We start from the raw sequence: 113,974 nt of genomic DNA on the forward strand, positions 1-113,974 counted from the left end.
GACCATCGGAGCTGCCGCGATCGCGGCAGCGTTACCGGACGCCACGGCTTCGGTGCCCTTCGCCATGCATGCCTTCCTAAGTCCCGTCCTCGTCGTCGACGGTGGCCATGCCCGCGGCCAGTGGCTAATGTGGGTCGCCGCCGACGACGGCGACGACCCACGCGCCGCGTACCTCGGCGCCGACATCCAGTACACGCGCACCCCGGGTGGATGGCGCATCCAGTCGATCGTCATCACACCCGGGATGCGCGTACCGGCTCACCGATGACGTGCTCGCTCGACACGCCGATCCACATTTCCACCTACACCGCGAGCGCCGCATCCGCGGCAGCCCAGTTGGTTTCGACCATGTCTGCGTTCTCGTTCATGCCGCCATCATCAGACGCTGCCACGACAACGGTATGTCGGTGTTGGAGCGTCAAGTCGAGTGACTTTGCCGATCACGCGCCCGGTTTCGCGGCAACGACATGCAGCGAAGTTCTAATCTCCGCTGCTACCGGAAATGAGCCCCGCCGCCGAGTTCGACTGCGTCGGCGTGGGGTGGGCAGTGCGGGCTGCCTGTTCGCCGGACAACTTCGGCTTCCCGGCCCGCAGCACCTGCCCTGGCCCGTCGACTTACCTCGACCAACATCTCCCCGGGCGTCCGTCGCCGCTCACCATCGCATCGGTGAGCGCTTCGCCAATCGGATCCGCGCAATGTCCGGCATGTTCTCAACTGGTGCCGGCGTGCGGGGCCACGGCCAGTGAAGCCAGAACGGCATCGACCGTCTGGGCGACAAGAGCGGCATCGACCGGTAGATGCCGAAACAGAACCCGGTAGTACACCGGCGCCGCGAGAGCATCGAGCACGAACTCCATATCGAACGACTCACGAATCACGCCCCGCTGCCGCGCGGACTCGAGGGTCTGAGCGGTGGACTCTCTCCGAGGAGCGAACACCCTCCGAAGAAAGTCCTCGGATAGATCTGGAGAGCGGGCCAGATCTGATACCAACGCCGGCAGAATTGCACCCAGAGTCGTGCCCCCTAGCGCAGCGGCCAGTGTCGTGATGCCGACGATCAGATCGGCCCTGAGGTCGCCGGTGTCGGGAGTCGGGGCGGCACCGAGTTCACTGACGACGGTGTCGACGATCAAATGCCGTTTGGAGGGCCACCGGCGGTACACCGCCGGGCGGTGCACCCCGGCACGAGTGGCGACCTGGCCGATGGACAGATCCGCATAGCCGACCTCTGCCAACAACTCGAGCGTCGCACCCAGGACTGCGTCGTCGATATCGGCGTTTCGGGCCCGTGCCATCAGAAGACCGGTTTCGGCACCAGGACCACACGCCAACCGTCGGGATCTTCGAACGTCATCGCGCCGACCTGATCCCAGTACGGGTTCTCGGCCGCCACAGGTTCGTGTCCAGCCTCGCCGAATCGTTCAACCACGCCGTACATGGCGAATTCGCCGGGGAAATACAACACCAGCAAATTCTCCTGCGACGGCGCTGGACAGGGACTGCCGGCCTCGTGTGAGGTGAACTCGAGGTGGTAATCAGCATCTGGAAGCCCGAGCATTACCCCGTCGTACCCGGAGTGTCCGACGAATCGGTACAGCTCGGGAAGCCCGATGAGGTCCCGATAGAAGGCGACCACGTCATCCAGACGTGCTGTCGGACGTGCGATTCGCACTTGGGCTACAGGGAGTTGGTCGGGCCAGGTGATGTTCATTCCATAATAGTACGGTACGTACCGTAACTCCTCAATCGGGGACGTGACGACGAGCTGCTGGCCCGACGACGCATACCCGCGCGCTCGCCAAGTAGCTGTCAGACCCTCTCGCCCAACGCAATTTGCAACTGGGTCAGTGCATTCATCAAGCTGATGCTCGCGGTGAGCCCGCGCCCAGCGTCGCTCGCTGGATGATCGCCTGGCCCACCCCTCAGACGGCGCGCAATATTCCTGGGGCCAGTTCTGAACGCCCCGATGGGGCCATTTCAGGTTGACATAGCCATACTGATGGCGGCCCGGTCTAAATCGACACCGGACATGTTTGTAGATCGCGTCATCCCTTACTCATACGCAGGATCAAGGCGACCGCGTCTTCCGAGTGAACTGCTGGAGTCAAGACTTTTTGCAACAGCAGACCGCGAAGCGCGGCAATGGCGACGGTCGCCATGCTCAGCGCTTCCTTGGCGTCGCGCCCTTCACGTTCCGCGAGCGAAGCCAGCATCGTGGTCAGATCGTTGAGCGAGTCGATGAACTCGCGAAAGTCCCCCGGGTTGTACGCGGCCAGTCCTACGACGTGAAAGAAGCCCTGGACACGCGACAACCGCCCCGGCCTGGCGTAGGTCCGCCAGATCGCCATGACGAAGTCGTCAAAGGTGTACTGCTCGGCGGTCTTGACAAGCGCCTCATTGTCGCGAGATCGCTGCCCTGTGAGCATGGCCGCCAGGACGCCCGAGAGTGACCCGAAGTGGTACCGCAGCAGGGCGTGGCTGGTGCCGGCCTGGGCGGCGACTTCACGCAGCGACATCTGTGGCGAAGGAAGGTCCTCCCCGAAGGCGTCGAGAAGCCGAGCCAGAATGCGGTCCCGGGCGTCGCCGCTGCGTCCCACGCTTGACAAGATCACTCCCGCAGCTTATCCATTGGAAAAGAATTTTCCAATGGATAAGAGTTGCTAAGGGTGCCGCGTTGCGAGGCGCCCGCCGAGTTGTGAAGGACCTTCGATGAGCCCTATGTGGCAAGGCTGCCTCGCCGGCACCGACTATTTCGAGATGCGTTCCAGCGGTGGGCACGACTACGGCATCTGGGTCACCACCCCACCGGGCTACGACCCCGCCACGACGCAAGCGCCTGTCGTGTATGTGCTCGACGGTAACTTTGCGGTGGGCATGACTGCTCCGCTGATCGTGACCCAGATGGATCCCATGCAACGGATCCAGCCCTACATCCAAGTCAGCGTCGGCTACGCGGGCGAAGAGGCACAGGACTGGGATCGGCTGCGCAACAGAGACTTCGTGCCACCCGGCGAACCTGTCGCCCAAGAGCTCATCGACGCCGTGGAGATCGGGCTACAAATGGGAGCGCGGACACGCGAGGAGGCCGACGCCTACCTCGCCGAATTACGCGACACCCACGCCGATGCATTCCTGAGCTTCCTCACCGCGGAACTGCACCCGCGGATCGAACACGACTATGGCACAGCCACAAGCGGTCACGGACTCTTCGGCTACTCCTACGGCGGACTCTTCAGTCTCTACACCTGGCTCACCGGCGCCACCCTCTTCGAGAGCATCGGAGCGGGCAGCCCCGGCGTCATCGCCGAAGACAGTCTGATCTTCGCCCAGCTCGAAGAGATGGGTGACAGCCACCGTGCCGCCAAGCTTCACGTGACCCTCAACGACCGCGAGCTTCTCGGAGACCTCGCCGTCTACCAAAGCCTCGCGAAGAACACGACTACCATCCTTCACCGACTCACCTCACGCAGCGAAGCGGTCACCAGCGAGATCCTGCGCGAAACGCACCTCACTGGCCTACAGGCCTCGTTCCTCAGCTATCTCAGGACCTGCCGTCCTCTGTAAGCGCGAACGTCGCCGCTCCGCACCACCGCTGCGCCTATTGTGGCGCAACTGAGTATCTGCACAACGGATTTCGCGCCCAACCTCGACCTGCGGGACCGGTCAACGGGCTTACGTACCGCTGGTGGCCGTATTACATTGCTGTCAAACGGTTCTCGCCTATCGCGCAAGGCCGAGAAATGCCATCATCGCCCGTTCGACCTCGACGACCTGCTCCGCTGTCAGCCGGCCCACCCGGACATGGACATTCGACCTTTTGACGGTTGTGAGCCTGTCGATCAGCACGTCACTGTCGTGATCAAGTCCGGATAACCGGCCTTCTCCGCCGGCAATCCGGATCCTCACCAGCCGGATCGTGGGGCCTCGAGCGCCAAGGCGACTTGGGCCAGCCAGAAGTTGTCGGTCAGTGGTCGTCCGGTGAATTCGGTGAATCGACGCAACCGGTAGTTGACGGTGTTGCGATGACAATGCAGCTCTGCGGCCGTAGCGGATACGGATTGGCCGAGTCGCAACCAGGTGTAGACAGTGGTGAGTAACGGTTCGGCTCTGTCGGGTGGCAGTTCGAGCACCGGCCCTAGGGTGGCCGCCACGACGGCTGCCGCGGCATCGGGGGCGCTGGCGAGCAGCACGGGCAAGACGTCACGGTTGTAGCGAGTGATCGGTCTGCTGGTCGCGGACGCTGCCATGGCGACTTGTGCTTGGGCGCGGGATTTCGAGCAGTCGGTGACTGCGGTGAAGGGGCTGCTGAGACCGATCAAGACCGGCACGTCTGAGCAGATGCTGCCGGCAATGCTGTCCAGTACGTCGGGGTCGTTCCGACGCATCGACACGATTCCGATTTGCGAACGTGCATTGAGGCGAAACCACGCGTCCTGTATAGCGGGATGCGAAGAGATCATCGTCTCGATGTCGCGAGGCGCATCTCCGATCGATGTGTCTTCGGCGCCGGTGGCCGCGATGACCGTCAGGTGTCCTGTCCGCGGGAGACCGAGCGCGGCGACGGCGTCCCAGAACACCGCTCCGATGCTGGAGTCGTTGAACAGAATCGTATCCAGCAGCGCGGCGCGCACTTGTTCGTTGCGCCGCGCATCACGGATCTCGAGCTCGCGGAAAGTCGCATGTGCCCGAAGCGAATTGGTGTTCATCCAGGCAAAGATGGACGGTGTTGCCGCTATCAGTGCTTCCTTTTCGATCTCGTCTGTGTCAGCCAGAGATGCGAGCTCGCCCCAGATGATCGCCGCCCCAAGCCTGTACGCGTGCAGCAAGCTGGAAAGTGTCAGGCCCTGGCTGGCGCGGTACCGAATTGCGGAGTCGAAACTCCGGTGGCCAGGATCGGCTCCGAGGTCGATCCAATCCAGCATCTCGTCGAGGTAAGCGGCGATGTTGTCCTGAACTGTGTTGCCTCCATCGTCACGGCCGAGAAGGTAGTCGGAAATTTCACCGCGCAGCTCAGCGAAAACCTTGGCCACGATCGCCTCCGACTGTTGCCGGATGCGATTGGTGAGATCGGTCCCTGTTCGCGTTCGTTGCGGCGGCACGTACCGGATCGTAAAGCGCCGCGTGGCGTTGTGCTCGGGCACAGGGTTTTCAAAGTTGGTTTTAGGCTGCGGTCCATTGTCGGCGCCAACCTCGATTCCGCATGCTGGCTGCTATGGAAAACGGTTCGAAGCAGACGATCGTTCTCATCCACGGGCTGTGGATGACACCGTTGGCTTGGGAGGATTGGGTGGCGCGTTATCGCGCCCGCGGTCATGACGTGGTGACGCCGGGCTACCCCGGTGTCGCTCCCGGGCCGGCCGGGGTCACAGCATTGCGCGAAGACCCCACACCCCTGGCTGAACTCGGGGTGCGGGAGGTCTTCGATCACCTCGCCGCGATCATCGATGAACTTGCCGAACCGCCGATATTGATGGGCCACTCGTTTGGCGGCACCTTCGTGCAGTTGCTCCTTGACGTCGGTTACGGGCGAGCCGGCGTGTCCATCGACGGTGCCGCTGTCAAAGGCGTTAAGGCGCTGCCATTCTCGGAAATCCGTTCCACGTTCCCGGTGCTGAAAAACCCCGCCAATGTGCACCGCGCAGTGCCCATCACAGCACCGGAATTTCACTACGCGTTTACCAACACGCTCGCTGAATCAGATTCTAGAATCGCTTATGAGCGTTACGCCGTTCCGGTACCGGGGCGGATCTTGTTCCAGGGTGGACTGGCCAACTTCACGCACAACGCTGCGACCACCTACAACTTCGCCAACGACGACCGTGCGCCGCTGCTGTTCATCGCCGGCGGCCGCGATCACATCCTCCCGCCCGCGGTGCAGCACGAGAACTACACGAAAAACGCCAAACACTCGTCTGCGATCACCGCCTACAAGTTGTTCCCCCAGCGAGACCACTTCACTTGCGGCGCGGCGGGATGGGAAGAAGTCGCCGACTTCGCCTTGACTTGGGCGCTAAACCCCCTGCGCGGCGAACTCGACTGACCCTTTCTGTAACTTCTTTACGAAAGCAACGACCACCGATGACCACAGTGCGCGACGCCATCCTTGACTTGTTCCGCTCACACAATCTGACCACCTGGTTCGGCAACCCCGGATCGTCTGAATTGGCTCTGCTGCAAGACTTTCCCGACGACTTCCGGTACTTCCTCGGCCTGCAGGAGATGATTCCGGTCGGGATGGCCGACGCCTATGCACAAGTTACCCGGCGTCCCGCCGTGGTCAACTTGCATACCGCCCCCGGAATGGGTAACGCGCAAGGCCAGATCTATAACGCGTACGTCAACAAGACACCCCTGATCATCACCGCGGGCAACCAGCGCCGCAACATGCAGAACCAGTACTGCCTGCTCACCAACCACGAACCGACGACGGTGCCCAAGCCGTTCATCAAGTGGGCGGCCGAACCCTCCATCGCCAGTGAAGCCCCGGCGGTGCTGGCCCGCGCGATCCACCTCGCCACCACACCGCCAATGGGACCGGTTTTCATCTCGCTCCCGATGGACGACATGCCCCTCGAACTGACCGACGACCAAGTCGCCGATACCAAGGTCGTGCGCGAGCGCACCGTGACCCACGCGACGGGTTTCCCGACAGAGTTGGCCGAACAAGTCGCCGCACGATTAGACGCCGCCACGTCGCCGGTGATCGTCGTCGGCGGTGACATAGACCGCTACGACGCATACGAGGCGGTGATCGCACTGGCAGAACGCGCCGAATCGCCGGTGTTCACCGCCCCCTTGACCGGCTGGAGCGGATTCCCGGAGAATCACCGGCTCTATCACGGCGCGCTGCCACCGGGTGCGGGCTGGATCTCGCAGATTCTCGCCGGGCACGACCTGATTCTCGCGATCGGGACCTCGGTGTTCCGCTACTACCCACAGGTGCCGGGGCCGTACCTGCCCGAGGGGGCGAGCTTGATCCACATCACTAACGATCCCGATGAGGCGGCCCGCGCCCCCATCGGGGACGCGATCGTCGCCGACGTCCGCACAGCAGCCCAGGCTCTGGCAACGACGGTGAAACCAACCCACCGCTCCGCCCCCACACCGCGCGCCGCGGTCCCCAAACAGGTATCGGCGCCGGTGCCGCTCAGACCCGAGGATCTGTGGACGGCCGTCGGTCACGCCGCACCCGATGACACGCTGTGGGTCAGCGAAGCCGGCAGTAACGAGATCCCCATGACCGACAGCATCCGTCCGGGCAATCCGCTGTCGCATCTGTCCGCGGCAGGCGGCGGACTCGGCTGGGGCCTACCCGCATCGGTGGGTGCCCAAATCGCGGCGCCGGATCGGCCGGTGGTCGCGCTCATGGGCGACGGCTCGATGCATTACGCAATTACCGCGCTGTGGAGCGCGGCGCGATACAAGATTCCGGTCACCGTGGTCGTGGCGTCCAATGCCGAGTACGGCGTGGTCAAAGAATTCGGAGTCTGGGAGAAGACCCCGAACGTCCCCGGACTCGATATCCCCGGCCTCGACATCGTAGGAACCGCGGCCAGCTACGGCGTCGACGCCCACGAAGCACACAGCTCCGACGAGGTATTCGAGTTGGTCAAGGCGGGCATCGCCGACCGCGACCGACCTACCCTGATCAACGCGCGCACCACACCTGTCTCGGGCGGATTCGGCGGCTAGGAGAATGGCAATGGAAGGCCCGATCGTATCAGCGTTTGCTGCGGCCTTAGGTAGCCCCGACGCGGTGGCCACTGACGCCGCCACTCTGTCCGAAAATGGCAAAGACTATTGGGGTTTCGGTCAACAGCCCGGTCTGGTACTACGCCCACAAACCCGCGACGAGGTCGTCGCAATTGTGAAAGTCGCTGCTGAACAAAATGTCTCGTTGGTCACCCGCGGGGGCGCGTCGAATTGCAGCGCCGGAGTCATGGCCGGTTCGGACCGTGTGGTGATCGACATGACGAAGATGAATCAGGTTCTCGACATCGACCCGGTAGCTCGCACCGCCCGGGTTCAGCCCGGCGTCATCAATTCCGATCTGCAGGAGCGGTTAGCCCCGCACAAGCTGGTTTTCTCACCCGACCCCGTCTCGGCACATCTGGCAACTGTCGGCGGCAACATCATTGAAAACGCCGGTGGCCCACACGCTCTCAAGTACGGCGTCACCTACAACCACGTCGTGGCCGTGGAAGCGGTCCTCGCCGACGGTTCGGTAGTCCAGTTCAGCGCCGACGACGACGGCCCTGATCTGCTGGGCGTGCTCGTCGGGTCGGAGGGCACCCTGGCCATCCTCACCGAGGCCACCGTGGCGTTGCGACCCATCCCGCCGGTCACCCGCAGCCTGATGGGCAGCTTCAACACAGCCCGGGAGGCGGCCGAAACCATCGCCGCGATCATTCAGACAGGTACCGTGCCCGCAGCGGTCGAATGGCTCGACCGCGTCGGTATCGCTGGACTGCAGCAGTTCACCGACACCGGCTATCCCGCCGATGCCGACGCGATCGTGCTCATCGACGTCGACGGCTCTGCCGACGAGGTTGACCGCGACGCCGCGATCGTGGACAAAGTGCTGCGGCAAAACGCCGTTGAGGTGCGTCACGCCGATGACGACGACGCCCGAGCGAAGCTGTGGTATGGGCGCCTGCATGCCCCCGACGCCGTCGTGCGAAGCGGCAAAGGCTTTTTCATCGGCGACGTCACCGTTCCCCGGCAACACATACCGGAGATGCAGCAGGCAATCCAGGATACCGCCAAGCGGCACTCCGACGCGCTGCTGTTCATCGCCGTGACCGGGCACGCCGGCGACGGCGACCTGCACCCGACCACGTTCTACGATAAGGAAAACCCCAACGCGGCCGCCGCGTTGGAGGCCGCGAACAACGAAATCATCGAAGCGGCACTGCAGTTGGGTGGCACCATCACCGGCGAGCACGGTGTCGGAACCGAGAAGATCCAGTTCATGACCAAACGCTTCACCCCAGTGGAGATCGCGGCCCAGCGCGTCCTCAAGCAGGTCTTCGATCCCGCGCAGCGCTTCAATCCCGGCATCATGCTGCCCGACGTGTCGCCGGAGGAACCCGCGCTACCCTCCTTCGAGGCCGCGGTGCGCACTGCCCTCGACCGCCACCCGGGTTCAGCCACGCAAGCCGATGGTGACGACAGCTCAGTCGAGGTGAACACCGGCAACTTGAACCTGGTGGTCGGTGCCGCAGTCACCCTCGATGCACTATCGAAGAAACTTGACCAGGAAGGCGTGACATGCCCCGCCATCCCAACCGAGAAAACTGAACGCACCGTCGGCGAACTTATCGCCAATGCGACGGGTGAGGAACGCCTAGCGGTGCGCCACGGGCTGCTCGGCGTCGACGTCGTCCTGCCTGACGGCGCCGCCGCGGCCCGCTTCGGCGGGCAGAACATGAAAGACGTTGCCGGCTACGACACCAAACGCCTATTCATTGGCGGCAACAATGCATTCGGAACGATCACCAGCGCTGTCTTTAAGATTACGGTCGCCCGGTGACACCGCAACTGAGATAGGGCGGACTCATGTCCTGGCAGATGCAGGCCATCGCTACCTACGGGCGCCTCATACGTCGACCCCGCACCTACGCAACACCTCAAAGCGCACGCGCCTACCTCAATCGGCCCAAGAGCGCCAGTGGACCGCCCTCGCAACTGGCCACGTCCGCTCGTCACCAGGTGACCCGCGATGATATCGACGGGTTCGACTGCTACACAGTGCACTCCAGCAACAGCGAGACCATTGCTGCCGACCTCTATACGGGCTCGCGCCGCAACACTGCGCTGAAGAAGCGATCGACTTGCTTGGCAAAGTGATGGACCGAGCGGCACAACACGGGCCTATCTACGTCGCTGGCGACTCCTCCGGAGCAGGGCTGGCCCAAACGGTTATCGTCGCCGGAGCCACCTCGCCCCTTGGACTGACCCTGATCAGTCCCTGGCTCGACATCGCACTCACCAATCCCGCCATCGCCACTATCGCCAAGCGCGACCCGTGGCTCGCGGTTCCCGGGCTGCGCGAATGCGGTCGTGTGTGGGCCAGACAACTACCGGCGGATGACAACCGAGTTAGCCCCATTCACGTTGAGCTGCATAACCTTCCACCAATCGACCGCTACGTCGGTGACCGCGACATCTTCGTCGCCGACTGCCGTCATTATCTCAAGTAGGAAACCTTGATGAGCCGCACAGTCGCCTTCCCACGCACGTCCACAGCTGATGGCGTGCGCTTCACAACGCTAGTGGCGCTGCCCAATCTGGCTGAAGGCCTGTTCAGTCGCCGGCCGAGAGTGACCGCTGCGCTGAACCGAGTCGGTGTTGCCCGCCGCGCCCACCGACTCCTCACCGCACTGCATCATCGCTACGGCGACGGACCTATGTGGGTAAACGTGGCAGGAAAGCCGACATTGCTTGTATTCGGCCCCGATCAGATCCGCTTCGCTTTCTCCCACGCGCCAGAGCCATTCGCCTCCGACCCCGAACCCAAGCTCTCAGGGATGAACAAATTTCAGCCGCACGCCCTGACCATATCCCGGGGCAGCCATTGGTCCGACCGCCGGCGATTCACCGACGCCGTCCTAGCACGTGCCACCGGCAGCGGCGCAATCGCGAACCGATGCGACACCGTCGCTCACGAGGAAGCCCTGTCGATCCCCGACAATAGTGACTGGCCACAGTTTCACGCCGTAATACAACGCATTTCACGGCGGATCATCCTCGGTGACAGCGCTGCCGACGACGAATTAATCTCGGCACAACTGGCAACGCTTATGACTAAAGCCAACCCTCCGGGAAAGGGTGACCCCAAGCTTCTCAGCACATTCCTAGCGGCACTAGACCGTTATGTACAAGCCGCAGAAGCCAACAGTCTGGTCGGACAATTCGCCGCGGCACCCGCGAGCGCCATAACCCATCCGACCCACCAAGTCATTCACTGGATGTTCGCGATGGGTGACACCCTGGCCATCAACCTCTGGCGTTGTCTGGCGCTGCTGGCCGCCCACCCTGCCGTTCTCGCGAAGGCACAGAACGAAGTTGACGAACATACTGGCCCTGACTACCTTGTCGGCTGCCTATCCGAAGCGATGCGCCTATGGCCCAGCACGCCGGTACTGGCGCGAACCCTGACGCGGGCAGCGGAATGGGACGGCGCGACCGTTCCCGAAGGAACACAAGTCATGATCGTCAATAGCTTCAACCACCGCGACACCAACCGATACTCCGAGGCCGACCACTTCGATCCCACCGCCTGGACCGAAGGATCTGCTCGATCCTCTTGGTTATTTAACTTCTTCAGTCACGGCCCGCAAGGATGTCCTGGAGCCGACCTTGCCGTGCAACTCGGCGCCGTCGTCCTGACAGCCCTACTGCGCAAGGGAAGCCCGGCTGCTGCCGGTGTCAAACTCAACCCACACGATCCGTTGCCCTTGACGTTTGACCACTCACGCCTGCAGATTCGATTGACACCTCGATAACGGGACACGCATCCAGAGCTTGGAGGACCGATGCCGGAATGAGCCCTGTCGCGGAATTCGACTTCGTCATCGTGGGAGCAGGCAGCGCGGGCTGCCTGCTTGCGAACCGGCTCAGCGCCAACCCTGATCGTCGGGTGCTCCTGGTTGAGGCCGGCGGCAAAGACGACTGGTTCTGGATCAAGGTGCCGGTGGGTTATCTGTACACCATCGCCAACCCCCGCACCGACTGGTGTTTCACGACCGAGGCTGACCCAGGCCTGGCCGGCCGCAGCATCCACTACGCGCGGGGCCGAGTGGTCGGCGGCTGCTCGTCGATCAACGCGATGATCCACATGCGCGGACAATCCAGCGACTACGAGTTGTGGGCGCAGGCCACCGGTGACGAGCGGTGGCTTTGGGGTGGCTTGAACTCCCCCGGTGAGACGCTGGCGATCTACAAAGACCTGGAAAACTACTTCGGCGGTGCCAACGAGTGGCACGGTGTTGAAGGTGAGATCCGCGTCGAGCGGCCGCGTGTGCGCTGGAAGATTCTGGACGCCTGGCAGTCCGCCGCCGCCGAGATCGGCATTGCCCCGATCGATGAGTTCAATCGAGGCGACAACGCCGGCAGTGCGTACTTTCATGTCAATCAACGGCGTGGCCGTCGGTGGTCGATGGCTGATGCTTTTCTGCATCCCGTCGCCGACCGTCCCAATCTCACCCTCTACACGCAGACGCAGGCCTTGCAGATTCTGCTGGACGACCAGGTCCACGAGAACCAGCGTCGCGGTGCCTGGACCACGGCGCAGCAACGCGTCACCGGCCTGCGGCTGCTCAAAGGGGGCCACATCGTTGAGGTCCGAGCCCGCCGGGAGTTGATCCTGAGCGCCGGAGCTATTGGCTCGCCGCATTTGATGCAGGTCTCGGGTCTGGGTCCGGCCGGCCTGCTTGCCCAGCATCAAGTGCCAGTGCTCGTCGATCTACCGGGAGTGGGCGAGAACCTCCAAGACCACCTGCAGCTTCGAACGGTCTACCGGGTCGAGGGTGCCCCAACCGTTAATACGCTGTACCGGAATTGGATCACCCGCGCGGGCATGGGACTTCAGTACCTACTGATGCGGTCAGGGCCCATGACCATGCCGCCTTCCACGCTGGGTGCTTTCGCCAAGAGCGACCCAGCGCTGGGCAGCCCCGATCTGGAGTGGCACGTTCAGCCCTTGTCGTTGCCGAAGTTCGGTGAACCCCTGCACCCCTTCGGAGCGATTACCCCCTCGGTCTGCAATTTGCGACCAAGCTCGCGTGGCCACGTGCGCATGGCCACTGCGGATCCACTGGCCAATCCGAAGATCCTTTGCAATTACCTGTCGACTGATACCGACCGTCAAACCGCGGTCATCGGCCTCCAGATGACCCGGCAGATCATGGCGGCGCCGGCTTTGGCCCGCTACCGCCCGCAAGAGATGCTTCCGGGCCCGCAACTGGCGAGCGACGATGAGCTGCAGCAGGCGGCCGGTGAGCTCGGCACGACTATCTTCCACCCGGTGGGCACCTGCGCGATGGGAGCCTTTGACGCACACGGTCGGCCGCGGTCACCCGCCACGGTGCTTGACACCGACTGCCGCGTTTACCGGGTCGCCGGCCTTCGAGTGGTCGATGCGTCAGCCATGCCCACCATCACTTCCGGCAATACCAATGCGCCGGTCATGCTCATCGCAGAGCGCGCAGCGCGGGCAATCGTGGGATAGGGCGGTTAACACCGGAACATCAGGCGGTGATAAGGCCGGAAAGCCATCGATACATGGCGGAGCCAAGGTGCCAGTCGGGGGATGTCGAACTGCTTGGGCCGGTCTACGAAAGCCCGTCACTGTGATCCCTCGAGACCTGGCTTCATGCGGTAATTCCGGACAGGATGGTGCGGGTTATTTGGTCTATTACGTTTTCGGGTAAGTCGGTGTCGGTCTCGGTCAATACGCTGAGCTGGTAGGCGAAGATCGGTCCGGCGATGGTCATGGCGATCACGTCGGTGTCTAGACCCTCTGGTATCTCGGCGCGGCCTCGTGCTCGTTCTATGAGCGCGCGGATCTGTTGGATGCGCGGGCCGAGAAGATGTTCGCGATAGAGCGCCAACAGCTCGGGGTTGCCGGCGATCTCGCCCATCGTGCGCATGAGAACCGTTGCCGCGGTCTTAGCTTCGGCGGGAACCAACGCCTCACGCACTAGATGACGAACGTCAGCGGCCACACTACCGTGATCGGCAACTATCGTGGCTTGGCCCATCAGCTGCAGAATCTCCTTGGTGACAGCAATTTTCGACGGCCACCGTCTGTAGAGAGATACCTTGCTGACGCCCGCGCGCGCGGCGATGGACTGCATGCTCATTTCCCGGAAGCCGTGATCAGTGAATTCCGCCAACGCCGCCTCGACGAGGGCGTGGTCGACTGCTTGACTGCGGGGTCGCCCGCGCCCACGGGACCGAAATTCAGCCATGGTGCGCCAACGTGGCCTTGGCCTCGATGCGGTCCATCGCTAGCTGTGCTTCCTCACCACGCAGGTGGCGGCGTAGCACGGACAGGTCGGCATCAATGCTGGGCAGCGTCTCCCCCGCGACCACGACCCGGTCGAGCCAGTCGAATACCGTCGAGTGAAGCACGGTCAACGCGCCCACTTGGCAGTGAGCAGCGGCCCAGCCCAAATCGAAACCGAAAACCCGCAATGTCGTCGGACCAGTCAGGTCCGCGGCGAACCGCAGGGCCGCAGCCGCGACGTCCTGATCGGTCTGTGTGAGCTCGGCCTCTCCATAGAGGAGCAGCATGGGCACATTTATCGAGCCAGCAAGATCGCCGATCGCGAATGGTCGCCACGACGCGATGAGCTCGTGGGGGCGCGTTTGGCCGAACATCGAGCGGAACCTATTCGTAAGTCCTCGTAACTGTGGGCTCGCGCGCTCCATGACGTGAAAAGCTAGGTCGAACAAGGCAACCGGCGCTTTCCGGAGGGGTTGAGGCCACACGGCATGCCAGGCCTGATACACATCGACAACCAGCCCATCGGCAATGCACGCCTTAATCCGCTCGTCGTAGGCTGTCGCTCTAACCGCCAGCGACGCGCCCAGCGAAGGCCCGAAGATCGCGAGGCGCTCGGGATCGACGTCGACCCGGTCAATCACATGGTCGATCACCGCTCGGACCGGCGCCTCAAAGTCGGGTCGTAGATATCGGCCGGGGTTGAGCTGCAAGGCGCTCCATTGCCCCGGCCCCTCGAACACCACGCAATTCCACCCGCGCGCAACCGCCGCGAACCCCAGCCAGTGCACCACCTCCTCATTGGTCGAATCACCGCCGTTGAGCACGATCAGCGTCGGGGCGCGCACGCCGGTCGTCAGGAAGTACCCGGGCAGGGCTGCTCCCTCGAACGGGATCGTCAGCACCTCGATCGGCGGATCGAACAACGTCGCCGCCCGCTCGAAACATGCTCGGCTCCAACGCAAATAGGAATCCAGCCGGGAATCTGACGCCGGTAGCGAGAACATCGCAGTCCGGTAGTAGTTACTTGCCCGCAAGTACGCCTGCCGAGCGGTGACCGGATGGTCGGCAGCTTCAGCGCTCTGATGCAGTTGCACTGCCAGCGCAGCCCACTCGCGCACCCAACTCTCGGTATCGCCGGTCTTGATCCGGTCGGCGACGAACAGACACTCGGCGGTTTCGGCACCGCCTGTCGCGGCGACCGACATCGTCCGCACCAGATTGAACGATTCGGAGCCGATGTCCATTGCCTGGATGCCGAAGTTGAGTCGCACATCGCCTCCCGGGGTTGACCACGCCCTGCCGATAATGTGAACGCTAGCGTACACAATATCGGTGACCGCGTCAGGTCACCCTCGCGCCAAGGCTGTCGCTACTGCGGAAATGGCAACGCCGGTGAGGCGGTCGGGATGTTGACCGTCTCGGTAAACGTGGGGATTTCGAGGTGCAGGTCCATATGCGGTGGGTCTCACGCGCTGTTTATGTAGCGATCGCTACGGTAAGTTGACTGGGGCTCCCGTCCAGGAGCAGTTCACGGCAAGGAGTCCGCGCGACAAGGATCTCGCCCTCGGCCTGGTCGACCGTCGGGTCGCTACGGGAATCTGCCGGGGATGGACACACTCTTGATTGAACAGGCGGTATCCGAACGATGATTGAAACTCCCACCCAGCAGGTTCTCATCGAGGCGGCGGGTATGGGGCTATCCGGACTTCTGGCAGTGCCGGACGATGCCCCGCGCGCCGTCATAGTCGCCCTGCACGGCGGTTCGGTCACGTCGGGCATCTACGGTGACATGATTCCCGGCGAGCCGTCCTTTCTCGAACTCGCTGCGGGTCTGGGCTTCACCGCCCTTGCGATCGATCGGCCCGGCTATGGATCGAGCACCGGGCTCGCTCCGGAGGGCACCACCTTCGATGCGCAGGTCATTGTTCTTCGGTCCGCGCTGGATCGAGTCTGGGAGCTCTACGGCGTCGGCTCGGCCGGAATCTTCCTGACCGGCAACTCGATTGGCGGAATGATCGCCCTCTGCCTTGCCGCTTCCGACCTCGATGCGCCGCTGCTCGGTGTCGCGACCCATGGAACCGGTCTGGGTTGGCTGTCCGGTGGCTTCGGGGATGTCTTACGAACCGCGCTGGACAACACTACAACTGACACCATCGATCCACGTGGCCGAAACACTGCGGTCTACGGGCCGCCATGGAGCTGGGATCCAGCAGCTGCCCCCCAGCTACGGAACGCCTCGGTGCCGGCGCCGGTGGGCGAACTGCGTGACGCACTCGAATGGCCGGACCGGCTGCGCCGGATCGCGCCAGCGGTGCAGGTGCCCGTTCGGATGGCGATTGCCGAGTACGACGACCGCTGGTCATCAGCTCCCGACCAGCTGCTGGAGATTGCGCGAATCTTCACCGCCGCACCGTTTGTCGACGTTCACCGTCAGCGCTTTGTGGGCCACCAGCTGTGCGCGAACTACGCCGCCCGCGGCTTCTACGAAAGTGAACTCGGCTTCGTCGAAGAGTGCCGCGTGCACAAGCTGAACGTTCCGACGCTGTAGGAGCTGTGCGACCGGCAGCGCCGACCGTCCCGTCAAACCCGTCACCGAAAATCTGGCCTCGCTACCTGGATTTACGGGACGTGCGACTCTCCCCTCAGTTCTGGCGAAGTCTCGCGTTGCCGGCACCGCGCCTGCGTTCCGCAAGAAGCAATCGCGCAGCGGCCTGGGTGACGGACCCCGCGTCAACTCTTGGTTGGCTGTGCCCTACGGCGCGACGCTCCCGTTCGCGCCGTAGGCTCACGGCGTGCGCAACGCGACCCTGGCCAGCGCCGCGTCAACGGCGGCGCTGACGGTGGGGCTGTCGACCTATGCAGCGTTGATCTTCGCCGGCATCGCGGTGGCGATCTACGACGTACGCCGGCACCGACGGGGCCGGGCGATCGCCGCCGCGGTGCTGGTCGGGGTGCTGACCCTGGTCGGGCTGGTTATCGCGATCATCAGCAGTGTCGCGTGAAGCGTCACAACGTGGCCGGTGCTGGCGACCGGTCGCGGCTCAGTCGCGGGGAGCACACGCCTTCGACATTCGACCGCTCATCACGCGAACACACGACCAGAGGTGGCGGCGCAGTACCCCGGCTTGGAGTGGTCTGGTCGGTGACACAATCGTGCGGTGATAGCTACCAGAACTGCCCGCCACGAGGAACTTTCGGCACTTCTGGCCTCATGCAGCGATTTTGAGCTCGCTGAGCTGATAGGCACCGGTCGAGTCATAAGCGTGGGTGTGGGTGGTGAATCGGGGATTGTCGACGTCGACAGCGTGCCGGTGTTCACCAAGCGGATCCCACTATCCGACCGCGAGGTCGCCAACCTGGGCTCCACAGCGAACCTGTTCGACCTACCGATGTTCTGCCAGTACGGTATGGGCGGACCGGGTTTCAACGCGTGGCGCGAGCTGGCCGCGAACATCATCGTCACCGACGCCGTTCTGGCCGGCGAGACGCAATCGTTCCCGATGCTCCACCACTGGCGGGTGCTACCTGGCCGGTCGCCGATCGCGGCCGAACACGCCGACATCGACAGCGTCGTCGCCGCCCAGGGCGGTTGTCCGGCCGTGCGGACCCGTCTCGAAGCCCTGACCGCCGCGACATGCAGTCTTGTGCTGTTCTGCGAGTACATCCCACACCCGATCGCGGACTGGTTGCGAGACAACCCGGCCGGTAAGGCCGTCACGGTTGAACGGCAGCTTTCGGAGATCGTGACGTTTCTGCGGAATCGGCAGTTGCTGCACATGGACGGACATTTCGGCAACATGCGCACCGACATGGAGCGGATCTATCTCACCGACTTCGGGCTGGCCATATCGCCGCAGTTCGAGCTGTCGGCCGCTGAACGCGACTTCGTTGCACGACACGTCACGCATGACGCCGGCTACGCCGCGATGCGACTGGTCGACTGGCTGGTGACCGATGTGTGCGGGATTCCGATTTTGCCCAATGCCGGCGGCACAGTCGCCCGTGAGTACATAGTCCAGTGCGCTGCTGGGCACATACCGGATGACGTGCCACCGATGGTCGCCGCGATCTTGAGCCGGCACGCACCCGCCGCCGCGAAGATGAACGCCTTCTACCGGAGCTTGTTCGACGGCGACCTCCACGCTGAGTACCCCGAGATATGAGGGAGTGCGAGTGGCTGCGACTGTCGCTCAGCTGAGGTGCAGTGGCTCCCGGACGGAACCGCCTGATATCGAGCTGGCCGGCCCGGATTGCGCCGCCCGCCGACGAGGTCGGCCCGGTCAGGGCGGTCAGTAGCGGGCAGGCCAGTTCTTCGAAGCCGTCAGGGATAGCGGAGGCGGGGACCACGGTCACGCCCAATCCCTGCGCCACGAGCCGCACCGCAGTGAAGATCTGTGACGCTCGGGCCACTGTGTGCGGGCTGGGGCCCTCGGTGGCGAGCAGGTGGGCGTCATCAGAAAACCCTGCTCGCTGGGCACGACGCGTGGCGGCGAGACTTCGAGGTTGTATCGGCTGACTACGCTTCGGGCATCCGCGCGCAAGTGCCTTGACGATTGGTGGGTCATGACGCAACGACTGTGGCTGGTCGATCTCGCACCCGCCGACGGGCAGGCGTTCCCGGCCAAGGCCTTGCTTGCCGCGCGCGCCAGCGAGGTGGCCTCGCTGCTAGGCCCCGGAGCCGCGGCTTGGGCGGTTGAACTCGGTGCCACCATGGCCGCCCACATCACCTCGGCGATCCCCGAGCTGGCGGTCGAGGTCGTCGCCACTGAGGTGCAAAGAGGATGTGAGGCCGTGGCACTCGGCACGCTGACCGCCCTCGCGCGCGACACCGACGTGACGTTCACGGTCATGCCGGAGGTACTCACTGGCCCGTTGGAGGTAGTGGCGCGCGGGATCGGCATTGAACACATGTTGCGCAGCATCCACGTCGCCCACGCCACCGCCACTCAGGTTCTCCTCGACGCGGCCGAACGGGTGGTGCCCGAGGCGCAGCGCTTCGCCGAGATGCGGCGGATCAACGATCTCCTGTTCGGCGTGGTCGACTTCCTGACGGCTCACATGTCGAACGAGTACGCCCGCGCGCACGACGCCTGGTTGACCAGCTCGACGGCGTTGCGGATGGAGATCGTCGAGGACATCCTGCGCGGCAACGAGATTCCCCTGGGACGGGCGGCCCGTGTGCTGGGATACGACCTGAGTCGCTGGCATCTCGCCGTCATCGCGTGGGCCGGTGATGTCGCACCGGCCGATCCGGCGCACTTGCACAAGGCAGCGGTCGATGTGTTGGCCGCTGCAGGTTGCGTCCCAACGCTGGTGTTACCAGTCGGCGCCCATCGCGTCTGGGCGTGGGGGTCGCGCACCACCCGCGCGCCGGTGCCTGCCGACGCGGCGGCGGTGGTGCCCGTGCCTGGCGTGCGAATCTCGACCGGGCTGGCCGGTGTCGGCGTCGACGGTTTTCGGCGCAGCCACTGGCAGGCCGGCCAGGCCGCCCGGATCGGGGCCATGTCGACCCGTGACGAGTGGCTCCTCCACTACGCCGACCTCGACGTCGTCGCGATGCTCAGCGAGGACCTCACCACCGCAAACGAATTCGTCATTCGCGAACTCGGCGAGCTGGCTGGGCCCGGTGACTCCGTCGCCGTGGTGCGCCACACCCTCAAGTGCTACCTCGACCGCGACCGCAGCCTGGCCCGTACGGCCGACGATCTCCACGTGGCGCGCAACACAGTGGCCTATCGAGTGCAGCGGGCCGAACAGTTGCGGGGCCGTCCCGCTTCCGAACGTCGCTTGCAGCTGCACGCCGCACTCACTCTCGCCGACGAGCTGGGCGGGGCGGTTCTGGCTAAGTGAACCTGAGGGGCGACGTTGCCCAACCGCGCAGCACACGACTGTCTCGCCGTCCTTGACGTCATCGCACCGACGACACCGTGCAGGACGCACCTGTGCAGGCGCGGCCGGAACGTCGCGACTGGAGCCTTAGGTACGCCCAGGGAACTCTGCTTGGACCCTAGTGCAAGGTGATGGGTGCGTTTTGGGATCCAACCCCAAGCTGGTCGGTGTCCGCGGGGCTTGACTTGCAGGCAAGCCCCCAACCGAGCCTGGGAGAAGGAGAGCGCATGGTCGTGTACCTGGTCCGCTACCGACACGAGAATCGGGTCAGCTGGGGCGTGCTCGACGGTTCGACGATCAGCCCCCTTGACGGAAACTACGACCGCACCGCCGACCTCATCGAACGCGGCGAATCTGATTGGCGCTCCGCCGCCACCACGCCGGGCCGTCTCGCCTTCGACGATGTCGAGGCGCTCTCGCCCGTGACCACTCCGTGCCGGGTGATGTGCCAGGGAGCCAACTATCGCCAGCACGCGATCGAATCCGGCATGGACCCCGACCGGCGAGCGTTCAACCTCTTCTTCGACAAGACCGACGCGTCCATCACCGGACCCCACGCAACCGTCACGCGCCCCGGCCACGTCGCACTGCTGGACTACGAGATCGAACTGGCCCTGGTCATGCGGCGAAGCGTCACCAAACCGACGACGATCAACAGCGAGGAACTCCCCGACTACGTCTTCGGGGTCACCATCGCCAACGACCTGTCCGCACGCGACGTACAGCTCCCCCAGGGGCAATTCCTCAAGGGCAAGAGCTACCGCGGCTTCTGCCCGACGGGACCGGTGCTGGCCGTTCTAGAACCTCACGACTTCCCCTTGCTCAACGACCTCGAGCTACGACTCAACGTCAACGGTGCACCGCGCCAACGGGACAACACCGCCAACATGGTCTATCGGCCCGCGGAAACGTTGACCGAACTAACCGAGTTCTGCGACCTCAGCCCCGGCGACCTACTCCTTACGGGCACTCCCCACGGCTGCACCGCGACATCCCCGCCCCCCTTGGTCCGCCGGCTCGCGACAGCGCTCCTGCCCGAAGACAAGTTGTGGGCGGCGTTCGTCAAGACGAACAAGCGCAAACCGTACCTGCAACCGGGGGACGTCGTCACAGCAGAGATAGCCAATTCGACGGGTTCACTCGACCTGGGCACTCAGCGGACCACCATCGCCGCCCCATCCGCCGGGGAAGGACACAACGCCTCATGAGCGCAACGCCCAGCCCGCTGCACCCCTCGACTCCCGAATCTGTCGATACCGACACCAGCTCAACGGATCTCAACGATCTGCCCGACGGCTTGGTACCCGACTTCATCGCGCACTGGGTGGTGAAGACCGCTCGCAGCGCTGAGATGATCGATTGGTACGGAACCGTCTTCGGCGCCCGAGTCGTCCACGAGGACGCACAGATCGCCTTCCTCACCTGGGACCGGGAAAGCCATCGACTCGCACTGGTGAAGCTGCCGCCACCCCTTCGTCACGTCTTTCCCCTGGCCCGACTCCGGCGCAAAACATATGGCATCGATCATTTGGCGTTCACCTTCACGTCCATCACGCGGCTGTTGCTGACCTACGAGCGGCTCAAGAAAGCGGGTATCACGCCGGTGTGGTCGATCAACCACGGTCCGACGACCAGTCTGTATTACGAGGATCCCGAGGGTATTCGGCTGGAATTCCAAACCGAGAACTTCGCCACAGCCCAGCAGACGGCCGACTACTTCAACAGCCAAGACTTCGCCGACAATCCCATCGGCGTCAACGTCGACCCCGACTACCTACTGGAACGGTTACGGGCAGGCGCGGAGGAACCCGACTTGCTCCGTCCGGGCGCCGGTACCCGGCCGGGGACCAAGCAGCGTTCCAACAAGCGGGCCATCACGTGGAAGACGTTGTAATTCATGGAGACTCATCCAGTAGTCATCGTCGGCGCCGGTGCCGCCGGCTGCACCCTCGCGCTGTTGCTGGCCCGCCGCGGCATACCGAGCACGATCGTGGATCAACGGACCGATACGCGGGTGCATCCCGCCGCGCACGTCATCAACGCGCGCACTTTGGAGATCTGGAATGAGGCGTCACCGAATCTGATACGCGCACTGGAGGCGATGACTCCCCCGATCGAGACGGTCAATGTCATTCGGTGGTGCACCGATGTACGCGCCGCATCATTGGGAGAGATCGATCTGCTCTCCCAGCCCGAACAGCTCGCCGAGGTGCGCTCACACAGTCCATTTCTCATCTCCCACATCGGCCAGCACCTGGTGATGCCGGCCCTGTGGGAGGCTCTCGAAGGCGAGGAGCTCATCGACTTCCGCCGCGGCTGGCGGGCCACGGCCGCCGTCGACGGTGGGGTTAGGCCCTCGCTCCGCCTGACCTCGCCGGAACGGACTCCGATCGAGACACACCCGCGCTACGTCATCGCCGCCGATGGCGCGAACAGTGCGCTGCGCGACGCGGCGGGCATCGCGATGAAGGGGCCCGCGCTCGCGAACATGGGTAGCGTCTTCTTCCACGCGCCTGGACTGTTTCGCGAGGGGGCGGACCGTCCGCTCCTTAGTTGGATCTATCACCCTCGGTTCAGTGGAGTCCTCATCGCGCACGCCGACGACGACTACGTCCTGATGACCCCGTATCTGCATCCGGCCCAGCGCATCGCGCGCGACAGCGTCGAGTTTTGGAACCGCCAGCTGCCCACCGTGATCGGCACGACCGACTACCGGATTCGCTCCACCGGAACCTGGACCATGACGTCACAGATGGCAGAGCTGTTCCGGCGCGGCCCGCTGCTCTTGATCGGCGATGCGGCACACCGCTTTCCGCACACCGGGGGGTTCGGCCTCAACAGCGGCGTTCAGGACGCCCACAACCTCGCGTGGAAGCTCGCGGCAGTACTCGACTCCGGGGCCCCAGATTCGCTTCTGGACACCTATGAGACCGAACGCCGGCCGGTGGTGATGCGCTTCGCTGAACAGAGCACGACCAATCACTTCAAGCTCGACGAGGTCACTGCGTTCCTCGGTATCACCAATCGGTCGTTGCACCAGGCCACCGAGATCATGGCGAAGCCGTGGCTGTCGTGGATTCCCGGCTGCGTGATGGCCGCGGTCGCCGAGGTACTGACCACCGCACAGACCTCACGGACCAAGCGACTCCTTCCGCAGAACGCCCGGGGTGCGCGAGCGCGGCGACGGATCGCCGAGGCGATCCCTGGCCAGCTGGAACACTTCGTGGCCAGCGGCCTGGAATTCGGCTACGCGTACGACGGTCCGCTCATCGACACCGCCACCGAGGGTCCGTGCCCCGACGGCGACGTATTCCGGTATTCACCCACCACACACCCCGGCGCCCGGCTACCGCACACACTCGTCCTCGACGACACCGGCGACCCGACCCCCGTTCATCACCTCGTCCAGTCCACCGGGCTGACGCTGTTCACCGCCGACGCCCATCGCTGGTCCACGACCCTGCGGCAGGCAGGTGTAGCCGTTCGGGTCGTGGTGATCCCACTTGTCGCGCCCAGTCCCGAAGACCGCGAGGCGATGCTGGGGCTCCTCGAAATCGGCGAGCACGGCGCCGTTCTCGTCCGTCCGGACGGTCACGTGGTGTGGCGCAGCCACGTCGGACCCGACACCCCCACCACCGATGAGCTCCGACGCTTCCTCGAACTCGAGTGGCTTGGTGTCTACAGCGTCTCGGATGACACGACGACATTCGCGCGATGACGGCATGTCTTGATTTCGTTTCACGGACATCGAGCCGATGTATTTGCAGCCTCGGTTGATCCATAGCGTTTGAGAGTCTTGCGGCACACGTTGTGGGCAGGAAGGCTCGACACGATCATGGCGCCCTCGGCTTCTTTCAGGCTGTGCTGGCGACCCAGTGTTGACAACTGAGGAGATCGGGCAATAATTGCCGATACCGTCAATTTAATGGCGCGCATGGGAGCCTGCGTTCATCGCGAAATCGACGCCGCTCGCCTCATGGGGGTGTAGTAAGTACGCGCGTTAGGGGAGCATGGGAATTAGTGGGGATTCAGAGTCGGTCGATGCGCTAGGTCGATCAACCGCCGAGACGAGTAGTGACACATCGGCTTCGGGAGCCTCCGCAATGGTGGAAGTCCTGCCGTCGACAGAGGTTGCGGAAGCATCGGTAGTGGTGCCGGCGGACGGTTCCAACGACCAGAGCCAAGCTGAGCCGGACTGGTGGGACCGTCAACTCCGCCTGAGGCGGTTCCTGCATGGCGGCGCGTTGGACGACGACTTCGACCACATCGAGTCGCTTCTTGAGAAGCGAAACCACACCCTTCGAGAATCGCTGAAGGATCTCACCGTCGAGTTTGGGCACGCTGGTCCGCAGATCCGCCCCGAAGCGCTATTTCGGCTTGCTGCGGTCGACCTGTTCGTGGAGAAGGCGCAGTCGGTGCTGTCGGCGCGAGCACGTCGGATGTCTCGCGCCGGATTCGCCGCTTCAATCACAGCAGTCCTATGCCTGGCGCTGCTTGCCGGATACATCGTGATTCATGCAAATGCGCAGCCGAGAGATGGCAAGGATCTTCTTCTCAACGAGCTCATTCTTCGGATCGTCACCGCCGTCTCCCTCGGAGCCGTGGTTCTCGTTGCCGTCAAGTACCTCATCTCTCTGGCGCGTTCGTTTTTCCACGAGAGTGTGACCCTGCTGTCGCGGCGCCATGCACTTCGATTCGGTCGTATGTACGTGTACCTGCACGATGGCGACATTGATCTAAAGGAACTTCGGAAGGTATTCGACTGGAATCGCGGCGGAGACTCGTCCTTTTTGGATATCAAAGCTGACGAAATTGGTAAGACTCCGTGGTCCGTTCTGGCTAAGGGCATCGGTGACGCGGTGGAGAAGGGATTCGAGAAGGGCGCTGACAAGCTCGCGAGCAAGATGCAGTCCAACGCAAACACAGATTCGAACAGAGATTCCAAGACTGTTGAGAACTAGCCTGGCGACAATTGGCTAGCCCGGGGGTGCTTTCCGTAGCCGAGAGCGGTCCTCCCCTAGTGCCGGCACCGCGTCGATGTTATCGCCGAAGCATCACGGCTGGTGCGGATGCACAAGCCATTCCTGGAGCCGCTGGGATTGACCTTCCCCCAGTATCTGGTGATGCTGGAGCTCCTCGGCGGTTCGCCTCGCTCCGTCGGAGAGCTAGGCTCCAAGCTCGGAATGGATACCGGCACGATCACGCCGCTTGTCAAGCGTCTCGAGCTGTCCGAGCTCATCACGCGCCGACGCGACACCCGTGACGAGCGCCGCGTCCTCGTCGACCTGACCCCCGGGGGCGAGGCGCTGCGCGAAAGGGTGTGGGCGGTTCCCGACCAGATCAAGACTGCGTGCCAGATATCCGACGACAAAGCCAAGGAACTGCGCGAGGCACTCGACGAGGTCGGCCGGGCGTGACCCAGTCAATCACCGAGCAGCGGTAAGAATCTGTTTCCTAACAGCAGCTTTCGTCACTACACCATCAGCTGTCACAACGACATCGAGAACGGATGTCAGACATCCTGTCTCGCGACATCGTGTGGTTCTCGCAGGTTCTCCGGCGGTCTCGAGTCGTGCATTTCTGCACGTCCATCTGCAGGACTGTCCGTTGACGCAACGCTGTCAGTCGGCTGAGATGTAACCAACCTCACTTGACGAGAGGTTCTGCCGCAGTCGGCTTTGCGTGGGGCAACGTGACGACTCCGGCCTGGTGGACCGATCTCGTCCAGCATGCATTCGTCATCCACCGCATGGCGGTGGTGAGAAAGGAAGTCGAACAATGAGCTTCAGCAACTACTTTCGCGGGCCGACCACCAGCCTCGACGACCAGATCGAGAGTTACGCGACCACGAGAGTGCCCGACAGTCAGCGGTGGCGCCGGCCTGCGATTCTGCTCGTTCTCACCGGGAACGTGACAGCGATGTTCTGGTTTGCCCTCGGCGGCCAAATGGGCTTCCTCGTCGGTTGGCCGATGGTCCTCTTGCCGATCGCCTACATGATTGTCGGAGCCACGGTGGTCGGAGCCCTGGTGATGAGAATTGCGAGCCAGGAGGGCCTGTCCTTGCCGCTTCTCTCGCGCGGACTTGGGTTCGGCGGACGGGGCTCTGCGATTGCCTCGTTCGTATACGCGGTTAACTACATATTCTATTTCATCTTCGAAGGCAGTATCGTCTCGCACGGTCTCAGTGAGATCGCCGGCATTTCAATAAATTCGGCAGGCGCCAGTGTGGTGTTCGGAATCGTGGCCCTCGTCGCGCTCTATTGTTCTTGGCGCGGCATGCACTCGATGAACATCCTCCAACGTTACGGAATGCCGATATTTCTGGTCCTGTTTGTTATCGGCATGGTGATGCTGGCCAATGGCTATGTTCTGGTCGGTCCGGGAGACTGGGTCGTCCAGGATGGGGTGTCAGCCACCGCCATGTGGCAGGCGCTGAGCCTGGCCAATGGTCAAGTCGTGTTCCAGGCATTGATCGCCACCGACTACGGACGGTTCGTGAAGAGGTCGGTTTCGTACGTCGGAACGGGCGGGGTGATGCTCGTCGAGCTGCTCATGATCGCGGGCGTGATGATCCTCGGCGTGTTCCTTGGATTCACCATGATCAACCATTTCGACGGAACCCGGGCCGAACAAGAACTCGCCGCGACCGATCCAGGCCTTATATTCGCGATCGTGATGGGGGTCCTCGGCGTCGTATTCGCGATCCTGACCCAGGTGCGCATCAACGTGATGAATCTGTACTCAGGCTCGCTGGCATTGTCGAACGCCTGGGATGTGTTGTCCGTGAGACGTGTTGGACGGCAATGGTGGATGGTCCTGTTGGTTGGGATCGGCATCTTGTTGTACCCGATCAATGTCCTGCAATACACGGACAAGTTCCTTGCAGTAACAGGAGTCATGACCAACACGTGGATCTTCATCCTGCTCAGTGACTACTTCGTCTGCCGTAAACTGCTGAAGCTGGCCCCAGTCTCCAACATCGAGTACCGCGAAGGCCTGGTCAAAGACTGGAACCTGTGCGGGATGGCGGCTCTCGCCGTCGGCGTGACCATCGGAGCACTCGGAGTTCTAGGCGTCTACCCCATGCACTTCGCCTCATTTGCTGCCATGGTGGCGGGACCCCTCGTATACATCCCACTCACCATTCTGACTCGAGGCTCACAGTACGGTTCAACGGTGGCGGTTACATCCGGCGGCGCGCTTGACGAGCAAGTCGGAGTGGCAGAGGCAACTGACCTGCGTGCGTGAAACACCGTTCCAGCTAGGGAGATTGACGACATGACTGACAAGAGCACCGCAGACGAACTCCAGTATCGAGAGATCTGCGACGTGGTCGACCTGCTGTCCAGCGGAGAGGTCACCGCACAGGCGCTCACCCAATTGATGTTGGACAGGATCGCCGCAATCGATGACCGCTTGGGGGCCTTCGCCTTCGTGGCGCCCGAGGAAGCCATGGCCCAGGCGGAGCAATCCGACGCACGGCGACGGGATGGCGCGGCACTGGGCCCCCTCGATGGAGTGCCACTGGCCATCAAGGACATCTTCGACAAGGCCGGTTGGCGCACCGAAGCAGGCATGGCATCCCGGGTCGGACAGGTGGCGGTGAAGTCCGCGACCGTGGTGGAGAGACTGGAGAACGCTGGTGCCGTCATCGTGGGGAAGGTGCACACCACCGAGGGGGTCTATACCGAACACACGCCTCCGTTCCGAGCACCCCTGAATCCCTGGGATTCGCAGCGGTGGGTGGGGGTGTCGTCGAGTGGCAGCGGTGTAGCCCCGGTCGCTGGACTGTGCTTCGGCGCTCTCGGCTCCGACACCGGCGGATCGATCCGCATGCCGTCGGCGTCGAACGGCGCGACCGGCCTGAAGCCGACCTGGGGTCGTGTCAGCCGGGCGGGCGTGGTCGAACTTGCGGCCACGCTGGACCACGTTGGTCCGATCTGCCGATCAGCGCTGGACGCCGGCCTGGTGCTCGCGGCGATTGCTGGTGCGGATCCCCGCGACCCCACCGCATCACTACGACCAGTGCCCGAATTCAACACGCGCCCAGCACAATCCCTCAAGGGCACCCGGATTGGCATCGATCCGGAATGGAGCTATCGAGACGTCAGCGCTGACGTGGAGAAGGCGCATCTGGACGCTGAACAAACGTTGCGCGACCTAGGCGCCGAGATCACGCCCATCACACTGCCCGATCCGACCGAGGCGATCACGGACTGGTTTGGGGTGTGTGCGGTGCAGACCGCACGTGCGCATCAAGGCCTGTACCCAGTCCACAAGGATACTTACGGACCGGCGCTCGCCGAGCTCATCGAGCTGGGGATGGGCATGTCCGGTATCGAGTACGACGTGTTGCTGCAGCGACGGCTTAGATTCAAGGCGCAGATGGAAGCGGCACTTGCTCAGGTGGATGCGGCGCTGATCCCGGCGATGTCGTTCATCGCTCCGCCCGTCGAGAAGATGATTCGCATGGACGACGAAACGACTGCAGGGGTGCACCGTTTCACCGTCCCATTCACCCTCTCTCAGCTTCCGACCGTCACCTTTCCTGGCGGTTTCACGGCCACGGAGGCCGGGCTACCGTTTCCGGTCGGCTTGCAGATGGTCGGTAGCGCGTTCGGCGAACGTCGGCTCGTCGACATCGTGGGCGCTTTCCAGGCTGCGACGCCCTGGAACAAAAGACATCCCGCGCTCTGACTCCGATTCGTCGACTTGGGCAAAGTATGGGCTGGCCGCCACCAATGAGCGAAGGAACTGCGCGACAGCGCGTACTCGGCCGACTTGCCGCAGTTCGCGAGGAATCACCATCCAGTAGCCGCGACGCACCGAGAACAACTCCGGCAGAACAGCTCTCAACGAGTCATCGGGTTCACCCACGTACTGCGGCAGTGGAGCTATCCCCAGCCCGCTGCGGGCCGCAGTCAAATGACCCGCGATGTTATTGGTCTGAATGGCAACCCTTTGCTTATGGGGCAGGACGTCGAGGATTCGCAGCGGTGCTACGTCGAGCAGGGCGTCTATGTACCAGATCAGGGTGTGGTCCTTGAGATCCGACAACTCCACTAACGGCGTTGCGGTCGACAGATACTCGGCGGAGGCATACAGGCGGAGGTCGTAGGTCGCCAGCTGCTCGACGTGGACGGAGCGTGGCGGAGGCTGTTCAAGCGTGACGGCCACATCGAAATGGCGGGCGGACAGTGAACCATGCTCGGTAGCGGTGACGAGTTCGATGTCGAGGTGTGGGTGCCGTCGCCGGAGCTCGACGAGATGCGGCGCGACGACGAAGGCGCCGAAGCCATCAGGGGTCGCTAGCCGGACGGTCCCTGTCAGCGGCCCAACCCCCGACGTGCGGGAATCGTATGCCGCGAGGACGGCGGACTCCACCGACTCGGCACGTGGAAGGAGAGTCGCGCCTGCCTCCGTGAGCAGCCATCCTCCCGGCGACCGGTCGAACAACCGCTCCCCCAGCGTCTTTTCGAGGGTAGTGATCCTTCGCCCCACCGTCGTGTGATCGACCGCCAAATTGCGGGCCGCCTCGTTGAGCCGCCCGGTACGTGCGACTTCGAGAAAGAACCGCAGGTTGTCAGCGCTGAGCATGAGACGACCATACACGTGCATAATTGCACGGGTGAGTGCGCCATTCGTCATTGACCTGTGCACAAACGCGATAAATCATTTGGGTATGACGAAAGCCACGGAACGGACCGAACACGTTCTCCTCTCACACTGGCTCGACAACCGGGCCTACCCGGGTGTCAGCGGCAGCACCGCGCCTGTGACCAACCCTGCGACAGGTGAGGTCACCGGTCGGGTGGCCCTGGGCAGCGTCGAGGACGCCCGCGCCGTGATCGCCGCCGCCGCCCAAGCGTTCCCCGGATGGCGCGACACCTCACTGGCCAGGCGTACCCAGATCCTGTTCGCCTTCCGCGAGCTGCTCAACGCGCGCAAGGGTGAGCTGGCCGAGATCATTACGAGCGAGCACGGCAAGGTCGTCTCCGACGCCCTGGGCGAGGTGTCGCGCGGCCAGGAGGTCGTCGAATTTGCCTGCGGCATACCGCATCTTCTTAAAGGCGGGTTCACCGAAAACGCATCTACCAAGGTCGATGTCTACTCGATCCGTCAGCCCCTCGGTCCGGTTGCCGTCATCTCACCCTTCAACTTCCCCGCCATGGTGCCGATGTGGTTCTTCCCCATTGCCATCGCCGCGGGCAACACCGTCGTGCTCAAGCCCTCGGAGAAGGACCCCACGGCCTCGCTGTGGCTGGCCAACCTGTGGAAGGAGGCTGGCCTGCCCGACGGGGTGTTCAACGTCCTGCAAGGCGACAAGACGGTCGTCGACGAGCTGCTGACCAACCCGGCCGTCAAATCGGTCAGCTTCGTCGGTTCGACCCCGATCGCGCAGTACGTGTACGCCACCGCCACGGCATCGGGAAAGCGCGTGCAAGCGCTCGGCGGAGCCAAGAACCACGCTGTGATCCTGCCCGATGCCGACCTCGATCTGGCGGCGGATTCGATGGTCAACGCCGGCTTCGGCTCGGCCGGTGAACGCTGCATGGCCATCTCCGTCTGCGTCGCCGTCGGACCCATCGCCGACGACCTGGTCGCCAAGATCGCCGAACGCACCACCGGCCTCAAGGTCGGCGACGGCGCCCGAGACTCCGATATGGGGCCGCTGGTCACCAAGGCCCACCGCGACAAGGTGGCCTCCTACATCGACGCCGGCGAGGCCGACGGCGCCAAGATCGTCGTCGACGGCCGCCACGTCTCCGCTGACGGAGGAGCCGAGGGATTCTGGTTGGGCCCCACCCTCATCGATCACGTCACCCCGCAAATGAGCGTCTACGCCGACGAGATCTTCGGGCCCGTGCTCTCGGTGATCCGCGTCGAAACCTACGACGAGGCACTCGAACTCATCAATTCCAACCCTTACGGCAACGGAACAGCGATCTTCACCAACGACGGTGGCGCCGCGCGGCGCTTTCAGAACGAGGTCGAGGTCGGCATGATCGGCATCAACGTGCCCATCCCGGTGCCGATGGCCTACTTCAGCTTCGGCGGCTGGAAGGCCTCGCTGTTCGGGGACAGCCACGCCCACGGGCTCGACGGCGTGCACTTCTTCACCCGCGGCAAGGCCATCACCAGCCGCTGGCTGGACCCCAGCCACCGCGGCATCGAACTCGGCTTTCCGCAGAACGTTTGAGGACGGATGAAATCAATGGTCACCAACATCGCACTACCCCGCTTCGCCAAATTCGGCGCAGGTTCGATCGATCAGCTTGGATCCGTGGTCACTCAGCTAGGTATCCGGAGACCTCTACTCGTCACCGATCGGTATCTCACCGAGACGGGCCAGACTGAGCGGCTAGTGAAGTTGCTCGAGGTCGCAGGATTGGAGCCGGCGGTCTTCTCCGAGACGGTACCCGACCCAACCATCGCCTCCCTTGAGGACGGTTTGGCACTCGTGACAACGCATGGCGCAGACGGCGTCATCGGGTTCGGCGGGGGCAGTCCTATGGACACCGCCAAAGCGCTTGCGGTCTTGTCGGCGAATGGCGGGGACATTGCGTCCTACAAGGCTCCCAGCAGCCACGAGGGGCCAGCACTTCCGATCGTGGCAGTACCGACGACATCCGGCAGTGGTTCGGAGGCAACTCAATTCACGGTGATCACCGATGGTGCGACCGATGAGAAGATGCTTTGTCCAGGATTGTCTTTTCTGCCGGTCGCCGTGATCGCCGACTTCGAACTGACGATGTCCATGCCGGCTCGCCTGACCGCCGATACCGGGGTCGATGCGCTGACTCACGCCATTGAAGCGTACGTGAGCCGACGCGCCAGCCCCTTCACCGATGCACTGGCGCTGGCCGCCATGCGGTCGATCGCCCTTCACCTTCGTCGTGCGTACCGCGATGGAACGGATCGTCAAGCGCGAGAAGCGATGATGTTGGCTTCTACCCAAGCGGGAATGGCATTCTCCAACTCCAGTGTCGCGTTGGTGCACGGTATGAGCAGACCAATCGGTGGGCACTTCCACATTGCGCACGGCTTGTCCAACGCGATGCTCTTGCCGGCGGTGACGAAGTTCTCGATTGCGTCGGCGAAAGACCGATACGCCGACTGCGCCAAGGCAATGGGAATCGTCGCCGAGTCGGTCGACGATCACACCGCTGCTGAAGCGTTGGTTCTTGAGCTGCAGCAGCTTTGCGCGGATGTGGAAGTCCCAACGCCCCAGTCTTATGGCATTAACGCTGCGTCCTGGGAAGCGCGACTCGACACGATGGCAGCTCAAGCGCTGGTCTCGGGGTCCCCCGCCAACAATCCGCGGGTTCCCACTCACGACGAGATCATCGATCTTTACCGTGAGATCTTCTGACGTCGGTAGCTTTGGGCAACCGCGACTTTCGAGAAGATCGCAAACAGGACGCCAACGGCGAGCATCACGCCAATAACCACGGCGTGTGAATCTGCTCGTTGGTGGCGCGTTACCCGGTTGGACTGCACCCCAGCACGGCCGCCCGTCGAGCTAAGGTTTACTCAATAAATTTATGTGGTGGACATATCCAGTAAGCATCTGGCCCACCGTAGCGACCTGCTGAGCTAGGCCTGCCATCAGATCGGAGCGAGGTCGCTAATGTCGAGCAAAGATCGGTACGTGCTTCGCTGTTACTGAGGCTGTTGTCAGCTGGAAACCGCGCCGACATGCGTTGGCGCGTCGGCGGGAACTTCTTGCCATCTATCCAGTAGCAAGTCCGCGACTGTCTGCCGAGTCAGTCGGCAGGTGGTGGTCTCCGTGCTGTGCAGTGTGCCGTTCTGCGAGAACTTGTTCGACAGGAACGCACCCCCGCAGAGATCAAAGTAAGCGCAGGACGCTGCGCACAACCCGAGGCTCTGAAGAACATCGCGCCGGATCTTCGTGTAGCGCGAATCGAATAGGATGTCGGCGTACTCGGACTCAAGAATGTGGCCGACGACAAAGTCGCCGTATTCGATGCTCGATGATCCGGCGAACTCTGGCGAATACGGCGACATGTCACCATTTTTCGCCACTGTGACGATGCCGAGCTCGGCGGTTTCGTCCGGTACTCGTCGCGCCTCCGGGTTGCGGAGCTTGCGGAGCATGAAGACTGCCATGTCGAAGAACTCGCGGATCTTGATTGGCCGGCCAGCGTCCTCCCAGAGTTCGAGCAGCCTGGACATGAATGCTCTGAACTCCCCCTCTACCCGGGCGGCCTCGTTCGGATCGGCAGGAAACATCGATGACGACGTATTTGCGCTCTCGATCTCTTCGATGTTAAACCCGATTTCCTGAAATCCGTTGTCAACAAAGAAGGAAAAGATCTCGTCGGGATAGGCCAAGCTGGTGCGAGATAGGACGCAGATCGCGCCAAAAGGCACCCCGTGGGATTGCAAGTTGTGTACACCGCGCATCACCGATGAGTGCGTACCCCGGCCACTCCAGTTGACCCGGTTGGTGTCGTGCACATGAGGCGGGCCGTCGATGCTCACCCCGATCCGGTATTCCTCTTGCAGGAACAGGTCGCACCACTCGTCGGTGATGAGCGTGGCGTTGGTTTGAATCGACTTGGCTACTGCGATTCCGCGCAGGTTGTTATCGTTGATGATCTGAGATGCCTTGCGGAAGAATGGAATACCAGCCATTAGTGGTTCGCCGGCATGGAATAGGAACTCCACCTTGCCGCGGACGAGATCACTGCGCAGCGCCTTGACGATGGCGGCCTCAAGCACCCCGTCCGCCATTCGAGCTGGATCACGCCGGTTGGGCACATAGCAGTACTGGCAGTTCAGATTGCACTGCGACGTCGGCTGCAGGACGACCAGGTGTATCGCGCTGTTCATGATGGCGAGCGCTTCCGGTTACTGCTGTTCTCGTTCTTGAGGTTCCATCTGTATGGCATCGCCCCAAGTCTTGTACCAGGAATTTCTGTTGAACGAATCGGGCCAATCGCTAACCAAACGCTCCGCTGCGTCGGGTTGATGTTCGTGTACGACGTTGATCAGGATCGCGGCATCGGTTCCGGCCAATCGCTTCATCAGCTGTTCCCGTAGTTGGCGGTACGCGGGCCCGAGATCCTCGTCGTCGTTGCGGTGCTTGGCATCCTCCATGATGCGCCCCTCGAATATTCAGCCTTTGAGTTCGCGGTGTGAATAGTCACCGCACCACGATGTTAGGCCCGGTTCGTGGCCGTAAGACGTCCCGAGAGCCGTTTCGAGTGTGGGTGCGAGGATTAGAGTGGCCGGCTACTCGTTTCTATCCGCGATGAGTACCCCACGGTGTTTGCGCACCTCGCCTTGCGTCTGTACCTGTGAGTCGCCTGTCGAGTAGTCGACTACTCATGCCAGTCGGCAACGCCCCTGGGATGCTCGGGACTGGTTCATCCTGCACATCTCCAATAGGGAATCCCCCCATTACGCCCAATGGGGTGTACGTAGTGCGAGTCGGCAATTATCCGGCCTGCATGTATTTGCACGCAGCCAAGATAATGAGGAGGTCCGATGAGCGCTGACGGTCACGCTGAGCGTAAGCCAGAACGTATCTCCATTATCCGGCGGTGGCATAACTGGATTGTTCTCCGCCTGCGCGCTGGCCCGTAACGGCGGGACTGCCCCGAGTTCAGTGGGCTCGTTGGGTGCGAATTTCAGGCCGCGGCTGCGACTGGTGTGTGGAGCAGTTCGAGCTCTATCGCGGTGAGTCTGGCACGGGCGAGGACCGGCCACGGCGACCAGCGGCCATAGAGCCTGGACTGCGGCGATGTGATGGTCATTGGGTACCGTCACCGCGTGACATGCATCCAGACCGTTGAAGGAACGATCGCGTCATCAACGTTGGGGCGAGTGCTTTTTCATGAGCACCTTCTGATGGTGCTCACCGGCCCCTGGCACAGCGGAGGTTTGGTCGGCCGCGCTGAGTTCGAACGTCAGCAAGTCGATGCGGCCGTCACCGCCCTCAGCGGGCTCCGTACGTTCGGATTCGGCACCGTCGTTGACCTGAGCCCCTACGGAGACGCCGGCCGCGATGCGTACGGCCACAATGTGCGCCTTCTGAAGGAGATCGCCGAGGGCTCGGGAGTAAGCGTTGTCGTGGGAACAGCGACGTACCGACAAGAATTCAGCCCGCAGTGGGTCCTCGATGCAAGTATCGACGAATTGACCAACAGGTTCATCAGCGACGCTCACGCAGGCATCGCCGACACCGGCATCCGGGCCGGTATCATCGGCGAACAACCCACCAGCGAGAACCTCGTCACCGATCACGACGAAAAGGGACTACGAGCAGCTGCGCGAGCAGCAGCAGCAACCGGACTCGCTTTGGCAACCCACACTACTCACGGCACCATGGCTCTCGAGCAAATCGATATCATTGCCAGCGAGGGGACCGAGCCTTCCCGCGTTGTCATCGGACACATGGATAACCACACAGAACTCGACTACCTTCGCCGCGTGCTCGACAGAGGAGTATCGATCGGTTTCGACTCCATCGGGAAGCAATTCTGGGATGCCCGTACGCCCTACCGCATCCCTCCGGGCAACGGAGAAGCCAACAAGCGCAGCCTCTTTCGTTCAGACGAAACGCGCGCAGACTGGCTCGCGACCCTCATTCGCGAGGGATACCGCGATCAGATCGTTCTCTCCCACGACCTCGTAGGAGCGCAAGTCGCCCTCAACCCCGAAACCCATGGACAACATGGCTACACCTACATCGGAGCAGTCTTCACAGAACTTCTTCGACGACGTGGCGTAACACCGGCTGACCTCGAGGCACTGCTTCACAGCAACCCAGCCCGCCTCCTGCAAACCGACATCCGGCCCTAGTGAACCCCGGGAATTGACACAGTGTGTAACTGGGTGCGCCAGGCCCAGGTCGTTGCCCGGCCCGGTACCACTGCCGAGGAGTGCGCTGAGTTGAAGAGACTGCGGCGAGAGAACGCTGAATCACGCAGGGAAGAAGCAATTGTCAAGGCGGTATCGGCTTTCTTTGCTGTAGAGCTCGACCGGCCACAACATTGATCACCCGTTTCATCGCAGATCATCAGGGCCACCGTGACGGTCGGGCGATCGGCGACGAGGGCATCACGGTGGCCCGTTGCACCGGACGACTGGTTCAACCGCCGCCGACTGCCATCCTCTGTGAGGCTGGTTTAGGATTGGTGAAGTGTTGTCAACATCTGATCCGATCACCTGGCAACCGCGGCGTATCGCGATTGCGGGAGTGTCGGGATCGGGCAAAACGACTTTCGCCAAACGTGTTTCGGACCGCCTGGGGCTCCCCTACATCGAGATCGACAGCCTGTTTCACGGCCCCAATTGGCAGCCGCGAGACGAGTTCGTCGGTGACGTGCGCCAGTTCATTTCTGCCGATGAGTGGGTCATTGAGTGGCAGTATTCGGCGGTTCGCGACCAGATCGCCGAGTGTGCTGACACGATGTTGTGGCTCGACCTTCCCTCCCCGCGCACCTTGTATCAGCTGACGCGTCGCACGATACGCAGGCGGATCCGGCGCGTGGAGCTGTGGAACGGCAATTATGAAGGGCCCCTGCACAGATTCTTCGTCGACCCCGACCACATCGTGCGGTGGGGAATCCGAACCCGCAACACGTGCCGTGATCGGGTACCAGCTGTCGACGCACGCCACCCGCATCTGCACGTCCTGCGGCTCGCCTCACGGCGCGACAGCGAACACTGGCTCGACCGCGCCGCTACAGGCCCGGCGCGGTAGTCCCTTCCCCGCTCGAATTGTTCACACTGAAACCATTGCGCGACGATCCGCGTGAACGAGCAGAAAGGGCGGCGGTGTGCACGGCGGGGGGTATGCATGAGCCACCGCCGACGTGGGGCCGGCTCAGCGACCGACTGGATCCGAAATCCGGAGTCTGCTCCTACACCGCCGAGGCTCCGCAAAGATGTCACACTCTGCGACTACCATTTCGGCGGCACACCCGTGCTTGCCGAGTGGATTGCCGGCGGGGCCTGCATTTCAGTCCTCTGGTCCCCCGGCCTTGATGCAAAGGACGAGCAGTGAGTTACACCGCGGCTGACATCACCGAACTCGACGATGTCCAGCACACACGCCTGCGGCCGGCGGTCAACCTCGGGTTGGACGTGCTCAACACCGCGCTGCGCGAGTTGGTAGACAACGCGGTCGAAGAGGTTGCCGATCCCAGCCACGGCGGGTCCACCGTTACCATCACCCTGCACACCGACGGGTCGGTCAGCGTCGCCGACGACGGCCGCGGCCTGCCGGTTGACTCCGACCCAGTGACCGGGAAGAACGGAATCGTCAAGACGCTGGGTACCGCGCGGGCTGGCGGCAAGTTCTCTACCCACACCGACGCAGCCAGCACGGGCGCTGGTCTGAACGGAATCGGCGCCGCTGCAGCGGTTTTCATTTCCGCTCGGACCGATGTGACGGTGCGCCGCGCAGGCAAAACCTACCTGCAGAGTTTCGGCGGCGGCTACCCCGGAGTGTTCGACGGTAAGGACTTCGACCCGACCGCCCCATTCACCCGCGCCGACACGCAAAAACTGCGCGGCTCAGGCAATCGCAAACCCGATGCCCACGGCACCACGGTGCGAATCCTGTTCGACAAGGCCGTGGTAGCTGATTCGAGCCTGGACATCAACGAAGTGCTGCTGCGCGCCCACGCGGCCGCACGGATGTCCCCCGGAGTCCACCTGATCGTGGTCGACGAGGGCTGGGCCGGCCAGGACGTCCGGCCCGAGCTGATCGAACCCTTCAACGGACCGTGGGGCACCGAGACCCTGCTGGACCTGATGTGCGCCGCCGCCGGCAGCCCCGTGCCAGGCGTGCGCGCAGTGGTAGAAGGCCGCGGCGAATACACCACCAGCCGCGGCCCGACCCCATTCCGCTGGTCGTTGACCGCCGGACCAGCCGAACCGGCAACTGTCGCTGCGTTCTGCAACACCGTGCGCACCCCCGGCGGCGGATCCCACCTGACCGCCGCCGTGAAGGGTCTGTCCGAAGCACTGGCTGACCGTGCGTCCCGGATCCGGGACTTGGGCCTGGCCAAAGGCGAAGACGGACCGGAGGCTCAGGATTTCGCCGCGGTCACCTCTCTCGCCGTGGATACCCGTGCACCCGACGTGTCATGGGATTCGCAGGCCAAGACCGCCGTGTCCTCGCGGTCACTGAACGTGGCAATGGCCCCCGATGTGGCCCGCAGCGTCACCATCTGGGCCGCCAACCCCGGCAACGGCGAAGCGGTGTCCCTGTGGACCAGGTTGGCGCTGGAGGCCGCCAGAGCGCGGCGCAGTGCCGAGGGCGCCAAAGCCCGCTCGCGCGCGGCGTCGAAAGCCAAGGGGTTGGGGACGAACCTGTCACTGCCGCCCAAGCTGCTGCCGAGCCGGGAAAGCGGTCGAGGGTCGGGTGCAGAGCTGTTCCTGTGCGAGGGCGACTCAGCACTTGGCACCATCAAGGCGGCGCGCGACGCCACCTTCCAGGCGGCCTTCCCGCTCAAAGGCAAGCCGCCTAACGTCTACGGGTTCACCGTGAGCAAGGCGCGGGTCAAAGATGAGTTCGATTCGATCGAACGCATCCTGGGTTGCGGAGTGCGAGACAATTGCGATCCGGAGTCGTGCCGGTACGACCGCATCTTGTTCGCCTCCGACGCCGACCCCGACGGCGGCAACATCAACTCGAGCCTCATCTCGATGTTTTTGGACTTCTACCGGCCGCTCGTCAAGGCCGGGATGGTTTACGTGACATTGCCGCCGTTGTTCGTGGTCAAGGACGGTCAGCAGCGGATCTACTGCCAAGACGAGTCCGAACGCGATGCCGCGGTGGCCCAGATGAAAGCCACCTCAAAACGCAAGGTGGAGGTGCAGCGGAACAAAGGTCTCGGTGAGATGGACGCCGACGACTTCTGGAACACCGTGTTGGATCCGCAGCGGCGCACTGTGATTCGGGTGCACCTCGATGACGGCGACCCGAAGCTGCACCACACCCTGTTCGGTGGGCCGCCAGAGGGCCGGCGCACGTGGATGGCTGATGTCGCCTCCCGCGTCGACACCTCGGCCCTCGACCTTGACTAGGAAGAAATTACATTGACCGCCACCCTGGACGTTCCTGAGCAGAACCCCGACCTGGTCCTCGAACAGAGCGCTGATGACTACTGGAACCACTACCAGCTGACCTTCGCGCTCTACAGCGTCAGCGACCGCGCCATCCCGTCCGCATTCGACGGGCTCAAGCCCGGCCAACGGCGCCTGCTGTACCAGATGTACGACTCCAGATTGCTGCCCGGAAACAAGCCGCAGAAGTCCTCGAAGGTCTGCTCGGCAGTCACCGGCAACCTACACCCGCATGGCGGCGCGTCGATGTACGGTGCGGCGGCGCTGATGGCCGCCGAGTTCCAGCGCGTGAAAGTTATTGACGGCCAAGGGGCTTTCCCGCGCATCCAGGGTGACATCCCGGCCGCTGACCGCTACACCGAGATGCGGCTGTCGGCACCAGGCGCGGCCCTGACCGCCGAACTCGCCGACCACGCCGTGCCGATGGTCTCGACCTTCGACGGCGAATGGATCGAGCCGACGGTGTTGCCGGCTCAGTGGCCGGTGCTGCTCTGTAACGGAGCGGTCGGCATCGCCGAGGGCTGGGCCACCAAAGTGCCGGCGCATAATCCCCGCGAGATCATGGCTGCCTGCCGAGCGCTGCTGAAAACCCCGAACATGACCGACGACAGATTGGTCAAGCTCATTCCTGGCCCCGACTGGGGCTGCGGAGCCACCGTGGTAGGCGAGACAGGGCTGCGGGAGTACATCACCACCGGCCGCGGGCAGTTCACGGTACGCGGCACAGTCTCCGTCGAGGGCAAGAACGTGATCGTCACGGAGCTGCCGCCGGGTGTTGCGAGTAATACCGTTCAGGATCGGATCCGGGCCCTGGTCGAGTCCGGCGAGATGTCCGGTGTGGCCGACATGTCCGACCTGACCGACCGGCGCAACGGCCTGCGCATCGTTGTCACCGCCAAACGCGGGCACAGTGCCGAACAGATCCGAGAGCAACTACTCGCCCTGACACCGCTCGAGTCGACGTTCGCTGCGAGCCTGGTCGCGCTCGACGAGAACCGGGTACCGCGCTGGTGGTCGGTACGCGAGCTGATCTCCGCATTCCTGCGTCTGCGCGACTCGGTGGTGCTTCATCGAAGCGAATATCGACTGGAAAAGGTCACCGCCCGGCGCCATCTGGTGGCCGGCCTGATGACCATCCACCTGGACATCGATGCCGCGGTGGCGGTGATCCGCGGATCAGACACCGTCGATGATGCCCGCCAAGGCCTGCAGGAGCGATTCGGGATCGACACCGAGCAAGCCGATTACGTTCTGGCGCTGCAGCTTCGGCGGCTCACCAAGCTCGACGTCATCGAGCTGCAAGCCGAGGCCGAGAAGCTTGACGCCGAGTTCGCGGAACTCACCGAGCTGGTGGCCAACCCTGACGCGCGCCGGACAGTGATCGACAGCGAGCTGGTCGAGACTGCGAAGCTGTTCAAGGGCCCCGAATTCGACCGTCGCACCGTGCTGGATTTCGAAGCCACGCCGACCGCATCGAGAGCCGATGAAGACGGCTCCCGCGAGCGTAAGTCCAACGCCGCGTGGCGACTTGACGACCGCGGCGTATTTTCCGATAGCCACGGCGAGCTGCTGACCTCGGGGCTGGGCTGGGCGGTGTGGACCGACGGGCGAATCAAGTTCACCACCGGCAGCGGTCTGCCCTACAAAATCCGAGATATCCCGGTGGCGCCGGATATCACCGGACTGCTGAGCTCTGGGGTGCTGGCACCCGGATCGCATCTGGCGCTGGTGACGCGGCGCGGAAAGGTGCTGCGTATCGACCCCGCCGCGGTGAACCCTCAGGGCGCGGCGGGCAACGGTGTCGCCGGAGTGAAGTTGGGCGCTGACAGCGATGAGGTGATTGCTGCCCTCCCGCTCACGTGTGAGAACGGCGAGGCCATTCTGTCCATATCCGAAAAGGGATGGAAGGTAACCGAAGTCGCCGATATCCCGGTCAAGGGCCGCGGCGGCGCCGGCGTTGGCTTCCATCCGTTTGTCAACGGAGAAGACACGCTGCTGTCGGCAACGGTCTCAGCCACTGGGTTTATCCGCGGCAAAAAGGCCGTGCAGCCACAGAACCGCGCCAAATCTTCGGTCAAAGGCTCCGGCGGCGACGTGACGCCCGCTACGTAGACGGCGGTCGGGCACGGGCCCGTCATCGCTCGCATCCGTGCCAGGATGTATCGATGAGCGAACGTATTGAGGTTCAACGGGTTATTCCCGCGCCGGCCGCGGATATCTTTGCGGTGCTGTGCGACCCGCAAGGTCACGTCGCGATCGACGCCACCGGCATGCTGCAAGACGCTGACGGGCAGCCGGTTCGTGCCCAAGGCGACAGCTTCGTCGTGCACATGGACCGCGAATCGCTCAACGATTATCCATTGGGCAAGTACGACGTCACAGTGTCGATCACGCAGTTCGAACAGGACCGTTTGATCGCTTGGACGATCTTCGGTCAACTGAAGCCGGACATCGGGCACGTGTACGGCTACCGCCTGGATCCCTCAGAGGGTGGTACGGCGGTCACATCGTTCTACGACTGGTCCGACATCGATCAGCATTGGCGAGACGCCAAGATCTTCCCGATCGTCGGGGAGGCGGCACTGCGCGCGACATTGGGCATCCTCGACCGGGTCGTGCGACGAGGCTATCCGCTGTCGTCAACCTAGAGCATGCTTCATCAAGAGTGGACTCTCGTGTTACGGACGTCCGCTCCGCGAGTGCGATAACCGCCGTACGCACCATTATTCGATACGACCCCGACGGAACCCTCCGGTTCGCCGCCCTGGACAGTGACTTCGCCCGCCGTCTACCTGCGCAATGCCGGACAACCGGCCGAGGTGGTGTTTATTCGTTCTGCAGCTCTGCTGCAGGTCGCCCGGTATCTCGGTGGTGCTGCTGCGCTCGTAGGCGGACGCGCTGGCCACCACGGATCAGGCACTCGCGGCAGGGGCGCGCGCCTTCGTTGAAACCGTCTCGCCCGCCGACATTTTGCGGCCATAACGTAACGGTCCGAACTCAGACCGGACACAGCCAGCGTGGGAACACCATTAACAGGATCCACATCGTTACCATCACGCGATGCCCGATTGGACCTCGGCTGCCGGCAGTCGGCGATTACGTGCGGTTACCCGGCGTGATGCGCTGCGCTACGCCACGGCACTGGCCGGTCTCGGTGCGGCGTCGTGGGGTCCCGGCACGCCCACCGCGACGGCCGCGGCTCCCACACTGATCGATTTCGCCGCCAAACAGATTCCCGCACAGGACATCCGCGCTGCCGGCCACGCCGGTGTGGTCAACTACGTCTCGACGTCACGCCCCGGCTCGTCTTTTGGCGCCAAGCCGATCACGTTGCCCTACGCCCAGTCCCTGACCGCTGCAGGCTTGGTGATCGTCAGTAACTACCAATACGGCAAGCCGGGAGGGACGGCGCCGTCGGACTTCACGCGAGGGTATGCCGGTGGCGTCGCTGATGCGCGCACCGCCTGGCAGCTGCACACCGCGGCAGGCGGCGGCCAGAGTGCACCGATCTTCTTCACCATCGACGAGGACATCAACCGCGATACGTGGAACCGTGTCGCGCTGCAATGGTTTCGCGGCATCAACTCGGTGCTTGGAGTCCAGCGCACCGGCGTCTACGGAGGCATCGACGTGTGTGAGTGGGCCGCGGCCGACGGCGTTATCGGGAGGTCGAGCACGCCCGGCCGCTGGTGGGCCTGGCAAACGAAAGCCTGGTCTGGCAATCAGGTCCACCCCGGCGCTGTTCTCTATCAGCGCGTGGTGGCTACCGCATCGAATCCAGGCCCGCTGGTCGGCGGCCTCGAAGTCGACGTCAACGACGCCCTGGCCTCCGATGTCGGGCAGTGGAACCTACATCGGTGAAGGCGGCTCGGCGCTAGGCCGTAGCAACAGCGGCGTTGGCGCATTGTTGCCCCGCGCGAGGCTGCTCGAAACACTTCGTTCTACGGTGCGTGGGTAGCTCACTCGCCGTAGCGGTCGTGCAACTTGGTCAACGTGGCTTCGATGCCTTTCGCGTTGTCCTTGGCGAAACCCATCCGTTCGTAATACTTCAACGTGTCCTTGATCGGGCCGGTGTCGCGGTAGTCGAACGTCTCGGTCACTCGGGTGAGGGTGGGTGTGATGACGGCGAACTCCCACCGCCAACGATGCCCGAGCGGGTGGCGCCACTCGAACAGTTCATCGGGTTTGACGGCTGTGACGGTGCTGGTGATCCGGTAGGGCACCCCGAACATCCGCATCGCGGTCGTGAACCTTGCTCCGGGAACTATTGACTCTGGGCACTTGACGTTGTCCCGGACGGTCGCCGACCCGTCCAACTCATGATGCCGGTGTGGGTCAGCGACCATGGCGAACAGTTCGGCCGCGGGCGCATTGACCTCTATCGAGCGGCTGACTTGGCTGGGTCCCGCATCGACAATGGCGACCGGCATGATGCGGCCCTCCTCTCATACGGCGGCAATCGAAGCATGCGCTTGTTCTCAAGCCGAATGAACCGCCCGACCATATTGTGATCTGCTTCACAAATGGCTGGATGGTTGGTGGCTCAAGATCGGTTGGAGTGCCGCGCCGCCTGGCAAGAAGGGGCGGATGGCGGCCAGGTAGATCAAGAACATGCTCGGTGCCACGAGTACGGGTAGGAGTGGCCAATTGACCGGTAGTGAGGCGGCCGATACTGCGATGACCGTGAAGCATGCGCCGGCAGCAATGGCGGACTGACTCATTCGTGGCTTTGGCCCGTGTTCACTGTGTCGCAGCATCAGGTAGCGGGCACCGCAAAGGCCTACGAGTCCGGCTTGCAATGGCGGTGCGTCGTTGATCATCATGGTGGCCGCGGCCAGCAGCATGGCTGGCGTCGCAGCGAGGCGCACTCCAATGGCCGCCCCCACAGTGAGCGCGCACAATGCGGCGATGATGGATGTGGTTCCCGCGGAGTGGATTCCCGCGCCCGCCGCCATCGCTAGCCCGAAAGCGGTCGAGAGAGGGCGGCCCTTCACTGGTCGTCCGTCATCGTGACCGCAGTGGATGTCGACGGGGTGGAACCAGCGCCATCGCCTGATCGAGAGTGTGTTCTGGGGCCCAGGGCACGACCTCCACGCCGAGGGTACTCATGTTGCGGTGCATGAGGGATCGCTGCAAGGACCACATCCGGCCTACCAACGGGTCGTATTCGGCGGTGAACGGAGTCTCGACAAGCAGGTCGATAGCCACCACCGTGTGCCCGCGCTTACGCAGGTCGAGCAGCGCCAGCGCGAAATCTGTGTCCAGCAGAGTGGAGAACGCAACGACGATCGCACCGACCGGGACCGCCCCGGGGGGAACCAATGTGGCGACGCCCGTGAGAGGTCCGTCGCCCATAGCTTCCAGGATGGTGTCGATGATTCGGTAGAACTGAGCTTTACCCACCTCGGCGCCCAGCCAGTGGGTTCGCCTGTTGCCTAGGGTGACGACGCCGGCGCGGTCCCCTTGGCGCAGCGCGGTTTGCGCTAATTGCACCGCGCCGCGCGCCATCCGGTCGGTGGCCTCGGTGGCCGGACCGAGCGGTTGGGCGTGGCTGTCGATCAGCACAACGACATCGGCGGCCCGGTCGGTCAGCCGTTCGGTGACGTGCAGCGTGCGACGTCGGGCACTGACGGGCCAATTCACTGCCCGCAGTTGGTCACCGGGTACGTAGACCCGGATATCAGCGAATTCGACGCCGGGGCCGATGCGGCGGGTGAGGTGGGTGCCAACACGATCAGGTAGCTCGGTGTTCGGTAGCCCAGTGTCTTGCGGGGGTGCGATGGGAAACACGCAGCAGCCGGCAGCTTCAACGACCGCACTTCCGCGGAGCAGCCCGCCGGCGGCGAACACCTCGACATGAACACGGACCGCATACCGCCCCCACCGTGGCGCTGATACAGCGATCGTTTGGCGAACCGCGTCGTGCTCGAGGATCTCGATATCCAGCCCTTCGACCGTCGAAACCGTCAGTGTGGCAGCAACGTCCGTAGTCACCCATACGGTCAATTGGGCTTGCTCAGATTCAAAGAAGTACTGCTGAGCTGCCGAACTGTTAATCCGGACTTCCGGCTTACCTGACTGCCAATAGATCGAAAACAGCATGCCGAGCATCGGGGCGGCGGCGGTGATCAATTGCCAGCGCGCGCTGAGAACCGCCGCCACTAGAATTGCTGCCGTGCAGGTCGAGAGCGCAAGAGTCAACGGCGAAGCGCGCCACACGAGTTGCACCTCACGCTCGAGGCCTTCGTTCATCGCGCGCCCCGTGCTTGTGGGCCGGGCATCCGATCCAGCAGTTCGGCTAGGACATCGCGGGACTGGATGCGCCTCACCCACATTTCCGGGCGCAAGCTGATTCGGTGCGCCATAGCTGCCACAGCAAGTGCTTTGACGTCGTCGGATAGCACGCAGTCGCGGCCGCGCAGGAGGGCATGTGCTCGGGCGAGTTGAACCAGATCGAGTTCAGCACGCGGACTCGCTCCTACGGCGACCTGGGGGTGGTGGCGGGTGGCGTCGGCAAGCGAGATCACGTAGTCCAGCACGTCGTCGCTCACCGTGATCTGCTCGACCGATTCCTGCATCGCCAGAAGCTGATTCCTGTCGACGACCCCGCGAAGGTGCGGTATGGCGGAACCGCGCTCAAGGCGGCGGCGCAGCATCGACCGTTCTTCTGGTCTGGACAGGTAACCCAGGTCCAGGCGTATGGCGAAGCGGTCCAACTGGGCTTCGGGCAGTGGATAGGTGCCCTCGTACTCGATGGGGTTCTCGGTAGCCAGGACGATGAACGGGTCCGGTAGCGGATGTGTGGTGCGGTCGATACTGACCTGTTGTTCGGCCATGGCCTCCAGCAGGGCGGCTTGTGCCTTGGGCGGCGTCCGGTTGATCTCGTCGGCCAACAGTAGATTGGTGAAGATGGGACCTTCGCGGAACTCGAAACGACCCGACTGCATGTCGTAAATGGTCGACCCGAGCAGATCTGCCGGCAGCAGATCAGGAGTGAACTGCACGCGGGTGAAGTCCAACCCCAGAGTCGCGCCGAATGAACGCGCGATCAACGTCTTGCCCAAGCCCGGGAGATCCTCGATGAGCACATGCCCGCGGGCCAACACGGTGGTCAGAATCTGGGTCAGTGCGTCGCGTTTACCCACCACCACCCGCCCAATTTCGTCGAGAATCTCTTCACAAAGGGCGGCAGTCGCCGTAATCGGGAAGGTCATAGGCGCTCCAGACGCTCGATGATGCCGATGAGAACTGCCCGGCCTGGTCCCCGTTCTTGCGCGCCGGTGCGTGAAATGTTGTCGGGATCAACCCAGCGCCACAGCTCGTCACCGAACAGGATGCGGCCGGTGACCGCCAATGCCGCTGGGTTCCTGGCCCGTGGTTGCCTCGTCGCGAATTCGAACTGCCGGGCCAGCATTGGCCGCACACGTCGATCCCAGTCCGCCCGACTGGAGTCCGACCATGCGATCTGGGACTCGGCTCGTTCTGCCCATCGACTCAGCGTCATCCCAGCGTCATCGGGCCTGGCGTGGGCTGCATCGACGCTGGCGCGGCGCCCCAACGACCGTCGAGCCGCCAGAAGCGCAATCGCCAAGCTGACACCCGAAAACCACGAGATTGCATGGTGATCGGGGACCAATGCCACGACGGCCCCTGCGGCAAGCACCCAGCACACCCCACCCAGTGCCACCGCTTTCATCGCGAAGTCGGCGGTCCCCATACAGGCGCCATCTCAATCACCGGAAAGATCCCACCCCCTTCGGGCTGTCTCTCACCGCCCCCTCGCAGTGGTCGGCAGGTCCGGCACCCATTCTCATGTGCGCCATCGCAGAATGGGCCACAATGCGCGCCAAGCCGGAAATAGCCAGCACCTCACCGGTGGATCGGAGAATCACACCCCGCTCTTTGGTTACGGCCGCGCACTCGCTAGCGTCAGTTAGACATACGAACGGAGGTTCACAATGGCCGAGCGGATACCGATGGTCGACTACCTGGTGCTCGACAATGGTGAACCCCATCTCGTGGCCCATGAATGCCTGGCCTGCGGTGCTCGGTTCTTCGATCGGCGTAATGCCTGCGCGGGCTGTTTCGCTACCGAATTCAAGACAGTGCCGGTGGCGACCGAAGGCACGGTGCGAACGTTCACCATCGTCACCTTTGCCGCACCCGGTGTGCCCGTCCCCTTCGTCGCGTCGGTGATCGACTGCGACGGCACCCAGGTGCGTGCCAACCTCGTCAACGTCAAGCCCGATCCTGAACACGTCCACGACGGTATGAAGGTGCGCCTGTCCACCTACTCGCTCGGCGCCGACGCAGAAGGCACCGAGGCAATCGGGTTCGGCTTCGAGCCTGTCGCCTGACTCCCCCACTACTGAGCCCTGCCAAGGAGATGCGATGAGTGCCAGTGACGAGATCTGGATCCTCGGTATCCGGATGACCAAATTCGGCAAGCATGCCGACAAGGACACTGTTGATCTGGCCGCAGAGGCCGCGACAGCTGCGCTCGCCGACGCCGGACTCACCATGGCTGACATCGGTGTGCTGGCCGCCGGCAACCTGATGAACGCGAGCGCCGGGATCGGCCAGCAGCTGCAGAAGCAGATCGGTCAAACCGGCATCCCGGTGTACAACGTGGCCAACGCATGTGCCACCGGGGCCACCGCGCTGCGGACGGCGATCATGGCGGTCAAGGCCGGCGAGGTGCGTTACGGCATGGCTGTCGGCGTGGAAAAGCTTTCTGGCGCAGGCCTTCTTGGCTCCGGTGGCCGAAAGAAGGATGACGCCGACGTCTGGTCGCCGTCAGGTCGCTTCGGCGCTGTGGCACCGATCGACGGACGTATCGGCACCGAGTCGATGCCCGGCGTGTTCGCCCAGATCGGCACGGAGTATGGCCACAAGTACGGCGGCACCAGCTTCGAACTCTTCGCCAAGATCAGCGAAAAGAACCACGCCCACTCGACATTGAATCCGCTGGCCGCCTACCAGAAGCGGTTCACGCTCGAACAGATCATGAACGACGTGATGATCGCCTACCCCAACACCCGGCCCATGTGCTCGGCGAACTGTGATGGCGCAGCCGCGGCGATCGTGTGTAGCGGCGAAACACTGAAATCCTTGTCGATCGAACAGCGTCGGCGCGCCGTGAAAGTGTCGGCGTCGGTGCTCACCACCGACCCCTACGAACCGGGCTGCCAAGTACTGCCGAACGTCAACACTCTCACGCGCAACGCGGCCGCCACCGCCTACGAGCAGGCCGGTGTGGGACCGAGCGATCTCGACCTGGTGGAACTGCATGACTGCTTCGCGACGGCCGAGTTGGTTCACTACGACAACCTGATGCTGTGCGAACAGGGCGGCGCCGCGGACTTCTTCAACTCCGGCGCCACGTGGCGGGATGGCTCAACCCCGGTCAACGTCTCCGGGGGTCTGGAGTCCAAAGGACACCCGATCGCCGCGACCGGCATCGCCAACATTTGGGAAATCTGTCACCACTTGCGCGGTGAGGCCGGCGACCGGCAGATCGAGAACGCCAAGGTGGGTCTGGCCCACGTCATCGGCCTCGGATCGGCGTGCGGTGTCCACATCTTGGAGAAGTCCGCGGCCTGAGCGGGTACGAATGAGGCATGACATCGGCTAACGAACGCCCCAAGGTCCTCATCATCGGCGGCGGGTTCGGCGGCCTGTTCTGTGCCCGTCGGCTTGGCCGAGTCGACGTCGATGTGACGCTGTTGGATCGCGCGGCGTGCCACGTGTTCCAACCGCTGCTCTATCAGTGCGCCACCGGCACGTTGAGCATCGGTCAGATCAGCCGGTCGTTACGCGAGGAGTTGGAGCACCATCGCAACGTCACCACACTGCTCGGCGAGGCTATCGAGCTCGACGCCGACGCGCGCCGCGTCACCGCCCGTCGTCCTGACGAGACCGTTTTTCAGCTGGACTACGACTACCTGATCATTGCCGCCGGCATGCGCCAGTCCTACTTCGGCAATGAACACTTTGCCGCCTGGGCGCCGGGCATGAAGACGCTCGACGACGCACTCAGTATCCGCCGTCGAGTCTTCGCCGCGTTCGAGATCGCCGAGACCTTGCCGCCCGGTCCCCAGCGGGATCCGTGGCTCACGTTCGCCATCGCCGGCGCGGGTCCCACCGGCGTCGAATTAGCCGGCCAGATCCGGGAACTCGCGACCCGCGCACTAGCCAACGAATTCCACAGCATTCAACCGCAAGACGCACGAGTGCTGCTGTTCGACGGTGGTGATCGCGTGCTCAAAGGCTTTTCGTCAGGCCTCTGCAAAAACGCGTCGCGGGTGCTCGAGGAATTGGGTGTGGAACTGAACCTGGGCGTCCACGTGACCGACGTCCGGCGCGACGGTGTGACCGTGTCTCCCAAGGGTGGTGGGCCCAGTGTGGACTACCCCACCCGTACGGTGCTGTGGACAGCCGGTGTCGAGGCCGTGCCCTTCGCGCGGCACGCCGCCGAGATGCTGGGCGCCAACAGCGACCGGTCCGGGCGCATCTCGGTGGACGCCGACTTGTCGGTGGCCGGGCGCCCCGAGGTGTTCGTCATCGGTGATCTCGCCGGCCGCGACGGCCTACCGGGCGTTGCGGAGAACGCCATGCAGGGCGGCCTACACGTCGCCGCCTGCATCAAGCGTGATCTCGATAGCGCCAACCGTAAGGCCTACCGCTACCGCGATCTCGGGTCGGCGGCGTACATCAGTCGCGGACATGCCCTGCTGCAGGCCGGCCCGATCAAGCTCACCGGCGTTCTTGGTTGGCTGGGTTGGGCTTTCATACATATCGCGTTCCTGACCGGTGTGCGCAACCGCTTCAGCACCGTGGGAACGTGGATCACGACCATTGCGCGGGGCGACCGGGGCGATCGAACGTTCATCCTGGGCGGATCCGGGCATGCTCACGAGCCCTACACGTGGGGATCGCCGCGCCAGCATAGTCAGGTATCAGGCCTTCCTGGCCGGGGCCGACAAGGCAATATCGGCGAGCGCGACGGGTCGCCTGAATAGGTGACCTTGCGCCAGCGCGCGTCCGGCTATGAACACCGTTTCTGCCTGCTCGGAGGTCTCGATTCAAGCCTGCCGCGGCCTACGCCTCTTTCCGCTTTCTTGGCAGCTAGTACTGACCCAGCGGCCGGCAGACGTTGGTTATCGGATTCCAATACTGTCCGGCGTCGCAGTTCAGCGGTACGGGTGAGACGGGTGGCCGGCACACGTTGGCCCCCGGGTCCCACCAGTCGCCGTTCTGGCAGTTCAGCGGCACCGGTGCTACTGGCGGTTGACACACATTGGCGACCGGATCCCACCACTGGCCGTTCTGGCAGTTGAGTGGATCCGCCGAACCGGCTGCGGGGGCCACTAGTGACAGAGCGGCGATCGGGGCGAGCGCGGCCGTCAGGATTGTTGAGCGACGTATGAGCTTCACCATGGTCTCAGCCTGCCCCATTCGAGGCGCTCTCAAACCGCGACATGCAGCCGAAACAACCCGGAGCTACCGTTTGTCAGGACACCGGTGAGAGGAGTGCGATGAGCACGCAAACCCGTGCGACCTACCGCACGATGGTCGAGGGCTCCGCGGAAGACTACGCGCTCATCGATCGGGCCGAGGCGGCTAACAACGCCGGCCTCGTGCCCCGCGTCCTCACACTGGTTGAAGCACTCGCCGACGGGCAACAGGCCTATCCGGTAACTCGGCTGGAGCACTCACTGCAGTCGGCAACCCGTGCCTTCGACGACGGCCGCGCAAGCGAGTACGTCGTTGCGGCGCTCCTGCACGATATCGGTGACACTTACGCGCCCTTCGCGCATGGCGCCTTCGCATCATCGGTTATCGCGCCCTATGTTACGGAACGAATGGCGTGGATCGTCAAGGTGCACCCCGAATTCCAGCAGTACTACTACGCGCCGCACATGGGGGGTGTCCGGACCGCCCGGGACAAGTACCGTGGCCACCCGTGGTTCGATGATGCTGTGGAGTTCTGCGAGAAGTACGACCAGAACTGCTTCGACTCGGGATTCGAGCACCGGCCGCTTGAGTTCTTCGCTCCGATGGTCGAGGAGATCTTCGCCCGCGAACCCTGGGCCTTCGCGCGCTAAGTCCGCCCAATAGTGATGCGCGCGTTGACGTGCCGCATCGAGTGATTCTGCCTCACCATCCAGCGGTGTCGCGCTCGCATACCATCACTAGACAAAGAACGTTCAGTTGCCCGGATCGACGTTGGCGGCCGCCTGCACCACCGTCGCGGAGGGCGCGGGCAGTCCCAGCTTGCTCACCACATAGTCGGCTGCCTGGTCGGCCATGCCGTTGGTCTTGTAGGCGCTGTGGGCGGAGCGGTCCAGGCCACCGGGATAGCAGACCGGGTCGCCGGTGGCGCACAGCTGAATGGTTTTGCCCGCGTACAGGTCTCCGATGGTGATCGGCGGGGCGCTGCGGTCGGCTAGCCCCAGGAACCAGTCGTCGGGAGTGCCGAAAAGGGCGACGGCGGTGACATGCGATGCGACGGACGCAGGCAACGGACCAGAGATGCTGGCGGGCAACGAGATTCCGGCGGGAACTGTGCTCGACGTCGTGTAGCCGGCCACCGCCGCCCCTTGCGAATAGCCGCCCAGCACAATCTTGGTGGACGGGCATTCAGCGGCGACCGACTGAATCTTGTTGGCGGCATCGGCGACACCGTCGACAGCCTGCCCGAAATTCAGTGAGGCCGGGTAGTTCACTCCGTACACATCGACCGTCTTACCCGGCAGCCGGGCGTTCAGAGCGTCGACAAACGACTGCCCGGTTGCACCCAGGCCGGGCGCCTCGAAGGTGCCACGGGCGAAGACCACCTCGACCGCCGCGCACGAGTCGTCGGCGGCGTTGGCGGTTGCGGCGGGGCCCGCGACGATCCCCATCAACGCGAGTGCGGCGAAGCTTGCCGATTGCATGGCCTTCGCGGTGCGGGTCCGTCGTCCTGTGCTCATGCCTGCTATAAGCGCGAAGCCATGACCTGCGATTCCGGCACTGTCAAGTGATCTATCTCACCGGAGAAAAGGTGCCTTGGGGGGATGCTTCGCGCTTCGCGGCACGTTGCCTTTGGCCCTGATCTAGCGGCCAGAGAATTCAATTAGCTCGGTTTAGCAAACTGCCGCATGGGGGTAGTCGGTTTCCATGCAAGCGAAACTCACGAAGCTCACACCAGTTCTGTTCGCAGGTGTTGCTGCCGCTGGAATCGCAGCCGCACCTATGGCTTTCGCCGATCCGGCACCGGGTTGCTACAACCCGGATGGGACGCCGTGCACTCCTTCGGCTGGCCCGCAGGGTGCTGGGGCTGAAATCCCCGGCGGGCCAGGAGCCCAGGCCGGCGCCGACGGCCACGTCTCGGCGGGGATCCCCAACGGCCCGTGGGCGGTTGCTGGTCCTGGCGGCGGAGTTGCCTGTGTTCCGGGCGGTCCGTGCCGGACCATCAACCTTCCGGGATAGTCAACTGCTGGTGGCTGGGCCCGCGGGCACAGCGTTCAGGCGTTGGTTCCGGGCCGATGGCGCCGAGCGGCGCTCGCCTAGGAGGCGTAGGCCCGCAACAACGCCCGGGTGCGGGCCCGACCCTCGGGTGACGGATCGAACGGCGCGGCGACGTATTCGTCGACACCCGCCGCGCGGAGTTCGTCGAGCCGGCCTCGGACGGTGTCTTCGTCACCGATGATGGCGGCGTCTTGTGGACCCTGGTAACCCTCGCGATCCAGCATCGCGCGATAAGAAGGCAGGTTGCCGTACATGGCGAACTGTTCACCCGCCTGCTGACGCGCGGCGTCCACGTCGTCGGTGACGCTGATCGGCAGTGACGCGGCAACGCGCACCGCGTCTTCACGTCCGGCATCGGCGGCGGCCTGCCGCAGCGCCGGGCCGACATGTTCGGCGATTGTCTTGGGCCCGGTCATCCACGTGCAGGTGCCCGCTGTGCGCTTCCCGGCGATCTTGAGCAGCTGCGGACCGAGTGCGGCGATGTAGACCTCGGGCCGGGGTGCACCGGGGATCATGAGCGCGCCGCGGGTGGTCACGGTCTCCCCCTCCGCGGCGGCGGGCTCACCGGCAAGCAGCGGCAACAGCCCGTCCAGGTATTCGTTGAGCCTGCGCACCGGCTTGTCCCATGGGATGCCCCACATCCCTTCGGTGACCGCCTGGTGGGTCATGCCCAGCCCAAGGGTGAAGCGGCCACCCGAGGCGAGGCTCACCGTGAGAGCGCGCTGTGCCATCAGCATCGGATGCTGATTTTGGATCGGCACCACACCGCTGGCGACCTCGATCGTGTCGACCTCGTGCAACGCGATGGCCAGAATCGTGAGAAGGTCGGGCTCGTAAGGCAATTGGCTCATCCACACTCGCGTGAAGCCTTCGTCGCGCAGCATCGCGAGGTTCGCGATCGTCGCGTCGATCGGCGATCCACTGCCTGATCCACTGAGTTGGCCGAACATACTGACCTGCATGTCCCCAGCATGCATCGTGTCGTTTCATTCGTGGTGATTTTCGGCTAGCGCGCTGCTCAGGGGTGCTTCACAGCAGAAGGACAACCTTCGCGTGTTTCCTTGGACCTGCTAACGTGCGCGCCGCCGCCGCACGCCGGGTGAGGGCGCAGGAAGGCCATGACAAGGGCGATGAACATGGGCGACGTGACTCGGCGTCGGTTGTTAGTGCTTGCCGCGACCGTGGTGGCAGGCGCGGCCGTCACCGCTGCTGACTGGATATATGAGCGGCCCGGCAGCCCCGATGCCAGCCCGGCCAGTCCAAATCTATCGGGCGCTTCGCCGGCGTCGACCGCCGCGAAGCCCGCGGCATCAGCGCCGCCCAGACTGCTCCCCCCTCCCGATCCCCGTCACCGGGTGCGCCTACCCGGCGGTGGTGTGTTGAGTCGACTACCCGCGAATGACAACACGATGGCTCTGACCCTCGATGACGGGGTGAACAGTGAAGTAGTGGCTCACTACATCCGCTTCGCCCGCGACACCGGGGTTCGGTTGACGTTCTTTCTCAACGGGGTCAACAGGTCCTGGACCGACAACCGTGACGAATTACGCCCCCTGGTCGACTCGGGGCAGATCCAGCTTGGCAACCACACGTGGTCGCATCCCGACCTCACCACGGTGCCCACGTCGAGAATCCGCGACGAACTCGCCCGCAATGACCGCTTCATGAAGGACACCTACGGTGTCGACGCCGCACCCTACTTCCGGCCGCCCTACGGCAAGCACAATTCAGCGGTCGACGCCGTCGCGCTGGATACTGGCTACACGGTCCCCACGCTCTGGTCCGGTTCGCTGGCCGACTCGACCGTCATCGCCGAGGACTACATCGTCAAGATGGCCAATCAGTACTTCACGCCGCGGTCGATCGTGTTGGGCCATCTCAATCACGTGCCAGTGACCCACGTGTACGGACAGCTCGTCGACATCATCCGCGCGCGGAACATCCGCACTGTCACCCTCAACGACGTGTTCCTGGCACGGGGTTGACCGTCGAGGGGCTGACGGTCGCCGATCCCACGATTAGCGGGTGGACGATCGCCGGCATCCCGCGCCACACCTGGTCCTTGGCCTCAACGGTGAACCCGCAGCCACGCATCAGCTCCAACGTCGGACGGTTGCACACACATCCGCCCGCGAAACCGCGCCACGGCCTCAACAGGCCGTCCTGGCACGCCGACAGGAACCGCGAACTCGCCCGAACGTGCTCGATGAACAGCAGCCGCCCACCCGGGCGAAGGACGCGTGCGATCTCGCGCAGCGCCTGTTCCGGGTTATCGACGGTGCACAGCACGAGCGTCGACACGACGGTGTCCGCCGACGCGTCGGCGAATGGCAGCCTCTCGGCGGGGGCACCGACGACCCGCACCGCCAGGGCTCGCCGACTCGCCTGCCGCACGAGTTTGCGACGCATGTCGGGTTCCGGCTCGGTCAGCACGAGTTCATCGAGACCTTCGGGATAGTGCCCAACGTTCAGCCCGGTGCCGGCCCCGATCTCCACGACGCGACCGGATGCGTCGGCCACGAGGTTCCGCCGGCGCCGTCGCATCCCCATCACCTCGCCCAGCCAGACAAACGGGTCGTACAGCAGGGCCATCATGCGCAACCACACCGAATACGACGCACTCGCCTTCCGGTCGGTGCTTTGGTTAGCCGCGATCTCGGTCATGCCGGCAACCTACGAGCCGCCGGCACATTGGCGCATCCCTGAGTGCGGCCATCTTCACGTGATGGCCCGTTCCGGCTACACCAGGCCTAGACGCGCGGCTTGAGCCACTGCGGCCGTCCGCGAGGTGGCGCCGAGCTTGCGCCGGATGTTCGCGACGTGGCGGTGCACGGTGTGCGGGCTCAGCTGGAGCTGCTCGGCGATCTCGCGGTCACCGAGACCGTGTGCGACGCAGGCGAGAATCTCACGCTCCCGACGCGACAGCAGGGCGGGTTCGGAACGGTGCGTATCGGCGGCGTTCGGCTGATCGTGTGCCAGCCCTTGGCGGCATGCGCGGACCACGGAGTCGACGTCACCGTGCCACGGGAAGTGTGAGTGCCCGGGCAGCGGGATAAAGGTCGCGCCGGGTATCGCGGCCGCGACCTCACGCCCGAGCCGGTAGGGCACGGCCCGGTCGTCGCGGCGATGCACGACCGTCGCCGCCGAGCGGACGATGGGAAGGTGCGCACGGACATCGAGCCGATAGACCATGTCCAGCAACGCGGCGGCGGTCTGCGCCGTCGCCGACTCGCGTTGCAGCCGGGTGAAGCGTTCGTGCTCGGCAGCCTCCGCGTTGCCGAGAAAGATATCGCTGAGCATTCGGGCACCCAGTCCCCAATGTGCGCGAACTGCCGCCACGATCGCCTCTCCCACCCCGGGCGCGGTGAGCACATCGCCATGGGGATACGACCCGTACAGCACCAGGTGCTCGACGCGCTCCGGGAAAGCCGCGGCGAAGGCGACGGCAGTAGAGCTGCCGGATGAGCCGCCGATGAGCGAGACCCGATCGAGCCCGAGTTCGTCGAGGAGTGCGCACAGCGTCGCGACCTCGCCATCCAGGGTGAGATCGGATTCGTCCATCTCGCGATCCGACATCCCCACCCCGAGCCGGTCGTAGCGGATCAGGGTGTAGTTTTCCGCCACGCCCGCCCAGAATCGCCGAACGTCGGGGCTTTGCCAGTCCAATTCAAGATGGCTCACCCACCACGCGGGGGCCACCAACGGCGGGCCGTCGCCGCGCACCTCGTACGCCAGGCGGCGGGCGCCAACGGGCAGGAACCGAATCTCGGACTTGTCGAGCATCGCCTGCGAGCGTACGACTTCCATGCGGGTCAAGCCCTCGAAACTAGGGCCAGAGCTGGGTGCGGTCCCACCGGTTGCCCGCCCGGGTGTAGGCCAGGCGGCGGTGCCGGCGATCTGGCGAGCCCTCCCAGAACTCCACCTCGGCTGGACACACCGCGTACGACATCCATTCGTCCGGGACGTAATCGGGCTCGGCACCGAGGCGGTGGTGTGCCTTGGCGATTTCGGTGTCGAGCTCTCCCGCGTCGGGCATGGGCTGGCTTTGGCGCAGCGTCAAAGCCATCGCCCGCGAACCCAATGGGCGGGCGCGAAAGTCGTCGGCACTCGCCGCCGCCCCATCGCTGACGACCGTCCCGACGACACGGACTTGGCGCACCAACGCCGGCCAATAAAACGTCAGTGCGGCAGCGGGATGGGCGGCGAGGTCCCGACCTTTCTGGCTTACCGAGCTCACCGCGAAATGCCACCCGGCATTGTCGACCGCCTTCAGGATGAGCACCCGAGCGCGCGGCATTCCCTGCGCGTCGACGGTCGAGATCGTCATCGCGTGCGGCTCGGGAACTCCCGCGTTGACTGCCGTTCGCAGCCACGCAACAAACAGCGAAATAGGTTCGGCGGGGGCCTCACCGAGCTCGAACCCTGGCGCTATCCCTGACAGGACCGGCAGTGCTCGCAGATATGCGCGCCCGCCGTCACCGTCAGACCACCGATTGTTGTCCACTCTCAGAACGTAGCGTGTTGCCTGGGCTCTGCGAGGATGATGGTCGTGCAGCCCCTTGGTAGGATGGTGGGCTTGCCGCCAAAGATCCACGGGGGCTGGGCTATTCGAATGTGGTTGCGGGTCTACATAGAGTTAGCTGTTCCGGGGGGATTGCCGACGGTCGTTTCGCATCGAGCGCAGTCCCGTGCGTCAACGAGTAGAAGGGCAAACATTGTGAAAGACCTCATCCACACCTCAGCTGCTGCGGCGCTGCTGGGCGCGGTCGCGCTCGGGGTGGCAAGCCCCGCCAAGGCCGTACCGATCAACGACCCACTGGGCCTCTGCGCCAATCCTGTGGCGGGCAAGTGTGTATGGGGAACCGGCCACCCGCGCAGCAACGTCGATATCGAATTTCCGGCGAATACGCCACTGGAACAGGAAGTAGTGGACTTTGCGACCAAGACCGCCAATGACTACTACGCGACCGAGGCGCCGACGCGTGCGGATCCGAATCCGGCCGGCTCGTCTGAACTGAGGGTCACGGGCACGGCATACACCTCGGGTACGGCGCCGGCCGGCACTGAGACCGTCGTACTCAAGACGGTCCAGAACATCAGCGGCACAGCCCATCCCATGACGTGGTACAAGGCGTTTCCCTACAACAGGGCGACCCAGGCACCCATCACCTTTGACGCACTGTTTGCGCCGGGCGTAAAGCCGCTTGACGTGATCCTGCCGATTGTGAATGAACAGATCAGCACTTCCTCGGGTGAGCCCTTCGCTGCGGATCCTGCGGCCGGACATGACCCGGCCAACTACCAGAATTTCGCGGTCACCGATGATGCGGTCATCTTCTTCTTCGATAAGGATGAGCTGCGGGCCGCCACCAGTGACTTCCAGGTGTCGGTACCTCGTAGCGCGATCGCGCCCATGCTCAGTCCCGGCATCTGAACTGCTGGTTGTCCTTCCTCCCAGGAGTCGGGAGGAGGGACACCCTTGGTTACCGCGGCGGATCGCCCTTCCAGAGAAAGCTGTTGACGTATTTGCCCAGATCCTGGGCGAGTTCGAGATTCGCGCCGGAGGGTACCCCGGGCCCGTCGCCGGGCACGAACTTGTGGTACGGACCGATCGCGGCGCCGACCAGGGCCAGGTCGTTCTTCACCGCGACCATGACGACGATGCGGGTTCGCGACACCGACGTACCGCCCTGCGGGTAGACGTCCAGGACTTGGCCGAAGCCGAGTTGGTAACCCACTGTGGTGTTGGGCAATACATAAGCCACCGTCGCGTCGGGTTGTTTGTCCTTGAGAAGATCGTCCATCACATCTTCGGCCGACCGGCCCTCGGCGGGAACGCTGAAGAGTTCCATCACGCCCCCGTCGCCACCCAGGTACGTCGCGGACACGCCGTCGTCCTCCAGCTTGACGTCGTAGGCGGATCCTGGCGCCGGGTAGGACACCGAGAACTCCCCGTCGGTCGAGACGAAGCGGGGATTGGCCTGCACCGGCACCCCGGCCGGTGGTCGCCCGCAATCCGGCGGACAGCTGTAGCGCTCGGTCGGCCCGACGGCCATCGCCCATGCCGCCGTCGAACCTCCGACCAACACCGCCAGGCTGACGACCACAGTCAGCATCATCCGGGGTAGTGATGTGAACCGTTGCGGCCCAGCCGTATACGAACCCGACTGCACCGAGTAACCGGGGAACAGTTCCGCAGGCTGGGGCACGGCGGGGGCGCTCATTGCTCCACCAATTCGACGTGCGGTTGCGGTCGATCTCGCCGACGGGCGGCGCGTGAGGTCCGCGATGCCGCGTGGCTGGCAATACCGCATGCGGGACAGAACTTGGTGTCGGGCACCACGTGCTGGCACCACACGCACAGGATCGGCAGCTCCGGATAGACGACCGCGTGTTCTTCCCGCAACATCATCAGTTGCAGGCCCACGCGCAATGCGACGACCGCGGCGACCGCGAACACGACGTGCACCAGAAACTGGAGGTACGGCGGTAACTGGTAGGCCTCGGCGAGGCCGACGCAGGCGTAGGCGGCAGCACCGACGACCACACCGAGACCGCCGACTGCTAGCACGCCACGCCGGTCGGGGCCGTCGCGCCTGGCATACCAAAGGCCGGCTCCGACGAGGCCGCTCAGCGATAAGCCGGTCAATGGTTCAGTGATGCCGCGAACCCCAGCCTGCAGCAGCATATCCGGGATGGGCAGGTCGCCCGCCACCGCGGCGTCGCCTAGCTGCGGGATCAGTCTGGCCACGTCCGTCGCGAGGGTGAATGCGGTGGCGCCGACCAAGCCAATTGCGAAGCCGTGCAGCGATTCTCGGACTTGCGTTCTAGCTAGCCGAACGAGTATCGCGGGTAGCTGCAACGCCAGCAGCGCCCCGAACGGAATCACCACCGCGTCGAGTACCAGGCGCGTGGTTGGGATTTGGGTGCCCAGCCCAAGGCTGTATGTCTCCCTCACGATGGCAGCGGTCAAGGTCACCCAGCCCAGCGCGACCGCAATGCCCAGCGCCGCGGTCAAAACCCAGATCCAGGCCGGTAGATCGGCCAGCAGTCGGGATTCGACAAGGTAGATCACGACGAGTATCGGTGGCGCGAAGACCGCAAGGGCCAGCATCGGCACATACCACTGCAGCACGCAGAACGCGATCAACACAGCCACGACGAGGAACAGACTGAGCCGGAACGCACGGCGTGAGCGGAGCGGCAGGTGCGGGAACAACGTACTGACAATGGTGGGCTGCAGAACGTTCTCGCCCGGCGCGGCAGCGTAGGAGGTGACGCGCAGCAGTCCGGGGCGATCGCCGGGAGCCAGGGACAGGCGCGCGCCACAGCGTGCACAGAACCTGCCCGCCGGGACGTCGTGGTGGCACGCTGGGCACGGCATCGTCGCGATGTTAGCTGTGTCGTCATGATGTTCGGTCATCGCGGACCCCGTTGCACGTCAAGGATGTTGTGGGCCAGGTTGTCGACGTCGGGACTGCCTAATCCGGTCACCATGTCGTAGCCGGGCTGGGATACCGCGACGGCGTTGGTGCCCAATGTGATGTCGTGGAACCCTGGGCGGGTCGCGCCAGCCTTGAGGCGGTACAGCATTGGGTTGAACTCACCCAGCGGCCTGCCGCCATTGGCCACGAGGAATTGGTTGATCACCGCGGCAATGCCGGCCCAGATCGGGGCGGCCTGCGAGGTGCCACCGCCCACCACGAACTGCTGGTGCTGCACGATGACCGCGCCGGTCGAGCTGTCGGCCACGGCCGCGACATCGGGAGTCAGCCGGCGCACGGTGTTCGTCGTGCTGGAAATGCTTGCCTGCCAGGGTGGCCGGTCGAAGAGGCTGGATACCCCGCCCCCGCTCCCCTGGGTCAACGGGCCGTCGCTCCATGCCTGCTCGCTCAGCCACCGGTAGTTCTCGTCGGTCGACAGCGTGGTCCCACCCACGTTGGTGACCTCGGGCAAGGAAGCAACGGCATCCAGCCCGACGTCGGCGGGACCTGGCGGTGCCGACCAGTCGTGCCCCCGTTTGCATTCCAGGCCGGCGAGATCTCCACTGGCGTCGAAAACTGTGGTGCCATGAGCGAGCGCGGTGGAGATGGCACCGCGGATCGGGGCTAGGTCGGCGGCGGTGATCATTCGGTCGCATCCCCAGCCGATGGACAAAGTCCATATGGCGCCGGGGTATTGCCGGTCCACCGACTGCATCAGCTCGGCGATCTTGACGTAGGTGCTTCCGCCGGCGACTGTCGACCGCGCGTTGACGAGCACCTTGCGCGCGTCGGGGGCTACCGCGTGGGCGACCTGCAGATCCATCGTGGACTCGCCGGTACGTTGTTCGGGCATCCCACCGACGATCTCCGGGATGAGCTTCGGCAGGGCGTATGTCGTGGTGAACATGTCCAGGTCGGCTTGATCGAATCCGTCGAAGCCGAATACGGCGATGGAGGTGCCCTTGCCGGTATAGCCCGCTTCGGTCAGCGGCCGCACGTTGTAGGTCGTCCGCAACGAGTCCGGTGGCAGGCTGTGGTCGGGTACGTCCAACGGCCGGAACGACGGACTGTTCGAGTGGTACGGCGTGTAGCTGAGGATCCTGCCGAGCCCGGCCACGGTGTCTTTCAACGACGCGGGAACCGCAGGCTGCTGGGGCGAGGCGTAGAACACCTGTCCGGCTCGGCCCCGGTAGTCGTGGACGGCCACCCGCAACGCCGCAGCGACGTGGGCGGGCGGCCCCTGCACCACCGCCCATTGGTCGCCAGTCCGCCATCGAACAGCGAGGCCGTTGGCGGCCGCCCATGCCTCGAGGCGGTCGGGGCGTTCCGGTCTGTTGAGCTCGGCAGTGAGTTCGACCGTCTCGGCCCGCGAGTCGCCAAGATTCGTCGAGATAGCCAAAAGGGTGGCGAACGGACCCGAAATGGGTGGCGGCAGACGCCAACCCGAGTGGGATCGCAGTTGGAGGGCCACCAGGGTCAGCGCTCCGGCGGTGATCAGGGCGAGCGAAATCCGCAGTGGTCGTGTGGTTCGTCCCATCGGTACGTGTGTGCTCCCCTCGGCACATCGCCGGATGCTTCAGTGCGCGAACGAAACTGTAATGGGACGACGTCGGTTTGGTACGACTCCTGGCGGCGCGTCGGCGAATTAGCCGGTCAGGCAGCCGAACTCGTACAGTGCGGCGGGAATCTTGGCGTCAGCGGGCGCAGGGGTGGTCGACGCGTTCGTGCCGCACACCTTCTGCTTGTCCTCGTTCACCCACGCAGGACCTTGCTGCTGGAACACCAGGGTGGCGGGCGCGCCCATGTCCGGATTGGTCGTGCTGGACCACAGGCCGCCGGTTACCGCCCAGCCGTCGGCGCACTTCACGTCATCGATGCGGTAGGTGTTTTCTTGTGCCACGGCCTGCACGGCTTTGGTGGCGGCGTCGGCGAGTCCGGCCTTGGTGCAGTCGGCCGCGGACGTGGTGGTCGAGCTGATGGGTGCGTTCGATGTGGCCGATGCGGTGACGGCGGGTTTGGCAGATGTGCTCGTTGGCGATGGTGAATTCGACGATGAGCATCCTGGCAGGCTCACGGCGGCAATGCCTCCCAGCGCAATGACGATGCCGAGCGTACGGGCGGTACGGTTCACGATCGATCTCCCCTAGATGTCTGCCGACATAGCTGACCGCTAGGGACTATAACCGCCACTGCCCAAGATAATTGGAGCATCGCTCCAATTATCTTGGGCGCCAGGACAGTTTGTCAGGACTGCATCTGGCCGAGCGTCACCTGCACGGTCTGCGACGCCCCCGACGGATCGTTGTAGGTCAGGGTCACGTTGTCTCCGGGCGCCTTTGAACGAATCGCTGCGACAAGCGACTCGGGGCCGTCGATCACGCGGCTGTCGACCTTGGTGATCACCGCACCTTTTGGCAGGCCGGCCGTCGCGGCCGGACTGCCATCCGCGACTCCAGCGATCAGCGCACCGCGGGCGCTGTCGTTCGAACTGAGCTGGACACCCAGCGACGCGTGCTGGACCGTACCTGTGGAGATCAGTTCGTCGGCAATGCGTTTGGCCTGATCCACCGGAATGGCGAAGCCAAGGCCGATCGAGCCGGCTTGAGCCCCCGGCGAACCCTGGCCGCCGCCAAGGGATGCGATCGCCGAGTTCACACCGATCAGGTCACCGTTCATGTCCACCAGCGCCCCGCCGGAGTTACCCGGGTTGATCGCCGCATCGGTCTGGATGGCGCTCATGACCGAATGCTGACCAGTCTGGTCGTCGCCGGTCGCCACCGGACGGTCCAGAGCGCTGATGATCCCGGTGGTGACCGTGCCCTGCAGTCCCAGCGGTGACCCGACGGCGACGACGTTCTGCCCCACCTTCAGGTCGCTGGACGACCCGATGGTGATCGGGGTCAGGCCGGACGCGCCTTGTGCCCGGACCACCGCGATGTCGTCGGCGGGGTCGGTACCCACGACGGTGAACGGCACCGTCCGGCCGTCGGAGAGGGTCACGGTGGCCTCGACACCGCTGCCGCTGGTCCGGCCGAACGGCCGGACACCCGGGCCGCTCTGGTCGTCGCCGCTGGGACCGGCCTGGCCGGCCATCGGGCCCTGGCCACTCGCTGCTTGCGCGGCCGCCGCCACGACATGGTTGTTGGTCAAGATCAGTCCGTCGGAGCTCAGGACGATCCCGGACCCCTCTTCGCTCTGCTGTCCACTGCTGATCTGCAGTTTCACCACGCTAGGCAGCACCTTGGCCGAGACCTGTTCCACCGATCCGGCCGGCGCCTGGGCGGCAGGCTGGTTGGAGACGGACTTCGGGGAGGCGACTCCCGCGGTCGCCTGCGCGGGTGCCGCAACCGTGGCGGCAGGCTGCCCGACATGGTCGACCACGACGACGGCGGCGGCGCCGGCAACCATCGCGACAGCGGCCGTCCCACACACCAACACGCCGGCCCGTGCTTTCGACCGCTGTTTCAGATTTTGCTGTGACGCGGGTCTCACGAATTGACCGCGCATATCGGTGTGCGGCCCGTAAGTGGGCGGGTACATCTGACCTGCATCCGAAGTCTCGTTATGAGGTTGATACCTCTCATGACCCCATTGGTTCGAATTGGTCTGGTTTACAGCATCTTTCGGACGCCATTGCTGATGGTTGTCGTGTGGCGCATTCCCTGACCGGTAGCTCATCGCGTTCGATTTCTCTTTCTCATAACAAATTAATGTATGCGCCAGCTAGCGCCTGAACGCAGTCTGCCTTCGATGACTGAAGCTTTGCTGAGAATTACTTCAACGCAGCCCAAGACTTTTTAGTTGGCCGATATTGGGTGCCGGTAGGCCAGCGTCGGGCAATGCGGCTGTAGCGTTGCGACCGTGAATTCCCCTCGTGTGCCCTCTGCCGTCGCCCTTGCAGCCTGCGCCGCATCGATCGCCCTGACATTGACCGCGTGCGGCTCCGATACCAGCACCCCGTCGGCGAGCAAGACCTCCACCGCCCCTGCGGTCGCGTCCTCGGTCACCCAGGCGGCCGGCCCGGACGCCACGTGCCCGACGACTCCGCCGGCGAATGCAGGCACGCCTGAGTGGACTTTGCCCGGAGCCACCGGCAGCGTTGCCGTTACCGGGTCCACCGACACCGCCGCGCCCGTCGTGAAGGTGACCACACCTTTCACCGTCACCGCGACCCAAGTGCACACGCTTCAGGCCGGTAGCGGACCTGTCGTCGCGCCGACAGCGTCGGTTTCGGTCTGCTACATGGGCGTCAACGGACGTGACGGGAACGTGTTCGACAGCAGCTATCAGCGTGGCGAGCCGGCCGACTTCCCGCTCGACGGTGTTGTGCCAGGCTTCCAAAAGGCCATCGCCGGCCAGACAGTGGGATCGACTGTCGCTGTCGCGATGGTCTCCGCCGATGGCTATCCGGACGGTCAGCCCAGAGCGGGAATCCTCCCCGGCGATACCCTGGTTTTCGCGATCAAGATCCTCAGCGCCTCATAGCCGCCGGCTACGGCAGGCAGGTCGGCTGGAGACCGTTCACCAGCGCGTAGATGTCGTCCTTCTTCTGGTCGGCATAGTCGATGGCGGTCCAGGTCGACGGCTGCGGCCAGGCGTTGGACACCGTGGGCCCGTAGGCCCCGTAGCCGTACCCGGAGCCACCGGAAATCACGAAGAGCGCCCCGACGGCATCCCGCATGTCGTCACTGGCGCGGTGCAGGTCGACCAGTGCCGGCGTCAGCCCCGGGACTATGCCGGGGCCGTTGACGTCCTCCATGTAGTGCACGCCGTGGCTGATCATCGCGAGTTTCACGTTGGTGTCGCGCTGTTGGGCGGCCCCACTCGCGTAGGGCGAGCTGATGACGATCCGCACGCCGCCGATGCCGGCGTTGATGTCGTTATCGAGGCTTTCCCGAACCTGGTCGAGCACGCCGCAGGGCACGCGCACCGGGTCGGCGGCGGCCATTGGCGCGACGACAGGCGTGCCCATCACCGCGGCCGCGAGGGCGCAACTGAGACGCAGTGAGTTGGCTACCTTCGAATGAGTTTGCGTCATCATCCACCTGCGTATCCGGGCAACGTCGTTGATGCCGGTATATAGATGGAATTGACGGTCGTGTTACCGCCGCCCAGAAATTAGCTCCGCAGTTATGTCCAGTCCCAGACGGACATATCGCCCTTCGGGTAGTTCATGCAGACATCGGTGGCTTTGGCCACGACGCCCTTGTTGTTGAAGAACAGCTTGGCCCAGTTGCCCCAGCGGGTCGCGACGAACTCGTAGTAGATGTTGGTCGCGGTGTCCTCGGAGTACTGGCGTCGAGCCACCGGGTCGAGCGAGAAGAACCAGTGAATGCGGTCGAAGGCGAGCTGCTGCACCTCTGGGGGCCGGTTGCTGCGGTCGATCATGTAGCGCTCGAAGTAGACCGGGCTGGTGTCGCGCGCCGCAGCCATGTACTGCTCGGTGTCGCATTGAGTGACGATTATGCGATGCGGGATCGGATAGTCGTCGCTGGCGTCGGCGTTCGCCGGGCCGGCGGAGATGACACCTGCAGCCGCCACTGCGCTCAACGCCATTCCCGCGAGCGTTGCGCGACTCATCAATCCGGTCATCGTTCTCCTGCTCCATCAGTCGGTCGGGTGCTGCCGGCGCGGCGCGAACCCTAAACCATTAAGCGGACTAACTATATAGCGGTCCAGTGCGCAGTATCCACCCTAGGTGCGCGTCGGACGGCGTTTGTGACGCGTGAGACTTCTGCCGTGGCAGGTGTCAGCCGCCATTGGTGACCGGGTTGGACGACAGCGTGATGAAGCCGTCGTTGATCCACACGCCCCAGCGGCCTCCCCACATGTGGGTCCACACGACGGGGCGCCCGGCCCAGACCTCGGCAGGCTTGCTCGGTGCCCAGGCAGGCACCGGCTCGCCGACATTCTGGTCCGGCGGCGGCGGGTCAGCGCTCGCCGGTGCGATTCCGATCGCGAGTCCAACCGCGAGTGCGCCGACGGCAGTCAGCGCGGTTTTGATCAAGGTCATGAGCACGACTCCAGCGTTCAGACGTCATCGAGATACTTAGCAAATATAACCAGCACTGGGTGCGGATAATCCGCTACCCCGGATATCGCGGTTCGCGGCGTTATGGCGTCGGCGCAGGTGTGGCAGTAATCGGGGCCGGCTGTCCAGGGGCGTTGAATTCGTATCCGGGCGGCGGCGGCCCGGTAATCGAGTAGTAGCCCGGCGGCAGAGCGGGAGTTCCAGGTGGCGGCGGTTTACCAGGGCCAGACTCGGACGGGGGCGCCTCAGAGCCGGGCGCGGTATACGACTTGAATCCGGGTGGCAGTGGCGGTGGCGCTCCGGCACCCGCCGGCGGCGCGACGGAGCCGCCGGCGTAGGCCTCGTCTTGGGGTCCGTAATACGGGTCGCGGACCTGATGCCACATATCTTTGAGCGACCCAAGAACGCCGGGGGTGTTCTGCGAGCCGTAGGTCGGGTTGGCGATCTCGGGGACCGACGGCGGCGCGCCGGGCGGCGGTGGTGCGGGCGCGGGTGCGGCTGCGGGGTCGACAGGCGCAGAGACCGGTTGGCCCGGTGGAACCGCTGCCGGGTCGGACGGGACCGGAATCGGCGTCGGTGTCATCGGGTCGGCTGAGGCGGCGGCAACCCCGACGAATGCGGTGCCGACAACTAGGCCTGCGATGACGATCGCCCGGACGAATGGCGCGGTGCGGTGCCCGTCAGTCATGAATCCGACAGTCCTCTCGTTGGCCCTAGGCGTACGGGCATCGTCGCACACATCGCCGATCGCTGTGCCGGGAGAAAACGCCAGTCCCTGGAGCGAAGTCTGTGTACTCCCGACCTATCGCCCGCGCCGCGCTGGCCGTTTCAGGCCTTCCCGGTGCCCAGCGAGTCTCGCCAGGCACCGGGGGTGAGGGATCAGGCGACTCTGTTGGTTTCGGTGCTGCCTTCGGTGCTGCCGTTAGCAGATCCCTTGCGATAACGGGTGACGAAACCGTATGACGTGATCGCTGCGACAACGCCGATCACACCCCACAAGACGATCGGAAACACCAGCGCGCCGAAGATGAAGTCGTAGGTCAGCGCCAGGTAGATCGACCAGATGACCCGGTAGATCGACCAGAACGCCAACAGGCCGGTGCTGATACCAATGGCCAGGCTGTATTGGCGATCGACACGGTCGATCTGCTGCGTGATGGGAGTCGGCACGATCTTCATGGGTTCTTCCTCTCGTTACTCGCCGCCTTCGTGGCGTCGTTGCGAGAAGTAAAGAACCGAAGATCGCCTACCGATCCCAAGTACTCATTCGGTGAAGTCGGCGGTCAACCAGCGATCCGGACGGATGGTGAACAGTACGGTCTCCTGTCCTGCCATGCTCTGCACGAACTGGCGGCCGGCCTCCTCCCCCAGGTAGCGCACGGCGATGGCCTCGCGTACCTCCAGCGGGGTGGGTGCGGTGACCTCGGCCACGGATCCTTCCACCACCACGTACTGGTACGGCGGTTCCTCGTGTTGGACGACGAGCGTCACCACTCCGGCTTGCTCGATCAGTCGGGCCTTGCGTCGCCCCGCTCCGGTGTTGACCCGGACGTTTCCGCCGGGGCTGTAGTCGTACCAGACCGGCACGCTGGCCGGCGGCCGGCCGTCGGTGGCGGCCACGGACAACACCGCGACATGCTTGGCGGCAAGAAAATCCTGCCGCTCGGACTCGGTCATTTCTCTGGGCATGTAGCCGCAAACCTCTCGCTCCGCTGGGCTATTCCTGCCTGGCATCTAGTGCTGCGGCACACCGGTGTATTCAGGGTTCGGCGGTACCGCCAGCGCGATCCCGATCCTGTTGGTTGCGCCGATGAACGCCGCGATCGAAATCGCCTCGAGGATGAGGTGGTCGTCGAGCCCAAGGCGGCGTAAGTTCTCGAAGTCGTGGTCGCGGATCGACTGCGGGTTGTTGTTCACCGCGATGGCCAGATCAGCCAGCCCACGCTCACGGTCGGTCAGTTCGTGCACCTGGTGGTGGTCGATCGCCACCCGCTGGCCGAATGACCAGTCGCCGGCGACCTTGCCCAGCTTGTTCGCGTGGTTGGTGTGGCAGTACGCGCACCGGTTCTCGCCCGAGACAACCGTCGCAATCACTTCACGCTCCCGCGCGGTCAAGCCACCGCGTCCGTCGGTGCCCAGCAGCGGAAGGAGATAGCCGTTGAGCCGGCCCAGATCGTCTTCGTTCAGTGCGAGAGCCCGGAACCAGTTCGAGGTCAATCCCTCTTCGCGTTGCTGGTGGGTGAAGAAGCCCTTCACTGCCTGGTTGCTCAACGCGTCGACCTCGGGGACCTCGAGGCGCGAGATTCGCGTCGGGGCGAGGTTGGTGGCAGGGTCAGCGGTAGTCGTCATGGGGTGACTGTGCCGCCAACGCAGCGGCTGCCCAATCCTTTTGTGAAGGCAGACTCGAACTCTTGCGACATCCCCTGGACCGTTCACCAGTTTGTCGGCGAGGTTCGGTAGGGTCTCCGCGTGACTTCGAGCCCAACCGTCAAATCTGTAAATGCCCGTCTTGCTGAGGAACTCGCGGTAGCCGAGACACAGGTGATCGCCGCGGTCCGGCTCCTCGACGAGGGTGCGACCGTGCCGTTCATCGCCCGCTACCGCAAGGAAGTCACCGGCAGCCTCGATGACGGACAGCTACGTGACCTCGAGGAGCGGCTGCGCTATCTTCGCGAGCTCGACGAACGGCGCGACGCGGTACTGGCCTCCATCCAGGAGCAGGGCAAGCTGACCGATGAGCTGAGGGCGGCGCTGCTCACCGCCGATACCAAATCCCGAGTCGAGGACATCTACCTGCCGTACAAACCGAAGCGGCGCACGAAAGCGCAGATTGCCCGCGAAGCGGGACTGGAGCCCCTCGCCGATCGGCTGCTCGCCGACCCCAACGTCAATCCAGAAGTCGCGGCTGTGGAGTTCCTCAACGCCGATATCGCCGACGCCGCGGCGGCCCTCGACGGTGCACGGCACATCCTGGTCGAGCGTGCCGCCGAAGACGCCGAACTGGTCGGGGCGATCCGCACCAAATTCTGGGCCGAGGGCGCTCTGCGGACCACACCCCACTCCGAAGAGTCCGCGAAAAGCCCAGCGGCGCAGAAGTTTCGCGACTATTTCGAGTTCTCCGAACGGCTGGAGGACATGCCGTCGCACCGGGTGCTGGCGGTCATGCGCGGTGAGAAAGAGCAGGCCCTGGCGCTGCGCTTCGACGGCGGCAGCGATGACGCCTACGAGGTGATGGTGGCCCATGCGTTGGGGGTCGACCTGTCGGCCAACGCGGCGGCGACGCCATGGCTGGCCACTACCGTCCGGTTGGCCTGGCGCACCCGGCTGATGATCTCTGGCGCGGTCGACGCGCGGATGCGGCTGCGTCAGCGTGCCGAGGACGACGCGGTCGCGGTGTTCGCCAAGAACCTCAAGGACCTCCTACTGGCAGCTCCGGCGGGTACCCGGACCACGCTCGGGCTTGACCCCGGCTTCCGTACCGGCGTCAAGGTCGCCGTCGTCGATGGCACAGGCAAGGTGCTCGACACGTGTGCGATCTACCCGCATCAGCCACAACGCCAATGGGATACGGCGAAGGCGACACTGGCTGCGTTGGTTGCACGTCACGGCGTCGAACTGATCGCCATCGGGAACGGCACGGCGTCGCGCGAGACTGAAGCACTGGCCACCGAACTCATCGCCGATATCCGTGCTGCCGGTGCGACGGCGCCGCTGAAGGCGATGGTCAGTGAGGCCGGCGCGTCGGTGTACTCGGCTTCTGCCTACGCCGCCCGCGAGCTGCCCAGCCTGGACGTGACGGTGCGCGGTGCGGTGTCGATCGCGCGACGGCTGCAGGATCCGCTCGCGGAACTGGTGAAGATCGAGCCGAAGTCGATCGGTGTCGGTCAGTATCAGCACGACGTCACTCCGGGCACGCTCGCGCGCAGCCTCGACGCCGTGGTGGAGGATGCGGTCAACGCTGTAGGTGTCGACCTGAACACCGCCTCGGTTCCGTTGCTGGCGAAGGTATCCGGCGTGTCCGAGTCGCTGGCCGAAGCCATTGTCGCCCACCGGGAGAAGACCGGACCGTTCCGTAACCGCCGGGCGCTGCTGGACGTCGCGCGGTTGGGCCCCAAGGCTTTCGAGCAGTGCGCGGGTTTCCTGCGGATCCGTGGTGGCGACGACGCCCTCGACGCGTCGGGAGTCCATCCGGAGGCTTACCCCGTGGTCCGGCGAATCCTGGATCGATCGGGGCTTGCCCTGGCCGAGCTCATCGGTAACGAACGGTCATTGCGATCGTTGAAGCCCGCCGACTTCTCCGACGAACGATTCGGTGTACCGACGGTGACCGATATCCTCGCCGAACTTGAGAAGCCGGGACGTGATCCGCGGCCGGCGTTCTCGACGGCGACGTTCGCCGCCGGGGTGGAGAAGGTGGGCGATCTGAAGGTCGGCATGGTGCTCGAAGGCGTCGTCACCAATGTCGCGGCATTCGGCGCCTTCGTCGACGTGGGTGTGCACCAGGACGGTTTGGTGCACGTTTCGGCGATGTCGGACCGATTCGTCTCCGACCCGCACGAGGTGGTGCGGTCCGGTCAGGTGGTGCGGGTTAAGGTCCTCGACGTCGATATCGACCGTCAGCGAATCGGCCTGAGTCTTCGGCTCAGTGATGAGCCAAAGAGCAATCAGGCCAAGGGCTCTGGTCGCGGTGTTGCCCCGGCCGGCCGCGGCGAGCGTCGGCAGCCCACTCGCGGCGGCGACGGCGCACGGCGCGAAAGCAATAATCGTTCCGCTGGCTCGATGGCACAGGCCCTGCGAGACGCCGGCTTCGGCCGGTAGGACTCCCATCTCCCGCTGGGCGTGATTCACCGAAGCTGAACTAGAGGAACGGCTTTCCGTTGTTCGTGCCCGCCTGGAGTCCTGACCCCGCTGCGTGATGTCCCCCGATCGGTGGACCCCCGATTCATCCGCCATTCCAGCCGATCAGTGGACAGTCCGCGACGCTGCTGCACGTCATAGTTGCCTGGTGAGTCGTCAAGCAAGCGGCGACTCCCCCAAACAAATGAGGATGGCAACGGTGAACAGCAGCATGGATTTGTCGGAACGTACGGCAGCGGCGTCCAGTGCGATCGGCATCTGCCCTGCATATTTCCTTCAGCAAGCGAACGGAAGTTTCCGGCCGACGACGTCGGCTTCGGCTTCGTGGAACGACGACGTGCTCAGCGGTCAGGCGATCGCCGGACTCGCGGCGTCAACGCTGGAGCGCAAGTACGGTGCCATCGGATACCTGCCCGCCCGGCTGACCCTCGATCTGCTCAAACCGGCTCGAGCCGTCCCTACCCACACCCAAACCCGGCTGATTCGGCACGGGCACCGGATGCGCACGGCCGAATGCGACATCATCCAAGACGATTGGATCGTGGCGAGGGCAACGCTGTTGCAGTATCGGCAGACCAACGGATCGGTCGATGAACAGTGGGAATCCGCGATGAGCGTCATCGCACCAGATAGCGCGCAGAACCACCCACCCCGCCCGGACAGCCACGGAACCGGCTGGAGCCCCGTGGATTTGCGGCACCACACCACAGGGCGCAAGCGCGCGTACTACGGCGGATTGGATGCGGTGGCCGGCTTGCCTGCCACGCCATTCGTCCGGTCCGCGGTCGTGGCTGAGGCAGCCGCCAACCTGGTAACCGACTTGGGCGCCAGCGGAATCGGCTACATCAACGGCGACCTGACGGTGGCACTGTCTCGGCTGCCGCGCGGTGTGTTCATCGGTGTGCAGGCCGACACCCACTTCTCGGAAAACGGGGTGTCCGTGGGCAGCGCGACGCTGTTCGACGACGACGGTGCGTTCGGCAGCAGCATGGTGACCGCGATGGCCAACCCGTCGGCCCGCATGGACATCAGCGGGCGCGGCTAGAAACTGTCCAGTCGTCGAGGTCGCGTCGGGGGCGACCTCGACGATGGCGTCACTAGAGTGCAGCAATGAGCCTCGTCACCTACCGACTGGACGATCACGTCGCCACGATCACGCTCAATCGCCCCGAGGCGCGCAATGCCATCAACGGCCCGCTTCGGCGGGAGATCAACTCTGCATGGGACCGGTTCCGCGACGAGGAGGCGGCCTGGGTGGGGATCCTGACGGCTACCGGCGACGTCTTCTGCGCCGGCGGGGACCTCAAGGACGGCGAAGGGTCGGTTGGCACCTTTGGCGGCACCTTCTGGGAGAAGCCGACCATCAATAGCTTCGAATCCGGCATGGAGTTGTTCAAACCGACCATTGCCGCCGTGCACGGACCGTGCGTCGGTTACGGCCTGACCGGAGTATTGTTCTGCGACTTCGTGATTGCCTCTACCGAAGCAACTTTCCACTACCCCGAGGTGACGCTCGGCGTTCCCACCATCGTTGGCGCCATCCGACTGCCGCATCGCGTCGGTTGGGCCAACGCCATGGAGCTTCTGCTGACCGGCAAGCCAATCAGCGCCGAGCGTGCCAAGGAGATCGGGTTGGTGTGGAAGCTGGTCGAACCCGAGGGCCTGCAGTCAGAAGCACAGGCGTGGGCCCAGACCCTCACCGAGGCCGCGCCCTTGGCTCAGCGGGCGACCAAAGAGGTGGCCTGGCGCAGCGCCGACATGGGCTGGATCGAGTCAGTGCGCTTCGGTGAGGTGATGCGCAAGGTGGCCGGCGCCACCGAGGACGTCGCCGAAGGACTGCAGGCCTGGCGGGAGAAGCGCAGACCCCAGTGGCGGGGCCGCTGAGCGCCGCCTACCGCGTCGCCTCGGGTACCGGAGAACCCAACCAGCGCTGATAGATCCCGGCGAATGTGCCGTCCCGCAGCGCGCCGGCCAGCCACGAATCGGTTAGGCCGGTGATCGGACTGTCGTTGGGCAGCAGATAAGCCTTGACCTCTGAGGTGAAGGGTTGTTCCGGGTGCAGCGCCACCAATCCCGGGTGCAGCGAGGACTGGTAGATCGCTTCCACCGCATCGGTGACCATCACGTCGGCATTGCCCGCCGCGAGCTGATCGAAGATGGTGGTGTTGTCGGCCCAGATCGTGATCTGGGCGGCCGGAAAGTTCGTCCGGGCGAACCGCTCGTTGGTGCCGCCGCTGTTTTCGATCACCCGCACGCCGGGCTGGTCGATGTCCTCGATCGACGAGTAGCGGCCGGCGTTGGCGGCCGCGACCACCGGGGTCTTTCCACTGGACAGGTACGGCAAGGTGACGTTGGCGAGGCGACGCCGTTCGGGTGTGTCGGTGATCCCGCCCACCGCGATATCGCATATCCCAGGCGAGGTCAGGTCCGCCATCAGCGTCGGCCAGGTGGTGGCCACGAAGACCGGCTGTCGCCCGAGGTGGGCGGCCAGATCGCTGGCCATCTCGATGTCGACGCCGCTGTACTGCCCGGTTGCCTGATCCCGATACGTGAGCGGCGGGTAATCGCCGGTGGTGCAGATCTTCAGTGTGGCCTGGTCGCCACCCGCGGCTGCCGGAGGCGCGACGCAGCCGGCCGCCGCGACGGCTGCTACGAGAGCCAGTGCGCCAAAGCCCAACAGCCACATGCGGTCCGTGCACCCGCGATTCATCACCGCAGTCTAGGCAGTTATCGTGAGTTCGATTTTGCCCACGACAACCACGAGGAGAACATGCCGAGCTGGATCGCCGAGTTGGTCCGACTCGACGGCGGCGGGCAGACCTTCAAGACCTCGGCGACGCCCGGGGTTGGCCCCCGGTTGTTCGGCGGGTTGATCGCCGCGCAGGCGCTGGCGGCGGCGGCCGCGACCGTGGACCCGGAGCGGATACCTCAGTCGCTGCATGCCTACTTCATCAAAGGCGGGCGGATCGGTGTCGACATCGAGTTCAGCGTGGAGATCACCCGCGATGGCCGCTCCTTCAATACCCGCCGGGTCACCGCAGTGCAGGAGGGTGCGGCGATCTTCGAGATGATGGCGTCGTTCCATCGGCCGGAGACCACCGCCGACTGGCAGCGGCCGGACCCGCTCGCGGTGGAATTGTCGGACGCGACAATCCTCACAGAGCTGCCGGTGCGGTGGGCTGATCACTTCGAGCTCCGGATCCCGCCGGGGCGACATGAACACGACGACTGGCCGGTCCAACCGTTCTGGTTTCGGACCCGCGACCCGGTCGAGGACGACCCGGTGCTGCGGGCTTGTGCGCTGACATTCATCTCTGACCTGGGCTTGGTGTCCTCGGCCCGGCCGCCGGGTGACGGCCACGCCGGTCCCGGGGGCGCAGCCAGCCTGGACCATGCGCTGTGGCTGCACCGGCCCACCGACCCACATCACTGGCACCTCTACGACGCCTTTGCGGTAAGTCACAGCGACGCGCGGGGCTTGGCACGCGGGTCAATTCACCGCGGTGACGGTACCCTGATCGCCAGTGTCGCCCAGGAATCGCTCTGGCGAACCTGACGCCCTGTTTTTACGTCCCTATGGCATGGGATCTCGACGGTGGTGGGCGGGCTGAGGCAACAGCTCGGCCAGCCCGAAACAACGGTGTTTAGCCGAGACCCGCTACGGGAACAAACTCGCATTCGGCCGCGTTGACGCGACGTCAAGTGCGGATGGAACGAAAGGCACGGACCATGACGGTTGATTATGACGCCCCCCGCCGGACCCAGGCCGAGCCTGAGGAAGAGTCGCTCGAAGACTTGGCGGGGCGGCGCAAGGACACGGCCACGGCCGTGATCGATGTCGACGAGGCTGACGCCGCGGACTCCTTCGAGCTGCCCGGCGCCGACCTGTCTGACGAAGAGCTCACAGTTCGGGTGATCCCGAAGCAGGCTGACGAGTTCACCTGCACCAGCTGCTTTCTGGTCCACCACCGGAGCCGGCTGGCTGATGCCTCGAGCATGACCTGTACCGACTGCGCCTAACTGCTGCCCGGCCACAACGGTCGGATGGCGTGTGGAGCAAGCCGACTGGTGCCGGTGATGCTTTGTGCCCCAAGAGTTCTGATCAACTCTGCCCACCCGGGAAGGGATGTGCCGCTTGACGCCGCATTGTCGGCAGAATCAACGGCACCCCCCGGGGGGCTTAGGCGATCACGCGGACCAGGTAAGGGGCCATATCCTTGGCGCGTACCGCGGACACCGCCACGACGGTGTCGGTGACCTCGAGCATTTGTTGGTTGCCTAGGAACATCGCGACGCTCTGGGTGCCGTCGGGTCCGTAGAAGATCAGATCACCCGGCAGCGCCTGATCAGCGGTCACGTGCTGGCCTACCTTGTACATATCACCCGAGGAACGCGGCAGCTTGGCGCCGACCCCGGCGTAGATGTACTGGATCAGGCCAGACGAGTCGAACCCGACCACGGCGGCGCTCTCACCCTTGCCCAGGGTGGGCCCGTTGATATCGCCGCCGGCCCAGGCATAGGGCACGCCGCGCTGGGCGAGCCCACGCTGGATCACCAACTGGACGTACTGGTCCCGGCTGACCGGCGCGGCGGTTGCAATCGGGGCCAGCAGGCCGGGAAGACCCAGCAGCATCACCAAGCCGAGTGCGACGGCGTACAGGCGCTTCATCATCATCATTTCCACCTCTCCGGACACCTCTGAGCAAAACCCCATTCTGTTCACAGAGGTCACTTCTGTAACTTCTACAGCAAATGGCTGACAGTCGCTGACCACGTTTCAAGCTTGAACAGGGCTTTTAGCCAAACCGTGATGTAACGGTGTCCGAAGTGGTGTGCATCCTTGCCCGATCGGTTGCGATCAGGCAAGCGCCCCAGCAACCGAACGACGTCGACTCGCGGGCGGTTTAGTGCCGCCGATCGCGTACCCGGTAGGTCGACGGCCACGATTTGCGGGAATCGTCGCCGGTGAGGGCCATGCCCATGCCGCCGACCTTGACGTCGTAGGCCTCTTTACCGGCACCCACTTCGCGGTTGGCGTGCTCCCGGGCGAGGTAGTACAACTCGTCGATCGCGGCCTCGCTGTAGGCGACGAAAGACGTCTCGCGGACCACATCGTCACTTGGGGTCATCTTGTCGGGCAGGATGCGCGACGCCAGCGCTGCCAGTCCCATGAAGGCAAACGGGATGACCCAGTAGCACACGAACGACAACGGGGTCTTGGTATCGAGGATGGTCGCGTCGCCCTGCACGATCGGCGGGATCGCCGACGACACCGTCATACCCGCGAAGGCGGCGATCCAGATCCAGGTCAGCAGCGCGGTGATCCGGGTGAACAGTTCGCTGTTGACGACTTCGTCGGGACGGCCTGCCGCAGCGAACTCCCGCACGAACGGCTTCCCGATGAGCGCTCCTACCAAGGCAATCAGGAAGATTCCCGCGTTGCTCAGGGGCTGCATCCACTGTTCCATGAATGCCTGGCCGGTCACGAACGTCAGGATCGCTAGCACGGAGAACGTTGCGACAGCACCGATTTCGAAGGTCAGCCCGGCCGCTTTCGTGGCCCGGCCAATCACCAGCCCGATCACGGCGATACCGAGAGCGACCAGCACGGCCGTCTCGAACGGGACGTTGCCGACCAGCACCCAATACACGATCCACGGCGCGAAGCCAACGAGAATGCCCACGGTGGCCCAGTGTATGGGCGGGCGTTGGGCAACTGCTCAGCGGTGTCGGCGCTGTCGGCGACGGGTACCCCCAACCGTGAGTTCAACGAGCCAGCGCCAACTGGGTGAATCGAACAGCCCGATCGAGGATGAACTCGAAGAGGCGTTCACCCGCATGGTGGACGAGGGCGCGCAACGCCTGCACCGCGCCTGGCGTGAGGTCTTGGTCACCGGGTTTTTCGGCGGGACCGAAGTCGCGATCGGCGTACTGGCCTATCTGTCGGTGCTGAACGAAACCCACAACCCACTGCTGGCGGGTTTGGCCTTCTCGATCGGCTTCCTGGCGCTGCTGCTCGGCCGCAGTGAGCTGTTCACCGAGGGCTTTCTGGTGCCGGTTGCGACGGTGGTGGCCAAACGCGCCAGCGTCGGTCAGCTGGCGAAATTGTGGAGCGGCACTCTGGTGGCGAATCTGGTCGGCGGTTGGGCGATCATGGCGCTGATCATGACGGGTTTGCCCAAGCTGAAGGCGCAAACGATCGAGTCCGCAGAGCATTTCGTCACCGCACCGCTGTCGGCGCAGAGCCTGGCGCTGGCGGTGCTGGGCGGAATGGTGATCACGTTGATGACGCGAATGCAGCACGGCACCGACTCGATGCCCGGCAAGATCGCCGCCGCTGTGGCGGGCGCGTTCGTGCTTGCCGGTCTGACGTTGTTCCACTCGATCTTGGACTCGCTGTTGATTTTCGGTGCGCTGGCCACCGGCGAGGCGCCGTTCGGCTATCTCGATTGGTTGGGCTGGTTCTGGTACACGCTGGTCGGCAACGCCGCGGGCGGGCTGGTGTTGGTGACGTTGTTGCGGCTGGTGCGGAGCAAGGAGCGAATCAAAGACGAGCGGGAGGACGCAGATCAAGGCACGGGGTGAGCGCCACGGGCCTGCGCTACTCCCCCGCCGGATTCAGGATCAGCATCGCGACATGCAGCGAGGTTCGCGACTCTGCGTCGTCGAGGTCGAGGCCGACGATGCGTTCGAGTGCATCCAACCGGGAATACAGCGTCGGCCGTGACATGTGCAGCGTCCTGGCCAGCTCGGCTTTGTTGCCGCCGGCATTCAGGAAGCGCCGCAACAGGTCGAACGTCTCGTCGCCGTGTTTCGCGCGGTGCGCGAGCAGTCCGGCCAATTCGGTCTCGGCGAACGCCTGCACCCGCGGATCGGTGCGGATCAGCGACAGCAACCCGCGCAGCCGTACATCCGAAGCGCGATGAAATGGCAAGGCGCGCAACGGCATCGACATCGCAACTTCGGCGACGTGACCGGCCTCGCGCAGGCCGCCCACTGCGTCGACCAAGCGACTGGACTCCGGCCCCACTCCGATCGTGCAGTCGCCGACGCCGTCCAGCCGGATGACCGACTGGCGAATCGCCGAGCACACCTCGTCCAGGGTGCTGGTGCGTTGCGGCGCCAACATCAAGTCGATCTGCCCGTCGTCGCGGGTGGCTGCCAGACCGGTGTGGCCGGCGGCGCGCACCGCGTGCATGATTGCGTCCAACGTCCGCACCCGCCGCTGCGCGACCGCGACCTGATCGGCCCCCGCGCTCTCGCGCACTCGTACTGCCATCGGCACATACGTCAGCGCCGGCCGCAGGCCCAGCGCGTGGGCTCGGGCGGTCGCCTCTGCCTCGTCGGTGATCCGGCCGCGCCGTAGATCGTCGACAAGGCCGCTCTGCGCGCGTAGTTCGAGCGAGCTACGGTTCTGTTCGACCATCCGGTGCAGAGCCAGTGCCTGGGCTGCCCGCTCCAACGTCATCACCGCCCGGGTGTCGGCGGCGATCCGCGGGGCGATCAACCGGCCCCACTCCTCCCGATACGGACCGACGGGACACGCCGTCCATGCGTCGCCGACGGTCAGCCGGGAGCGGCGCTCCCAATCCGCCAGCAGGACGGTGGCCGGCGTGCCCCAACCGTCGAACGCCAGCACTTGGCGGTTGAGGTCCTCCAGCACCACCGGGGTGTCCAGCATCTCCGCCGCCGCGGTGACGATCTGATCGACCGAGGCGCGGCGCATGCTCAGCGCGGTGAACGCCTCGTGCACCCGCTGCCCGTAGGCCACTTCGGCGTACTGATCGGCGACGATCCTGCGGTGCACCTCTTCGGTGACGTCGATGAAGCGAACCGGCCGGTGCAGCACGATCACCGGCAGCGACAGCGCGCTACCGATGGCTCGAACCGACTCCGGAAGGGCATCGATGTGCAGCCCGAGTTCGATCACCACGCCGGTGGCGCCGGCGTCGGCCAACCCTGGCAGATAGGCGTCGCGGCGAGCCGGATCGGCCAGCGCCTGGCCGGTGGTCAGGACCAACTCCCCGCCGGTCAGTAGGCCGGACAGGTCGGCAAGGTCGCTGACGTGGACCCAGCGCACAGCTTCATCCATGGGCCCGGTGCACACCACCTCCGGCTCGCCAGCCCGGATCGACGGCAGCTCGAGAATGTCGGAGAGCGTCAGCTGCATTTACATAGTGTATTCATAGCCTGCAAATTACTTACAGTTCGTCGGGGTCGCGTGGTGTGCGCAGCCCGCAGAATCGCAGGTATGACTCTCACCGCGCCCACCACTCGCGTCCGGACCATCGCCCACTGGGCCGACGGGAAGAACTTCGCCGGCAGCAGTGATCGCACCGCCCCCGTGACGAACCCGGCCACCGGGCAGGTCACCGGTCAGGTCGCACTGGCCGACGTCGCCGACGCCCGCGCGGTCATCGACGCCGCGGCAGCGGCGTTCCCGGCGTGGCGCGATACGTCGCTGGCCAAACGCACGACGGTGCTCTTCTCGTTCAGGGAGCTGCTCAACGCCCGCAAAGAGGAGCTCGCCGCGATCATCACCGCCGAACACGGCAAGGTGCTCTCCGACGCGCTCGGCGAAGTCAGCCGTGGCCAGGAAGTCGTCGAATTCGCTTGCGGTATCTCGCATCTGCTCAAGGGCGGGATGACCGAGAACGCCTCCACCAACGTCGACGTCGCCTCGATCCGCCAGCCACTGGGCCCGGTGGCCGTCATCAGCCCGTTCAACTTCCCCGCAATGGTGCCGATGTGGTTCTTCCCCATCGCCATCGCCGCCGGAAACACCGTGGTGCTCAAGCCCTCTGAGAAGGATCCCTCGGCCGCACTGTGGATCGCGAACCTGTGGGCCGAGGCCGGACTCCCGGCCGGCGTCTTCAACGTCCTGCAGGGTGACAAGGTCGCCGTCGATGAGCTGTTGACCAACAAGGCCATCAAGGCCGTCAGCTTCGTCGGTTCCACCCCGATCGCACAGTACGTGTACTCCACCGGCACCATGCACGGCAAACGCGTGCAGGCTCTGGGTGGAGCCAAGAACCACGCGGTGATCCTGCCCGACGCCGACCTGGACCTGGCTGCCGACGCGATGGTCAATGCCGGCTTCGGCTCGGCAGGCGAACGCTGCATGGCGATCTCGGCCGCAGTGGCGGTTGGCCCGATCGCCGACGAGCTGGTCGCCAAAATCGCCCAGCGCACAACGTCATTGAAGATCGGCGACGGCACCCGCAACACCGATATGGGCCCGTTGGTCACCAAGGCGCACCGAGACAAGGTGGCCTCCTACATCGACGCCGGTGAAGCCGACGGTGCCACCATCGTCGTCGACGGCCGCGGAACGGCGGTGGATGGCGAGTCCGACGGATTCTGGCTGGGCCCCACCTTGATCGACAACGTCACCCCCGACATGAGCGTCTACACCGACGAGATCTTCGGCCCGGTGCTGTCGGTGGTCCGGGTGGACACGTATGACAAGGCACTGGAGCTGATCAACTCCAACCCCTACGGCAATGGCACCGCGATCTTCACCAACGACGGCGGCGCCGCCCGGCGCTTCCAGAACGAAGTCGAGGTCGGCATGGTCGGCATCAACGTGCCCATCCCGGTTCCGACCGCCTATTACAGCTTCGGCGGCTGGAAGAGTTCACTGTTTGGTGACACCCACGCGCACGGCACGGAAGGCGTGCACTTCTTCACCCGTGGCAAAGTGGTCACCACGCGGTGGCTCGATCCCTCCCACGGCGGCATCAACCTCGGCTTCCCACAGAACAACTGAGCACAACTGAGCTCGAAAGAGGCGCGCATGACGACAACTGCTCCCCACCTGCTACCCAACGGCCAAGACCTCGACACCGCCCGCGCCGAAGCCGCCCGGGCCTACGAGCTGGACCGCCAGCACGTCTTCCACTCCTGGTCGGCGCAGGCGCAGATCAAGCCGATGACGATCGTCGCCTCGGACGGGTCTTACGTCTGGGACGGCGAGGGCAACAAGCTGCTCGACTTTTCCTCCCAGCTGGTGTTCACCAATATCGGCCACCAGCATCCGAAGGTCGTCGCCGCGATCGCTGAACAGGCGGCCAAGCTGTGCACGATCGCGCCGCAGCACGCCAATGCCGCCCGGTCAGAGGCGGCCCGGCTGATCGCCGAACGCACTCCCGGTGACTTGAACCGGGTGTTCTTCACCAACGGTGGAGCCGACGCCGTAGAGCACGCGGTCCGGATGGCCCGCCTGCACACCGGCCGCTACAAGGTGCTCGCCCGCTACCGCTCCTACCACGGCGGCACCGATACCGCGGTCAACCTCACCGGCGACCCGCGGCGCTACCCGAACGACTACGCCAGCTCCGGCGTCGTGCACTTCAACGGCCCGTTCCTGTACCGCTCGTCGTTTTTTGCCGAGAACGAGCAGCAGGAATCCGAGCGCGCCCTCGACTATCTCGAGCGCCTGATCCAGCACGAGGGGCCGGCGTCGATCGCCGCGATCATCCTGGAATCGGTTCCGGGCACCGCGGGCATCATGGTGCCACCGCCCGGATACATGGCCGGCGTGCGGGAGATTTGTGACCGCCACGGCATCGTGTTCATCGCCGACGAGGTGATGGCCGGCTTCGGTCGGACCGGAAAGTGGTTCGCCATCCAGAACTTTGACGTTGTGCCCGACCTGATGACCTTCGCCAAGGGCGTGACATCGGGGTATGTGCCGCTCGGCGGCGTGGCCATCAACGACGCGATCTATGCGACGTTCGCCGATCGCGCCTACCCGGGTGGACTGACCTACTCGGGGCACCCCCTGGCCTGCGGCGCCGCGGTGGCGACGATCAACGCCATGGAAGACGAGGGCATGGTCGCCAACGCCGCCCGGCTCGGCGAACACGTGCTCGGCCCGGGCCTGCACGAGCTGGCGGCTCGGCACCCGTCGGTGGGCGAGGTCCGCGGACTGGGTGTGTTCTGGGCCATCGAGCTGGTGACCAACCAGCAGACCCGCGAGCCGCTGGCGCCTTATGGCGGCTCCAGCCCCGCGATGAACGAGGTGCTGGCGGCCTGTAAGTCCGGCGGGCTGCTGCCCTTCGCCAACTTCAACCGAATCCACGCGGTGCCGGCCTGCAACATCAGCGACGACGAGGTGGCCCAGGGCCTGGCCATCCTGGACAAGGCGCTCGATGTCGCCGACGGATACGTGACCGGCTGATTAGTACGGGGTTGTGTGCTGCGTCAGGACGAACAGCATCAGCCCCAGACACAGCAGCACGTTGATCGCGATGAGAATCGCGACGACGAGAATGAACCCACGCACGGCATGCCGTTGTGCGCGGCCACGTTTGGACCGGCGCTTCTCGCTGATGAGCTGTGTGGCGGTCAGCGCGAAGCTGACGTCGACCAGCTCGTCGGCGGTGGCCGTCCCACCCATGACGATCTGCTGCAGCCGCTCCGGCGGAATTCCCACCCCGACGCCGGCGAAGCTGCGGCTCATCCGTTTGAGCTGCCGCGGGCTGGTCGTTTCAGCGCGAGGCAGCCGCGGATCGGACCAGTCGGTCATAACCTTCGGACTCTAATCCCGGGTGCGCCAGAACGCGCGCGAAATGCCGGGGCCGAGCGCGCCGTTCACAACCCGGGCTGGTCCTCGATAATGCCGAGCCAGATCTGGGCCACATCCATGGCCACCTTCTCGCTGATGAACGCGTGCTGGGTCCCGGTGTAGATATCGCGGAACCCGCGCTCCAGGCGGCTGCCCTCGCGGATCGAGGTGGTGCCCGCGGCCAGGTGTGCCCACTCGGCGGCCTGCCGAGAGACGTCGGTGGCGTACACGGCGGCCACCCGCATATCGGCGCGCAGTGCCGGGGTGAGGTCGTCCCCGCCGGCCACGACCGCCTCGGCGGTGCCGAACGCATCCAGAACCAGCAGCCGCGCCGCCCGCCACGCCGCGACGTGATGAGCCAGGTCCTTCTGGAAGGTCGGCCGGCTGGCCAGCGAGGCCATGTCGCTCATCCGGAACTTGGTGGCCGCCAGCTCCTCGACATCGTCGAGCATGCTCTTGGCGACCCCGAGCGCCCACGATGCGTGGCCGGCCGCCGTCACCGGCATCAACCCCATCCGGGTGGCCGGCGAGCTGCCCCGGTAGGGCACGCGGGAGAACAGCGGGAAGGTCCGGCTGGCAGGGACGAACACGTCCTCGACGCCGTAGTCATAGGAGCCAGTCCCCTTCAGACCCTGGACGTGCCAACCGTCCTTGAAATCGACGTAGGCACGTGGGATCACGGCCACCAGCATCTCGGGCATACCTTCGGCGGCCCAGCGCATCTCACCGTTGTCCATCGGGAAGAACCCGGCGCAGACGTATTCGGAATGCCCGGTGCCGGATCCGAAGCTCCACGAGCCGGTCACCCGGTAACCGCCGTCGACCGCGGCGCCCTGGCCGTTGGGGAAGAACTGCCCGCCCAGCGTGACGCGGTTGTCGTTGGCGGTGAACACCTCGGCGAAACCCTCGTCGGGCAGGTAAGCCGCGGCGGCGAACGAAGACGGCAGGTTGGCGATCCCGATCCACCCGAAGGACCCGTCCTGCCAGGCCATCTCGATCCAGGTTTCGATCATCTGCGTGAACGACGGCTCCACACCGCCGGCCGCGACCGGATTGAAGGACTGCATCAGCCCACTGGCCCACATCTCGTCGACGACCGCCGGGGCGATGGTGCGTAGCCGCTCGGATTCACCGGCTTGCGCCACCACCAGCTCGCGCATCCCCCTCGCCAATCCGACGAGGTGGTCTCCCGATTGCAGTGTCGACGTCATTGTCAGTTTCCGATCTTGCGGCGGTACGCGGCAGGGAACAACTCCACGCAGTGAACACTTTCGAAAGAATGTATAGCCCCGGCTCGATCGGCGGGGCGGTTACCAGGCAACCTCGCTGGTTGCCAACGTCGTCGCCGTTCGTCCCGGTGCCGACTGGTGCCCCCAATACAGATTCGTGTGGGCGATCACCTGCTCCGGTGGCGGCGCACCCCACCTCGAAAGGTCCTCGGTGGTGTGCGCGTCAGTCACCAGGGTGACGTCATAGCCGCGGGTGAATCCGCCGTGAACCGTCGACCGGACGCACTGGTCGGTCTGGGCCCCGACCACCACGAGATGCCCGACGCCCAGGTTCGCGAGCGTCAGCTCCAAGGTGGTGTCTTCGAACGAGTCGCCGTAGTTCTTGGCCACCACCGGCTCCTCAGGTGCCGGTGCCAGTTCACTCACAATGCGCCACTGTTCGCTTCCCGCAGGCAGATCCGCATCGGCGTGCTGTATCCAGATGACGGGTGTGCGGTTCTGGCGCGCCCGATCGACCAACGCGGCGATGTTCGCCACGACCCGCTCTCTGCCGTGGGCTCGCGCCACGACATCGTTTTGTACGTCGATGACGAGCAGAGCGGTGTTCGGCCGGTTCGGCAACGTGGTCATGACCGCGATCGTAGGACCGGTGCCCGACACACGACATTTGCTCGGCGCGCGGCGTACACGTTGATGCGCGATAGTTCACGGGAGCGACTCGTCGACCTCGCCTTGTCGAAATACGGCGGTGCCAGACTTCGGGTCCTCGTAGGTGATCGAGAAGCGGTCTGGTCTGGGAGCAGGAGAAGAGAATGACGGATGTCGTGAGCAACGCCCCGGGGGACGTCACCGGAGAGGCCGCCGCACGACCGCACGAGCACAGCCGCACCGGATTGTCCGCCGATGCGCTGCGCCGCGCGATCGCCGATCACCTGGTCTATTCCATCGCCCGGCCGCCGAGCGTGCTGACCACCGAGCACTACTACCGCGCGCTGGCCCTGGCGGTCCGCGATCGCATGCAGCAGCGCTGGATGGCCACCACCCAGGACCTCCTGCACGGCCCCGCCAAGGTGACCTGCTACCTGTCCGCCGAATTCCTGATGGGGCCGCAGCTCGGCAACAACCTGCTCAACCTGCAGATCGAGAAGCAGGCCCGCGAAGCGCTGGCCGCGCTGGGCCAAGATCTCGACGTGATCCTGGAGTGCGAGGAGGAGCCCGGTCTCGGCAATGGTGGCCTCGGCCGGCTGGCCGCCTGTTACCTGGACTCGCTGGCCACCCTGCAGCGCCCGTCGATCGGCTACGGAATCCGTTATGAGTTCGGCATTTTCGACCAGGAGATCCAAGACGGCTGGCAGGTCGAGAAGACCGACAACTGGCTCGTCGCCGGCAACCCGTGGGAGATCGACAAGCCCGACGCCAGCTACTTGGTGAACTGGGGCGGGCGCACCGAACAGTACGAGGATGTCGCCGGTAACCACCGGGTGCGCTGGATCCCCCGCCGGGTGATCAAGGGCGTGTCCTACGACACCCCGATCCAGGGCTACGGCGTGAACACCTGCAACACGCTGACCCTGTGGAGCGCCCGTTCGATGTCCTCGTTCGCGCTCGACGCGTTCAACACCGGCGATTTCTACAAGGCCGTCGAGGATGAGGTTCTCTCGGAGAAGATCTCGAAGGTCCTCTACCCCAACGACGAGCCCGAGGCCGGCAAGCGGCTGCGGCTGCAGCAGCAGTACTTCTTCGTCAGCTCGTCACTCCAGGACATCCTGCGGATTCACCTCGAGCGGGCCCGCCTGCCGCTGACCGCGCTGCCGGACAAGTGGGCCATCCAGCTCAACGACACCCACCCGTCGATCGCAGTCGCCGAACTGATGCGCCTGCTCCTCGACGAACACCACATGGGGTGGGACGAGGCGTGGGAGATCACTGTCGGGACCTTCGCCTACACCAATCACACACTGCTGCCCGAGGCGCTGGAGACCTGGCCGCTGGGCATCTTCTCCGAATCCCTGCCACGGCACCTGGAGATCATCTACGAGATCAACAACAGGTTCCTCGAGGAGGTGGAGGCCAAGTTCCCCGGCGACGAGGACCGGGCCCGCCGGATGTCGCTGATCGGTGAGGACGGCGGCAAGAGTGTGCGGATGGCACACCTGGCCACCGTCGGCAGCCACGCCGTCAACGGCGTCGCTGCGCTGCACTCTGAATTGCTGAAAGCCAGTGTGCTGAAAGACTTTTACGAGATGTGGCCGGAGCGGTTCGGCAACGTGACCAACGGTGTCACCCCGAGGCGTTTCCTGGCTCTGTCCAACCCGGGGCTGCGGACCCTACTCGACGAGACCGTCGGCGACGGGTGGCTGTCCGACCTGGAGCAGTTACGCGGTCTTGAGTCTTATGTCGACGATCCCGTGTTCCGGGAGCGTTGGCGAGACATGAAGCGCGCCAACAAAAGTCGTCTCGCCGAGTACGTGCATTCCGCGACCGGAATCGAACTCGACCCGACGTGGATGTTCGACATCCAGGTGAAGCGGATCCACGAATACAAGCGCCAGCACCTCAACGTGCTGCACATCATCACCCTCTACAACCGGCTCAAGCGCAATCCCGGATTCGCGATCGCGCCGCGCGCGTTCATCTTTGGCGGCAAGGCTGCGCCCGGCTACTTCATCGCCAAGCGGATGATCAGGCTGATCACCGCCGTCGGTGCCACCATCAACAACGATCCCGACGTCAACCGTTACATGCGGGTGGTGTTCCTGCCGAACTTCAACGTCAAGAACGCCCACCTGATCTACCCGGCGGCCAACCTGTCCGAGCAGATCTCCACCGCGGGCAAGGAAGCCTCGGGCACCGGGAACATGAAGTTCATGATCAATGGTGCGTTGACCATCGGGACACTGGACGGCGCCAACGTCGAGATCCGCGAAGAGGCCGGGCCGGAGAACTTCTTCCTGTTCGGCATGACCGTCGAAGAGGTGGAACAGCTCAAGGCCGACGGCTATCGGCCGACCAGCTTCGTCGAGCGCGACCCCGAGCTGGCCGAGGTGCTCGAGCTGATCGCGCAGGGCACGTTCACCCACGGCGACACCGAGGTGCTGCGGCCGCTGGTCGACAACCTGCTGCACCACGACCCGTTCCTGGTGCTTGCCGACTACCGCTCGTATGTCGACTGCCAGGCCCGGGTGAGTGCTGCCTGGCAGGATTCCGACGCCTGGTCGCGGATGTCGATCCTCAACGCGGCGCGCAGCGGCAAGTTCTCCTCCGATCGCGCGATCGCCGAATACTGCGACGAGATCTGGCACGTCGGCGCGATGCCAGTGACGCTCTAGTTCAGAACCGACGTGTGTTGGGTGCATCGACGCTACGTTGAGAGCGCGTCGCGAGGGCTGAATCGCGATCTGTGCGCAGAATCGACGGGTGGCAGCTATCCCCCTTGAGATCCGAAAGGCCGCAACGGTCATCGCGATCGCCATCGTGTTGGCGTCGAGTTTCGCAGCCGCCTACACCGTCGCACTCGGTCGTCCATCGCCGCGCAACTTGCCGGTCGGCGTGGTCGGATCGACGGGCCTCACGGCGCCGTTCGTCACCGCGTTGCACCGCAACAAGAACGAGTTCGACGTTCATCAGTACGCGACGCGCGATGACGCGGTCACTGCGATCAACCAGCAGCGCATCACCGCGGCCATCGACGCCACTGCGGCGCCGCCTCAGCTGTTGCTGTCCAGCGCCAGTGACCCATCGGGTTCCCGCGCCCTGATCCAACTGGACCAGAGCCAGCCGGGACAGTTCATCCTGCCGATCGTCGACCTGCACCCGCTGCCGCCGTCCGATCCGGCCGGGCTGGCCACCTTTTATCTCGTCATCGCCGCCACCATCCTGGGCTTCATCACGATGTTCCAGCTGCGGGCCAACGTCAAAACGCTCAGCCTGCGGCGCTGGCTGGCCTGCCTGATGTTGCTCGCTGTCGTCGGCGGGGCGGCGCTGGCCGGCGTCACCGGACCGGTCCTGGGCGCGCTGAGCACGCCGTTCCCGCAACTGTGGCTGCTGACTTCGGTGCAGATCGCGGTCGCGGCGTTGTTCAACTCGGCCATGCTGGTGCTGATCCACCGGTGGGCCATCATCCCCACCTGGCTGGTGTTCATCCTGCTCGGAAACACCTCATCGGGCGGGGCGGTGTCCGCGTCGCTGTTGCCCCAACCGTTCGCGTTCCTCAATCACGCGCTGCCCAGCGGCGCGACCGTGTCGGCCATTCATGCGGCGACGTACTTCCCGGACAACCAGCGCACGCTGCCGTTCATCGTGCTCGGGGTGTGGCTGGTGGCCAGCCTGGTCGTGTTGATCGTCTCGTCGCGCGCACTGCATCGCTCTCCGGCGGCGTGAGGACCTAGTCTGGTGGGATGATCCCCGCCGGCCGTATCACCTCGATCTGGCGTTATCCGGTCAAGTCGATGCTGGGTGAGCAGCTCGCCGAGGCCGAGATCAACGAGCTCGGCCTGCACGCCGACCGCACCTGGGCTGTGCGTGACGTCGCGCTCGACGCGACGACCAGCGCCAAGCGGCTGCCCGGCCTGCTCTGGCTGACGGCGCGCTATGCGCAGGCGCCGACGCCGGACGCCGGGCCTGGCCGCGCGCCGGAAGTCATCATCGCCTTCCCTGACGGCGTCGAGGTCACCAGCTCCGATCCTGGTGTGCACCAGGCACTGTCGCGCTATCTGGACCGTGAGGTTGAACTTCGGCCGCTGCCGCCTCTCGACCGTCGCGACCAATACCGCGGGCCGATGGCCACGAAAACTGACCTGCGCACGATCTTCGGCCTCGAGGACGGCGAACCGCTGCCTGACCTGTCGATGTTCCCGGTCCGAAAGCTCGCCGAGATCAGCCGTTACGCAACGCCAGTCGGCAGTTATGTCGATGCGTATCCCGTCCACATCGTGACCGAGCAGAGCCTGGCCGCCATGGCTGCGCTGGCACCGGATTCCGATTTCGACGTCCGGCGGTTCCGCCCGACGATGGTGGTGGATGCCCCAGGGGCGTCGCCGCATCCGGAGTGGGACTGGTGTGGCGGCACGCTGCACGCCCCGCACGCCGACCTGCAGCCGCTGATCCCCACCATCCGCTGCGTGATGCCATCCCACGAACAGCCCGAACTTAAACGGGACAAGGAGATCACCCGGACCATCGCCGCCCACTCGCGGCGCTGCCTCGGTGCATACGGCAACATCACCCGAGCCGGCCGGATCGCCGAAGGTGATGTGCTGCAACTAGATCCGCTGAATCGCTCGACGATCGGCACCACCGCGGGATCAGGTGCGGCGAAGGTGAAACGGGCCGTGATGCGGGCGGTGTCGGCGGCTATGCCGACCGGGAAAGGGAGTTGACCATGCGTCATGCCGTCGGAGTTGTGGGTGTGCTGGTCGCGCTCTTCGGATCGTTGTGGGCGCTGCAGGGGTTCGGTGTGGTTCAGGGCAGCCCGATGAGCAACACCACGACCTGGTCGGTCATAGGGCCGATCACCGCACTGATCGGTGTCGGTCTGGCCGTCTGGGCCTGGCGTCCCCGGCGTTAAGCGGTGCAAACCCAGACTCTCGCCGTCTGTTAGGTGCCCGCGCCGAAGCTGTAGTTGTCGAGCGAAAGTCCGAGTAACTGTGTCGATCACTACAGGCCCAGGGGAAGGGGCCGCAGCGTCAGCCGACGTCGGCGACGATCAGTCGATATCCGAGGTCGAGATGCGTTGTTCTGGCGAGGTCAGCGTGTCGACGCTGCCAGGAGCCGTCGGCAAGGTCCGACCGAAGGCGCGAAAGGCCTTCTTCTAGGCGTCTTCGCGGGGTTGAGGCGAACAAGGACATGCCGGCTTGGGCCGCGGCCTCGAGGTAGAGGTGTGGTCGGCGCCAGTAGGCGCCTCCGAACCCGTCCGTGCAGTCGTGGGGTACCGGGACCGGCACTACGACGGTTCGGTCCTCGCCAAGCAGCGAAGTCAGTCTCCTCACCGGGACGGCCAGCCGCGCGTCGGTCTCTGCGGCAGCCGGAAGGTACTCGCGCAAGAGCCAGAATCGGCTGAAAACTTCATGTTCCCAGGTAAATACGACGACGCGGCGCCGTGCGACGCGCGCCATCTCCGCCATTCCGGCGGCAAGGTCGGTCCAATGATGAACTGTCAGGATGGCCATCGTGGCATCGACGGCGCCAGTGCCGAGAGGCAAGTGCTCGGCGGTCGCCTGGACCGCCGGAGGGCTGCCGCCAGTGCGTTGGTCGATCATGACCCGACTTGGTTCCACGGCCACTACGGTGCGCGGTGTTTCGTAAGAGCCCGTCCCTGCACCGATGTTCGCCACCGACTCCATGTCGGTCAGAGCGTCGTGTATGGCCGCAGCGATGCGGGCATCCGGGCGGCGAGTGACCGAATAGGTAGATCCGGTCCGGTCGTATCTGCTCATCTGGCATCCACAGCGCTCGTCTGTCGGGTTGGTCTGGCCAATCAGACTAGATCAATCGCCCACAGGCGATAGAGCGATGCTTCACCTTGCGGGACAACACGTCTGGGTGGTGTAGACCCAGTGCAGAATCAGGATGATCGCGGCGACCGGGTAGCTCGCCCAGAGGACGATGATCGTGGTTCGCCGTGATTCGAACGGGGACATCGACTGGGGCGGAATGGGCTGCCCGGCCGGCTCAGAAGTCGTCGGCGGGTAAGTACCGTCGACCGGAGATCCAAACCGTTTCTAAAGAAGTTGTCGTGCGACACTCAGGCGCTGGCGCCACCACGTGATTCGCTCGGCGTCCTCGAGCGAGAATTCCGCGATACGTGCGGTATCGGGTGCTGGCGCCATCGGGGCCACCGGCAGGTAACCCTCGACCGGAATCAGCGCGCGGCCGTCCGAGACGATGTCGCCGGCCAACGCTGTGGCGGTGCCCAGCCCGCAGGCGAACGGCAGCTCGGGCAGCGCACCGGCTAGCGCCAGTCCCCCGGCCAACCCGATGCTGGTTTCCGACGACCCGGACGCCGCCGAGACCACACACGGCAGATCGCTGCGTTCGGCGAACCGCAGCGCCCGGCGCACACCGCCGAGCGCGCCGACGGTCAGGATCGCAAGGTCGGCGACCTCCGACAACGCCGGTCCGCCAGCGCTGAGAGTCGACGCGTCGACTGCCAGCCGCACATCAACGCGGCGGCGTACCGCTGCCAATTCCGCCGCCGTCGCGCACGGCTGTTGCACGAATTCCAGGCCACCGGCAGCCCGGTCGAGCACCGGAATCAGCTGGGCGGCGGTGTCGACATCCCAGGCGTGCTCGACCACGCAGCGGATCGATCCATCCGGTCCCAGTGCGGTGCGCACCGCCTCGAGCCGGGAGGCGTCTTCGGGCTGCCCGGTGACTCGCACATCCGCCGCGCGGCACCCGCTGCCCGCAACGATGGCACCAGCATCCTGCGGATTCACCGCAGGCACCGGCACCGCCACCGCGACCCGGCCGCGGACCACATCTGGCCAGCCGACCGTGCCGCCCTCGATGGCCGATGTCAGCCAGCGCGCCGCCGTCAGATCGTCGCCATCCCGAGGCGGACAGAACTCACCCCAGCCCTGCGGTCCCTCGATCAACATCCCCTCGCAGGCGGTGAAGCCGCGATAGGACTCGCGAGCGGGGATGGCGAAAACCCGCGCGCCGTCGAAATCGATCAGTGCCTTCACGCCGATTAGGAGGCGGATCCCGCCGGCGACCAGTAGGCCAGCATCTCGGCGAAGGTCTGGAAGGCCGGGCGGGACATGCCGTAGGTGGCCTCGAAATGGATGCTCAACGGAAATCCGAGATCGGCGACGCCGTCGATGACCCGCTTGTAGAGGTCGACCAGCAGTCGCCGCTTGACGTCGGGGTCGCTGTCGGCCAGCGTGCGTACGAAATCCTGCTCGGGCACGACAGCGGCATTGCCCGGGTCCTGGATCAGCCAATTGATCAGCCCGACCCGGCTCTCGACCTTCGGGACGAAGCCGAACGACAGCAGGATCTCCGGGCGGAAGTCCGTGGTGGCGGCGAACTCGGTCAGGAAGCCGACGATGGCGTCGGAGTAGAGCAACTGGGTCATGCCGTAGGTGGCGCCGCGGCCGCACTTGAAACCGAATCGGCCGGCTTCACCGTCTCTGGTCGGAATCAGGATCGCCCCGCGGTTGGGGACGAGGTCGGAAAAGATGTTCAGCGCATCGGTCGGTGCGACGCCGGCGCCCTCGCCGTCGTTCATGGTGCGCGGAACGCCGACGAAGACGATCCCTTCCATGCCCGCGCCGAGGAGCTCGGTCAGCCGCCCGGTCAGCGTCTGTTCGTTCATGAAGGCGGTCACCTGGGTGCACAGGCCACGCACGCCAGGCAGTTCCGGTGAAATGCGGGACCAGTAGTCGAGCACATCGAGCTTGGGCTTCATCTCGATCGGACGCCCGTCGTCCTCTTCGATCATCCCGGGGATCATCACGTGGCCGATGCGGCCCTCGAGGCCGGTCTCCGCGGAGAACTGCACGACCTTGCGCGCCTCCGCCAGCACCTCGTCCGGAGTGCGATCGGTGTTGGGCGGCACGAGTTCGAGCGCGACAGTGTTGAGGGGCACGAAACTGCTCCTGACAAGACGACTGGGTCCCCGGGGTGCGAGCCGGGATGGCCGCCGGACGCGATCCGCCGATCACCATACAGAAGGCCCGGTCTGGGACCCACGTCGCTCTGTGACCGCGGTGCGCAAAGCGCGGTGCGCAAACCCGTGAGAGGGTAGTTTTCTCGGATAGCACCGCTGTCGTGGCGCGTCCGTGTTCGAGGGGTCAGCGATGATGGGTCGGAATCGAATCCGCGCGGTCGGCTCGGTGGCGTTGGCCGCCGTCGGCATCGTGGTGTTCACCGCGTGCGGAACCAAGGCTCACGAACCGACTTCCTCCACGAGCCCCTCGGTGTCACCGACGAGCAAGGTCACCATGCCTGGGCAGAACAACTTCAGCCCGTCTCCGATTGCGCCGCTGAACCCCACGGCCAGCCCGGGTAACCAAATCACTCAGCGTCCCTGACCTGGGTATTTGAATTCAGCTGCGGCCAACTCTTGACTGATTCCAGAAAAGGGACGACGATTTCACCGTGACCTCGATGTCGGATCTTGCCGACCAGCTGCGGACCGCGCAGCTGCGGGTCACCCGCCCGCGCGTCGCGGTGCTTGAGGCAGTCCATGCCCACCCGCACGCCGACACCGACACCATCTTCGGAGCGGTTCGTGCCGGCCTGCCCGAGGTATCGCGCCAGGCGGTCTACGACGTTCTGCACGCGTTGACCGCAACCGGGCTGGTGCGGCGCATTCAGCCGTCCGGTTCGGTGGCCCGTTACGAAGCGCGCGTCGGTGACAACCACCATCACGTGGTCTGCCGGTCCTGCGGTGTGATCGGCGATGTCGACTGTGCCGTCGGTGATGCGCCCTGCTTGACGCCATCCGATCACCACGGATTCGTCCTGGATGAAGCCGAGGTCGTCTATTGGGGCCTGTGCCCCGACTGTTCTGCCCGACAGATTTCGCGAGCACAACCGTGATCGCAGCCCAATTCACCACCCCCGAAAGGAAATACAGTGCCTGAGGAAACCAGCCCCCCAATCGGAGCGGCTCAGACCGAGCCCGCCGAAAGCGGCTGCCCGATGCGCATCAAGCCGCCCGTCGAGGGTGGCAGCAACCGCGACTGGTGGCCCAACGCGGTGAATCTCAAGATCCTGCAGAAGAATCCGCCCGCCATCGACCCGACGGACGAAGGCTACGACTACCGCGAGGCCGTCAAGACGCTCGACTTCGAGGCATTCGAGCGTGATTTCGATGCCCTGCTGACAGATTCGCAGGCCTGGTGGCCCGCCGACTTCGGACACTACGGCCCGCTCTTCGTCCGGATGTCTTGGCACGCCGCCGGTACCTACCGGGTGGAGGACGGCCGCGGAGGCGGCGGGCGAGGGATGCAACGCTTCGCACCGCTGAACAGCTGGCCCGATAACGTCAGCCTGGACAAGGCCCGCCGCCTGCTGTGGCCGCTCAAGAAGAAGTACGGCAGCAAGATCTCGTGGTCAGACCTAATCGTCTACGCCGGAAACCGGGCCCAGGAGCACATGGGGTTCAAGACCGCCGGTTTCGCCTTCGGTCGCCCCGACTTCTGGGAGCCCGAAGAGGACATCTACTGGGGCGCCGAGCACGAGTGGCTGGGTTCGCAGGACCGCTACTCCGGCAGTGACCGGACCAAGCTGGAGAACCCGTTGGCCGCCAGCCACATGGGTCTGATCTACGTCAACCCCGAAGGCCCCGAAGGCAATCCGGATCCGGTCGCAGCAGCCATCGACATCCGCGAGACGTTCGGCCGGATGGCGATGAACGATATCGAGACCGCGGCCCTGATCGTCGGTGGCCACACCTTCGGCAAGACCCACGGCGCCACCGATATCGAGAACGGCGTGGAACCCGAAGCGGCCCCGCTCGAGCAGTTGGGCCTGGGCTGGAGCAACCCCGGCGTCGGCAATGAGGCCGTCAGTAGCGGTCTGGAGGTGACCTGGACCCATACCCCCACCAAGTGGGACAACTCATTCCTGGAAATTCTCTACGGCAACGAGTGGGAGCTCACCAAGAGCCCCCAGGGTGCCAACCAGTGGAAGCCCAAGGATGGCGGCTGGGCCAACTCGGTGCCGATGGCGCAGGGCAGCGGTAAGACCCACCCGTCGATGCTGACCACTGATCTGTCGATGCGGATGGATCCGATCTACGGCGAGATCACCCGCCGCTGGCTGGATCATCCCGAGGAGCTCGCCGAGGAGTACGCCAAGGCGTGGTTCAAGCTGCTGCACCGTGATCTGGGTCCGGTGGTCCGCTACCTCGGACCGCTGGTGCCCAAGCAGACCTGGCTGTGGCAGGACATCATTCCCGCAGGCAAGAGCCTGTCGGCCGATCAGGTCGCCACGCTCAAGTCGGCGATCGCGGACTCGGGTCTGACTGTGCCGCAGCTGGTTTCGACTGCCTGGAAGGCTGCCTCGTCCTACCGCAGCAGTGATATGCGAGGCGGCGCCAACGGTGGCCGGATCCGGCTGCAGCCACAGCTCGGCTGGGAGGCTAACGAGCCCGACGAACTGGCTCAGGTGATCAGCAAGCTGGAGCAGATCCAGGCCTCGGCGGGTGTCGACGTGTCCTTCGCCGACCTGGTGGTGCTGGCCGGCAACGTTGGTGTCGAAAAGGCCGCCAAGGCGGCCGGTTTCGACATCGAGGTGCCGTTCACCTCGGGTCGCGGTGACGCCACCCAGGAGCAGACCGACGTCGAGTCGTTCTCCTACCTGGAGCCGAAGGCCGATGGGTTCCGCAACTACGCGGGCAAGGGGCTGTCCCTGCCTGCCGAGTACCACCTCATCGACAAGGCCAACCTGCTGAATGTGTCGGCGCCGGAGATGACGGTGCTGGTCGGCGGCCTGCGGGTGCTGGGCGCCAATTTCGGTGGCACCAAGCTAGGTGTGCTGACCGACAACCCGGGTGCGTTGACGACGGACTTCTTCGTCAATCTGCTCGATATGAGCACCAAGTGGGCGCCAGCAACCGACCAGTCGGCCGACGACGGCACCTACATCGGCACGGACCGCGCCAGCGGTGCCGACAAGTACACCGCCAGCCGGGTGGACCTGCTGTTCGGGTCGAACTCGCAGCTGCGGGCGCTGGCTGAGGTGTACGCCGAGGATGACGCCAAGGAGAAGTTCGTCAAGGACTTCGTCGCGGCCTGGGTCAAGGTGATGGACGCCGACCGGTTCGACGTCTGACCTCAAGCAGTAAGCGAAACCCCGCGGGCGTTGCCCGCGGGGTTTCGTCGGTATTGGGAGCTGGTGTTGCCCACCGAGCGGGTCACCGGTGTTGAATCCCGCTGTTCTCGTCATCGAGACCACTGGTCTCGACGTGGTCTAGGCGGCGAGCACCGCCGGATGCCCAACCGCCGAGCGTGGGGGGTATCGATCGAAATCGTCGGCAGACTCACCGAAATCCCCCACCGACGGCGCGCGACAGCGCCTTAGCGGCAGCCGCCGGCGCTGACCCAGCGGCCGTTGTAGCCCACACAGCCGCTGACCGGCGGCGGCGGAGGCGGCGGAGGCGGCGGGTAGTCCTCGGGCAGCGGCGCGTAATAAGACGGCGGCGGCACGTAGGGCGCCATCACGTCGGACAGGTTGGCGCAGCCACTGACCGTGACCCGGCGGCCGGCGCTGGCGCACACGTCGGCATGCGCCTCACCGCTGGGCGCAATGGTGACGATCGCGGCGGGAACACCGGTCAGCGCCAGCAGTGCCGCTCCGGCAACCCCCCAGGTTCGCATCGCATGTCGTTTCATCCGCGTCCTCTCCCCTGTCTCACTCGTGCAGCGGACTATACCGACGCCCGCTGTGCGCCAACGGGGCTTCAGGGCCGGTGCTCGCGGGCGCGTCGCATCCGGACCGCCACTGCCACTGCAACCAGCACTGCTAGCGCAACGAGCCACGGCCAGGCACTCGTGCGGTACACCCAGCCGGCTATCGTGCCCTGCAGTCGGCCGGCCGCGGCGATGATCGGATCGGCGGGATTCCCGTCGGCGCTGAACAGCCGGATCTCGTAGAGACCGTAGTAGCCGACATAGAGACCGACGGCGATCAGCACGACACCGCTGATCCGGCTGACGTAAGGCAGCAGCTGGCGCATCTTGTCGATCAGCGCGGTACTGGTCAGGGCGATCCCGACCGCGAGCACGCCGACCACCAACGCCAGGCCGGCAGCGTAGGCGGCGTACACGAGCACGGCGCCGGCCACCGACCCGCTGCGCATCGTGCTGCCGGTGACCGCGAGAAACGGCCCGATGGTGCAGGACAGCGACGCGATCGCATAGCCCATCCCGTACCCGAACATCGACCCCAGCCGCGCCGTCGGCGCCCATCGCCAGCGCGACCCGACCGGATTCCAGGCCAGTTCGCGGCCGGCCAGCAGCCAAATGCCAAGGGCGACAAGGCTGATCCCAATGACGATGGTCGCATACGGAAGATAACGCTGCACGACGGTGGCGACTGGAACCGTCAAGAGCCCGAAGAGGCCGAACACCGCGAGGAATCCCAGTGCCATCGCAGCGGTCGCTGCCAGCGCGCGCCCCACCGCCGCGGTACGGCTCGGATCTGCGCCCTCACCACGAACGACGAGCGTCAGATAGGCCGGCAGCATGGCGAATCCGCACGGGTTCAGCGCGGCGACCATCCCGGCGGCCAGTGCTAGGCCGGTCAAGTTTGCATCCACGGATACCTCAGGACACCAGCGCGTGCACCCGGTCGCTGAGTTCCTGTTCCGACATCGCCGAGGTCGGGTTGTTCACGAACGTCGACGACCCGTCGGGACGAAGGAACACATACGCGGGTTGCCACGGCACGTTGAACCGCGCCCAGATCGAACCGTCGGCATCGTTGAGGTTGGTGAAGTTCAGGTTGTACTTCGAGACGAAGCCTTCCATCTGCCCCACGTCGGAGCGCGCTGCGACCCCGACGAAGGTGACCTTCGGGTTCGCGGCCGCGACCTGGCTGACGTTCGGGGCCTCCTGATTGCAGAACGGGCACCACGGGGTCCAGAACCACAGCACCGCCGGTTTGCCCTGCAGACTTGCGCCGTTGAACGGGGCTCCGCTCAGGGTCGTGCCGGTGAACGCCAGCTGGTCCTCGGCAATGGCTGCCGGCGGTGTGGCGACTCCCACGGTGAGTACCGCCATCAGCACGGCCAGAGCCTGCAACGTGCGGTGTAACCAGAGTTTCATGGCATGGCCTCCTGGCCGTCGGGGCGGACTGCTCTTGTTGTCACGTTTACCCGCGGCCGTTCGGTTCAATCGGAGACATTGACAGTTTACGTGACGTAACGGAACATAATTGTTCGTGACAACCCCCGATCGCGGAATCCTCTCGGTCAGCCCAGAACCGGCGCGCGGTCGTCCCCGGGACCCGCGCACCGACGAAGCGATCATGACGGCCACCCGCCGGCTGCTCACCGATGTCGGCTACGACCAGGTGTCGATGGAATCGATCGCCCGCGCGGCCGGGGTGAGCCGTCCGACCATTTACCGCCGCTGGCCGTCCAAGGCGCACGTGGTCTTCGAGGCCGCATTCGGTACCGACGCCGGCAGTGCCGCGTTGCCGCGTTCTGGCGATTTCGAATCCGACCTGCGGGAGTTCATTCGCGGTGCGGTGACTTTCTGGCGCGAGCCGGTGGTCGAAGCCGCGACGATGGGCATCCTCGCCGAACGCCGCCGCGACTCCGAATTGCACATCCGCACACAGCAATTGCTCGACGATCGGATCCGTGGCGAGCTGGCCGACCTGGTCAGCGCCGGCGCCGAGCAGGGAGTGGTGCGCGCCGATATCGACACCGACACGTTGTTCAACGTGCTGGTCGGTTCCACCTTCTATAGCGCCCTCGTGGACGGGCGCGACGACACCGACCACCTGGTCGACAGACTCTGCTCCCTGGTCATGCAGGGCGCGCAGGCACGAGAGAAGGAATGAACATGTCCCACGACGGAAAGACGACGGCGGCAAACGAATTGTCACAGGCCTTTCACGAATTGCTGGACGAGCTCGGCTCGTTCGAGCGCAAGTTCCTGGCCGCCGATCCCCCGCTCGAGGAAGCCGACATCCTTGACGGGTATCGGCTGACGTTCACCCTGCTGCGCGTGGCGGTCGACGCCTACGTGTGGGGTGACAAGGCCAATCCCCGGTTCGTCGACGTCATCGGGCCCTATCAGCGATGGGGCGGGGACAACACCGACGCTTTCTACCAACTGGCCCCGGTCGACCCCAATCGCACGTACCGGGTCACCGGGAACCGGGGTGACTCCGTCTACCTGTCGATCACCGTCTACGGCGGCCCTGACGACGGCCATTACAGCAATCGCATCGTCGGCACGATGAACGACCGCTCCCTGCAGTTCGACGACGACGGCAATTTCGAGTTCACCATCAGCCCCGACCCGCAGCCGGGCACCTGGCTGAAGCTCGAGTCGGATGCCGTTGTCGCGCTGACCCGCGACTACCTGGAGAACCCCGAGACCGACCGGCGCGTGCAGTGGAAGATCGAAGCCGTCGACCCACCCGCCCGCAAGCAGGACGACCGCGCCGACCTCATCCGCCGGCTGCGATCGGCCAGGACCTGGCTCAACGAGCAGTACTCCTTCCTCCCGACCCGGGTCGAGCCGCCGAACGAGATCGCCGAACCGTATCCGGTGCCTCAGCAGACCTACGGCTGGGCCGCAGGCGATGCCGCTTACGCGATGGGGGCCTACGAACTGCAGCCGGGCCAGGCGCTGATCATCGACGGCACCTCACCGTCGTGCGTGTTCTGGAATCTGTGCCTGTGGAACCCCTTCCTGCACACCTACGACTACTCCTACGAGCGGGTGACCATCAACGGCGCGCATATCAGCTACGAGCCCGACGGCTCCTGGCGAATCGTGGTGAGCGACATTGATCCCGGCCATCCCAACTGGGTATCGACGGCGGGGCGCACCAAGGGCCTGATCTGGCTGCGCTGGTTCCTGCCGGACGAGACGCCGAAGCGGCCCACCTGCCGGGTCGTGGACGTCGCCGAGGCTTCCGCATGACCGCTGGGGTGCAGCGGCCCGAGGCCATCAGGTTCACCGATCTGGCCAACCCGGTGTTCCCCGAGGCCGCCAAGCCGATGCGTGAGGCGCTGGCAGGCTACGGGTCGATCTTGGAACTGACCTCAGAGGCGTTGCTGACCACCGCAACTGAGCGCACCGGACTCGACGGCTGGGGCGACGACAGCTTCCGCGAACGTCTCGACGTGCTGACCGAATCGTTGCGCGAGGAGACCGGGCTGTCCGACGTCGGCGTCGCCATAGTCTTCGAACAGCTGGTCGGCAATTTGGTCAACCGGCTTCGCTTCGAGGCGCTCATCGCCGCGCATCCCGAGATCGAGGATGTCGACATCACGCGGCCGATCATCATCTGCGGCCTGCCCCGCACCGGTACGACTCACCTGCACAACTTGATCGCTGCCGACCCCAACCTGCGTTATCTGCCGTACTGGGAGAGCCTGGAGCCCTTCCCCACCCCCGGTGAAGAGGACTCCGCGCGCCGGGATCGATGTTCGACCGGGCTGGATCTGGTTGACACCTCGATGCCCGATTTCAAGCGGATGCACGATATGACTGTCGACCATGCACACGAGGAAATTCAGCTGCTGGCCAACGACATCTCCGGCATGCTCTTCGAAACGACCTACCACATACCGACATTCGCCGCGCATTACAAGTCCCACGACCAGGGGCCCTCGTATGCCCATCTCAAGCGGCAACTGCAGGCCATGCAATGGCTACGGGGCGGAACTCGCTGGGTACTGAAATCCCCGCAGCACCTCGAACAGTTCGCCACCCTGTACGCCACCTTCCCGGATGCGACATTCATTGTGACGCATCGTGATCCGGTCGAGGTGACGCGCTCAATGCTCACCATGATCGTCTACGCCTCCCGCATGGCCTGCGCGCAGCCAGATCCTGCCAAGATCGCGCGAACCTGGCTCGACCGGGCCGACGACCTGTTCAGCGGCTGCCTGCACGGCCGCGACGTGCTGCCGGCCGAGCAGTCGATCGACGTGCGCTTCACCGACTTCATGGCCGACGAACAGGGCACGCTCTCGGCGATCTACGAACTGGCCGACCAGCCCTACGGCGACGACGTGCGCGCGGCAATGGCTGACTTCATCGCCGCGCACCCGCGCGGACGCTACGGCGAGGTGATCTACGATCTCGCCGACGTGGGACTCGACCCTGCGGAGGTGGCCGACCGCCTGAGCACTTACCGAGACCGCTTCATCGGCTGAACGCTCGCAGCTCGGCGTACGCCTCGACCAGTGCCGCGATGGGGAACCGCCGATTCCGACCGCTCGGATTGGGCAGCACCCAGGCCGTGGCGCCGGCAACGGTGTCGCGTTGGAGCCCCCACGCCACGCTGTTCGTTCCGAGCACCACCGACATTGCGGGCTTCCCCAGGAAGGCCAGCACGCGCGGCGAGACTGCACGCATCTTCGTCTCGAATGACGCGAGCGCCTGCCGGATCTCGTGAGCTGACACTGCGCGTGCCTCGGCGGTCGGTCTTGTCACGACCGCAGTGATGCCGCAACGGTATTCAAGCAGGCGGCGCTCCTCGGAAGGTGCCAACTGCCGATCGGTGAACCCGGCGAGATGGATCGCAGTCCAGAACCGGTTGGTCGGGCTGGAGAAGTTGTATCCGTCGGCTTGTGCGGTCAGCGCAGGGTTGATTCCGCAGAAGACGATATCCAAGTCGTTGGCCAGGATGTCTGGCTGGTAGGTCCGCTCAGGTGGAGTCGTCATTGGGTGCTCGGCGTTCGGGAGCGCGACAGCCGCGCCAGTCGAGTGCGATCGACCAGCACGCAGCCATGTGCGTCGGCCAGCTGTTGAGCGGCCCGCGTGTAGCGGTGGTTGGACACCACCATCGTCGCCGTGCAGTCGTAGACGGTTGCGCCGGCCACCACCTGCTGGATGGCGGCGCCGTTGACCACGCGGCTCTGCCGCTTGCACTGCACCGCGGTGCGGATACCGTCCCTGATTGCGATCAGATCGACGCCGAAATCGCCAGTCGCTCTTGTCAGCTCGACGGTGTAGCCGACACCCCGCAGTACCGCGGCGACGTAGCGCTCGAATTCCACGCCCGCCATCGCGTCCACTGCGGCCTGCCCGGAGGCGCGGTAAAGCGCATCACGCCTGACCTTTCGGCGATAGCCGAGCCAGACCAGCAGTGCCCGCCACGCGCAGACCGGCACGCCCACCGCACTGACGACAGCTAGCACCCACACCGCCTTGTTGAGCTGGCCGACGAGCGCCAGTAGCGCTGTCGTGGCAATCCACAACCCCAGCCATTGCAGTGCCGTCCTGACCGCGGCCGCGTCCTCGCGCACGGCGCCACCGTAGCTGCGGGCACCGACAGGGAGCCGGGCAATGAGGCACAGCGGCCAAATCGTGACCCGTTCGCATCGAGTTTGGCGCAACGGCAGCAATACAGTGCTCTGATGCTCGCGATTCTCCGCTTCAATTTCGCCTCTCCTGGCGGCGATCCCGGTGTGCAGGGTGAATTGCTTTCCGCGGCATTGGAGTTGGCGCAGTTCGGGGATCGGCACGGGATCGCCGCGGTCAGTGTCGATGAGCACCACGCCACCGGGCACGGTTGGAGCTGTAACCCGGTCATGATCGCGGGCATGTTTCTGGCTCGCACGGCCAACATCTTCGCCAGCATCGACTGTGCGCTGGGGCCGCTGTGGAATCCGGTTCGAATGGCCGAAGACATCGCGCTGATCGACGCGATGAGCCGCGGCCGCCTGCACACCACCGTCGGCCTGGGTTACCGCGAAGTGGAGTACGAAGCCCTCGGGGTGGACTTCGGCCGCCGCGGCGAACTGATGGATCAGCTGCTGGAAAAGATGCTGGCGTCCTGGACCGAGGGTTCCAGTGTGGTGTCGGGAACCTGGACCAGCCCGCATCCACCGCTGTATCTCGGCGGCGGGGTGCGGGCGACTGTCCGGCGGGCCGTGCGGTTCGGCCTGCCCTTGAGCCTGCCCGACCACCGCCCCGACCTGGCGGAGTACTACACCGAGTTGTGCCGCGAAGCGGGTCAGCGACCATTCGTCCTCATGCCACCAGCGGTCAACCGCGGGATGATCTACCTGCACGAAGACCCCGAGCGAGCCTGGGCCGAGCTCGGCGAGCACATCCTGTGGGAAGCGGTCACCTACGGACGATGGTCTGACGACCCGTCGCGGTCGGTCATGCATCTGCCCGGTGTGCAGACCCTGGCCGAAGTTCAGGCGTCTGGCAGATACCGATTCCTGACTCCCGACCAGCTGATCGACGAGGTACGTGCGTCGGCGAACTACGGCCCGATCGTGATGCATCCACTGGTCGGTGGCATGCCGGTGGACGAGGCCTGGAAGTCGGTAACTCTACTTACGGACGAGGTCCTGCCCGCCCTGCGTTAGCCAATCTGGCGGTCGAGGTTGCCCGAATTCGGGTATCGGTGGTGAAAACTGGTTCTTAACAGAGTTTTAGCCGCCGCTCCCGGTCACCTTAGATTTGCCGCATAGCGTACGAGTCAGGTTGAGGCAGCCGACAGGCCGCCACACACGCAACATGACCGAATGGAGCAGCCCATGACGAGCTTCACGTCACGGTACGGAAACCCCATCGTCGATTACCGGGGCGCCCATATCCGAGCACACTCCCGCCATGTGGCCACCGTCGTCGCGGTCAGCGGGCGCATCGATTCGGCCAACCTCGATCACGTCGCCGACTTCGCGAAGAAGCTGGTCCTCGCCGACAAGCCCTTCGTTCTGGACCTGTCCGGCGTGAGCTCGTTTACTCCGCAATCGATTCGTTTGCTGTGCGATATCGACGACATCTGCAACTCGGTGGGAGTGGAGTGGGCCGTCGTGGGCAGTGACGCGGTGAACCGCCGTCTCCGCCGGGACAGCGACGTTGTCTTCCCGGTCGTCGGTTCGGTCGCCGAGGCCGAGCACGAGTTCGACGACGCGATTCTGAATCGCCGCCGCTTTCTGCTGCCTCTGCTGAGCAAGACCGCTTAATAGATTTTGACGGTTAGGTCGGCTAGGCATCGCCGGGTTACCCTGGTTGACGTGCGTCTATTTACAATAGTGCTCACTGTCGGTGCGCTGGCGGTAGGAGCTGGGGCGGGTATCGCGACGGCCGACCCCACCACTACCCCGGCGCCCGCACCTGCACCGACGACTTCCGATGCGCCGACGGGGCCTGCCCCGGGACCGACATCGTCGCCGGCTTCCCCGGCACCGACGTCGTCCCCTGGGGCGACCTCGTCCCCCGCGCCGACTCCGGCGGGTGGGCCCAAGAGCTCGATGGACTCCGACGGCACTTACAAGGTCGGCGTCGACATCGTGCCCGGAACGTACGCCACGGCGGGACCGGTCGAGGGTGGCGCCTGCTACTGGAAGCGGGTCGGCGGACCCGACGGCCAGACCAACTTGGACAACGGGCTGACCAAGAAGGCACAGGTCCAGCAGATCGATCCCGGTGACGCCACCTTCAAGACCGACGGTTGTCAGCCGTGGACGCTGACCGATGCTCAGCCGCCGGCTGCACCGGGACCGCTGATGTCACAACTTCAGCTGCGCCACTACCTCGACCAGCTCAACGGGATGTCCGGGGCGTCCGGCAACGGGCAGCTGCCGCCCTACTGAGTGCCTGACTGACCGCATCAATGCGATCTGCCCGTGGACGAGAGCCAGGGCGGATTGGCGAGCATCGGGAGAAGCTCGTCGAGCTCTTTTGGTCGGCTGAAGTAGTAGCCCTGCCCAAAGTCGCAGCGATACTCGCGGAGCTGTTCGAGGGTGTCGCGACGCTCGATGCCTTCTGCAACGGTCGCCATCCCCAGTTCGTGGGCGAGGTTCATCACTGCCCTGACCACCGCCGCCGCCCGCGGGTCGTTGGTGACCGGGGCGATGAAGTGCCGGTTGAGTTTTACGTGGTCGATGGGCAGGTCTCGAAGGTAGGAAAGCGACGAGTAGCCACTGCCGAAGTCGTCGATGGCGATCCGGATTCCGCATGCCCGTAGGTCGTGCAGCACGAGCTTGGTCTGCTCCGGGCCATTGAGAAGGAAGTCCTCGGTGATCTCGATGATCAGTGAGGAGGAATCGAGGCCGCGCGCCGCCAGCGCGGCCGCGACCGTGGCCACAAGTCTCAGGGTGGTCAGCGAAGGGGCCGAGACATTGACCGCAACCGGAACGTCGAAGCCGCTGGTGTGCCACCGACGCGCGCCGTCCAGGGCCTTGTTGACCACGAGATCGGTGACCGCTCCCATTAATCCGTGTCTACGGACCAGCGGCAGGAACTCGTCGGGCGCCAACACGCCGCGCCTGGGGTGCGGCCAGCGGACCAACGCCTCAACCGCCACGATCTCGAGCGTGCGCAGATCAACCTTGGGCTGGTACACCAGTGCCAGTTCGCCCTGATCGATCGCTCGCCGAAGCTCGCCCAGTAGCTGGACCCCGTGAGTCCGCTCGCCATCGGCACCGGAGCCGGAGTCCGAATGCGTGGTGCCGGTACCGAAGAACTCCGCTTCCATCTCGGGGGCGAAGGTGTGGACGCCGGCGACTCGGGACGTCTTGGCCGCGTCCAGGGCGATGGCTGCGCGTTTGAGAAGCTCGGCGGTGGTGATCTCGTGGTCGTCGCGCTCGGCGAGGGCAAGTCCGAAACTTGGCCGGGCGATCAACTCGCGGTCGCCGAGGACGAACGGACGGTCGAATGCCTCGGCCACCCGATTGGCGATGACCTGAGCCTGACCGGGGCTGCCCTCGATGAGGACCGCGAACTCGTCGCCGCCGAACCGCGCGACCGTGTCACCCGTACGCACGGTCGCGACGAGCCGTTCGGCGACCAGCATGAGAAGCACGTCGCCGGCGCCGTGACCCAGAGTGTCGTTGACCATTTTGAAGTCATCGAGGTCGAGTGCCATGACCCCTACCGATGACCCATCGCGATGGCGGATCTGCATCGCATGCCCGACCCGGTCGACGAAGACCGCGCGATTGGCCAGACCGGTCAGCGGGTCCCGCAGTGCCTGGCGGGTCACAGCGGTGAACAATCGTCGGTTCTCGGCGACGACGATCAGCTGGCGTGCCAGAAACGCAATGATGAGCAGCGCACCCGCGGTTGCCAGCGGTCCCCGCACCCCGTCATCCGGGGGTTCGGAGAAGGTGGCGACCGCGGATGCCGCCGCCACCGGCACGAACGGCAGGAAGACCGACGCCGGCGAAGGCGGCCGCGCGATGACGGTGTCTCTGCGCGCGTGGGACGGCCCGGTGACGGCGGCAGCGATGCACAACAGCAGCCCGGCCAGCCAGCCAACCGTGACGATCTGATAGTCGAGTGTTTTCCGAGCCGCGAACAAATGGATGACGACATCGTTGGTCAGCGCGATGCAGAGGCTGGCCAGTGCGATCAAACCTATCGTCATGCGTTGACCCGGCTGCGCATGCAGATACACCAGCACCGCAACCGTGATGACCACTGCGTCGAGGATCGGGTACGTCATCGACGCGGCCAACGGAACGGGTTCGGCGGCCTGGGAACGGTCGATGTCTCCCAAGACCTGGGCCCAGAGCACGATCACGATCGAACCGGCGACCACCACCCCGTCGAGTAGCACTCGGATGCGTGTTGTCGTGCTCAAGCCGGTACTCAGTAACAGCAAAGCCGCACAGGCCCCAGCGGGCAGCAATGCCCGGATCAGATCAGCGGCCGGAGAGAACGCAGTGGTGTGTCCCGCAAGGGCGTACCAAGCGCGGGCCCCGATCCCAACGGCGAACCCGCCGAGTCCGAATGCCAGCGACAGCCACGCGGCCCGAATGACCCCGCCGGTCAGAGTCGCGGCTCGTAGCGTGGCTACTGTGGCCGCTACGGCAGCGAGCAAGAGTGCGAATCTGACGGCAGTGACAGTCGAATCGGCCGGCGTATCCCACAATGCAAAAGCGGTAAGTGCCAGTAATCCAGCCCCAGCCGAGGTCGCGCCGAAGGTTGCCCTGCCACTGGTGTGCAGCATGTGCACCAGCCCCCCAAGCGTCGAGAAAACAAGGACGCGCCAGCGCAGAGTAGCAAACTATGGTTCAGCCATCGGATCGTTTGAGTGAAGCAACGCGGATTGACCAGCGCTGCAACACTGGCTCGCAGATGCTGATGCCGCATGGGTGCTGAATCGCCAAACATTTTGAGCAGCAATTGATTAACGAGTCCGGCCGGATCAAGCTCGCGCTGTTCAAGGGAGATCTTGTGCGATCGTAGGCGGGTGCCCTCGGTTTCATCATCGCGTCATGCCGATGACGAACACCGTGGTCGGCTACCTGACATGTCTGACGGCCGGGCCGATCACCGCTTAGGCAATTGCGTCGAGAATTCCACTAGGTGGCGCCGACCCCCCAGTGCAGCACCCGCGAGGTGACCAGCACCAACCCGAGCGACACCACGGCCACCACGACCAGCCCGATGACCGCAACGATCAGCGGTCGCCATCCGGTGCGAGCCAGCTCGCGAAAGTTGGTGTTGAGCCCCACGCCAGCGAAGGTCAGCAGAAACGCCCATTTCGAAACGTTGCCCAGGTTGGTGACCTGACCCTTGGTCAGCCAACCGGCGGTGGCGATCGCCGACACCGCCAGGAAGCCCAGCACGAACTTGGGGAACTTTTCCCAGACGAACCTGGCCTTGGCGCCGAACCCGGGCGCGATCTCGTCGGCTTCGCCGCGGGCGGCCCAGTACAGCGCGAAACCCAGGACCACGAACCCGATCAATGCGTTTCGCACGGACTTCACCAACACAGCAAGCTTGCCGGCCTCATCGGAGAACAGGTACCCGGTCGCGGTGGTCTCGGCGGTGTTGTCGACGGCCAGACCGGCCCACAAGCCGAACTCATGGTCGGATAGGCCCAGAGCGTGGCCTAGCACGGGCAGTGTGAACAGGGCGACGGCCCCCAGCGCCAGGATCGCCGCGATCGCGTAGCTGACATCGGAGTTGCGGGCCCGGATCGCGCCCTTGGCCGCGACGATGGCCGACACTCCGCAGATCGAAGTACCGATGGCCAGCAGCGAACCCAACTTGCCCGACAGACCGAACAGTCGCGCCGCCAGCAGGATGATTCCGCCCGCGATGGCCATGTCCAGCAGGATCTGCACCAGCGAAATCCCGCCCAGCTTGACGATGTCGCCCAGCACGAATCGGGCACCGAGCGCCACGATGCCGATCTTCAACCAGAACTCGTAGGTCTGCACGCCCGGGCGGAAGATCCGGTGCACACCGACGGTGTTGGTGATCAGCAGGCCGATCACGATGGCCCACAACACGTATTCGATATCGGGAACCGTCCAATGTTCCTTCTTGGCAAGCAGATTCCACCAGATCTGGGCGTACTTGCCCAGTAGGCCGATCCCGATCAGCAGCAGCACGCCTGGGACGTAGTCCAGCAGGTTGCGGCTGGTGAAGATCGGCTGTTCCTCGGAAGTCTGTGCGACGTCAGTTGTGCTCATGGGGTCACCACGGAATCTTGGGAAGGAGACCCGCGACGGCGAGGACGACGAAGACGCCCGCGACGATGGTCGCCCACCAATCGATGCCGATCGACAACCGATCCCGGCGGGTGTCTCCCCTGCCGGGCTCTATGGATTCCGCCACGGTTACCTCCCCGCTCGCGCTACATGTATGTCGCCGATGTTGGCGCTCGGGCGCCGGGCTGACCAGCAATGCGCTCGCGGTGATTTTCTCCGGGCGGCTACTTGGCGGTGGCCGGCGTCGCGGGTAGCGGCGGCGGGCAGGAATCGTGATCCTGCAGCTCCTCGCCCCCCGCGCCAGACTGGGCGTCGGCCCGGTCGGCCAGCATGACGAAGCCGGGTCGGCCCGCCGGGTCGGTGGCACCGACCACCACCAGCGTGTGCAATCCCATATCGGCCCGTGCTCCCTGGAGACCGTTGGCGAGCAGGACGAACGGGTTGGCGTCCAGATCGGCACCATTGATCGCCATCGCCCAGTAGGTGTGGCCGACCAACGGAACCGCAAGCGGTGCCCACGCCGGCCCGATGGCAGCGGCCGCCGACTGCAGCGCGTCGTGGACATCGGCACGCACGCAGTCGATATGGATGTGCAGCTGGTTCTGGGTTCGCGCCACCGCCGAGTTGATCGCCAGGCTCATCCAGTCCCGCGCGATCGTTCCGCCGGCTTTCTGTTCGACGAACGACCGGGCCTGCCATGCCGCGCCGAAGTAGTTCGTCGCACCGGAGTTCAGCAGTGCCGGGCTTTCGATCCCGGCGATGCGCGCGGTGGGGATCAGCAGATACTGCCGATCACCGACCGCATCTTTGAACACCGCATAGCCGTGGTTCTCGCCCCCGCTGAGATCGACACGGGAACACGGTGCCGGGTCGTGCTGCTGGCGCTCGTCGACGATGCAGCGGTCGTGGACGATCGTCCAGAGTGCGTTCGGGTCAGCGTCGGCGGTGGCCGCGCCCAGCAGACCCAACGCGAGTGCCGCCGCCAGTGGTGCACTGCAACGCAGGTGTCGCACGGCCACACCCTACGGCGGCAGCGAGAGCACACCACCCCTCACCCGGCGAAGCCGCATCTGCGGATCTAAACCGAGGTATGGTCCGCAGCTGCGGATGCAATCGGATACCATTCGGCCGTGCCGATGCTGCGGGTTCGGGAGGCCGCCGAGTTGCTCGGCGTCAGTGACGACACGATCCGGCGCTGGATCGAGGACGGCAACCTTCCCACGGGCAGTGACCAATCCGGCCGCAAGACCGTCGACGGAGCTGCGCTCGCCGCCTACTCCAGCAAGAACGCCGCCGCAACTCCGAAAGACCCGTTGTCCGTCGCCAGTTCGGCACGCAATCGGTTCGCCGGCCTGGTTACCCGGGTGGTCGCCGACACCGTGATGGCTCAGGTCGAGATGCAGTGCGGCCCGTTCACCGTCGTCTCGCTGATGAGTACCGAGGCGGTACGCGAACTGAACCTAGAACCGGGAAGCGTCGCGGTGGCTGTCGTCAAGGCCACCACCGTCATCGTCGAAACGTCAGGAGAATCGTGATCAAAGGGCTGATGCCGGCAGTGGCCGCCGGTTTGCTCATCGCCGCAAGCGCCGGCTGTGGTTCCGCGTCGCAACCGTCGTCGTCGACGACGCCGGGCCAGCAGAAGATCATGGTGTTCGCCGCCGCGTCGTTGAAGAAGACCTTCACCGCGATCGGCGATCAGTTCAGCAAGGACAATCCCGGTGCCTCGGTGGAGTTTTCGTTCGCGGGGTCATCGGATTTGGTGACCCAGCTGACCCAGGGTGCCCACGCTGACGTCTTCGCATCCGCCGACACCAAGAACATGGACAAGGCTGCTCAGGCAGGTCTGCTGGCAGGCTCGCCGGTGAACTTCGCGTCCAACACGCTCACAATTGCCGTCGCACCCGGGAACCCCAAGGGCATCAACGCGTTTGGCGATCTGACCAAACCGGGCCTCAACGTCGTGGTGTGCGCCCCGCAGGTACCGTGCGGATCGGCCACCCAGGCCGTGGAGGCCAAGACCGGGGTGAAGCTGACTCCGGTGAGTGAGGAGTCTTCGGTCACCGACGTGCTGAACAAGGTGACCAGCGGTCAGGCTGACGCTGGCCTGGTCTATGTCACCGACGCCGCAGCCGCCGGTGACAAGGTCAGCGCGGTATCGTTTCCCGAGGCGGCTGGCGCGGTCAACACCTACCCGATCGCTATCCTCAAGCAAGCCGGAAATTCAAGTTTGGCAAGCAAATTCGTTGACCTGGTGACCGGTCCGGCTGGCCAACAGATCCTGACGAAAGCCGGTTTCGGCAAACCCTGAGGCCGGAGCCGGCGACTTTGGTTCTTGTGGCAGGCTCGACGTGTGGACCTGCCGCACCCCGACGTTGACACTCCGCACCTGGCCGACGTAGTGCCGTCGGTCCTGGCCGCGATGGGGGTTGCCGGCTTCGAGCCGCGCATCGGCTTGCCCGAGCCCGCGGCCGGGGCCTGCGTCCTCCTGATCGACGGTCTGGGTGCCGAACTTCTCGACGCTCACGCCGAGGACGCCCCGGTTCTGGCCGGCTTGCGCGGCCGCACCCTGCACGTGGGTTTCCCCTCCACCACCGCGGCCGGGCTCGCCGCGGTCGGTACCGGCCGCCCGTCGGGTGGTCACGGCATGGTCGGCTACTCGTTTCGGCTGCCCGACGCCGGGGTCATCAACGCGCTGCGCTGGCGCCCTCATCCCTGGGGCGACGATCTGCGGGAGTCGGCGGTACCCGAGCAGGTGCAGCCGCTACCCACCACCTTCGAGCGGGCCGCGTCGGCGGGCATCGCTGTCAGCGTCGTCTCGGGTGCGGAGTTCACCGGCTCGGGACTCACCCGGGCGGTGCTGCGCGGTGGGCGCTACGTCGGCGTGCATGGCCTCGGCGACCTGGCTGCTGCGGTCCGCGCGACGGTGGCCGATGGTGGCTTCTGCTACGGCTACCACGCCGACCTCGATCTCATGGGCCATCTCTATGGCCCGGGCTCGGCGGCCTGGCGGTTGCAGTTACGGCACGTGGACCGGCTGGTGGAGTCTGTCGTCGACGGCCTGCCGCCCGGCGGCCTGCTCGCGATCGTGGCCGACCACGGCATGGTGGCCGTCGATACTGTCGGAATCGTCGACATTGACTCCGCTACAACACTTCTCGACGGTACCGCCGCTATCGGTGGTGAGCCCCGCGCCCGCCACGTTTATGTTCGCGACGGTGCGGCCGCTGACGTTCTGGCGGTATGGCGGGAGTCACTGGCCGACCATGCCTGGGTGGCGTCGCGCGATGAAGCGATCGCCGCCGGCTGGTTCGGCGCCACCGTCGACGACCGGGTACGGCCGCGCATCGGTGACGTGGTGGCCGCCGCCAAAGGTCAAGCCGTGCTGGTGCGACGCACGATCGAGCCGATGGAGTCGGCGCTGATCGGCCACCACGGGTCGCTGACGAGCGCCGAGCAACGGGTGCCGCTCCTGCTGGCCTACGGCTGAGCCGTGTCCTGCGCGGTCAGCAGGTCGGCGGCGGGGTTGCGGTGGCCGGGAGCGTCGGACTCGCGAAGCTGGGCCGTGTGCCGATACATGTCCATGTCGAGCTACGGTCTGGGTCGTGATCGTTCTGCTTCCGCCGTCGGAGACCAAACGCAGTGGCGGCGACGGCCCCCCGCTGCGGTTCGGTGAACTGGGCAGCTCCGCTCTTGACCCGCTGCGCCGAGAACTTGTCGACGAGCTCGTCGCGCTGGCCGCCGAGCCCGACGTGTGCCGTCGTGCGCTGGGTATCTCCCCCGCCCAGGATGCCGAGATCGAACGCAATGCCGCGCTGCTGAGCTCACCGACGCTGCCGGCGATCGACCGCTATACCGGGGTTCTCTACGACGCCCTGGACGTGGCGTCGCTGCGGGGTGCTGCTGCGGCCCGCGCCCGTGCTCGGCTCGCCGTCGGCTCCGCCCTGTTCGGGCTGCTTCGAGCCGACGACCGGATTCCGGCCTACCGGCTGTCGGCCTCGTCCAAACTCCCCGGGAGCGCGACTCTGGCGTCCCGGTGGCGGCCCGTCCTGGAGCCCGTCTTGGCCGAATTGGCCGCCACCGAGCTGGTGATCGATCTGCGCTCGGGTTCCTACGCCGGGTTGGGCAAGCTGCCGAATGCGGTGCGCGTCGACGTCCTGGCTGAGCATCCCGATGGCCGCCGCACCGTCGTCACGCACTTCAACAAGGCGCACAAAGGACGACTCGCCCGGGTGCTCGCGTCGAGCCGGTCCGAACCCGGCGATGCAGCTGCCGTCGCCACCGTGGCCCGCCGGGCCGGCATGCAGGTCGAACGAAGCGGCAACGAGCTGACCATCGTCGTCGCGGCGTGACCAGTGTCAGGATGATGGGCGTGAGCACCCGCTGGCAGAAGTCGACGGCACCACGCGGCGACGAGTACGACGCCCGGTGGAAATCGCTGGCCGACGCCGGCCAGAACATTCACGGCGAGGCCGATCTGATCGAAAGCTTGTTGCGTGAATCCGGTGGCACATCGGTGCTCGATGCTGGCTGCGGCACTGGCCGGGTAGCCATCGAATTAGCCAACCGCGGCGTGTCCGTGGCCGGCGTCGACTCCGACGCCGGGATGCTGGCCGCAGCGCGACGCAAAGCGCCGCAGCTGCGCTGGATCGAGGCTGATCTGGCCGACCTGGCAGCGGCGAACGTCGACCGCGTCAACCTCGTAGTCCTGGCCGGCAACGTGATGATCTTTCTGGAACCAGGCACCGAGGCGCGGGTGCTCGCCGCGCTGGCGGGACGGCTGACACCGGGTGGACTGTTGGTCGCCGGGTTCTCGGTGCTCCCTGACCGCCTGTCACTACAGCGATATGACCAGGCCGCCGAAGCGGCCGGCCTGGTCCCGGTGGTGCGCTGGGCGGCGTGGGACCGCACCCCGTTCGAGGGCGGCGACTACGCCGTGTCGGTGCACCGGTTGCGTCGTTCGCCACGCTGAATAAACTGCCGCCGACGGAAACGCGGGTAAAACGGGGGGTGGCCAGTGCAGACAGCGTTCGCTAGGCTCTGTATCCGGCGCCGGTAGGTTGACTGCGACATCGTTGCTGGCGAGTCTGCTCTATCGGTGCGATCAGGGAGGGATGGCTTGATGCGATCGGCGTTCTCGGGCCGTCCTGCGAACCAGTACTACACCCTCACAGCGTTGCTGGCCGCCCGCGGTGCGCAGACCTTCACCTCCCGGGTGATCGCGGGGTGTGTCTTCACCCTTGGCCTGATCGCATTGGGGACGCTTGGCAGCTCGGCCACTTTTCAGTGGGCGATTGGCCGAGACCTGCTGATCGCGGTGGTCGTCATCTGCTTCGTCTCGACGTTCATCTGGCTGCGCCACCGCTGGCCAACCAGGACGGAGTCAGCGTTGCTGGTCGCGATCGCGGCGGTGGCCATTCCGATCGGGAGCATCAGTCCGGCGATCCCGATGTACGGCTTGCTCGGCTCGTCGTCGTTCGTGTTGATCATTGGCTACACGGCCCTGTTTCACGGCCCGCGCCTGCTGGCCTCGGTCCTGGCCGTCGCGGTCGCCACGCTCGCCTACCTTGGTTTCCGGATGGTCCATGCGGACCTTCCCTTCGCCCTGGCCGGCGTCGCGTTGATGCTCCTGCTCTACGTATTCGCCGCATTCTCCTGCCGACTAGTGGTGTGGTTGAGTGGCACCGAGGACGGCGCCGACGCCGTCGAACCGCTCACCGGGTTGCTCAACCGGGACGCGTTCTATCTGCAGACCGCGACGCTGCTGGCCTCCCGCAATCGCGACGACGATCGCTACCTGGTGATCAGCGTCGTCAATATCGACAGCTTTGCGGCCATGGTCTCGGTCGCAGGTAGCCGGGGTGGCAACCGGGCGCGGGTCGCCGCCGGGCAGGCGTTGCGTGAAACAGTGCGCCGGGATGCCATCGTGGGCCACGTGGGCGAGGCCGAGTTCTTCGTCGCCGACTGTTTCACCACTCCCGACTCGTCACCGTTGATCGAGCGCATCCGCGGTGCGATCGCGGCAACACCGGCCGGGATGACAGCGAGCATCGGGGTGGTCAGCACCCCGCTGCGTCCGTTGGTCGAGCACCCGCCCCACGAGATCCTCGACGAGATCGTCGCGCTGGCCACCACCGCGATGTACGAGGCGCGCAGGGCCGGCGGTAACCAGGCCCGC

Annotated in this window: 112 protein-coding genes and 3 pseudogenes (2 of these 115 running past the window's edge); 62 read left to right on the forward strand and 53 right to left on the reverse strand. The window is 64.9% G+C overall.

The genetic code is table 11. From position 1 onward, the window contains the following. Positions 1 to 268 carry the final stretch of an FAD-dependent monooxygenase gene (locus G6N38_RS25320; protein ID WP_163750811.1) on the forward strand. Its footprint begins 1,724 nt before the window's first position, so only the last 268 of its 1,992 coding nucleotides appear in the window; the start codon falls outside the window, past its left edge; it ends in the stop codon at positions 266 to 268. 443 nt (positions 269 to 711) lie between these two features. Here the strand turns inward: G6N38_RS25320 and G6N38_RS25325 are convergent, their stop codons facing one another. The 3 genes from G6N38_RS25325 to G6N38_RS25335 all read right to left on the reverse strand — a co-directional run bounded on the left by G6N38_RS25325 (position 712) and on the right by G6N38_RS25335 (position 2,613). Next, positions 712 to 1,296, reverse strand: a complete 585-nt coding sequence (locus G6N38_RS25325) for a TetR/AcrR family transcriptional regulator (protein WP_163750812.1) — start codon at positions 1,294 to 1,296, stop codon at positions 712 to 714. Next, complete coding sequence (locus tag G6N38_RS25330) at positions 1,296 to 1,712, reverse strand: VOC family protein (protein WP_163750814.1); 417 nt, start codon at positions 1,710 to 1,712, stop codon at positions 1,296 to 1,298. Before G6N38_RS25330 ends, G6N38_RS25325 begins: the two co-directional genes overlap by 1 nt. A 334-nt stretch (positions 1,713 to 2,046) precedes the next feature. After that, complete coding sequence (locus tag G6N38_RS25335) at positions 2,047 to 2,613, reverse strand: TetR/AcrR family transcriptional regulator (RefSeq protein ID WP_163750816.1); 567 nt, start codon at positions 2,611 to 2,613, stop codon at positions 2,047 to 2,049. Between the two features lie 97 nt (positions 2,614 to 2,710). Between G6N38_RS25335 and G6N38_RS25340 the strand changes: the two genes are divergently transcribed. Further along, positions 2,711 to 3,565 (forward strand): alpha/beta hydrolase, encoded by an 855-nt coding sequence (locus G6N38_RS25340; protein ID WP_163750818.1) that lies wholly within the window; start codon positions 2,711 to 2,713, stop codon positions 3,563 to 3,565. Positions 3,566 to 3,721: 156 nt separating this feature from the next. Here the strand turns inward: G6N38_RS25340 and G6N38_RS30855 are convergent, their stop codons facing one another. Further along, positions 3,722 to 3,907, reverse strand: a complete 186-nt coding sequence (locus G6N38_RS30855; protein WP_246227433.1) for a type II toxin-antitoxin system PemK/MazF family toxin — start codon at positions 3,905 to 3,907, stop codon at positions 3,722 to 3,724. Further along, positions 3,904 to 5,031, reverse strand: a complete 1,128-nt coding sequence (locus tag G6N38_RS30860) for a PucR family transcriptional regulator (protein ID WP_246227434.1) — start codon at positions 5,029 to 5,031, stop codon at positions 3,904 to 3,906. Before G6N38_RS30860 ends, G6N38_RS30855 begins: the two co-directional genes overlap by 4 nt. 182 nt (positions 5,032 to 5,213) lie before the next feature. On the opposite strand from G6N38_RS30860, the gene G6N38_RS25355 reads away from it, so the two are divergent. From G6N38_RS25355 to G6N38_RS25380, 6 genes are all read left to right on the forward strand, one after another. Next, complete coding sequence (locus tag G6N38_RS25355; protein WP_163750823.1) at positions 5,214 to 6,041, forward strand: alpha/beta hydrolase; 828 nt, start codon at positions 5,214 to 5,216, stop codon at positions 6,039 to 6,041. Between the two features lie 38 nt (positions 6,042 to 6,079). Next, entirely contained in the window at positions 6,080 to 7,693 is a 1,614-nt protein-coding gene (gene mdlC / locus G6N38_RS25360; RefSeq protein ID WP_163750825.1) for a benzoylformate decarboxylase, read from the forward strand. A gap of 10 nt (positions 7,694 to 7,703) precedes the next feature. Further along, positions 7,704 to 9,533 (forward strand): FAD-binding oxidoreductase, encoded by a 1,830-nt coding sequence (locus G6N38_RS25365; protein ID WP_246227435.1) that lies wholly within the window; start codon positions 7,704 to 7,706, stop codon positions 9,531 to 9,533. A 301-nt stretch (positions 9,534 to 9,834) separates the two neighbouring features. Further along, positions 9,835 to 10,203 carry an alpha/beta hydrolase fold domain-containing protein gene (locus tag G6N38_RS25370; protein ID WP_246227436.1) on the forward strand — a complete coding sequence of 123 codons (369 nt, stop codon included), beginning with the start codon at positions 9,835 to 9,837 and terminating at the stop codon, positions 10,201 to 10,203. A 9-nt stretch (positions 10,204 to 10,212) separates the two neighbouring features. Continuing rightward, positions 10,213 to 11,508, forward strand: coding sequence for a cytochrome P450 (locus tag G6N38_RS25375; protein ID WP_163750828.1), 1,296 nt, complete (start codon positions 10,213 to 10,215; stop codon positions 11,506 to 11,508). 38 nt (positions 11,509 to 11,546) lie between these two features. Further along, a complete protein-coding gene (locus tag G6N38_RS25380; protein WP_163750830.1) occupies positions 11,547 to 13,232 on the forward strand; it encodes a GMC family oxidoreductase in 1,686 nt (561 codons plus the stop codon). A 142-nt stretch (positions 13,233 to 13,374) separates the two neighbouring features. On the opposite strand, the gene G6N38_RS25385 is transcribed toward G6N38_RS25380, so the two are convergent. Both G6N38_RS25385 and G6N38_RS25390 read right to left on the reverse strand, forming a co-directional pair. Further along, a complete protein-coding gene (locus G6N38_RS25385; protein WP_163750832.1) occupies positions 13,375 to 13,899 on the reverse strand; it encodes a TetR/AcrR family transcriptional regulator in 525 nt (174 codons plus the stop codon). 67 nt (positions 13,900 to 13,966) lie between these two features. Then, complete coding sequence (locus G6N38_RS25390) at positions 13,967 to 15,283, reverse strand: alpha/beta hydrolase family protein (RefSeq protein WP_163750834.1); 1,317 nt, start codon at positions 15,281 to 15,283, stop codon at positions 13,967 to 13,969. A gap of 374 nt (positions 15,284 to 15,657) precedes the next feature. Here G6N38_RS25390 and G6N38_RS25395 point away from each other — a divergent pair, with 374 nt between their 5' ends. The 3 genes from G6N38_RS25395 (at position 15,658) to G6N38_RS25405 (ending at position 18,175) form a co-directional block, all read left to right on the forward strand. Then, a complete protein-coding gene (locus tag G6N38_RS25395) occupies positions 15,658 to 16,560 on the forward strand; it encodes an alpha/beta hydrolase (protein WP_163750837.1) in 903 nt (300 codons plus the stop codon). 244 nt (positions 16,561 to 16,804) lie between these two features. Beyond that, positions 16,805 to 17,014 carry a hypothetical protein gene (locus G6N38_RS25400; RefSeq protein WP_163750838.1) on the forward strand — a complete coding sequence of 70 codons (210 nt, stop codon included), beginning with the start codon at positions 16,805 to 16,807 and terminating at the stop codon, positions 17,012 to 17,014. Positions 17,015 to 17,275: 261 nt separating this feature from the next. Then, positions 17,276 to 18,175 carry a serine/threonine protein phosphatase gene (locus tag G6N38_RS25405; protein ID WP_246227437.1) on the forward strand — a complete coding sequence of 300 codons (900 nt, stop codon included), beginning with the start codon at positions 17,276 to 17,278 and terminating at the stop codon, positions 18,173 to 18,175. A 199-nt stretch (positions 18,176 to 18,374) separates the two neighbouring features. Here G6N38_RS25405 and G6N38_RS30405 read toward each other — a convergent pair. After that, a pseudogene (locus tag G6N38_RS30405) lies at positions 18,375 to 18,584 on the reverse strand (LysR family transcriptional regulator); the annotation flags it as partial. Here G6N38_RS30405 and G6N38_RS25415 point away from each other — a divergent pair. From G6N38_RS25415 to G6N38_RS25450, 8 genes are all read left to right on the forward strand, one after another. Further along, positions 18,576 to 19,862 (forward strand): PucR family transcriptional regulator, encoded by a 1,287-nt coding sequence (locus tag G6N38_RS25415; protein ID WP_163750842.1) that lies wholly within the window; start codon positions 18,576 to 18,578, stop codon positions 19,860 to 19,862. The pseudogene G6N38_RS30405 and the gene G6N38_RS25415 overlap by 9 nt on opposite strands. Before the next feature lie 266 nt (positions 19,863 to 20,128). Continuing rightward, on the forward strand, positions 20,129 to 21,109 hold the full coding sequence (locus G6N38_RS25420) for a fumarylacetoacetate hydrolase family protein (protein ID WP_163750845.1): 981 nt from the start codon (positions 20,129 to 20,131) through the stop codon (positions 21,107 to 21,109). Beyond that, complete coding sequence (locus G6N38_RS25425) at positions 21,106 to 21,795, forward strand: VOC family protein (RefSeq protein ID WP_163750847.1); 690 nt, start codon at positions 21,106 to 21,108, stop codon at positions 21,793 to 21,795. Before G6N38_RS25420 ends, G6N38_RS25425 begins: the two co-directional genes overlap by 4 nt. Positions 21,796 to 21,798: 3 nt before the next feature. Next, positions 21,799 to 23,619, forward strand: a complete 1,821-nt coding sequence (locus G6N38_RS25430; protein ID WP_163750849.1) for an FAD-dependent monooxygenase — start codon at positions 21,799 to 21,801, stop codon at positions 23,617 to 23,619. Positions 23,620 to 24,004: 385 nt separating this feature from the next. Further along, the gene (locus G6N38_RS25435; RefSeq protein WP_163750851.1) at positions 24,005 to 24,862 is read left to right on the forward strand and encodes a hypothetical protein; all 858 of its coding nucleotides are present in this window, start codon (positions 24,005 to 24,007) and stop codon (positions 24,860 to 24,862) included. A 108-nt stretch (positions 24,863 to 24,970) separates the two neighbouring features. Continuing rightward, the gene (locus G6N38_RS25440) at positions 24,971 to 25,318 is read left to right on the forward strand and encodes a MarR family winged helix-turn-helix transcriptional regulator (RefSeq protein ID WP_163752391.1); all 348 of its coding nucleotides are present in this window, start codon (positions 24,971 to 24,973) and stop codon (positions 25,316 to 25,318) included. A 361-nt stretch (positions 25,319 to 25,679) separates the two neighbouring features. After that, a complete protein-coding gene (locus G6N38_RS25445; RefSeq protein WP_246227438.1) occupies positions 25,680 to 27,149 on the forward strand; it encodes a purine-cytosine permease family protein in 1,470 nt (489 codons plus the stop codon). A gap of 30 nt (positions 27,150 to 27,179) precedes the next feature. Further along, entirely contained in the window at positions 27,180 to 28,598 is a 1,419-nt protein-coding gene (locus G6N38_RS25450; RefSeq protein ID WP_163750853.1) for an amidase, read from the forward strand. Here the strand turns inward: G6N38_RS25450 and G6N38_RS25455 are convergent. After that, positions 28,479 to 29,498 (reverse strand): LysR family transcriptional regulator, encoded by a 1,020-nt coding sequence (locus tag G6N38_RS25455; RefSeq protein WP_163750855.1) that lies wholly within the window; start codon positions 29,496 to 29,498, stop codon positions 28,479 to 28,481. The genes G6N38_RS25450 and G6N38_RS25455 overlap by 120 nt on opposite strands. An 85-nt stretch (positions 29,499 to 29,583) precedes the next feature. On the opposite strand from G6N38_RS25455, the gene G6N38_RS25460 reads away from it, so the two are divergent. Together G6N38_RS25460 and G6N38_RS25465 are read left to right on the forward strand one after the other, a co-directional pair. After that, positions 29,584 to 31,101, forward strand: a complete 1,518-nt coding sequence (locus G6N38_RS25460) for a CoA-acylating methylmalonate-semialdehyde dehydrogenase (protein ID WP_163750857.1) — start codon at positions 29,584 to 29,586, stop codon at positions 31,099 to 31,101. A 15-nt stretch (positions 31,102 to 31,116) separates the two neighbouring features. Then, on the forward strand, positions 31,117 to 32,274 hold the full coding sequence (locus tag G6N38_RS25465) for an iron-containing alcohol dehydrogenase (protein ID WP_163750859.1): 1,158 nt from the start codon (positions 31,117 to 31,119) through the stop codon (positions 32,272 to 32,274). Between the two features lie 305 nt (positions 32,275 to 32,579). On the opposite strand, the gene grrM is transcribed toward G6N38_RS25465, so the two are convergent. After that, positions 32,580 to 33,758, reverse strand: a complete 1,179-nt coding sequence (gene grrM, locus G6N38_RS25470; RefSeq protein WP_163750861.1) for a cyclophane-forming radical SAM/SPASM peptide maturase GrrM/OscB — start codon at positions 33,756 to 33,758, stop codon at positions 32,580 to 32,582. Between the two features lie 18 nt (positions 33,759 to 33,776). Further along, entirely contained in the window at positions 33,777 to 34,025 is a 249-nt protein-coding gene (locus G6N38_RS25475) for a hypothetical protein (protein ID WP_163750863.1), read from the reverse strand. A 675-nt stretch (positions 34,026 to 34,700) separates the two neighbouring features. On the opposite strand from G6N38_RS25475, the gene G6N38_RS25480 reads away from it, so the two are divergent. From G6N38_RS25480 to G6N38_RS25510, 7 genes and pseudogenes are all read left to right on the forward strand, one after another. Next, positions 34,701 to 35,732: a phosphotriesterase family protein gene (locus G6N38_RS25480; RefSeq protein WP_197748107.1), complete on the forward strand. Its 1,032-nt coding sequence runs from the start codon at positions 34,701 to 34,703 to the stop codon at positions 35,730 to 35,732. Positions 35,733 to 35,747: 15 nt separating this feature from the next. Next, a pseudogene (locus tag G6N38_RS25485) lies at positions 35,748 to 35,968 on the forward strand (IS3-like element IS987 family transposase); the annotation flags it as partial. 104 nt (positions 35,969 to 36,072) lie between these two features. Further along, positions 36,073 to 36,636, forward strand: a complete 564-nt coding sequence (locus tag G6N38_RS25490; RefSeq protein WP_163750867.1) for a P-loop NTPase family protein — start codon at positions 36,073 to 36,075, stop codon at positions 36,634 to 36,636. Between the two features lie 299 nt (positions 36,637 to 36,935). Continuing rightward, entirely contained in the window at positions 36,936 to 38,969 is a 2,034-nt protein-coding gene (locus tag G6N38_RS25495) for a toprim domain-containing protein (protein WP_163750869.1), read from the forward strand. A gap of 12 nt (positions 38,970 to 38,981) precedes the next feature. Next, positions 38,982 to 41,120, forward strand: a complete 2,139-nt coding sequence (locus G6N38_RS25500) for a DNA gyrase subunit A (protein WP_163750871.1) — start codon at positions 38,982 to 38,984, stop codon at positions 41,118 to 41,120. A 53-nt stretch (positions 41,121 to 41,173) separates the two neighbouring features. Continuing rightward, the gene (locus tag G6N38_RS25505) at positions 41,174 to 41,656 is read left to right on the forward strand and encodes an SRPBCC family protein (RefSeq protein WP_163750873.1); all 483 of its coding nucleotides are present in this window, start codon (positions 41,174 to 41,176) and stop codon (positions 41,654 to 41,656) included. Between the two features lie 412 nt (positions 41,657 to 42,068). Then, positions 42,069 to 42,869 carry a DUF1906 domain-containing protein gene (locus G6N38_RS25510; protein ID WP_163750875.1) on the forward strand — a complete coding sequence of 267 codons (801 nt, stop codon included), beginning with the start codon at positions 42,069 to 42,071 and terminating at the stop codon, positions 42,867 to 42,869. A 98-nt stretch (positions 42,870 to 42,967) separates the two neighbouring features. Here G6N38_RS25510 and G6N38_RS25515 read toward each other — a convergent pair whose 3' ends face one another. From G6N38_RS25515 to G6N38_RS25535, 5 genes are all read right to left on the reverse strand, one after another. Continuing rightward, entirely contained in the window at positions 42,968 to 43,438 is a 471-nt protein-coding gene (locus tag G6N38_RS25515) for an SRPBCC family protein (protein WP_163750876.1), read from the reverse strand. 87 nt (positions 43,439 to 43,525) lie between these two features. Beyond that, positions 43,526 to 44,002 carry a hypothetical protein gene (locus G6N38_RS25520; RefSeq protein ID WP_163750878.1) on the reverse strand — a complete coding sequence of 159 codons (477 nt, stop codon included), beginning with the start codon at positions 44,000 to 44,002 and terminating at the stop codon, positions 43,526 to 43,528. A 10-nt stretch (positions 44,003 to 44,012) separates the two neighbouring features. Continuing rightward, positions 44,013 to 45,260, reverse strand: a complete 1,248-nt coding sequence (locus G6N38_RS25525) for a DUF58 domain-containing protein (RefSeq protein ID WP_163750880.1) — start codon at positions 45,258 to 45,260, stop codon at positions 44,013 to 44,015. Continuing rightward, positions 45,257 to 46,222, reverse strand: a complete 966-nt coding sequence (locus G6N38_RS25530) for an AAA family ATPase (RefSeq protein ID WP_163750882.1) — start codon at positions 46,220 to 46,222, stop codon at positions 45,257 to 45,259. Before G6N38_RS25530 ends, G6N38_RS25525 begins: the two co-directional genes overlap by 4 nt. Then, positions 46,219 to 46,725: a hypothetical protein gene (locus G6N38_RS25535; RefSeq protein ID WP_163750884.1), complete on the reverse strand. Its 507-nt coding sequence runs from the start codon at positions 46,723 to 46,725 to the stop codon at positions 46,219 to 46,221. The genes G6N38_RS25530 and G6N38_RS25535 overlap by 4 nt, the downstream gene beginning before the upstream one ends. A gap of 241 nt (positions 46,726 to 46,966) precedes the next feature. Between G6N38_RS25535 and G6N38_RS25540 the strand changes: the two genes are divergently transcribed. From G6N38_RS25540 to G6N38_RS25550, 3 genes are read left to right on the forward strand one after another with little or no spacing between them, the layout of a single operon-like run. After that, positions 46,967 to 47,365: a Zn-ribbon domain-containing OB-fold protein gene (locus G6N38_RS25540; RefSeq protein ID WP_163750886.1), complete on the forward strand. Its 399-nt coding sequence runs from the start codon at positions 46,967 to 46,969 to the stop codon at positions 47,363 to 47,365. 34 nt (positions 47,366 to 47,399) lie between these two features. Next, complete coding sequence (locus tag G6N38_RS25545; protein ID WP_163750888.1) at positions 47,400 to 48,611, forward strand: thiolase family protein; 1,212 nt, start codon at positions 47,400 to 47,402, stop codon at positions 48,609 to 48,611. Positions 48,612 to 48,628: 17 nt separating this feature from the next. Beyond that, a complete protein-coding gene (locus tag G6N38_RS25550; protein WP_163750889.1) occupies positions 48,629 to 50,029 on the forward strand; it encodes an NAD(P)/FAD-dependent oxidoreductase in 1,401 nt (466 codons plus the stop codon). A 106-nt stretch (positions 50,030 to 50,135) separates the two neighbouring features. Here G6N38_RS25550 and G6N38_RS25555 read toward each other — a convergent pair whose 3' ends face one another. Continuing rightward, a complete protein-coding gene (locus tag G6N38_RS25555; protein ID WP_163750891.1) occupies positions 50,136 to 50,447 on the reverse strand; it encodes a hypothetical protein in 312 nt (103 codons plus the stop codon). Between the two features lie 98 nt (positions 50,448 to 50,545). Between G6N38_RS25555 and G6N38_RS25560 the strand changes: the two genes are divergently transcribed. Beyond that, the gene (locus tag G6N38_RS25560; protein ID WP_163750892.1) at positions 50,546 to 51,115 is read left to right on the forward strand and encodes an HD domain-containing protein; all 570 of its coding nucleotides are present in this window, start codon (positions 50,546 to 50,548) and stop codon (positions 51,113 to 51,115) included. Between the two features lie 102 nt (positions 51,116 to 51,217). On the opposite strand, the gene G6N38_RS25565 is transcribed toward G6N38_RS25560, so the two are convergent. Together G6N38_RS25565 and G6N38_RS25570 are read right to left on the reverse strand one after the other, a co-directional pair. Continuing rightward, a complete protein-coding gene (locus G6N38_RS25565; protein WP_163750894.1) occupies positions 51,218 to 51,982 on the reverse strand; it encodes a cutinase family protein in 765 nt (254 codons plus the stop codon). Between the two features lie 576 nt (positions 51,983 to 52,558). After that, a complete protein-coding gene (locus tag G6N38_RS25570) occupies positions 52,559 to 53,482 on the reverse strand; it encodes a TIGR03564 family F420-dependent LLM class oxidoreductase (protein ID WP_163750897.1) in 924 nt (307 codons plus the stop codon). A gap of 174 nt (positions 53,483 to 53,656) precedes the next feature. Between G6N38_RS25570 and G6N38_RS25575 the strand changes: the two genes are divergently transcribed. Next, a complete protein-coding gene (locus G6N38_RS25575) occupies positions 53,657 to 54,505 on the forward strand; it encodes a polysaccharide deacetylase family protein (RefSeq protein ID WP_407662820.1) in 849 nt (282 codons plus the stop codon). Here G6N38_RS25575 and G6N38_RS25580 read toward each other — a convergent pair. The 3 genes from G6N38_RS25580 to G6N38_RS25590 all read right to left on the reverse strand — a co-directional run bounded on the left by G6N38_RS25580 (position 54,477) and on the right by G6N38_RS25590 (position 57,024). Beyond that, positions 54,477 to 55,184: a class I SAM-dependent methyltransferase gene (locus G6N38_RS25580; protein WP_163750899.1), complete on the reverse strand. Its 708-nt coding sequence runs from the start codon at positions 55,182 to 55,184 to the stop codon at positions 54,477 to 54,479. The genes G6N38_RS25575 and G6N38_RS25580 overlap by 29 nt on opposite strands. A gap of 75 nt (positions 55,185 to 55,259) precedes the next feature. Next, positions 55,260 to 56,303, reverse strand: coding sequence for an alpha/beta fold hydrolase (locus tag G6N38_RS25585; protein ID WP_163750901.1), 1,044 nt, complete (start codon positions 56,301 to 56,303; stop codon positions 55,260 to 55,262). A gap of 43 nt (positions 56,304 to 56,346) precedes the next feature. After that, positions 56,347 to 57,024, reverse strand: a complete 678-nt coding sequence (locus G6N38_RS25590; protein ID WP_179968447.1) for a pyridoxine/pyridoxamine 5'-phosphate oxidase — start codon at positions 57,022 to 57,024, stop codon at positions 56,347 to 56,349. A gap of 72 nt (positions 57,025 to 57,096) precedes the next feature. On the opposite strand from G6N38_RS25590, the gene G6N38_RS25595 reads away from it, so the two are divergent. Next, positions 57,097 to 57,954, forward strand: coding sequence for an RsiV family protein (locus G6N38_RS25595; RefSeq protein ID WP_220101373.1), 858 nt, complete (start codon positions 57,097 to 57,099; stop codon positions 57,952 to 57,954). A gap of 49 nt (positions 57,955 to 58,003) precedes the next feature. Here G6N38_RS25595 and G6N38_RS25600 read toward each other — a convergent pair whose 3' ends face one another. The 5 genes from G6N38_RS25600 to G6N38_RS25620 all read right to left on the reverse strand — a co-directional run bounded on the left by G6N38_RS25600 (position 58,004) and on the right by G6N38_RS25620 (position 63,511). Continuing rightward, positions 58,004 to 58,744 carry a hypothetical protein gene (locus G6N38_RS25600; protein ID WP_163750905.1) on the reverse strand — a complete coding sequence of 247 codons (741 nt, stop codon included), beginning with the start codon at positions 58,742 to 58,744 and terminating at the stop codon, positions 58,004 to 58,006. Next, entirely contained in the window at positions 58,741 to 59,904 is a 1,164-nt protein-coding gene (locus G6N38_RS25605) for a zinc ribbon domain-containing protein (protein WP_163750907.1), read from the reverse strand. Before G6N38_RS25605 ends, G6N38_RS25600 begins: the two co-directional genes overlap by 4 nt. A 35-nt stretch (positions 59,905 to 59,939) precedes the next feature. Further along, entirely contained in the window at positions 59,940 to 61,541 is a 1,602-nt protein-coding gene (locus tag G6N38_RS25610) for a S53 family peptidase (RefSeq protein ID WP_163750909.1), read from the reverse strand. Positions 61,542 to 61,649: 108 nt separating this feature from the next. Continuing rightward, positions 61,650 to 62,135 carry a hypothetical protein gene (locus tag G6N38_RS25615; protein ID WP_163750911.1) on the reverse strand — a complete coding sequence of 162 codons (486 nt, stop codon included), beginning with the start codon at positions 62,133 to 62,135 and terminating at the stop codon, positions 61,650 to 61,652. A gap of 113 nt (positions 62,136 to 62,248) precedes the next feature. Continuing rightward, positions 62,249 to 63,511: a S1C family serine protease gene (locus G6N38_RS25620; protein WP_246228102.1), complete on the reverse strand. Its 1,263-nt coding sequence runs from the start codon at positions 63,509 to 63,511 to the stop codon at positions 62,249 to 62,251. Positions 63,512 to 63,865: 354 nt separating this feature from the next. Between G6N38_RS25620 and G6N38_RS25625 the strand changes: the two genes are divergently transcribed. Then, entirely contained in the window at positions 63,866 to 64,489 is a 624-nt protein-coding gene (locus G6N38_RS25625) for an FKBP-type peptidyl-prolyl cis-trans isomerase (protein ID WP_163750915.1), read from the forward strand. A 7-nt stretch (positions 64,490 to 64,496) separates the two neighbouring features. On the opposite strand, the gene G6N38_RS25630 is transcribed toward G6N38_RS25625, so the two are convergent. The 7 genes from G6N38_RS25630 to G6N38_RS25660 form a co-directional block, all read right to left on the reverse strand. Further along, a complete protein-coding gene (locus G6N38_RS25630) occupies positions 64,497 to 65,045 on the reverse strand; it encodes a hypothetical protein (protein WP_163750917.1) in 549 nt (182 codons plus the stop codon). Between the two features lie 89 nt (positions 65,046 to 65,134). After that, positions 65,135 to 65,596: a DUF5078 domain-containing protein gene (locus G6N38_RS25635; RefSeq protein WP_163750919.1), complete on the reverse strand. Its 462-nt coding sequence runs from the start codon at positions 65,594 to 65,596 to the stop codon at positions 65,135 to 65,137. 157 nt (positions 65,597 to 65,753) lie between these two features. Next, on the reverse strand, positions 65,754 to 66,017 hold the full coding sequence (locus G6N38_RS25640; RefSeq protein ID WP_163750921.1) for a hypothetical protein: 264 nt from the start codon (positions 66,015 to 66,017) through the stop codon (positions 65,754 to 65,756). Between the two features lie 100 nt (positions 66,018 to 66,117). Continuing rightward, complete coding sequence (locus tag G6N38_RS25645) at positions 66,118 to 66,723, reverse strand: hypothetical protein (RefSeq protein ID WP_163750923.1); 606 nt, start codon at positions 66,721 to 66,723, stop codon at positions 66,118 to 66,120. 191 nt (positions 66,724 to 66,914) lie between these two features. Beyond that, complete coding sequence (locus G6N38_RS25650) at positions 66,915 to 67,214, reverse strand: hypothetical protein (protein WP_163750925.1); 300 nt, start codon at positions 67,212 to 67,214, stop codon at positions 66,915 to 66,917. A gap of 84 nt (positions 67,215 to 67,298) precedes the next feature. Then, positions 67,299 to 67,724: a TIGR03618 family F420-dependent PPOX class oxidoreductase gene (locus tag G6N38_RS25655; protein ID WP_163750927.1), complete on the reverse strand. Its 426-nt coding sequence runs from the start codon at positions 67,722 to 67,724 to the stop codon at positions 67,299 to 67,301. Positions 67,725 to 67,769: 45 nt separating this feature from the next. After that, positions 67,770 to 68,384, reverse strand: a complete 615-nt coding sequence (locus G6N38_RS25660) for a peroxidase-related enzyme (protein WP_163750929.1) — start codon at positions 68,382 to 68,384, stop codon at positions 67,770 to 67,772. Between the two features lie 120 nt (positions 68,385 to 68,504). Here G6N38_RS25660 and G6N38_RS25665 point away from each other — a divergent pair, with 120 nt between their 5' ends. The 3 genes from G6N38_RS25665 to G6N38_RS25675 all read left to right on the forward strand — a co-directional run bounded on the left by G6N38_RS25665 (position 68,505) and on the right by G6N38_RS25675 (position 72,776). Next, positions 68,505 to 70,853 (forward strand): Tex family protein, encoded by a 2,349-nt coding sequence (locus G6N38_RS25665; RefSeq protein WP_163750931.1) that lies wholly within the window; start codon positions 68,505 to 68,507, stop codon positions 70,851 to 70,853. 250 nt (positions 70,854 to 71,103) lie between these two features. Next, positions 71,104 to 71,937: an acyl-CoA thioesterase domain-containing protein gene (locus tag G6N38_RS25670; RefSeq protein WP_246227439.1), complete on the forward strand. Its 834-nt coding sequence runs from the start codon at positions 71,104 to 71,106 to the stop codon at positions 71,935 to 71,937. Between the two features lie 65 nt (positions 71,938 to 72,002). Continuing rightward, a complete protein-coding gene (locus tag G6N38_RS25675) occupies positions 72,003 to 72,776 on the forward strand; it encodes an enoyl-CoA hydratase/isomerase family protein (protein ID WP_163750933.1) in 774 nt (257 codons plus the stop codon). A 7-nt stretch (positions 72,777 to 72,783) separates the two neighbouring features. On the opposite strand, the gene G6N38_RS25680 is transcribed toward G6N38_RS25675, so the two are convergent. After that, positions 72,784 to 73,602: a transporter substrate-binding domain-containing protein gene (locus G6N38_RS25680; protein WP_163750936.1), complete on the reverse strand. Its 819-nt coding sequence runs from the start codon at positions 73,600 to 73,602 to the stop codon at positions 72,784 to 72,786. Positions 73,603 to 73,662: 60 nt separating this feature from the next. Here G6N38_RS25680 and G6N38_RS25685 point away from each other — a divergent pair, with 60 nt between their 5' ends. Beyond that, positions 73,663 to 74,448, forward strand: coding sequence for an acyl-CoA thioesterase (locus G6N38_RS25685; protein WP_163750938.1), 786 nt, complete (start codon positions 73,663 to 73,665; stop codon positions 74,446 to 74,448). Between the two features lie 173 nt (positions 74,449 to 74,621). Further along, positions 74,622 to 74,912, forward strand: a complete 291-nt coding sequence (locus tag G6N38_RS25690) for a DUF4193 domain-containing protein (RefSeq protein WP_163750940.1) — start codon at positions 74,622 to 74,624, stop codon at positions 74,910 to 74,912. Positions 74,913 to 75,078: 166 nt separating this feature from the next. Here the strand turns inward: G6N38_RS25690 and ripD are convergent. Further along, positions 75,079 to 75,561, reverse strand: a pseudogene (gene ripD, locus G6N38_RS25695) (NlpC/P60 family peptidoglycan-binding protein RipD); the annotation flags it as partial. 235 nt (positions 75,562 to 75,796) lie between these two features. Beyond that, positions 75,797 to 76,576 carry a DUF3159 domain-containing protein gene (locus G6N38_RS25700; RefSeq protein WP_163750942.1) on the reverse strand — a complete coding sequence of 260 codons (780 nt, stop codon included), beginning with the start codon at positions 76,574 to 76,576 and terminating at the stop codon, positions 75,797 to 75,799. 76 nt (positions 76,577 to 76,652) lie between these two features. On the opposite strand from G6N38_RS25700, the gene G6N38_RS25705 reads away from it, so the two are divergent. Then, entirely contained in the window at positions 76,653 to 77,477 is an 825-nt protein-coding gene (locus G6N38_RS25705; RefSeq protein ID WP_163750944.1) for a formate/nitrite transporter family protein, read from the forward strand. Positions 77,478 to 77,493: 16 nt separating this feature from the next. On the opposite strand, the gene G6N38_RS25710 is transcribed toward G6N38_RS25705, so the two are convergent. Beyond that, positions 77,494 to 79,062, reverse strand: a complete 1,569-nt coding sequence (locus G6N38_RS25710; protein WP_163750946.1) for a PucR family transcriptional regulator — start codon at positions 79,060 to 79,062, stop codon at positions 77,494 to 77,496. Between the two features lie 81 nt (positions 79,063 to 79,143). Between G6N38_RS25710 and G6N38_RS25715 the strand changes: the two genes are divergently transcribed. Both G6N38_RS25715 and G6N38_RS25720 read left to right on the forward strand, forming a co-directional pair. Beyond that, positions 79,144 to 80,661: a CoA-acylating methylmalonate-semialdehyde dehydrogenase gene (locus tag G6N38_RS25715; protein WP_163750948.1), complete on the forward strand. Its 1,518-nt coding sequence runs from the start codon at positions 79,144 to 79,146 to the stop codon at positions 80,659 to 80,661. 27 nt (positions 80,662 to 80,688) lie between these two features. Beyond that, a complete protein-coding gene (locus tag G6N38_RS25720) occupies positions 80,689 to 82,074 on the forward strand; it encodes an aspartate aminotransferase family protein (protein ID WP_163750950.1) in 1,386 nt (461 codons plus the stop codon). On the opposite strand, the gene G6N38_RS25725 is transcribed toward G6N38_RS25720, so the two are convergent. From G6N38_RS25725 to G6N38_RS25735, 3 genes are all read right to left on the reverse strand, one after another. Then, positions 82,075 to 82,422 carry a hypothetical protein gene (locus G6N38_RS25725; RefSeq protein WP_163750952.1) on the reverse strand — a complete coding sequence of 116 codons (348 nt, stop codon included), beginning with the start codon at positions 82,420 to 82,422 and terminating at the stop codon, positions 82,075 to 82,077. Positions 82,423 to 82,487: 65 nt separating this feature from the next. After that, positions 82,488 to 83,672, reverse strand: a complete 1,185-nt coding sequence (locus G6N38_RS25730; protein WP_163750954.1) for an acyl-CoA dehydrogenase family protein — start codon at positions 83,670 to 83,672, stop codon at positions 82,488 to 82,490. A gap of 99 nt (positions 83,673 to 83,771) precedes the next feature. Then, positions 83,772 to 84,320 (reverse strand): cysteine hydrolase family protein, encoded by a 549-nt coding sequence (locus tag G6N38_RS25735; protein WP_163750956.1) that lies wholly within the window; start codon positions 84,318 to 84,320, stop codon positions 83,772 to 83,774. 182 nt (positions 84,321 to 84,502) lie between these two features. On the opposite strand from G6N38_RS25735, the gene G6N38_RS25740 reads away from it, so the two are divergent. The 4 genes from G6N38_RS25740 to G6N38_RS25755 all read left to right on the forward strand — a co-directional run bounded on the left by G6N38_RS25740 (position 84,503) and on the right by G6N38_RS25755 (position 89,256). After that, entirely contained in the window at positions 84,503 to 87,019 is a 2,517-nt protein-coding gene (locus G6N38_RS25740) for a glycogen/starch/alpha-glucan phosphorylase (protein WP_163750958.1), read from the forward strand. An 88-nt stretch (positions 87,020 to 87,107) separates the two neighbouring features. Beyond that, a complete protein-coding gene (locus G6N38_RS25745) occupies positions 87,108 to 88,070 on the forward strand; it encodes a DUF3533 domain-containing protein (protein ID WP_163750960.1) in 963 nt (320 codons plus the stop codon). 17 nt (positions 88,071 to 88,087) lie between these two features. Beyond that, positions 88,088 to 89,068, forward strand: coding sequence for an MOSC domain-containing protein (locus G6N38_RS25750; protein WP_163750963.1), 981 nt, complete (start codon positions 88,088 to 88,090; stop codon positions 89,066 to 89,068). A 2-nt stretch (positions 89,069 to 89,070) separates the two neighbouring features. Continuing rightward, positions 89,071 to 89,256 (forward strand): hypothetical protein, encoded by a 186-nt coding sequence (locus tag G6N38_RS25755; protein ID WP_108054416.1) that lies wholly within the window; start codon positions 89,071 to 89,073, stop codon positions 89,254 to 89,256. A 118-nt stretch (positions 89,257 to 89,374) separates the two neighbouring features. On the opposite strand, the gene G6N38_RS25760 is transcribed toward G6N38_RS25755, so the two are convergent. The 3 genes from G6N38_RS25760 to G6N38_RS25770 form a co-directional block, all read right to left on the reverse strand. Further along, positions 89,375 to 90,124 carry a class I SAM-dependent methyltransferase gene (locus tag G6N38_RS25760; RefSeq protein WP_163750965.1) on the reverse strand — a complete coding sequence of 250 codons (750 nt, stop codon included), beginning with the start codon at positions 90,122 to 90,124 and terminating at the stop codon, positions 89,375 to 89,377. Positions 90,125 to 90,409: 285 nt separating this feature from the next. Continuing rightward, positions 90,410 to 91,375, reverse strand: a complete 966-nt coding sequence (locus G6N38_RS25765) for an enolase C-terminal domain-like protein (protein ID WP_163750967.1) — start codon at positions 91,373 to 91,375, stop codon at positions 90,410 to 90,412. Between the two features lie 5 nt (positions 91,376 to 91,380). Further along, positions 91,381 to 92,280 (reverse strand): mycobacterial-type methylenetetrahydrofolate reductase, encoded by a 900-nt coding sequence (locus G6N38_RS25770; RefSeq protein ID WP_163750968.1) that lies wholly within the window; start codon positions 92,278 to 92,280, stop codon positions 91,381 to 91,383. A 211-nt stretch (positions 92,281 to 92,491) separates the two neighbouring features. Between G6N38_RS25770 and G6N38_RS25775 the strand changes: the two genes are divergently transcribed. From G6N38_RS25775 to katG, 3 genes are all read left to right on the forward strand, one after another. Then, complete coding sequence (locus tag G6N38_RS25775; protein WP_163750969.1) at positions 92,492 to 92,725, forward strand: hypothetical protein; 234 nt, start codon at positions 92,492 to 92,494, stop codon at positions 92,723 to 92,725. Positions 92,726 to 92,801: 76 nt separating this feature from the next. Continuing rightward, positions 92,802 to 93,236: a Fur family transcriptional regulator gene (locus tag G6N38_RS25780; RefSeq protein ID WP_407663018.1), complete on the forward strand. Its 435-nt coding sequence runs from the start codon at positions 92,802 to 92,804 to the stop codon at positions 93,234 to 93,236. 102 nt (positions 93,237 to 93,338) lie between these two features. After that, positions 93,339 to 95,474, forward strand: a complete 2,136-nt coding sequence (gene katG, locus G6N38_RS25785; protein ID WP_163752400.1) for a catalase/peroxidase HPI — start codon at positions 93,339 to 93,341, stop codon at positions 95,472 to 95,474. 245 nt (positions 95,475 to 95,719) lie between these two features. Here katG and G6N38_RS25790 read toward each other — a convergent pair whose 3' ends face one another. The 3 genes from G6N38_RS25790 to G6N38_RS25800 all read right to left on the reverse strand — a co-directional run bounded on the left by G6N38_RS25790 (position 95,720) and on the right by G6N38_RS25800 (position 97,468). After that, a complete protein-coding gene (locus tag G6N38_RS25790) occupies positions 95,720 to 96,034 on the reverse strand; it encodes a hypothetical protein (protein ID WP_163750971.1) in 315 nt (104 codons plus the stop codon). A gap of 68 nt (positions 96,035 to 96,102) precedes the next feature. Continuing rightward, on the reverse strand, positions 96,103 to 96,960 hold the full coding sequence (locus G6N38_RS25795; protein WP_163750972.1) for a cytochrome c biogenesis CcdA family protein: 858 nt from the start codon (positions 96,958 to 96,960) through the stop codon (positions 96,103 to 96,105). Between the two features lie 7 nt (positions 96,961 to 96,967). Continuing rightward, the gene (locus tag G6N38_RS25800) at positions 96,968 to 97,468 is read right to left on the reverse strand and encodes a protein disulfide oxidoreductase (RefSeq protein WP_163750973.1); all 501 of its coding nucleotides are present in this window, start codon (positions 97,466 to 97,468) and stop codon (positions 96,968 to 96,970) included. Positions 97,469 to 97,583: 115 nt separating this feature from the next. On the opposite strand from G6N38_RS25800, the gene G6N38_RS25805 reads away from it, so the two are divergent. The 3 genes from G6N38_RS25805 to G6N38_RS25815 are packed head-to-tail and all read left to right on the forward strand — an operon-like array spanning position 97,584 to position 100,545. Beyond that, complete coding sequence (locus tag G6N38_RS25805) at positions 97,584 to 98,210, forward strand: TetR/AcrR family transcriptional regulator (RefSeq protein WP_246227440.1); 627 nt, start codon at positions 97,584 to 97,586, stop codon at positions 98,208 to 98,210. Between the two features lie 2 nt (positions 98,211 to 98,212). Beyond that, positions 98,213 to 99,304: a DUF1214 domain-containing protein gene (locus G6N38_RS25810; RefSeq protein WP_163750975.1), complete on the forward strand. Its 1,092-nt coding sequence runs from the start codon at positions 98,213 to 98,215 to the stop codon at positions 99,302 to 99,304. Continuing rightward, a complete protein-coding gene (locus tag G6N38_RS25815; RefSeq protein ID WP_163750976.1) occupies positions 99,301 to 100,545 on the forward strand; it encodes a sulfotransferase family protein in 1,245 nt (414 codons plus the stop codon). The genes G6N38_RS25810 and G6N38_RS25815 overlap by 4 nt, the downstream gene beginning before the upstream one ends. Here the strand turns inward: G6N38_RS25815 and mug are convergent. Continuing rightward, complete coding sequence (gene mug / locus G6N38_RS25820) at positions 100,535 to 101,056, reverse strand: G/U mismatch-specific DNA glycosylase (protein WP_163750977.1); 522 nt, start codon at positions 101,054 to 101,056, stop codon at positions 100,535 to 100,537. The genes G6N38_RS25815 and mug overlap by 11 nt on opposite strands. Then, the gene (locus tag G6N38_RS25825) at positions 101,053 to 101,640 is read right to left on the reverse strand and encodes a restriction endonuclease (protein WP_163750978.1); all 588 of its coding nucleotides are present in this window, start codon (positions 101,638 to 101,640) and stop codon (positions 101,053 to 101,055) included. The genes mug and G6N38_RS25825 overlap by 4 nt, the downstream gene beginning before the upstream one ends. Before the next feature lie 108 nt (positions 101,641 to 101,748). On the opposite strand from G6N38_RS25825, the gene G6N38_RS25830 reads away from it, so the two are divergent. The 3 genes from G6N38_RS25830 (at position 101,749) to G6N38_RS25840 (ending at position 103,947) form a co-directional block, all read left to right on the forward strand. Next, positions 101,749 to 102,714 carry an LLM class flavin-dependent oxidoreductase gene (locus G6N38_RS25830; protein ID WP_163752402.1) on the forward strand — a complete coding sequence of 322 codons (966 nt, stop codon included), beginning with the start codon at positions 101,749 to 101,751 and terminating at the stop codon, positions 102,712 to 102,714. A gap of 171 nt (positions 102,715 to 102,885) precedes the next feature. Continuing rightward, a complete protein-coding gene (locus G6N38_RS25835) occupies positions 102,886 to 103,317 on the forward strand; it encodes an STAS domain-containing protein (RefSeq protein WP_163750979.1) in 432 nt (143 codons plus the stop codon). 111 nt (positions 103,318 to 103,428) lie between these two features. Next, positions 103,429 to 103,947 (forward strand): Rv1352/Rv1906c domain-containing protein, encoded by a 519-nt coding sequence (locus G6N38_RS25840; RefSeq protein WP_163752405.1) that lies wholly within the window; start codon positions 103,429 to 103,431, stop codon positions 103,945 to 103,947. Positions 103,948 to 103,964: 17 nt separating this feature from the next. Here the strand turns inward: G6N38_RS25840 and G6N38_RS25845 are convergent, their stop codons facing one another. The 4 genes from G6N38_RS25845 to G6N38_RS25855 form a co-directional block, all read right to left on the reverse strand. Further along, a complete protein-coding gene (locus G6N38_RS25845; protein WP_163750980.1) occupies positions 103,965 to 106,178 on the reverse strand; it encodes a putative bifunctional diguanylate cyclase/phosphodiesterase in 2,214 nt (737 codons plus the stop codon). Between the two features lie 484 nt (positions 106,179 to 106,662). Beyond that, a complete protein-coding gene (locus G6N38_RS25850; protein WP_163750981.1) occupies positions 106,663 to 107,781 on the reverse strand; it encodes a YeiH family protein in 1,119 nt (372 codons plus the stop codon). Positions 107,782 to 107,785: 4 nt separating this feature from the next. Then, on the reverse strand, positions 107,786 to 107,926 hold the full coding sequence (locus tag G6N38_RS30300) for a hypothetical protein (RefSeq protein ID WP_170314186.1): 141 nt from the start codon (positions 107,924 to 107,926) through the stop codon (positions 107,786 to 107,788). Positions 107,927 to 108,023: 97 nt separating this feature from the next. Further along, positions 108,024 to 108,812 carry a CDP-diacylglycerol diphosphatase gene (locus G6N38_RS25855; RefSeq protein WP_246227442.1) on the reverse strand — a complete coding sequence of 263 codons (789 nt, stop codon included), beginning with the start codon at positions 108,810 to 108,812 and terminating at the stop codon, positions 108,024 to 108,026. Between the two features lie 123 nt (positions 108,813 to 108,935). Between G6N38_RS25855 and G6N38_RS25860 the strand changes: the two genes are divergently transcribed. From G6N38_RS25860 to G6N38_RS25885, 6 genes are all read left to right on the forward strand, one after another. Next, positions 108,936 to 109,334 (forward strand): TOBE domain-containing protein, encoded by a 399-nt coding sequence (locus G6N38_RS25860; RefSeq protein WP_246228103.1) that lies wholly within the window; start codon positions 108,936 to 108,938, stop codon positions 109,332 to 109,334. A gap of 11 nt (positions 109,335 to 109,345) precedes the next feature. Continuing rightward, on the forward strand, positions 109,346 to 110,107 hold the full coding sequence (gene modA, locus G6N38_RS25865; protein ID WP_163752409.1) for a molybdate ABC transporter substrate-binding protein: 762 nt from the start codon (positions 109,346 to 109,348) through the stop codon (positions 110,105 to 110,107). 42 nt (positions 110,108 to 110,149) lie between these two features. Further along, the gene (locus G6N38_RS25870; protein WP_163750983.1) at positions 110,150 to 111,286 is read left to right on the forward strand and encodes an alkaline phosphatase family protein; all 1,137 of its coding nucleotides are present in this window, start codon (positions 110,150 to 110,152) and stop codon (positions 111,284 to 111,286) included. Between the two features lie 115 nt (positions 111,287 to 111,401). Continuing rightward, complete coding sequence (yaaA, locus tag G6N38_RS25875) at positions 111,402 to 112,148, forward strand: peroxide stress protein YaaA (RefSeq protein ID WP_163750984.1); 747 nt, start codon at positions 111,402 to 111,404, stop codon at positions 112,146 to 112,148. Positions 112,149 to 112,168: 20 nt separating this feature from the next. After that, positions 112,169 to 112,768, forward strand: coding sequence for a class I SAM-dependent DNA methyltransferase (locus tag G6N38_RS25880; protein WP_163750985.1), 600 nt, complete (start codon positions 112,169 to 112,171; stop codon positions 112,766 to 112,768). Positions 112,769 to 112,918: 150 nt separating this feature from the next. After that, positions 112,919 to 113,974, forward strand: partial view of a GGDEF domain-containing protein gene (locus tag G6N38_RS25885; protein ID WP_163750986.1) — the 5' portion only. Its footprint extends 69 nt past the window's final position; only the first 1,056 of its 1,125 coding nucleotides appear in the window; it begins with the start codon at positions 112,919 to 112,921; its stop codon lies off the right edge, out of view.

This window comes from Mycolicibacterium helvum, from assembly GCF_010731895.1.
GTDB classification, from domain to species: Bacteria; Actinomycetota; Actinomycetes; order Mycobacteriales; family Mycobacteriaceae; genus Mycobacterium; species Mycobacterium helvum.

Excerpts from the sequence above, each read along its gene's own strand:
- G6N38_RS25325 (WP_163750812.1), bottom strand. The coding sequence starts at position 1,296 with ATGGCACGGGCCCGAAACGCCGATATCGACGACGCAGTCCTGGGTGCG.
- G6N38_RS25330 (WP_163750814.1), bottom strand. The coding sequence starts at position 1,712 with ATGAACATCACCTGGCCCGACCAACTCCCTGTAGCCCAAGTGCGAATC.
- G6N38_RS25340 (WP_163750818.1), top strand. The coding sequence starts at position 2,711 with ATGAGCCCTATGTGGCAAGGCTGCCTCGCCGGCACCGACTATTTCGAG.
- G6N38_RS25355 (WP_163750823.1), top strand. The coding sequence starts at position 5,214 with ATGGAAAACGGTTCGAAGCAGACGATCGTTCTCATCCACGGGCTGTGG.
- mdlC (WP_163750825.1), top strand. The coding sequence starts at position 6,080 with ATGACCACAGTGCGCGACGCCATCCTTGACTTGTTCCGCTCACACAAT.
- G6N38_RS25365 (WP_246227435.1), top strand. The coding sequence starts at position 7,704 with ATGGAAGGCCCGATCGTATCAGCGTTTGCTGCGGCCTTAGGTAGCCCC.
- G6N38_RS25375 (WP_163750828.1), top strand. The coding sequence starts at position 10,213 with ATGAGCCGCACAGTCGCCTTCCCACGCACGTCCACAGCTGATGGCGTG.
- G6N38_RS25380 (WP_163750830.1), top strand. The coding sequence starts at position 11,547 with ATGAGCCCTGTCGCGGAATTCGACTTCGTCATCGTGGGAGCAGGCAGC.
- G6N38_RS25395 (WP_163750837.1), top strand. The coding sequence starts at position 15,658 with ATGATTGAAACTCCCACCCAGCAGGTTCTCATCGAGGCGGCGGGTATG.
- G6N38_RS25415 (WP_163750842.1), top strand. The coding sequence starts at position 18,576 with ATGACGCAACGACTGTGGCTGGTCGATCTCGCACCCGCCGACGGGCAG.
- G6N38_RS25420 (WP_163750845.1), top strand. The coding sequence starts at position 20,129 with ATGGTCGTGTACCTGGTCCGCTACCGACACGAGAATCGGGTCAGCTGG.
- G6N38_RS25425 (WP_163750847.1), top strand. The coding sequence starts at position 21,106 with ATGAGCGCAACGCCCAGCCCGCTGCACCCCTCGACTCCCGAATCTGTC.
- G6N38_RS25430 (WP_163750849.1), top strand. The coding sequence starts at position 21,799 with ATGGAGACTCATCCAGTAGTCATCGTCGGCGCCGGTGCCGCCGGCTGC.
- G6N38_RS25435 (WP_163750851.1), top strand. The coding sequence starts at position 24,005 with ATGGTGGAAGTCCTGCCGTCGACAGAGGTTGCGGAAGCATCGGTAGTG.
- G6N38_RS25440 (WP_163752391.1), top strand. The coding sequence starts at position 24,971 with ATGCACAAGCCATTCCTGGAGCCGCTGGGATTGACCTTCCCCCAGTAT.
- G6N38_RS25445 (WP_246227438.1), top strand. The coding sequence starts at position 25,680 with ATGAGCTTCAGCAACTACTTTCGCGGGCCGACCACCAGCCTCGACGAC.
- G6N38_RS25450 (WP_163750853.1), top strand. The coding sequence starts at position 27,180 with ATGACTGACAAGAGCACCGCAGACGAACTCCAGTATCGAGAGATCTGC.
- G6N38_RS25455 (WP_163750855.1), bottom strand. The coding sequence starts at position 29,498 with ATGCTCAGCGCTGACAACCTGCGGTTCTTTCTCGAAGTCGCACGTACC.
- G6N38_RS25460 (WP_163750857.1), top strand. The coding sequence starts at position 29,584 with ATGACGAAAGCCACGGAACGGACCGAACACGTTCTCCTCTCACACTGG.
- G6N38_RS25465 (WP_163750859.1), top strand. The coding sequence starts at position 31,117 with ATGGTCACCAACATCGCACTACCCCGCTTCGCCAAATTCGGCGCAGGT.
- grrM (WP_163750861.1), bottom strand. The coding sequence starts at position 33,758 with ATGAACAGCGCGATACACCTGGTCGTCCTGCAGCCGACGTCGCAGTGC.
- G6N38_RS25475 (WP_163750863.1), bottom strand. The coding sequence starts at position 34,025 with ATGGAGGATGCCAAGCACCGCAACGACGACGAGGATCTCGGGCCCGCG.
- G6N38_RS25505 (WP_163750873.1), top strand. The coding sequence starts at position 41,174 with ATGAGCGAACGTATTGAGGTTCAACGGGTTATTCCCGCGCCGGCCGCG.
- G6N38_RS25510 (WP_163750875.1), top strand. The coding sequence starts at position 42,069 with ATGCCCGATTGGACCTCGGCTGCCGGCAGTCGGCGATTACGTGCGGTT.
- G6N38_RS25515 (WP_163750876.1), bottom strand. The coding sequence starts at position 43,438 with ATGCCGGTCGCCATTGTCGATGCGGGACCCAGCCAAGTCAGCCGCTCG.
- G6N38_RS25525 (WP_163750880.1), bottom strand. The coding sequence starts at position 45,260 with ATGAACGAAGGCCTCGAGCGTGAGGTGCAACTCGTGTGGCGCGCTTCG.
- G6N38_RS25530 (WP_163750882.1), bottom strand. The coding sequence starts at position 46,222 with ATGACCTTCCCGATTACGGCGACTGCCGCCCTTTGTGAAGAGATTCTC.
- G6N38_RS25535 (WP_163750884.1), bottom strand. The coding sequence starts at position 46,725 with ATGGGGACCGCCGACTTCGCGATGAAAGCGGTGGCACTGGGTGGGGTG.
- G6N38_RS25540 (WP_163750886.1), top strand. The coding sequence starts at position 46,967 with ATGGCCGAGCGGATACCGATGGTCGACTACCTGGTGCTCGACAATGGT.
- G6N38_RS25545 (WP_163750888.1), top strand. The coding sequence starts at position 47,400 with ATGAGTGCCAGTGACGAGATCTGGATCCTCGGTATCCGGATGACCAAA.
- G6N38_RS25550 (WP_163750889.1), top strand. The coding sequence starts at position 48,629 with ATGACATCGGCTAACGAACGCCCCAAGGTCCTCATCATCGGCGGCGGG.
- G6N38_RS25555 (WP_163750891.1), bottom strand. The coding sequence starts at position 50,447 with ATGGTGAAGCTCATACGTCGCTCAACAATCCTGACGGCCGCGCTCGCC.
- G6N38_RS25560 (WP_163750892.1), top strand. The coding sequence starts at position 50,546 with ATGAGCACGCAAACCCGTGCGACCTACCGCACGATGGTCGAGGGCTCC.
- G6N38_RS25565 (WP_163750894.1), bottom strand. The coding sequence starts at position 51,982 with ATGAGCACAGGACGACGGACCCGCACCGCGAAGGCCATGCAATCGGCA.
- G6N38_RS25570 (WP_163750897.1), bottom strand. The coding sequence starts at position 53,482 with ATGCAGGTCAGTATGTTCGGCCAACTCAGTGGATCAGGCAGTGGATCG.
- G6N38_RS25575 (WP_407662820.1), top strand. The coding sequence starts at position 53,657 with ATGGGCGACGTGACTCGGCGTCGGTTGTTAGTGCTTGCCGCGACCGTG.
- G6N38_RS25580 (WP_163750899.1), bottom strand. The coding sequence starts at position 55,184 with ATGACCGAGATCGCGGCTAACCAAAGCACCGACCGGAAGGCGAGTGCG.
- G6N38_RS25585 (WP_163750901.1), bottom strand. The coding sequence starts at position 56,303 with ATGCTCGACAAGTCCGAGATTCGGTTCCTGCCCGTTGGCGCCCGCCGC.
- G6N38_RS25600 (WP_163750905.1), bottom strand. The coding sequence starts at position 58,744 with ATGAGCGCCCCCGCCGTGCCCCAGCCTGCGGAACTGTTCCCCGGTTAC.
- G6N38_RS25605 (WP_163750907.1), bottom strand. The coding sequence starts at position 59,904 with ATGCCGTGCCCAGCGTGCCACCACGACGTCCCGGCGGGCAGGTTCTGT.
- G6N38_RS25610 (WP_163750909.1), bottom strand. The coding sequence starts at position 61,541 with ATGGGACGAACCACACGACCACTGCGGATTTCGCTCGCCCTGATCACC.
- G6N38_RS25620 (WP_246228102.1), bottom strand. The coding sequence starts at position 63,511 with ATGCGCGGTCAATTCGTGAGACCCGCGTCACAGCAAAATCTGAAACAG.
- G6N38_RS25630 (WP_163750917.1), bottom strand. The coding sequence starts at position 65,045 with ATGATGACGCAAACTCATTCGAAGGTAGCCAACTCACTGCGTCTCAGT.
- G6N38_RS25635 (WP_163750919.1), bottom strand. The coding sequence starts at position 65,596 with ATGACCGGATTGATGAGTCGCGCAACGCTCGCGGGAATGGCGTTGAGC.
- G6N38_RS25640 (WP_163750921.1), bottom strand. The coding sequence starts at position 66,017 with ATGACCTTGATCAAAACCGCGCTGACTGCCGTCGGCGCACTCGCGGTT.
- G6N38_RS25645 (WP_163750923.1), bottom strand. The coding sequence starts at position 66,723 with ATGACTGACGGGCACCGCACCGCGCCATTCGTCCGGGCGATCGTCATC.
- G6N38_RS25650 (WP_163750925.1), bottom strand. The coding sequence starts at position 67,214 with ATGAAGATCGTGCCGACTCCCATCACGCAGCAGATCGACCGTGTCGAT.
- G6N38_RS25655 (WP_163750927.1), bottom strand. The coding sequence starts at position 67,724 with ATGCCCAGAGAAATGACCGAGTCCGAGCGGCAGGATTTTCTTGCCGCC.
- G6N38_RS25660 (WP_163750929.1), bottom strand. The coding sequence starts at position 68,384 with ATGACGACTACCGCTGACCCTGCCACCAACCTCGCCCCGACGCGAATC.
- G6N38_RS25670 (WP_246227439.1), top strand. The coding sequence starts at position 71,104 with ATGGATTTGTCGGAACGTACGGCAGCGGCGTCCAGTGCGATCGGCATC.
- G6N38_RS25675 (WP_163750933.1), top strand. The coding sequence starts at position 72,003 with ATGAGCCTCGTCACCTACCGACTGGACGATCACGTCGCCACGATCACG.
- G6N38_RS25680 (WP_163750936.1), bottom strand. The coding sequence starts at position 73,602 with ATGAATCGCGGGTGCACGGACCGCATGTGGCTGTTGGGCTTTGGCGCA.
- G6N38_RS25685 (WP_163750938.1), top strand. The coding sequence starts at position 73,663 with ATGCCGAGCTGGATCGCCGAGTTGGTCCGACTCGACGGCGGCGGGCAG.
- G6N38_RS25690 (WP_163750940.1), top strand. The coding sequence starts at position 74,622 with ATGACGGTTGATTATGACGCCCCCCGCCGGACCCAGGCCGAGCCTGAG.
- G6N38_RS25710 (WP_163750946.1), bottom strand. The coding sequence starts at position 79,062 with ATGCAGCTGACGCTCTCCGACATTCTCGAGCTGCCGTCGATCCGGGCT.
- G6N38_RS25715 (WP_163750948.1), top strand. The coding sequence starts at position 79,144 with ATGACTCTCACCGCGCCCACCACTCGCGTCCGGACCATCGCCCACTGG.
- G6N38_RS25720 (WP_163750950.1), top strand. The coding sequence starts at position 80,689 with ATGACGACAACTGCTCCCCACCTGCTACCCAACGGCCAAGACCTCGAC.
- G6N38_RS25725 (WP_163750952.1), bottom strand. The coding sequence starts at position 82,422 with ATGACCGACTGGTCCGATCCGCGGCTGCCTCGCGCTGAAACGACCAGC.
- G6N38_RS25730 (WP_163750954.1), bottom strand. The coding sequence starts at position 83,672 with ATGACGTCGACACTGCAATCGGGAGACCACCTCGTCGGATTGGCGAGG.
- G6N38_RS25735 (WP_163750956.1), bottom strand. The coding sequence starts at position 84,320 with ATGACCACGTTGCCGAACCGGCCGAACACCGCTCTGCTCGTCATCGAC.
- G6N38_RS25740 (WP_163750958.1), top strand. The coding sequence starts at position 84,503 with ATGACGGATGTCGTGAGCAACGCCCCGGGGGACGTCACCGGAGAGGCC.
- G6N38_RS25750 (WP_163750963.1), top strand. The coding sequence starts at position 88,088 with ATGATCCCCGCCGGCCGTATCACCTCGATCTGGCGTTATCCGGTCAAG.
- G6N38_RS25755 (WP_108054416.1), top strand. The coding sequence starts at position 89,071 with ATGCGTCATGCCGTCGGAGTTGTGGGTGTGCTGGTCGCGCTCTTCGGA.
- G6N38_RS25760 (WP_163750965.1), bottom strand. The coding sequence starts at position 90,124 with ATGAGCAGATACGACCGGACCGGATCTACCTATTCGGTCACTCGCCGC.
- G6N38_RS25775 (WP_163750969.1), top strand. The coding sequence starts at position 92,492 with ATGATGGGTCGGAATCGAATCCGCGCGGTCGGCTCGGTGGCGTTGGCC.
- G6N38_RS25780 (WP_407663018.1), top strand. The coding sequence starts at position 92,802 with ATGTCGGATCTTGCCGACCAGCTGCGGACCGCGCAGCTGCGGGTCACC.
- katG (WP_163752400.1), top strand. The coding sequence starts at position 93,339 with ATGCGCATCAAGCCGCCCGTCGAGGGTGGCAGCAACCGCGACTGGTGG.
- G6N38_RS25790 (WP_163750971.1), bottom strand. The coding sequence starts at position 96,034 with ATGAAACGACATGCGATGCGAACCTGGGGGGTTGCCGGAGCGGCACTG.
- G6N38_RS25800 (WP_163750973.1), bottom strand. The coding sequence starts at position 97,468 with ATGAAACTCTGGTTACACCGCACGTTGCAGGCTCTGGCCGTGCTGATG.
- G6N38_RS25810 (WP_163750975.1), top strand. The coding sequence starts at position 98,213 with ATGTCCCACGACGGAAAGACGACGGCGGCAAACGAATTGTCACAGGCC.
- G6N38_RS25815 (WP_163750976.1), top strand. The coding sequence starts at position 99,301 with ATGACCGCTGGGGTGCAGCGGCCCGAGGCCATCAGGTTCACCGATCTG.
- mug (WP_163750977.1), bottom strand. The coding sequence starts at position 101,056 with ATGACGACTCCACCTGAGCGGACCTACCAGCCAGACATCCTGGCCAAC.
- G6N38_RS25835 (WP_163750979.1), top strand. The coding sequence starts at position 102,886 with ATGACGAGCTTCACGTCACGGTACGGAAACCCCATCGTCGATTACCGG.
- G6N38_RS25850 (WP_163750981.1), bottom strand. The coding sequence starts at position 107,781 with ATGAGCACAACTGACGTCGCACAGACTTCCGAGGAACAGCCGATCTTC.
- G6N38_RS25860 (WP_246228103.1), top strand. The coding sequence starts at position 108,936 with ATGCTGCGGGTTCGGGAGGCCGCCGAGTTGCTCGGCGTCAGTGACGAC.
- modA (WP_163752409.1), top strand. The coding sequence starts at position 109,346 with ATGCCGGCAGTGGCCGCCGGTTTGCTCATCGCCGCAAGCGCCGGCTGT.